At 67.0% G+C, this 115343-nt stretch carries 93 protein-coding genes and 1 pseudogene (1 of these 94 only partly in view); 43 read left to right on the forward strand and 51 right to left on the reverse strand.

The genetic code is table 11. The annotated features are described in order from the left end of the window. The 4 genes from J8I35_RS34565 to J8I35_RS07475 all read left to right on the forward strand — a co-directional run. On the forward strand, window positions 1-2493 hold a 2493-nt coding region (locus J8I35_RS34565; RefSeq protein WP_245170143.1), incomplete at its 5' end, for an autotransporter outer membrane beta-barrel domain-containing protein. A 650-nt stretch (window positions 2494-3143) separates the two neighbouring features. Beyond that, window positions 3144-5276 (forward strand): polysaccharide deacetylase family protein, encoded by a 2133-nt coding sequence (locus J8I35_RS07465; protein ID WP_209924889.1) that lies wholly within the window; start codon window positions 3144-3146, stop codon window positions 5274-5276. 33 nt (window positions 5277-5309) lie between these two features. Continuing rightward, a complete protein-coding gene (locus tag J8I35_RS07470; RefSeq protein ID WP_209924890.1) occupies window positions 5310-6545 on the forward strand; it encodes a S53 family peptidase in 1236 nt (411 codons plus the stop codon). 385 nt (window positions 6546-6930) lie between these two features. Beyond that, complete coding sequence (locus J8I35_RS07475) at window positions 6931-8079, forward strand: porin (protein ID WP_050011869.1); 1149 nt, start codon at window positions 6931-6933, stop codon at window positions 8077-8079. Window positions 8080-8132: 53 nt separating this feature from the next. On the opposite strand, the gene J8I35_RS07480 is transcribed toward J8I35_RS07475, so the two are convergent. Further along, window positions 8133-8591, reverse strand: coding sequence for an Lrp/AsnC family transcriptional regulator (locus tag J8I35_RS07480; RefSeq protein WP_209924946.1), 459 nt, complete (start codon window positions 8589-8591; stop codon window positions 8133-8135). A gap of 183 nt (window positions 8592-8774) precedes the next feature. On the opposite strand from J8I35_RS07480, the gene J8I35_RS07485 reads away from it, so the two are divergent. Together J8I35_RS07485 and J8I35_RS07490 are read left to right on the forward strand one after the other, a co-directional pair. Next, entirely contained in the window at window positions 8775-9872 is a 1098-nt protein-coding gene (locus J8I35_RS07485; RefSeq protein WP_124592884.1) for a branched-chain amino acid aminotransferase, read from the forward strand. 137 nt (window positions 9873-10009) lie between these two features. Beyond that, window positions 10010-11869 (forward strand): FUSC family protein, encoded by a 1860-nt coding sequence (locus J8I35_RS07490; RefSeq protein WP_245170145.1) that lies wholly within the window; start codon window positions 10010-10012, stop codon window positions 11867-11869. Between the two features lie 247 nt (window positions 11870-12116). Here the strand turns inward: J8I35_RS07490 and J8I35_RS07495 are convergent, their stop codons facing one another. Together J8I35_RS07495 and J8I35_RS07500 are read right to left on the reverse strand one after the other, a co-directional pair. Continuing rightward, the gene (locus tag J8I35_RS07495; protein ID WP_209924948.1) at window positions 12117-13055 is read right to left on the reverse strand and encodes a response regulator; all 939 of its coding nucleotides are present in this window, start codon (window positions 13053-13055) and stop codon (window positions 12117-12119) included. A gap of 67 nt (window positions 13056-13122) precedes the next feature. Next, window positions 13123-16542, reverse strand: a complete 3420-nt coding sequence (locus tag J8I35_RS07500) for an ATP-binding protein (RefSeq protein WP_209924891.1) — start codon at window positions 16540-16542, stop codon at window positions 13123-13125. 224 nt (window positions 16543-16766) lie between these two features. Here J8I35_RS07500 and urtA point away from each other — a divergent pair, with 224 nt between their 5' ends. The 8 genes from urtA (at window position 16767) to J8I35_RS07540 (ending at window position 24492) form a co-directional block, all read left to right on the forward strand. Continuing rightward, window positions 16767-18041, forward strand: a complete 1275-nt coding sequence (gene urtA / locus J8I35_RS07505) for an urea ABC transporter substrate-binding protein (RefSeq protein ID WP_209924892.1) — start codon at window positions 16767-16769, stop codon at window positions 18039-18041. A 55-nt stretch (window positions 18042-18096) separates the two neighbouring features. Beyond that, complete coding sequence (gene urtB, locus J8I35_RS07510) at window positions 18097-19014, forward strand: urea ABC transporter permease subunit UrtB (protein ID WP_011875582.1); 918 nt, start codon at window positions 18097-18099, stop codon at window positions 19012-19014. Window positions 19015-19069: 55 nt separating this feature from the next. Further along, window positions 19070-20239: an urea ABC transporter permease subunit UrtC gene (gene urtC / locus J8I35_RS07515; protein WP_124554992.1), complete on the forward strand. Its 1170-nt coding sequence runs from the start codon at window positions 19070-19072 to the stop codon at window positions 20237-20239. Between the two features lie 3 nt (window positions 20240-20242). Continuing rightward, on the forward strand, window positions 20243-20986 hold the full coding sequence (gene urtD, locus J8I35_RS07520) for an urea ABC transporter ATP-binding protein UrtD (protein WP_050012862.1): 744 nt from the start codon (window positions 20243-20245) through the stop codon (window positions 20984-20986). A gap of 34 nt (window positions 20987-21020) precedes the next feature. Further along, entirely contained in the window at window positions 21021-21710 is a 690-nt protein-coding gene (gene urtE, locus J8I35_RS07525) for an urea ABC transporter ATP-binding subunit UrtE (protein ID WP_050012861.1), read from the forward strand. Between the two features lie 61 nt (window positions 21711-21771). Then, a complete protein-coding gene (gene fmdA / locus J8I35_RS07530; protein WP_050012860.1) occupies window positions 21772-23010 on the forward strand; it encodes a formamidase in 1239 nt (412 codons plus the stop codon). 37 nt (window positions 23011-23047) lie between these two features. Next, window positions 23048-23383 carry a zinc ribbon domain-containing protein gene (locus tag J8I35_RS07535; protein WP_050012859.1) on the forward strand — a complete coding sequence of 112 codons (336 nt, stop codon included), beginning with the start codon at window positions 23048-23050 and terminating at the stop codon, window positions 23381-23383. 83 nt (window positions 23384-23466) lie between these two features. Further along, the gene (locus J8I35_RS07540) at window positions 23467-24492 is read left to right on the forward strand and encodes an aliphatic amidase (RefSeq protein WP_050012858.1); all 1026 of its coding nucleotides are present in this window, start codon (window positions 23467-23469) and stop codon (window positions 24490-24492) included. Between the two features lie 26 nt (window positions 24493-24518). Here the strand turns inward: J8I35_RS07540 and J8I35_RS07545 are convergent, their stop codons facing one another. Beyond that, on the reverse strand, window positions 24519-25328 hold the full coding sequence (locus J8I35_RS07545) for an alpha/beta hydrolase (protein WP_089489468.1): 810 nt from the start codon (window positions 25326-25328) through the stop codon (window positions 24519-24521). Window positions 25329-25445: 117 nt separating this feature from the next. Between J8I35_RS07545 and J8I35_RS07550 the strand changes: the two genes are divergently transcribed. Further along, a complete protein-coding gene (locus J8I35_RS07550) occupies window positions 25446-26363 on the forward strand; it encodes a LysR family transcriptional regulator (protein ID WP_209924893.1) in 918 nt (305 codons plus the stop codon). A gap of 39 nt (window positions 26364-26402) precedes the next feature. On the opposite strand, the gene J8I35_RS07555 is transcribed toward J8I35_RS07550, so the two are convergent. Next, window positions 26403-27296 carry a LysR family transcriptional regulator gene (locus tag J8I35_RS07555; RefSeq protein ID WP_209924894.1) on the reverse strand — a complete coding sequence of 298 codons (894 nt, stop codon included), beginning with the start codon at window positions 27294-27296 and terminating at the stop codon, window positions 26403-26405. Window positions 27297-27431: 135 nt separating this feature from the next. On the opposite strand from J8I35_RS07555, the gene J8I35_RS07560 reads away from it, so the two are divergent. After that, complete coding sequence (locus J8I35_RS07560) at window positions 27432-28433, forward strand: zinc-binding dehydrogenase (RefSeq protein WP_209924895.1); 1002 nt, start codon at window positions 27432-27434, stop codon at window positions 28431-28433. 98 nt (window positions 28434-28531) lie between these two features. On the opposite strand, the gene J8I35_RS07565 is transcribed toward J8I35_RS07560, so the two are convergent. Next, a complete protein-coding gene (locus J8I35_RS07565) occupies window positions 28532-28837 on the reverse strand; it encodes a DUF4148 domain-containing protein (RefSeq protein WP_089489465.1) in 306 nt (101 codons plus the stop codon). A 293-nt stretch (window positions 28838-29130) separates the two neighbouring features. On the opposite strand from J8I35_RS07565, the gene J8I35_RS07570 reads away from it, so the two are divergent. Both J8I35_RS07570 and J8I35_RS07575 read left to right on the forward strand, forming a co-directional pair. Next, window positions 29131-29325: a hypothetical protein gene (locus J8I35_RS07570; RefSeq protein ID WP_245170146.1), complete on the forward strand. Its 195-nt coding sequence runs from the start codon at window positions 29131-29133 to the stop codon at window positions 29323-29325. Between the two features lie 63 nt (window positions 29326-29388). Continuing rightward, entirely contained in the window at window positions 29389-29712 is a 324-nt protein-coding gene (locus J8I35_RS07575; protein WP_209924896.1) for a hypothetical protein, read from the forward strand. Here the strand turns inward: J8I35_RS07575 and J8I35_RS07580 are convergent. From J8I35_RS07580 to J8I35_RS07600, 5 genes are all read right to left on the reverse strand, one after another. Next, the gene (locus tag J8I35_RS07580) at window positions 29700-29972 is read right to left on the reverse strand and encodes a DUF4148 domain-containing protein (RefSeq protein ID WP_204384308.1); all 273 of its coding nucleotides are present in this window, start codon (window positions 29970-29972) and stop codon (window positions 29700-29702) included. The two genes, J8I35_RS07575 and J8I35_RS07580, sit on opposite strands and share 13 nt — an antisense overlap. A gap of 270 nt (window positions 29973-30242) precedes the next feature. Then, on the reverse strand, window positions 30243-31709 hold the full coding sequence (locus J8I35_RS07585; protein ID WP_209924897.1) for an efflux transporter outer membrane subunit: 1467 nt from the start codon (window positions 31707-31709) through the stop codon (window positions 30243-30245). Then, entirely contained in the window at window positions 31702-32907 is a 1206-nt protein-coding gene (locus J8I35_RS07590) for an efflux RND transporter periplasmic adaptor subunit (RefSeq protein WP_209924898.1), read from the reverse strand. Before J8I35_RS07590 ends, J8I35_RS07585 begins: the two co-directional genes overlap by 8 nt. Next, window positions 32897-36151, reverse strand: coding sequence for an efflux RND transporter permease subunit (locus J8I35_RS07595; protein ID WP_209924899.1), 3255 nt, complete (start codon window positions 36149-36151; stop codon window positions 32897-32899). The genes J8I35_RS07590 and J8I35_RS07595 overlap by 11 nt, the downstream gene beginning before the upstream one ends. A 234-nt stretch (window positions 36152-36385) precedes the next feature. After that, on the reverse strand, window positions 36386-36523 hold the full coding sequence (locus J8I35_RS07600) for a hypothetical protein (RefSeq protein WP_185625016.1): 138 nt from the start codon (window positions 36521-36523) through the stop codon (window positions 36386-36388). 51 nt (window positions 36524-36574) lie between these two features. On the opposite strand from J8I35_RS07600, the gene J8I35_RS07605 reads away from it, so the two are divergent. Beyond that, window positions 36575-36949: a hypothetical protein gene (locus tag J8I35_RS07605; RefSeq protein ID WP_050012847.1), complete on the forward strand. Its 375-nt coding sequence runs from the start codon at window positions 36575-36577 to the stop codon at window positions 36947-36949. A gap of 102 nt (window positions 36950-37051) precedes the next feature. Here J8I35_RS07605 and J8I35_RS07610 read toward each other — a convergent pair whose 3' ends face one another. The 3 genes from J8I35_RS07610 to J8I35_RS07620 form a co-directional block, all read right to left on the reverse strand. Continuing rightward, window positions 37052-37810: an SDR family oxidoreductase gene (locus J8I35_RS07610; RefSeq protein ID WP_209924900.1), complete on the reverse strand. Its 759-nt coding sequence runs from the start codon at window positions 37808-37810 to the stop codon at window positions 37052-37054. Between the two features lie 184 nt (window positions 37811-37994). Beyond that, complete coding sequence (locus tag J8I35_RS07615; protein WP_209924901.1) at window positions 37995-38942, reverse strand: alpha/beta hydrolase-fold protein; 948 nt, start codon at window positions 38940-38942, stop codon at window positions 37995-37997. Window positions 38943-39003: 61 nt separating this feature from the next. Beyond that, window positions 39004-40101: an OpgC domain-containing protein gene (locus tag J8I35_RS07620; RefSeq protein ID WP_124639135.1), complete on the reverse strand. Its 1098-nt coding sequence runs from the start codon at window positions 40099-40101 to the stop codon at window positions 39004-39006. Between the two features lie 381 nt (window positions 40102-40482). Here J8I35_RS07620 and J8I35_RS07625 point away from each other — a divergent pair, with 381 nt between their 5' ends. Then, entirely contained in the window at window positions 40483-41637 is a 1155-nt protein-coding gene (locus J8I35_RS07625; RefSeq protein WP_050012844.1) for a porin, read from the forward strand. A gap of 53 nt (window positions 41638-41690) precedes the next feature. Here J8I35_RS07625 and J8I35_RS07630 read toward each other — a convergent pair whose 3' ends face one another. Beyond that, complete coding sequence (locus J8I35_RS07630) at window positions 41691-42602, reverse strand: LysR family transcriptional regulator (protein ID WP_209924902.1); 912 nt, start codon at window positions 42600-42602, stop codon at window positions 41691-41693. Between the two features lie 143 nt (window positions 42603-42745). Between J8I35_RS07630 and J8I35_RS07635 the strand changes: the two genes are divergently transcribed. Both J8I35_RS07635 and J8I35_RS07640 read left to right on the forward strand, forming a co-directional pair. Next, complete coding sequence (locus J8I35_RS07635; RefSeq protein WP_209924903.1) at window positions 42746-43747, forward strand: aldo/keto reductase; 1002 nt, start codon at window positions 42746-42748, stop codon at window positions 43745-43747. A gap of 128 nt (window positions 43748-43875) precedes the next feature. Next, the gene (locus tag J8I35_RS07640) at window positions 43876-44616 is read left to right on the forward strand and encodes a sulfite exporter TauE/SafE family protein (RefSeq protein WP_209924904.1); all 741 of its coding nucleotides are present in this window, start codon (window positions 43876-43878) and stop codon (window positions 44614-44616) included. Window positions 44617-44699: 83 nt separating this feature from the next. Here J8I35_RS07640 and J8I35_RS07645 read toward each other — a convergent pair whose 3' ends face one another. The 3 genes from J8I35_RS07645 to J8I35_RS07655 all read right to left on the reverse strand — a co-directional run bounded on the left by J8I35_RS07645 (window position 44700) and on the right by J8I35_RS07655 (window position 48696). Next, complete coding sequence (locus J8I35_RS07645; protein WP_209924905.1) at window positions 44700-46862, reverse strand: hypothetical protein; 2163 nt, start codon at window positions 46860-46862, stop codon at window positions 44700-44702. Between the two features lie 504 nt (window positions 46863-47366). Then, complete coding sequence (locus J8I35_RS07650; RefSeq protein ID WP_050012839.1) at window positions 47367-47753, reverse strand: ester cyclase; 387 nt, start codon at window positions 47751-47753, stop codon at window positions 47367-47369. Between the two features lie 46 nt (window positions 47754-47799). Next, window positions 47800-48696 carry a LysR substrate-binding domain-containing protein gene (locus J8I35_RS07655; RefSeq protein WP_050012838.1) on the reverse strand — a complete coding sequence of 299 codons (897 nt, stop codon included), beginning with the start codon at window positions 48694-48696 and terminating at the stop codon, window positions 47800-47802. A 499-nt stretch (window positions 48697-49195) separates the two neighbouring features. Here J8I35_RS07655 and J8I35_RS07660 point away from each other — a divergent pair, with 499 nt between their 5' ends. From J8I35_RS07660 to J8I35_RS07670, 3 genes are all read left to right on the forward strand, one after another. Continuing rightward, window positions 49196-50071 carry a peptidoglycan DD-metalloendopeptidase family protein gene (locus tag J8I35_RS07660; RefSeq protein WP_209924906.1) on the forward strand — a complete coding sequence of 292 codons (876 nt, stop codon included), beginning with the start codon at window positions 49196-49198 and terminating at the stop codon, window positions 50069-50071. A 209-nt stretch (window positions 50072-50280) separates the two neighbouring features. Next, complete coding sequence (gene bla / locus J8I35_RS07665) at window positions 50281-51180, forward strand: class A beta-lactamase (protein WP_209924907.1); 900 nt, start codon at window positions 50281-50283, stop codon at window positions 51178-51180. Window positions 51181-51292: 112 nt separating this feature from the next. After that, on the forward strand, window positions 51293-52165 hold the full coding sequence (locus J8I35_RS07670) for a LysR substrate-binding domain-containing protein (RefSeq protein ID WP_209924908.1): 873 nt from the start codon (window positions 51293-51295) through the stop codon (window positions 52163-52165). Window positions 52166-52190: 25 nt separating this feature from the next. Here the strand turns inward: J8I35_RS07670 and J8I35_RS07675 are convergent, their stop codons facing one another. The 13 genes from J8I35_RS07675 to J8I35_RS07735 all read right to left on the reverse strand — a co-directional run bounded on the left by J8I35_RS07675 (window position 52191) and on the right by J8I35_RS07735 (window position 65846). After that, window positions 52191-52526 carry a type 1 fimbrial protein gene (locus J8I35_RS07675; protein WP_209924909.1) on the reverse strand — a complete coding sequence of 112 codons (336 nt, stop codon included), beginning with the start codon at window positions 52524-52526 and terminating at the stop codon, window positions 52191-52193. A 364-nt stretch (window positions 52527-52890) separates the two neighbouring features. Then, window positions 52891-53145, reverse strand: a complete 255-nt coding sequence (locus tag J8I35_RS07680; protein ID WP_050012833.1) for a GlsB/YeaQ/YmgE family stress response membrane protein — start codon at window positions 53143-53145, stop codon at window positions 52891-52893. A 162-nt stretch (window positions 53146-53307) separates the two neighbouring features. Continuing rightward, entirely contained in the window at window positions 53308-54309 is a 1002-nt protein-coding gene (locus tag J8I35_RS07685) for a fimbrial protein (protein WP_209924910.1), read from the reverse strand. Window positions 54310-54318: 9 nt separating this feature from the next. After that, entirely contained in the window at window positions 54319-56916 is a 2598-nt protein-coding gene (locus tag J8I35_RS07690) for a fimbria/pilus outer membrane usher protein (protein ID WP_209924911.1), read from the reverse strand. 180 nt (window positions 56917-57096) lie between these two features. Further along, window positions 57097-57837, reverse strand: coding sequence for a fimbria/pilus periplasmic chaperone (locus tag J8I35_RS07695; RefSeq protein ID WP_209924949.1), 741 nt, complete (start codon window positions 57835-57837; stop codon window positions 57097-57099). Window positions 57838-57948: 111 nt separating this feature from the next. Beyond that, window positions 57949-58500: a fimbrial protein gene (locus tag J8I35_RS07700; protein ID WP_209924912.1), complete on the reverse strand. Its 552-nt coding sequence runs from the start codon at window positions 58498-58500 to the stop codon at window positions 57949-57951. A 451-nt stretch (window positions 58501-58951) separates the two neighbouring features. Beyond that, the gene (locus J8I35_RS07705; RefSeq protein WP_209924913.1) at window positions 58952-59728 is read right to left on the reverse strand and encodes an ABC transporter ATP-binding protein; all 777 of its coding nucleotides are present in this window, start codon (window positions 59726-59728) and stop codon (window positions 58952-58954) included. Continuing rightward, entirely contained in the window at window positions 59725-60642 is a 918-nt protein-coding gene (locus J8I35_RS07710; protein ID WP_209924914.1) for an ABC transporter ATP-binding protein, read from the reverse strand. Before J8I35_RS07710 ends, J8I35_RS07705 begins: the two co-directional genes overlap by 4 nt. 1 nt (window position 60643) lies before the next feature. Further along, window positions 60644-61558, reverse strand: a complete 915-nt coding sequence (nikC, locus tag J8I35_RS07715; RefSeq protein ID WP_209924915.1) for a nickel transporter permease — start codon at window positions 61556-61558, stop codon at window positions 60644-60646. Between the two features lie 67 nt (window positions 61559-61625). Further along, the gene (locus tag J8I35_RS07720; RefSeq protein WP_050012825.1) at window positions 61626-62696 is read right to left on the reverse strand and encodes an ABC transporter permease; all 1071 of its coding nucleotides are present in this window, start codon (window positions 62694-62696) and stop codon (window positions 61626-61628) included. Between the two features lie 10 nt (window positions 62697-62706). After that, window positions 62707-64308 (reverse strand): ABC transporter substrate-binding protein, encoded by a 1602-nt coding sequence (locus J8I35_RS07725; protein ID WP_050012824.1) that lies wholly within the window; start codon window positions 64306-64308, stop codon window positions 62707-62709. Between the two features lie 70 nt (window positions 64309-64378). Further along, complete coding sequence (gene ddpX, locus J8I35_RS07730; RefSeq protein WP_124554973.1) at window positions 64379-64942, reverse strand: D-alanyl-D-alanine dipeptidase; 564 nt, start codon at window positions 64940-64942, stop codon at window positions 64379-64381. 16 nt (window positions 64943-64958) lie between these two features. Further along, window positions 64959-65846 (reverse strand): MurR/RpiR family transcriptional regulator, encoded by an 888-nt coding sequence (locus J8I35_RS07735; protein WP_050012822.1) that lies wholly within the window; start codon window positions 65844-65846, stop codon window positions 64959-64961. Between the two features lie 256 nt (window positions 65847-66102). Here J8I35_RS07735 and J8I35_RS07740 point away from each other — a divergent pair, with 256 nt between their 5' ends. From J8I35_RS07740 to J8I35_RS07755, 4 genes are all read left to right on the forward strand, one after another. After that, complete coding sequence (locus J8I35_RS07740) at window positions 66103-66351, forward strand: helix-turn-helix transcriptional regulator (RefSeq protein WP_050012821.1); 249 nt, start codon at window positions 66103-66105, stop codon at window positions 66349-66351. A 3-nt stretch (window positions 66352-66354) separates the two neighbouring features. Then, window positions 66355-67689 (forward strand): type II toxin-antitoxin system HipA family toxin, encoded by a 1335-nt coding sequence (locus J8I35_RS07745; protein WP_209924916.1) that lies wholly within the window; start codon window positions 66355-66357, stop codon window positions 67687-67689. A 316-nt stretch (window positions 67690-68005) separates the two neighbouring features. After that, window positions 68006-69262 carry an oxalate decarboxylase family bicupin gene (locus tag J8I35_RS07750; RefSeq protein ID WP_209924950.1) on the forward strand — a complete coding sequence of 419 codons (1257 nt, stop codon included), beginning with the start codon at window positions 68006-68008 and terminating at the stop codon, window positions 69260-69262. A 95-nt stretch (window positions 69263-69357) separates the two neighbouring features. Beyond that, on the forward strand, window positions 69358-70665 hold the full coding sequence (locus tag J8I35_RS07755; RefSeq protein ID WP_209924917.1) for an Nramp family divalent metal transporter: 1308 nt from the start codon (window positions 69358-69360) through the stop codon (window positions 70663-70665). A gap of 151 nt (window positions 70666-70816) precedes the next feature. Here J8I35_RS07755 and J8I35_RS07760 read toward each other — a convergent pair whose 3' ends face one another. The 4 genes from J8I35_RS07760 to J8I35_RS07775 all read right to left on the reverse strand — a co-directional run bounded on the left by J8I35_RS07760 (window position 70817) and on the right by J8I35_RS07775 (window position 76020). Next, window positions 70817-72406, reverse strand: coding sequence for an ABC transporter substrate-binding protein (locus J8I35_RS07760; RefSeq protein ID WP_209924918.1), 1590 nt, complete (start codon window positions 72404-72406; stop codon window positions 70817-70819). A gap of 139 nt (window positions 72407-72545) precedes the next feature. Further along, window positions 72546-72878 (reverse strand): sugar ABC transporter ATPase, encoded by a 333-nt coding sequence (locus J8I35_RS07765; RefSeq protein WP_050012816.1) that lies wholly within the window; start codon window positions 72876-72878, stop codon window positions 72546-72548. 285 nt (window positions 72879-73163) lie between these two features. Further along, window positions 73164-74723, reverse strand: coding sequence for a DHA2 family efflux MFS transporter permease subunit (locus J8I35_RS07770; RefSeq protein ID WP_124554967.1), 1560 nt, complete (start codon window positions 74721-74723; stop codon window positions 73164-73166). Between the two features lie 394 nt (window positions 74724-75117). Next, window positions 75118-76020, reverse strand: coding sequence for a LysR family transcriptional regulator (locus J8I35_RS07775; protein ID WP_124639145.1), 903 nt, complete (start codon window positions 76018-76020; stop codon window positions 75118-75120). A gap of 146 nt (window positions 76021-76166) precedes the next feature. Here J8I35_RS07775 and J8I35_RS07780 point away from each other — a divergent pair, with 146 nt between their 5' ends. After that, window positions 76167-78197: an FUSC family protein gene (locus J8I35_RS07780; protein ID WP_209924919.1), complete on the forward strand. Its 2031-nt coding sequence runs from the start codon at window positions 76167-76169 to the stop codon at window positions 78195-78197. 114 nt (window positions 78198-78311) lie between these two features. Here J8I35_RS07780 and J8I35_RS07785 read toward each other — a convergent pair whose 3' ends face one another. Then, entirely contained in the window at window positions 78312-80636 is a 2325-nt protein-coding gene (locus J8I35_RS07785; RefSeq protein ID WP_209924920.1) for an FdhF/YdeP family oxidoreductase, read from the reverse strand. A 153-nt stretch (window positions 80637-80789) separates the two neighbouring features. Between J8I35_RS07785 and J8I35_RS07790 the strand changes: the two genes are divergently transcribed. After that, complete coding sequence (locus J8I35_RS07790) at window positions 80790-82211, forward strand: PLP-dependent aminotransferase family protein (RefSeq protein ID WP_209924921.1); 1422 nt, start codon at window positions 80790-80792, stop codon at window positions 82209-82211. Between the two features lie 14 nt (window positions 82212-82225). Here J8I35_RS07790 and J8I35_RS34570 read toward each other — a convergent pair. Beyond that, window positions 82226-82354: pseudogene (locus tag J8I35_RS34570) on the reverse strand (mechanosensitive ion channel family protein); the annotation flags it as partial. Between the two features lie 346 nt (window positions 82355-82700). On the opposite strand from J8I35_RS34570, the gene J8I35_RS07795 reads away from it, so the two are divergent. Next, entirely contained in the window at window positions 82701-84419 is a 1719-nt protein-coding gene (locus J8I35_RS07795) for a SulP family inorganic anion transporter (RefSeq protein ID WP_209924922.1), read from the forward strand. A 97-nt stretch (window positions 84420-84516) separates the two neighbouring features. Here the strand turns inward: J8I35_RS07795 and J8I35_RS07800 are convergent, their stop codons facing one another. Beyond that, window positions 84517-85392: a LysR substrate-binding domain-containing protein gene (locus J8I35_RS07800; RefSeq protein ID WP_089489441.1), complete on the reverse strand. Its 876-nt coding sequence runs from the start codon at window positions 85390-85392 to the stop codon at window positions 84517-84519. A 96-nt stretch (window positions 85393-85488) separates the two neighbouring features. On the opposite strand from J8I35_RS07800, the gene J8I35_RS07805 reads away from it, so the two are divergent. After that, window positions 85489-86088 carry a LysE family transporter gene (locus J8I35_RS07805; protein ID WP_050012808.1) on the forward strand — a complete coding sequence of 200 codons (600 nt, stop codon included), beginning with the start codon at window positions 85489-85491 and terminating at the stop codon, window positions 86086-86088. Between the two features lie 36 nt (window positions 86089-86124). On the opposite strand, the gene J8I35_RS07810 is transcribed toward J8I35_RS07805, so the two are convergent. The 6 genes from J8I35_RS07810 to J8I35_RS07835 all read right to left on the reverse strand — a co-directional run bounded on the left by J8I35_RS07810 (window position 86125) and on the right by J8I35_RS07835 (window position 90573). Then, window positions 86125-87582, reverse strand: coding sequence for a DHA2 family efflux MFS transporter permease subunit (locus tag J8I35_RS07810; RefSeq protein WP_209924923.1), 1458 nt, complete (start codon window positions 87580-87582; stop codon window positions 86125-86127). Continuing rightward, a complete protein-coding gene (locus tag J8I35_RS07815) occupies window positions 87579-88142 on the reverse strand; it encodes an isochorismatase family protein (RefSeq protein WP_124592858.1) in 564 nt (187 codons plus the stop codon). The genes J8I35_RS07810 and J8I35_RS07815 overlap by 4 nt, the downstream gene beginning before the upstream one ends. Window positions 88143-88206: 64 nt before the next feature. Further along, window positions 88207-88662: a MarR family transcriptional regulator gene (locus J8I35_RS07820; protein WP_089489440.1), complete on the reverse strand. Its 456-nt coding sequence runs from the start codon at window positions 88660-88662 to the stop codon at window positions 88207-88209. Window positions 88663-88735: 73 nt separating this feature from the next. Beyond that, on the reverse strand, window positions 88736-88969 hold the full coding sequence (locus tag J8I35_RS07825; protein ID WP_050012804.1) for a hypothetical protein: 234 nt from the start codon (window positions 88967-88969) through the stop codon (window positions 88736-88738). A gap of 44 nt (window positions 88970-89013) precedes the next feature. Next, on the reverse strand, window positions 89014-90096 hold the full coding sequence (locus J8I35_RS07830; RefSeq protein WP_124592857.1) for a serine hydrolase: 1083 nt from the start codon (window positions 90094-90096) through the stop codon (window positions 89014-89016). Window positions 90097-90294: 198 nt separating this feature from the next. Then, on the reverse strand, window positions 90295-90573 hold the full coding sequence (locus J8I35_RS07835) for a hypothetical protein (RefSeq protein ID WP_209924924.1): 279 nt from the start codon (window positions 90571-90573) through the stop codon (window positions 90295-90297). Window positions 90574-90624: 51 nt separating this feature from the next. Between J8I35_RS07835 and J8I35_RS07840 the strand changes: the two genes are divergently transcribed. Further along, a complete protein-coding gene (locus tag J8I35_RS07840) occupies window positions 90625-91500 on the forward strand; it encodes a LysR family transcriptional regulator (RefSeq protein ID WP_069617970.1) in 876 nt (291 codons plus the stop codon). 71 nt (window positions 91501-91571) lie between these two features. Next, window positions 91572-91856 carry a transcriptional regulator gene (locus tag J8I35_RS07845; RefSeq protein WP_089489757.1) on the forward strand — a complete coding sequence of 95 codons (285 nt, stop codon included), beginning with the start codon at window positions 91572-91574 and terminating at the stop codon, window positions 91854-91856. 114 nt (window positions 91857-91970) lie between these two features. Here the strand turns inward: J8I35_RS07845 and mgtA are convergent, their stop codons facing one another. From mgtA to J8I35_RS07860, 3 genes are all read right to left on the reverse strand, one after another. Continuing rightward, on the reverse strand, window positions 91971-94736 hold the full coding sequence (gene mgtA / locus J8I35_RS07850) for a magnesium-translocating P-type ATPase (RefSeq protein WP_209924925.1): 2766 nt from the start codon (window positions 94734-94736) through the stop codon (window positions 91971-91973). Between the two features lie 716 nt (window positions 94737-95452). Further along, a complete protein-coding gene (locus tag J8I35_RS07855; protein ID WP_089489436.1) occupies window positions 95453-97120 on the reverse strand; it encodes a S8 family peptidase in 1668 nt (555 codons plus the stop codon). Further along, window positions 97117-97323: a hypothetical protein gene (locus J8I35_RS07860; RefSeq protein WP_209924926.1), complete on the reverse strand. Its 207-nt coding sequence runs from the start codon at window positions 97321-97323 to the stop codon at window positions 97117-97119. Before J8I35_RS07860 ends, J8I35_RS07855 begins: the two co-directional genes overlap by 4 nt. 213 nt (window positions 97324-97536) lie before the next feature. On the opposite strand from J8I35_RS07860, the gene J8I35_RS07865 reads away from it, so the two are divergent. Next, entirely contained in the window at window positions 97537-98433 is an 897-nt protein-coding gene (locus tag J8I35_RS07865) for a glutamate/aspartate ABC transporter substrate-binding protein (protein ID WP_089489435.1), read from the forward strand. Between the two features lie 75 nt (window positions 98434-98508). Here J8I35_RS07865 and J8I35_RS07870 read toward each other — a convergent pair whose 3' ends face one another. Then, window positions 98509-99033 (reverse strand): hypothetical protein, encoded by a 525-nt coding sequence (locus J8I35_RS07870; protein WP_209924927.1) that lies wholly within the window; start codon window positions 99031-99033, stop codon window positions 98509-98511. 292 nt (window positions 99034-99325) lie between these two features. Here J8I35_RS07870 and J8I35_RS07875 point away from each other — a divergent pair, with 292 nt between their 5' ends. Both J8I35_RS07875 and J8I35_RS07880 read left to right on the forward strand, forming a co-directional pair. Then, complete coding sequence (locus tag J8I35_RS07875) at window positions 99326-100573, forward strand: multidrug effflux MFS transporter (RefSeq protein ID WP_050012797.1); 1248 nt, start codon at window positions 99326-99328, stop codon at window positions 100571-100573. Window positions 100574-100593: 20 nt separating this feature from the next. Then, window positions 100594-101115: a GNAT family protein gene (locus J8I35_RS07880; RefSeq protein WP_089489434.1), complete on the forward strand. Its 522-nt coding sequence runs from the start codon at window positions 100594-100596 to the stop codon at window positions 101113-101115. Between the two features lie 28 nt (window positions 101116-101143). On the opposite strand, the gene J8I35_RS07885 is transcribed toward J8I35_RS07880, so the two are convergent. From J8I35_RS07885 to J8I35_RS07895, 3 genes are all read right to left on the reverse strand, one after another. Next, entirely contained in the window at window positions 101144-101833 is a 690-nt protein-coding gene (locus tag J8I35_RS07885) for a hypothetical protein (protein ID WP_209924928.1), read from the reverse strand. Window positions 101834-101956: 123 nt separating this feature from the next. Next, window positions 101957-104209, reverse strand: coding sequence for a penicillin-binding protein 1C (pbpC, locus tag J8I35_RS07890; protein WP_209924929.1), 2253 nt, complete (start codon window positions 104207-104209; stop codon window positions 101957-101959). An 11-nt stretch (window positions 104210-104220) separates the two neighbouring features. After that, window positions 104221-110271, reverse strand: coding sequence for an MG2 domain-containing protein (locus tag J8I35_RS07895; RefSeq protein ID WP_209924930.1), 6051 nt, complete (start codon window positions 110269-110271; stop codon window positions 104221-104223). A 310-nt stretch (window positions 110272-110581) separates the two neighbouring features. Between J8I35_RS07895 and J8I35_RS07900 the strand changes: the two genes are divergently transcribed. From J8I35_RS07900 to J8I35_RS07920, 5 genes are all read left to right on the forward strand, one after another. After that, entirely contained in the window at window positions 110582-111088 is a 507-nt protein-coding gene (locus tag J8I35_RS07900; protein ID WP_209924931.1) for a sugar dehydrogenase complex small subunit, read from the forward strand. Further along, window positions 111088-112707 (forward strand): GMC family oxidoreductase, encoded by a 1620-nt coding sequence (locus J8I35_RS07905; RefSeq protein ID WP_089489433.1) that lies wholly within the window; start codon window positions 111088-111090, stop codon window positions 112705-112707. The genes J8I35_RS07900 and J8I35_RS07905 overlap by 1 nt, the downstream gene beginning before the upstream one ends. A 2-nt stretch (window positions 112708-112709) precedes the next feature. Beyond that, window positions 112710-113987 (forward strand): cytochrome c, encoded by a 1278-nt coding sequence (locus tag J8I35_RS07910; protein ID WP_209924932.1) that lies wholly within the window; start codon window positions 112710-112712, stop codon window positions 113985-113987. 67 nt (window positions 113988-114054) lie between these two features. Continuing rightward, window positions 114055-114582, forward strand: coding sequence for a DoxX family protein (locus J8I35_RS07915; protein ID WP_348522254.1), 528 nt, complete (start codon window positions 114055-114057; stop codon window positions 114580-114582). Window positions 114583-114644: 62 nt separating this feature from the next. Further along, window positions 114645-115343 carry the 5' portion of a porin gene (locus J8I35_RS07920; protein WP_209924933.1) on the forward strand. It continues 408 nt past the right edge of the window, so 699 of the gene's 1107 nt are visible here — the first part of the coding sequence; the start codon lies at window positions 114645-114647; the stop codon falls past the right edge of the window.

Consider the following 115343-nt stretch of genomic DNA (forward strand, 5'->3'; position numbering starts at 1 on the left):
GTCAACAACGGCACGTTCGATATCTCGGGGACCACCACCGGCGCGACGATCAATGCGCTCACCGGCAGCGGCACGGTTGCGCTGGGCGACCGCACGCTGACGCTGGCCAATGCAGCCGGCACGTTCGGCGGCGCCATTGGCGGCACGGGTGGGCTCACCGTGGCGGGCGGCACGCAAACGCTATCCGGCGCCAACGGCTTTACCGGTGCAACGTCGATCAACGCCGGCACGCTGGCGTTGACCGGTTCGGGCAGCGTCGCCGCGTCCAGCGGCGTCGTCAACAACGGCACGTTCGATATCTCGGGGACCACCACCGGCGCGACGATCAATGCGCTCACCGGCAGCGGCACGGTTGCGCTGGGCAGCCGCACGCTGACGCTGGCCAATGCGGCCGGCACGTTCGGCGGGACCATCAACGGGACCGGTGGAGTGACCGTCGGCGGCGGTACGCAAACACTGTTGGCGGCGAATGCCTACACGGGCACCACCACGATCAATGCCGGCACGCTGGCGCTGACCGGCGCCGGCAGCATTGCCGCCTCGAGCGGCGTCGTCGACAACGGCACGCTGGACATTTCGGCGACCACCTCCGGCGCCACGATCAACACGCTCACCGGCAGCGGCACGGTCGCGCTCGGCAGCCGCACGCTGACACTCGCCAATGCGGCCGGCACGTTTGGCGGAACCGTCAGCGGCAGCGGCGGGCTGACGGTTGCGGGCGGTACGCAGACGCTGTCCGGCGTGAACACCTATACAGGCGCGACGACGGTTAACGCGGGCACGCTCGCGTTGTCGGGCGCCGGTCGGCTGGCATCGTCCACGGCGGTCACGCTCGCCGGCCCCGTGGCCGCGCTCGACCTGTCCGCGGCCGGCAGCCAGACGGTCGCGCATCTGTCCGGCGTGGCAGGCAGCCGCGTGGTGCTGGGCGGCAGTGCGCTCACGCTGTCCGACGACTCGTCGCAAACCTTCGGCGGCAGTCTCGTCGGCACCGGCGGCCTGGTCAAACAGGGCGCGGGCATGCTGACGCTGAACGGTGTCAGCAACGCGTTCTCCGGCACGACGACGGTGGCGGGCGGCACGTTGGCCGTCGGCGACGCGGCGAATCCCGCTGCGGTGCTGGGTGGCAACGTCGTGGTGAATTCGCTCGGCGCGTTGCGCGGCCACGGCACGATATCGGGCGACGTCAGCAGCAGCGGCGTGGTCGCACCGGGCGGCTCGATCGGAACGCTGTCGGTGGGCGGCAACTATACGCAGGCGGCCGGCGGCACGCTGTCGATCGAGGTCAGCCCGACGGAAGCATCGCAACTGCGCGTAGGCGGCGCCGCGACGCTCGGCGGCACGTTGGCCGTTCTGTTCGATCCCGGCACCTATACGGCCCGCCGCTACACCGTGCTGAGCGCGGCCAACGGCGTGACGGGCCATTTCGCGACCGTCGGCACCACCACGGCCGGCGCGAATCTCGGCGCGTTGCAATCGTCGGTGGACTACGGCGCCAACGCGGTCGACCTGCTGCTCGCCGAGCCGACGGGGCCCGGTACGCCGGCCGGCCCGACGATCATCGCGCCGACCAGGACGTCGATCTACTCGGCGCTCGGCACGATGGCCTTGCTGCAGGCGCAGAGCGCCAGTTCGACGCTGCTCGGGCATCTGGCGGCCCCGGAGGACGACGCGTCCGGCTCCCGCAACGTGTGGGCCGTTGCCAGCGGTTCCAGCACCAAGGTGGGCGGCACGAGCGGCGCGCCGGGCTTCCTCACGCACGCGTACGGGTTCCTGGCGGGCGGGCAGGGACGGCTCGGCGACGCCACCGTCGGTGCGGCCGGCGGCTACACGCACACCGCGCTGTCCGAAGACACGACAGGCGCATCGGGCGCCATCGACACGCTGCGCGTCGCGCTGTACGGCGCGCAGCCGATCGGCGCGGTCAACCTGTCGGCCACGCTCGGTTACGGTCTCGATTTCCTGTCGCAGAAGCGGCCATTCGGCAGCGCGGGTACCGCCGAAGGCGACCGTCTCGGCCACGAATTCACCGCCGCTACGCAGGCCAGCCTGCCGATGGCGGCCGGCGGCTTCCGGTTCGCGCCGCACGTCGGGCTGCGGTATGCATACGTGCGCGGCAGCGGCTTCAGCGAGGACGGCGCCAACGGCCAGAACCTGCACGTTGGCCCCGACAGCGCGAGGAGCCTCCAGCCATACGTGGGTGTGTCGCTCGCCAAGGCGTTCGGCGATGCCGTGCGCCCGGTCGACGTCCAGCTGCGCGTCGGCTATGCGCACGAGGTGCTGCGCGGCAGTCGCGTCGTCCAGGTGCAGAGCCAGGACGGGACCGTGTTCGCGGCGCCGGGTACCGATCTGCCACGCTCGTTCCTCACCACGGGCGCCAGCGTCACGCTGCAGGCAGCCAAGACGACCACGGTATCGCTCGGGCTGGATGCGACGATCAATACGGGCCATGTGTCGGCGCAGTCGGCATATGTGCGCGTCAATTCCAGGTTCTGACCGCGTGGGAACAGGGATGGTGAAACGGGTCTTTCGATGTGGCGGGTTGTCCCTCGTCTTCAATCGATCGATGAACCGTCGTCAATTTCCTATGCTTCGCAGGTAGAACCGCACGCCGTGCAGGCGAGCCCGGCACGGCCACATACGTGCCGAGCCGGTGTTGCACGGCGGAATCATTTTCCGTTGAATCCCCGCGCGCTTGCCGATGCCCGACAACGCAGGCAGCGATCGGAAGCCCCATCCGACGCGGCGCCGAATAGCCTCACGTCGTCCATCGCGACGGTTCCCCGGCCTCGCTTCATTACCCGCCACGTGCGCCGTTTCGGCGCTGTAACGTTTTTGGCGCGATTTTCCCGTGCCGGATGCCCGGCATCGCCGCGGGCCGTCCCGACAACGCAGTCGCGAGACTGGCACGTTGTTCGCTTCACCGGGGGGCGGTAGGAACGATAGTCGCCATGCACTCCTGATCGTCCGACAAATCGACGCGCATGCGTCGCGGGGCGTCCGAAACACGGCACGTTCGCTCTGCGCCGCCAGCCGATGGCGCACCCCGATCCGGACGCGGACCGCTCGATCATGACGAGCGCAACGCGCGCGCAGTGACGAGTCGAGCATCGGCTGTCATCCCACCTCCTACGGGGAGAGAAAAAATGTCGGCCAAGCCAATCCGGACCCTACGAGCGTTTCTGATCGTCTTTTCCGTTTGCCTGATGACGTTGGCACCCGGGCGGGCGAGCGCGTTGTCGAACCAGTTGCTGTTGCTGCTGCCGGACAACTTCACGTTGCCGGACCCGCGTGTGTCCGCATGGCTCGATTCCGCGGCGGAGGAGGGACTGCAGATCTCGCTGATCAGCGACACGCAATTCAAGCAGGGCGGCACGTCGCTGCAGCAGTACCAGGGACTCATCCTCCCTGACCAGGTGCATACGGTCGCCGACGATACGCTCGTGACCGCCATCCAGAGCTATGCGTTGAACGGCGGGCGCGTGATGCTCGTCTATGATTTCGGCGTACTGAACGCGACGGGATTCTATCCGGCCGGGCAATCGCGTTTCAGCTCGATGGCCGGCGTCAACTACGTGCTCTACGACACGCTCGGCGGGAACATGATCGGCCTCGGCAACGTGACCGGCATGGGCAGCACGTTGCGCGCGCTACAGATTCCTCCGGGGAAGTCGATGGCATGGCCGGGCTCGACGACGGCGGCGACCACGTTGGCCTCAACCGCGTCGACTACATCGACCGGCTCGACGACGAACCCCTTGCTCTACCTGCAGCCGAGCCCGTCGAACCCGGGCGGGCTTGCCGGTTACAACCATCAGGCGTATTTCACGTACAAGACGGTCAACGGGCGCATGACCGGCGTGCCGCTGAATCTCGGGCGCGTGTCGGCCGGCGCAAAGGTCGGATCCGGATCGTACTCGCCGACCTCGACGATGCTGTCGCCGGTATCGACGGCGGTGAAGGGCGCGACGTCGTTCGCGACCGCGTCGCCCGCCGCGACGACCGACGTGCTCGAAGGCATCTCCGGCTACGTATACGGCTTCCTCACCTATCCGAGCTACGTCACGCAAGGCACGTATACCGGCACGACGCTGCTGACGTCGCCGAACTTCGGGCTCGTCGCCGGCTATCAGGCGTATGGAAACGGCGGCGTGATGTTCGTCAACCTGCCGCTCGCGTATCTCGGCGGGCAAACCGACAGCATGCCGATCCACGGCTTCCTGCATTACTTCACGACGAACATCCTGTCGATGCCGCACCTGTCGCTGCAGCCGCGGGCGCAAGCCGGGATGGTCCTGAACTGGCACTTCTGTGCGCGAGATCAGATTCAGCCGGCGCAGTACCTGAAGAATTACGGCGTCTGGAACAGCGGCCCGTATTCGATCGTGATGACGGCCGGCCCTGACGACGTGACGATCGGCGACGGTCTCGGCATCAACCTGACGAACAATACGCAGGCGAAGCAACTGGTCGTGTTCCTGCTCAAGCGCGGGCACAAGGTCGGCAGCCACGGCGGCTGGGCGCACGACTACTGGGGGGCGAACGCGAGCGAAACCAATGCGAGCACGTTCACGCAGTATCTGGTGCTGAACCACAATGCGGTTCAGTCGGTGACGGGCAAGCCGGACGTCGAGTGGGCGGCCCCGGAAGGCAATACGCCGACGTGGGCGGTGAACTGGCTCGAATCGAACGGCTACTCCGGCTACTACTTCACCGGCCATACCGGCAATGCGCAAACGCGTGCGTATCGCAACGGTTCGCTGCTGAATCCGGGCATCTGGGCGTTTCCGGTGATGCCGTTCGGCAAGTATGCGACGTTCGAAGAGTTCCAGGAGTTCGCGGTGCCGACGACGGACGTCCAGAACTGGTATCTGTCGCTGATGGATTTCGTCGTCGCGAACCGCACGAGCCGGTTGATCTACATGCACCCGCTGGGCGCGTCGTGGTATCCGAACGTCGTCACGACGATTCTCGGCTACGCGTCGTCGCTGGCGACGACCGGCCAGTTCAAGTGGTTCACGATGGATCAGCTTACGCAGTTCGACCGGCGCCGTCTGCTCGTGAACTGGACGGCGACCGATACCGGCACCAGCTGGACGTTCAGCGCGACGCAGCCGACCAGTCTGCAGGACATGACGTGGCTGTTGCCGAAGAGCACGTACCAGTTGCCGAGCGTGAAAAGCGGCAGCGCGACGGTCGTGAGCACCGATCCGGTCAACTGGCTGGTCATCGCGGGCTCGGGCAAGTCGCTGACGTTCACGAGCGCGAAGGTGCACTGACGCGCGCCGGCTCCTTTGCCAACGGGGAACACCATGAAGCGAGCTTCGTTTGCGCGTGCGCTGCGCATGCTGGCCGTATCGGCGAGCATCGCGCTGATGTTCGGCGTGTCGTTCGCACAGTCCGCGCATCGAGCGCCGCGCGGGTTTGCACGGCCGCCGCTCCATCTGCATGGCGCCGCGAAACGGAATCCTGTGGGCCTGTCGCCGCAGCAGATTCGCCGTTTCTACGGGTTCGACGCGTTGCCGGCGCGCGGCTACGGTGGCGACGATCAGATCATCGCCATCGTCGATGCGTACGACAATCCGAACGTCGAGGCGGATCTGCGCTTGTTCAGCCGCACGTTCGGCCTGCCGCCGTGCGCGTCGCCGCGCTGCTTCACGAAGGTGTACGCGACGGCGGACAAGCGTCCGCCGCCGCCGGACGCACTGTGGGCACTCGAGAGTTCGCTGGACGTGCAGTGGGCGCACGCGATCGCACCGAATGCGCGGATCGTGCTGGTCGAAGCCGCATCGAGTTCGCTCGATGACCTGATGAGCGCGGTCGCACTCGCGACGCGTCCGGCACCGGGCGGGGTCGGCGCGAAGGTCGTGTCGATCAGCTGGGGGAGCGGCGAGTTCCTGGCCGAAACGCAATTCGACGGGCAGCTCGCCAGCGCGAACGGCGTGTCGTTCGTCGCGGCATCCGGCGACGGCGGCAACGGGGTCGACTACCCGGCCGCGTCGCCGTATGTGCTGAGCGTCGGCGGCACGTCGATCGCAACCGATGCGAGCGGCGCCTATGTCGACGAAACGGCGTGGGTCGGCAGCGGCGGCGGGCAGAGCGCCGTCGAGACGGCGCCGACGTATCAGTCGAACTTCGGACTGCCGTCGAATAGCCTCGGGCTGCGCGGCCTGCCCGACGTCGCCTATGACGCCGACCCGGCGTCCGGCTTCGCGGTCTACGATTCGTACGGCTATGCGGGGCAGGGCGGGTGGTTCGTCGTCGGCGGCACGAGCGCCGGCGCACCGCAATGGTCCGCGTTGATCGCGATCGCGAACAGCGTGCGCATCGCGCGCGGCAAGACGACGCTGAACGCGGTGAGCGCGATCCAGAGTGTGCTGTACGGGCTCGCGTCGAACGCCTACGCGACGAACTTCCGCGACATCGTCAGCGGCTCGAACGGCGCATGCGGCACGCTTTGCACGGCGGCAACCGGATACGACTACGTAACCGGTCTCGGGCGCCCGATGGCCGCCAATCTGGTCCAGGCGTTGATCGCCGCGCCGTGACACGGGTAAGGCCGCGGAAGAGGCAGGCGGGCTCGATCACGCTGACGGCTGGTCGACATCGCCGTTAGCGCGAATGGACGATTCCCCTCGCACCCTGTAATAGCCTTCGATCGACACGTCCGGATCCCGGCTCCGGGCTACGCGCCAAACGGCGCGCGACTGTCCATGGAGCGCCGGCCGGTCCGGTTTTCAACCGCCCGCTAGCCGTTTTCCTCGCTGACAAACATCCCCCATTTTGAAGAGCACCTTCCTGCCGCGAGGGGCTAACAGTAAAAAATCGGCTCATTACACTGCGCCCGTCGCATCGCCGAGCAGTCTCGACGCGGCACAGACGCAGCGCGCAAGCGTTACGACCGGCAAACGAAAGATTTGGGGGTAAATCGTCATGAACAAGCGTTGGGGGATCGTCGCACCCGCCGCGTTGCTTGCTGCAGCCGCTCATGCGCAGAGCAGCGTGACCCTGTACGGCAAGATCGAGGACGGTATCAACTACACGAGCAACGCACGCGGCCACGGAACCGTGCAACTGCAAAGCGGCTATGACTACGGGAGCCGCTGGGGCATCAAGGGCACGGAAGACCTTGGCGCGGGCTACCAGGCGATTTTCACGCTCGAGAGCGGTTTCGACGTCAACACCGGCAAGATGAACCAGGGTGGTCGGGAGTTCGGCCGCCAGGCCTTCGTCGGCATCGCGTCGGATCGATACGGCACGCTGACGTTCGGTCGCCAGTACGACCCGAGCGTCGATCTCTTCTCGCCGCTCACCGCGAACGGCAACTGGACGGGCTACCTGTTCTCGCATCCGTACGACAACGACAACACCGACTACTCGTTCCGCGTGAACAACGCGGTCAAGTACGTGTCGCCGGTGTGGCACGGCGTGACCGCGGAGGCGATGTACGGGTTCAGCAATCAGGCAGGCGGTTTCGCGAACAACCGCCTGTATGGCGCCGCGCTGCAATACCAGCAGGGCGGGCTGACGGTCGGCGCGTCGTATCTGAAGATCAACAACGCACGCAATGCCGATTCGACCGGGGCGATCACCGGCGACAACACGTTCGATGCGTCGTCGCAGCAGAACATCGGCATCGGCGTGAATTATGCGTTCTCGAATGCGCTCGTGGGATTCACGTATTCGCACGTCGACGTCTACGACCCGACTTCGAACGCGTATTTCACCGGCACGACGCAGCCGGCGGGCGGTGCATGGAAATCGTGGAAATTCGACAACTTCGAGGTGAACGGACTCTATCACTTCACGACTGCGTTTTACGTCGGCGCGGCATACACGTACACGCAGGCCCGCGTCGCGTCGACGGTCGGCGCGTTCAATCCGAAGTGGCATCAGCTGAGCACGAAGGTGAATTACGACTTGTCGAAACGCACGTCGGTATTCGTAGAGGGCGTCTATCAGCATGCGATGAACGCGCACACGGGAACCGACTTCGATTACGCGTACATTCCGGGCGCCGCCGATATCTCGTCAGGCCCGAATCAATATGTCGCACGTATCGCGCTGCTGCATCACTTCTGATGCCCATGCCCCGTTCGACACGACGCGCCGGCGTTTCCTGGCGCCGTACGCGATCACAGCGGAAGCACGGAAGTCTGCTTGATCTTCTGCATCGGAATCTCGGTCTTCACGCTCTGCACGCCTTCGATCCGGGTCAGGTGGTCGATCTGGAGTTGCCGATAGGCGTCGATATCGGCGGTCACGACACGCAGCAGGCAATCGCAATCGCCCGCCATCAAGTGGCACTCGAGCACCTGTGGAAGACGCCGAACCGCTTCGGTGAAACGGTCGACGGTTTTCGCGTCCTGGCTCGTCAGCCAGATGCGGACGAAGACGGTCAACCCCGCGCCGATCTTCGATGCGTCGAGCAGCGCCGCGTAGCGCTCGATGACGCCAGCCTGTTCCAACTGCTTGACCCGACGCAGGCACGGTGACGGCGACAGCCCCACCTTCTGCGCCAGTTCCACGTTCTGGATTCGTCCGTCTTCCTGAAGCACGCTCAGAATGCGACGGTCCATTTCGTCCAGTTCGATGACGGCCATTGATCGGACCTATTCGGTTGAGGCACGCGGTGCCCGGGTTTTCGGGTTTTGAAGCATGGAATTGCTAAATCGCGCCCATCTTAAGGCGAACACGCAACCTGAAATTATTTTTTCTACGATAAATTTTTGCCCGTAGCAGCCGGGACGGTCCCGCTGCCGATCAAGGGGCAAACGATGAGCACCGATTCCGTCCAGCACTTCGAATTCGAACAAAATCCTCACCCCGTCGCGGCGGCCGAGCGCGCCGCGCTGCTCGCCAATCCCGGTTTCGGCCGGGTCTTCACGGATCACATGGTGACGATCCGGTACTCGGCGGACGAAGGGTGGCATCACGCGAAAATCGGGCCGCGCGAACCGTTCCGGTTCGATCCGGCGACGCTCGTGCTGCACTACGCGCAGGAAATCTTCGAGGGCTTGAAAGCCTTCCGGCTGCCGGACGGCGGCGCGGCGTTGTTCCGTCCCGATGCGAATGCGCGGCGCTTTCGTCATTCGGCCGAGCGGCTCTCGATGGCGCCGTTGCCGGAGGCGATGTTCGTCGAATCGGTACGTGCGCTCGTCCGCGCCGATCGCGACTGGATTCCGGCGTTCGACGGCGCGGCGCTGTATTTGCGGCCGTTCATGATCGCGACGGAGGCGGTGCTCGGCGTGAAGCCGTCGCCGGAGTATCTGTATTGCGTGATCGCGACGCCGGTCGGCGCGTACTTCAAGAGCGGCGCGTCGGGCGTGACGCTCTGGGTGTCGGAGCAGTACACGCGGGCGGCGCCGGGCGGCACGGGCGACGCGAAATGCGGCGGCAACTACGCGGCGAGCCTGGCCGCACAGGCGGAGGCGACTCGCGAAGGCTGCGAGCAGGTGGTGTTTCTCGATGCGGTCGAACGCCGCTGGATCGAGGAGCTGGGCGGGATGAACGTGTTCTTCGTGTTCGACGACGGATCGATCCAGACGCCGCCGCTGAACGGGACGATTCTGCCCGGCATCACGCGCGCGTCGTTGATCACGCTGGCTCGGGAACTGAATTACACGGTGCGGGAGGAGGGCTACACGATCGAGCAGTGGCAGGCGGACGCGCGCAGCGGTCGGCTGGTCGAGGCGTTCGCCTGCGGCACGGCGGCGGTCGTGACGGCGATCGGCCGGGTGAAGGGTCGCGCGTACGACTTCACGATCGGCGAAGGCGGCGCGGGGCCGGTCACGTCGCGGCTGAAGGGGGCGCTGCTCGATATCCAGAACGGGCGCGAAGCCGATCGCCACGGCTGGGTGGACCGCGTGTTTTGAGTTCGGCACGGCGGCCGTCGCGTGTCGTGGCGGCCGTCCTGAAAGCCGCGGCCGGCATGCCGGCCGGAAGCAGCCGTGCCGCCTCCTGGAATGCTTTGATCATGTCAGCTGTTTCGTTGTCACGCGCCATTGACCGCTTGTTCATTGTCGACCCCGGTCTTCATCGGCTGCTGGGCGGTGTGCGCGCCGCACTCGCGAGCGTGCTCGCCGGCGCGCTCGGCATTGCATCGGCGCTGCATCTCGGTCTCGCGATCACCACCGGCGCCGTGGGCATACTGTTCGCGATGATCGCGCCGCTCTTCCTGCGCGATGCTCGCCGGCTGGACTGGTATGAATCGCTGGCCTGGCAATACGGCGTCGCATGCGCGAGTTTCGCCGCGGCCGCCGTCGCGAGTGCGTGGCCAGCGGTCGGCAAGGCGGGTTTCGTGATCGTCCTGTTCTGTTCGATGCTGTGCCAGACTCAAGGGCCGCGCACGATCGGATGTGCGTTCCTGGCGATCGCGATGTACTACCTTGGCCTCTATCTGCATCCGGCCGCGCTACAGGTCGGCCACATGCTCGCGATGTCGATCGCGGGCCCGGCGGGCGTCGTGCTCGTCTGCCGGATGCTGTTGCCGACGCATGCGGCGCACACGCCCCGGCTCATCGCGCGCTCGGTATCGCTGCACGCGGCATGCATTGCGCGAAGCGCCGTGTCGGACGCGGGCGAGTTCGATGCGATGGCGCATTTGCTCGCGTTGAACGAAGCCGCCATCGCGCTCGAGAATCATGCGTCGACATTCGATGAACGCGACGCGCGTGCATTGCACGCCGCGCTCGTCGCATTGGAGCTCGCAGCCGCCCGGCGCGTGCTGAACCACGACCGGACGGATGCCGCCGCCGCGGCGCTACGCGCGGCGATTGCGCGCTTCGATGCCGTCGCCGGCGACGTGGCGGCGCGCAGGACCGCCGCACGTCCGCCCGCGTCCCCGCCGCATGCGCGTGCGGTTCGGTGGGGCGCCGGCTGGCGCACGCTTGCATGGTTGCCGGCGATCCGCGCCGTGGCGGCTGCGTGCGCCGCGATGTTGATCGGCGAGACGCTGTCGTCGGAGCGATGGATGTGGGCGGTGCTTAGCACGTTCGTCGTGTTCTTCGGCACGTATTCGTGTGCGGACACGATCTATCGCGGCACGCAACGCGTCGTCGGCACGCTCGCCGGCGCGCTTGCGAGCGTACTCGTCGTCAGTGCCGTTCATCATGCGAATGCAGTCGTGGTCATCGTCATGGGCGTGTGCGTGTTTGCCTGGGCGTACCACATCCTGCATGCCTACGGGCGCGGCGTATTCTTTTTGACGGTGCTGATCGGCGTCGTCTATGCGCAACTGGGGTTCGAGATCGGAACGCTTGCGGAACTGCGTATCGGCGAGGTGTTGATCGGCTGCGCGGTTTCGCTCGCGGCGGCGATGCTGGTGATGCCGCTGGCGGCGTCGCGCCACATCGCGATGCGTTCGCACAACCTGTTGGCGGCGCTGCGCGAACTCATGCACGAGCGCGACGATGGCACGCGGCCGGAGGCGGCGCAGATGCGCGCGGCCGATCGCCGTTTTCACGACGTGCGTATGGCGATCAGGCCGCTGGCTGCGTGGAGCATGTTCCGCGTATCCGGCGATGCGCGACGGTTGTCGGACACGCTGCTGTCTTGCTGGCTGCATGGCCGGATCGTCGCGACGCTCCTGCCTGCTGAAGCCGACGGCCCGGTTGTCGGATTCGAACGGCATTCACGCGCAGCCATCGTCACGCGAATCGATGCGTTGATGGACGATCTGGATCACAGTCGCTCGATGCGACTCGACGCGGCTGCGAACGTGGGGCACGGAACGCTCGCGATATCCGGTGATCGTCCGTTACCGGCCCATCCGGAACTGGCTCGGCTCGACGCGAAGCTGACCGAACTCAACCGGGCATTCGAGCACGCGCTGTTCGGAAAGGTGACGGGCGAGAAACGGTGGCGGAGATAACGGCGGCGCTCCTCACTCCTTGCCATACGCCCCGGAGGAAGTCCCCTTGGGGGACGAGCGATTTCGGGCATTCGCATGCGCGTTCCATATGTAAACAGACCCTGGGAATCGACGGATCTCGCGCATCGGGCTGCCGACTGGCTATCGTTGGCGGCACCCGCGATCCGCCGATCGTTCGGACGGTCGTTCAACGCATCGCCTCGCCAGCAACGTTCGCGCCACCGATATGCGGGAAAGCGATAGCTTTTCACGTGCGCTCGAGCATCTTGATCGCTGCGGCGGCGGCTCCCGCACGGGTCTCGACATGCAACTTCCGGAACAGGTGTTCGAGATGCTTGTTCACCGTGCGCGGGGCGATGCCCAGAATGTCGCCGATATCGCGGTTCGTCTTGCCGTGCGACACCCACAGCAACACTTCGGCTTCCCGCATGGTCAGGCCGAAGCGTTCGGCGAGCGCATTGCAATGCACCGTGTCGTCTCTTTCCTTGAGGATCACGATCCATTCACCCGGCTCCGGACCGAGCGTCGCACTGGCCGAGCGGCGTATCTGGCCCGAGCCGAATTCATGCACGGCGTCGTCCTGGGCGCCGCGCGCGAGCCAGTCGATGAACCAGGCGCGCAGCGGCGCAGGCAGTTTCGGCGGCGCATCGGTATCGCGCGCGTTCGTGGTTTGCGCGGCATCGAAGCGGTCGTCATGCGCGGCCGTGTATGCAGCGATATGATGCGCAGCCTGAGGGCTCTGCCACCGAATCGTGCCGTCCACGCCGACGATCAGCGCCGCGCGCGTGTCGAGCGACAGTGCGGCCTCCGCATACAACTGTGCGCGTGAACGCCGCACGTGGGCGCCGATGCGCGCGCACAACTCCTCGGGCTGCACCGGCTTGGTCACGTAATCGATGCCGCCCACGCGAAAGCCGCGTACGACGTGCTCGCTTTCCGTCAATGCAGTCATGAAGATGACGGGCAGATGCTCGTGCCGTCCGTCCTGCTTGATGCGCACACAGGTTTCGAAGCCGTCCATGCCGGGCATCATTGCGTCGAGCAACACCACGTCGGGCGTCACGCGCGCGAGGCGCTTGAGCGCGTCGTCGCCGGACAGCGCGACGATCACCGCGTAGCCGTGCGCCTGCAGCGTATCGGAGAGAAAGGCGAGGTTCTCCGGCGTATCGTCGACGATCAATATCATGGGCCGTTCGCGCAGCCACACGGCCGGAGCCTCGACGATCGGGGAGGCCGCGATCGGGGTGTGCGCGTCATGCGTCCGCGCCGCGCGCGAGTCGGTCAAGTTCATGCTCGAGTTCCCTTAGCTGAAAACGTTCCGCCAACGAGCGCAACGCGTCGATTTGATCCCGCAACGCGGGCCAGGCCTCACGGGCGGCGTCGAGCTGTTCGATCACGCCCTGTACGTAGCCGACTTCGAGATGCGCATGCAGATGCTCGACGAGCCCGCGCGGCCACACGGCGGGCGTGGGCGGCGCTGTCGCGACCGGCGCGCTCGCGCCGGTATCGGACGCGATCCAGTCGAGTGCAAGCAGTTGCGCAAGCTTGTCGAGCAGCAGATTCACCTGCAGCGGTTTCACCAGATAACCCTTGCATCCGGTCGCGCTCGCGCGATCGCGGTCGTCGGCGAACGCGTTGGCGGAGAGCAGCACGATGGGTGCGCTCGACAACTGATTCTCGGAGATCAGGCGGCTGGTTTCGTAGCCGTCCATCAACGGCATCGAAATGTCCATGACGATCGCGTCCGCCGTGTGCATCGCCAGCCAGCGCAGCGCATCGGTGCCGCTGGCCGCTTCGGCGACGTCGAAGCCGAGCGGCGTCAGCAATTGCACGACGATATCGCGCTGGTCGTCGAGGTCGTCGACCACGAGAATGGTGCGGCGCGCACCCGTATAGCCGCGAATCGACGCGAGTTCGGTCGGGGTTTCGGCCGCCGCGTCGACGGCCGGGGCGAACAGGCGTACCACGAAGCGCGTGCCGTGGCCGACTTCGCTGTCCACTTCGAGGCTGCCGCCGAGCGCGTGCGTGAGCAGGCGGCAGATCGTGAGTCCGAGGCCGGCGCCGTGATCGTACGCATGGGCCGCTTCGCCGCGTTCGAACGGCAGGAACAGGCGCTCCATTTCGGCGGGCGGGATGCCGGGGCCGGTATCGATCACCTCGAACTTGAGCGTATCGAGCCCGTGACTCACGCGCAGCGTGATCGTGCCGCTCGACGTGAAGCGGATCGCATTGCCGATCAGGTTCGTGAGGATCTGGCTCATGCACTTCTGGTCGGTGCGCACGGTGGCGGGCAGCCGGCCGGCCGTCTGCACATCGAAGGCGAGCGCCTTTTCGAGCGCCTGCGGACGGAGCATCGACGTCAGATGCGCGACGAAATCGGCGAGCGATACCTTGGCGATGTTCAACTGAAGCTTGCCCGCCTCGATGCGCGCGATGTCGAGCAGACCGTCGACGAGCGCGAGCAAATGCTCGCCGCTGCGATGGATCGTGCGCACGGCGTTGTAGCGCGTGGGCGTGAGTTCTTCCTTCGCCTGCAGCAGCAACTGCGTGTAGCCGAGAATGCTGTTCAGCGGCGTGCGCAACTCGTGGCTCAAGCCGGACACGTAACGGCTCTTGGCCTGATTGGCCGATTCCGCGGCGGCGGTCGCGCGCTTGAGCGCCGCGTCGGTTTTCTGATGCGCGTCGATTTCCAGCATCAGCAATTCGTTTTGCCGCTGCGATTCTTCCTGCGTGACACGACGGTTTTCGCGCTCGAGCACGAACCACCAGGCCGCGATGCAGCCCACCAGCGAGAGCGCGAGAAAGATATTCAGAAAACTGCCCGAGAGCGCATGGCCGATCGACGGTCCGGCGGCGCTCATCGACGTCGCGCTCTGCGACCAGATCAGATAGAGCACGCTCCCCAGCACCGCGAGCATCGCGCACACGAGGCTCGCATAGTGGATCAGGCGTAGCGCGGCGGGGCCGAGTCGCGCACCGGGCAGCACGCGATGCAGCGCGCGGCCGGCCTGCGACGCGAAGCGCGCGTGCGGCTTGCAGCGGTCGTGGCAGCGCGAGTCGAGCGAGCAGCACAGCGAGCAAATCGTGCCGCCATAGGCCGGGCAGTACGCCGTATCGTCGGGTTCGAAGGTGTTTTCGCAGATCGCGCAGCGCAGCGAGGTGGCGTCGCCGGTCGGTTGCGCGGCGCGGGCAATGTAATAGCGACCGCGTGTCAGTACCGCGAGCACGGGCGCGCACGCGAACGCCGCGCCGAACGCGATGAACGACGACATCGCCTGGGCGAGCGCGCCGAACAGGCCGCTATGCGCCAGCATCGCGACGGCGGCCGCGATCAGCATCGCGCCGACGCCCACGGGGTTCACATCGTAGAGGTGCGCGCGCTTGAACTCGATATGTCGCGGGCTGTAGCCGAGCGGCTTGTTGATGACGAGATCGGCGAACAACGCGCCGATCCACGCGATCGCGATGTTCGCGTAGAGCGACAGCACCTTGGCGATCGCATCGAACACGCCCATTTCCACGAGCAGCAACGCGATCATGACGTTGAACACGAGCCACACCACGCGGCCCGGATGGCTGTGCGTGAGCCGCGCGAAAAAATTGGACCACGCGAGCGAGCCCGCATAGGCGTTGGTCACGTTGATCTTCAACTGCGAGACGATCACGAACAGCGTCATCGCGGGCAGCGCCCAGCTCGCGAGCCCCAGCGGATCGAGCAGCAGATGATAGGCGACGAGGTACATCTGCGTCGGCTCGGTGGCGTGGCTGGCATCGACTTCATACTGGAGCGCGATGAAGGCGAGCAGGGCGCCGCCCAGCATCTTGAGCGCGCCGGGCACGATCCAGCCAGGCCCCGTCGAGAGCAGCGCGAACCACCAGCGCGTGCGGTTCTTCGCGGTGAGCGGCGGCAGGAACCGCAGATAGTCGACCTGTTCACCCACTTGCACGATCAGCGCGAACACGACCGTCGACGCCTGACCGAAGGCGATCAGGCTGAACGCGCGGCCTTGCGGCGCGAAGCCCGCGAAGGTGGTCCATTGCGCGATGAGGTCGGGATGGCGCCACAGCACGGCGGCGTAGGGCAGTACGAACAACACGAGCCACAGCGGCTGCGTCCAGCTTTGCAGGCGGTTGATCAGCGTGATGCCGAACATGACGATCGGAATCACCACGAGCGAACTCACGACGTAGGCGATCGCCAGCGAAATATGAAAATACAGCTGGAGCGCCAGCGACATGATGGCCGCTTCGAGCGCGAAAAAAATGAACGTGAACACCGCGTACAGCAGCGACGTGACCGTCGAGCCGATATAGCCGAAGCCCGCGCCGCGCGTGAGCAGGTCCATGTCGACGCCGTAGCGCGCCGCGTAATAGCTGATGGGTAAACTGGTCAGCCAGATCAGCACGGAGACGGCCGCGATGGCCCAGAACGCGTTCGTGAAGCCGTAGTTCACGACGAGACTGCCGCCGATCGCCTCCAGCACCAGAAACGACACCGCGCCGATCGCCGTATTGGCCACGCGCAGCTCCGACCAGCGCCGGAATGAGCGCGGCGTGAAGCGCAGCGCGTAGTCCTCGAGGGTTTCGTCGCCGACCCACGCGTTGTAGTCGCGGCGCACCTTGACGATGCGTTGGGTACCGGGCGCGCCCATTGATGGGTGACTCTGGGACATGAAGATGATCCGAATTGGTGCGAAAGCGGCACGAGCGGGGCGTGAACGGCACAACGGCGGACCACGGCGCCCAGGATCGCCCTGCAATGCAAATTACATTCCAGTACGCGCGCCGGAAATACGTCGATTGACGTATTTCGATCGTCAAATTGGCTTTCTACATTGCGTCCAACCTCGACCCAGCCCGCAGCGATCCGCGCCGGGCGCCCGATAAGGAGAACGTGATGTCCGCAGACGATCGACTCGATGACGAAGCCCGGATGCCTTCGCCGCTGCGCCGGAAAATGCTCGGCGGTCTCGCCGCCGCGCCGCTGATGGCGTTGGGCCTGCCGCGCGGCGCGTTGGCGCAAACGCCGCCCACGGCGAAGGTCAACACCACGGGCCTCGCGGTCACGGATACGACCGTGACGGTCGGCCAGCTCCACTCGGCCACGGGCACGATGGCGATTTCCGAAACCGGCTCGATCCAGGCCGAGCGCCTCGCGATCGAGCAGATCAACGCGATGGGCGGCGTGCTCGGCCGCAAGGTGCGGATCATTCAGGAAGACGGCGCGTCCGACTGGCCGACCTTCGCCGAAAAGTCGAAGAAGCTGCTGGAGAACGACCACGTCGCGGCCGTGTTCGGCTGCTGGACTTCGGCCTCGCGCAAGGCTGTGCTGCCGGTGTTCGAGAAGGACAACGGCCTGCTGTATTACCCGACCTTCTACGAAGGCCTCGAACAGTCGAAGAACGTGTTCTACACGGGCCAGGAAGCGACCCAGCAGATTGTCTGGGCGCTCGACTGGGCGTCGAACACGAAGAAGGCCAAGACCTTCTTCCTGATCGGTTCCGACTACATCTGGCCGCGCACGTCGAACAAGATCGCGCGGCGCCATATCGAACAGCATCTGCATGCGAAGGTGGTGGGGGAGGAGTACTACCCGCTCGGCACGACCGAGTTCGCGTCGCTGATGAACAAGATCAAGCTCGCGCGCCCGGACTGCATCTTCGCGACTGTGGTGGGCGGATCGAACGTGGCGTTCTACAAGCAGCTCAAGGCCGCGGGCATCACGCCGCAGAAGCAGTTTCTGCTGACGCTGTCGGTGACCGAGGACGAAGTGCTCGGCATCGGCGGCGACAACTTCGCGGGCTTCTATTCGTCGATGAAGTACTTCCAGTCGCTCGATAACGACAACAACAAGAAGTTCGTCGCGGCATTCAAGGCGCGCTACGGCCAGAAGTCGGTGATCGGCGACGTGACGCAGGCCGCCTATCTCGGCCCGTGGATCTGGAAGGCCGCGTGCGAGCGCGCGGGCAGTTTCGACGTGGACAAGGCGGTCGCGCATTCGGCCGGCATCGAAGTGGCGAACGCGCCGCAAGGCTATGCGAAGGTCGATGCGAACCATCACCTGTGGAGCCGCTCGCTGATCGGGCAGGGCCAGGCGGACGGCCAGTTCAAGGTCGTCGCGCAGTCGGAGCAACCGATCCAGCCGAATCCGTTCCCGAAGGGCTACATGTAATCCGTCAACCGCAGCGGCGCGGCGGCCGATGACGCCGCCGCGCGAGGAGCGTTCGATGTCCGCTACCGATATTTTCAACATCACGCTGATGCAGGGCTTCGCCGGTCTGAGCCTCTTCAGCGTCCTGCTCCTGATGGGGCTCGGGCTCGCCGTGATCTTCGGCCAGATGGGCGTGATCAACATGGCGCACGGCGAATTCATGACGATCGGCGCGTATACGGTCTACCTGTTTTCGTGGTTTTCGCAGAACGTCTGGCACGCGCTCACGCCCGTGTATTTCTTCTTCGCGATTCTCGCGGCGTTCGCGCTGGCCTTCGCGGCCGGCTGGCTCGCCGAATGGGCGCTGATCCGCCATCTGTACAAGCGGCCGCTCGACACGCTGCTCGCCACCTGGGGCCTGAGCCTCGGCATGCAGCAGGTGTTCCGCTCGACCTTCGGGCCGAAGGAGGTGAGTCCGGCGCTGCCCGACTGGCTGATGGGTTCGTGGGAGCCCACGCCCGGCCTCGACATTCCGGTGAGCGGCATGTTCGTGATGGGCCTCGCGCTGCTGATGACGGGCGGCCTGCTGCTCGCGCTCTATCGGTCGCGCTGGGGCTTGCGCGTGCGCGCCACGGTCGCGAACCGGCCGATGGCGAACGCGGCGGGCATCAACACGCGGCGCACCGACCGCATGACGTTCGCGATCGGCTGCGGGATCGCGGGCGTGGCCGGCGCGGCCTTCACGGCGATCGGCTCGACGGGACCGACGAGCGGCTCGCTGTATATCGTCGATTCGTTTCTCGTCGTGACGTTCGGCGGCGCGGCGAGCCTGCTCGGTACCGTGGCGTCGGCGTTCGGCATCGCGCAGATGCAGTCGATCAGCGAGTTCTTTCTGTCGGGCTCGATTGCGCGCGTGCTCACGCTGCTGACCGTCGTCGTGATTCTGATGCTGCGTCCGCAAGGCCTGTTTGCGTCGAAGGTGCGGCGAGTTTGAGCGTGCGTTCATGCACAAGCGTCATTGACAGCTTCATTCGACTGGAGAGAGGGACATGGAACCCATCCAATCCGCGGCGAGCGGCGTATCCCCGCGATCCGGCCCGGGCGCGCCGCCGGCCGGCTGGCGCGTGCGCGTGGCGCGACTCGATGCGTCGGGCTACGCGGGCATCGTGTTGCTCGCGCTGCTGATTGTGGTCGTGTTTCCGCTCGCGCTCGACACGTTCCGCCTGAACCTGATGGGCAAGTACCTGACCTACGCGTTCGTGGCGATCGGCCTCGTGATCGCGTGGGGCTACGGCGGCGTGCTCAGTCTCGGCCAGGGCGTGTTCTTCGGCCTCGGCGGCTACGCGATGGCGATGTTTCTCAAGCTCGAGGCATCCGATCCGGCCGCCACGCACACGCAGACGACGCCCGGCATTCCCGACTTCATGGACTGGAACCAGCTCACCGCACTGCCCACGTGGTGGAAGCCGTTTCACTCGTTGCCGTTCTCGATCCTCGCGGTGCTCGTCGTGCCGACGGCGCTCGCGTTCGTGATCGGCTACGCGATGTTCAAGCGGCGCGTGGGCGGCGTGTACTTCGCGATCATCACGCAGGCGGTCGCGCTGATTCTGTCGGTGCTGATCATCGGCCAGCAGGGCTATACGGGCGGCGTGAACGGCATCACCGACCTGCGCACGCTGCTCGGCTGGGACATCCGCACGGATCACGCGAAGCTTGTGCTGTATTTCGCGAACGCCGCGTTGCTGATCGGCGCGCTGCTCGCGTGCCGCTGGGTTCAGCGCAGCAAGCTCGGCACGTTGCTGCTCGCGATGCGCGACAAGGAAGACCGCGTGCGCTTCTCGGGCTACGACGTCGCCATGTTCAAGGTGTTCGCGTTCTGTTTCGCGGCGATGCTCGCGGCCATCGGCGGTGCGATGTTCACGCTGCAGGTGGGCTTCATGTCGCCGTCGTTCGTCGGCATCGTGCCGTCGATCGAAATGGTGATCTACGCGGCCGTCGGCGGGCGCATGTCGCTGGTCGGCGCGGTATACGGCGCGATTCTCGTCAATCTCGGCAAGAGCTGGTTTTCGGAGAGTTTTCCGAACCTCTGGCTCTATCTGATGGCGGCGATGTTCATCGGCGTGGTGATGGTGTTTCCGAACGGGCTGGCGGGTCTGTACGACGAGCATGTGCGCCCGCGCGTGCGGCGGCTGCTCGGCGCGGCGAACGAGGAGGCATGACGCATGAGCAATACCGACTTTCTGCTCGCGATCGAAGACCTGACCGTGTCGTTCGACGGCTTCAAGGCGATCGATTCGCTCAATCTCTATCTCGAACGCGGCGAGCTGCGCGTCGTGATCGGCCCGAACGGCGCAGGCAAGACCACGCTGCTCGATCTCATCTGCGGCAAGACGAAGGAAACGGCGGGCAGCATCAAGTTCCGCAACGAGGAAATCACGCATCTCGCGGAATTCCGCCGCGTGCGTAAAGGGATCGGCCGCAAGTTCCAGACGCCGTCGATTTACGAAAACCTGAGCGTGGCGCAGAACCTCGAAGTGTCGTTTCCGCGCGGACGCAGCGTGTTCGGCGCGCTCGCGTATCGCGAGGACGCCGACGTGGCCGATCGCGTGCGCGACGTGGCCGATGAAATCGGCCTCGCCGGCACGCTCGATCTGGAAGCGGGGCTGCTGTCGCACGGCCAGAAGCAGTGGCTCGAAATCGGCATGCTGCTGATGCAGGACCCCGAACTACTGATGCTCGACGAGCCGATTGCGGGCATGAGCGTGCGCGAGCGCGAACTGACCGCCGATCTGCTCGACCGCATTTGCCGCAACCGCTCGATGATCGTGATCGAGCACGACATGGCCTTCGTGGAGCGCATCGCGCACAAGGTCACGGTCATGCATCAGGGGAAGATTCTCGCGGAAGGACCAATGGCGCAGGTGCAGGCCGATCCGCGCGTGATCGACGTGTACCTGGGCCACTGAGCCGGCAACCGAACGACAACACGGAGAACACATCATGCTGGAAGTCGACGATCTCGTCGTCAGCTACGGTCAGAGCGAGGTGCTGCATGGCATCGGCTTTGCCGTTGCGCAAGGCGAAAGCGTGGCCGTGATGGGCCGCAACGGCATGGGCAAGACGACGCTGTTCAAGGCGCTGATCGGCATGCTGCCCGCCAATCGCGGCACCGTGCGCGTGGCCGGCGCCGACGTCTCGAAGGACGAGAGCTACCGCCGCGTGTCGAAAGGCATCGGCTACGTGCCGCAAGGGCGGCAGATCTTCGCGTCGCTGACCGTCGAGGAAAACATCCAGACGGGCCTCGAAAACGCGCAGAGCCAGCGCGTGCCCGACGAACTTTACGCGTTGTTTCCCGTGCTGTTCGACATGAGAAAGCGCAAGGGCGGCAATCTGTCGGGCGGCCAGCAACAGCAACTCGCGATTGCGCGCGCGCTCGCGACCGACCCGAAAGTGCTGTTGCTGGACGAGCCGACCGAAGGCATCCAGCCGTCCGTCATCAAGGACATCGCCAAGGCGCTCAACCAGATTCGCACGAGCCGCCATATCGCCATCGTCGTGTCGGAGCAGGTGTTGAGCTTCGCGCTCGACGTGGCCGACCGCCTGTTCGTGATCGAGGGCGGGCGCTTCGTGCACCAAAGCACGCGCGATGCGGGCGACACCGACCGCATCCGCGAATATCTGTCCGTCTGAGCGCGGCGCGGCGTTCGCGCGCCGCGCCGTATGTCAATCCGCGAACCCAGGAGCGAACGCCATGCCCGAGACTCTCATCAAGGTCGATCTGAACCAGTCGGCTTACGAAAACGAACAGGTGCACAACCGCTGGCACCCCGATATTCCGATGGCCTGCTGGGTCAAGCCCGGCGACGATTTCATCCTCGAAACCTACGACTGGACCGGCGGCTTCATCAAGAACGACGACAGCGCCGACGACGTGCGCGACATCGACCTGTCGATCGTGCACTTTCTGTCCGGCCCGGTCGGCGTGCATGGCGCGGAGCCCGGCGACCTGCTGGTGGTCGACCTGCTCGACATCGGCGCGAAGGCCGATAGTCAGTGGGGCTTCAATGGCTTCTTTTCGAAGACCAACGGCGGCGGCTTTCTCACCGATCATTTCCCCAGCGCGCAGAAATCGATCTGGGATTTTCACGGGGTGTACACGAGTTCGCGCCATATTCCGGGCGTGAATTTCGCGGGCCTGATTCACCCGGGCCTGATCGGCTGCCTGCCCGACCCGGCACTGCTCGAGACCTGGAACGCGCGCGAAACCGGCCTGATCGCCACCGCGCCCGATCGTGTGCCGCCGCTCGCGAATCCGCCGTTCGCGGCCACCGCGCACATGGGCAAGCTCGCGGGCGACGCGCGCGACCGGGCCGCCGCGCAGGGCGCGCGCACGGTGCCCCCGCGCGAGCACGGCGGCAATTGCGACATCAAGGATCTGTCGCGCGGCTCGAAGGTGTTTTTCCCTGTCTACGTGGATGGCGCGGGCCTGTCGGTCGGCGACCTGCACTTCAGCCAGGGCGACGGCGAGATCACGTTCTGCGGCGCGATCGAAATGGCCGGCTGGGTGCATATGCGCGTGAATCTCATCAAGGGCGGCATGGCGAAATACGGGATTCGCAACCCCGTCTTTCAGCCCAGCCCGATCACGCCGACCTATAACGATTACCTCATTTTCGAGGGCATTTCCGTCGACGAGCAGGGTGGCCAGCATTATCTCGATGTCACCACCGCGTATCGCCAGGCGTGCCTGAACGCGATCGAGTACCTGAAGAAATTCGGCTATTCGGGCGCGCAAGCCTATTCGCTGCTCGGCTGTGCGCCGGTGCAGGGGCACATCAGCGGCGTGGTGGATATTCCGAACGCGTGTGCGACCTTGTGGCTGCCCACGCAGATCTTCGACTTCGACATTCGCCCGAATGCCGACGGCCCGATCCGGCACATCCAGGGCGGCGTCGATCTGCCGTGTTCGCCGGATCTCGCGAACGCGTGACCGACACACTGAAATGACGCAGGAATAGGAGGCCGTCATGCCAATCTACGACTTCGAATGCGCGAGCTGCGGGCCCTTCTCCGTCATGCGTCGCATCGCGGATCGCGAGAAACCGTGCCGCTGTCCCGATTGCGGCGCCGAAGGCGGGCGCGTCATCAGCGCGCCATCACTGGCGTTGATGGGAGGTACGCGCCGCGCCGCACACACGACCAACGAACGTGCCGCGCACGCGCCGCGTCAGTCCGGCGACGGGCCGCCACTACGCCATCGCGCCGGTTGCAGTTGCTGCTCGGGCGGCGCGTCGAAACTCGCAGGCACGGCGTCGGACGGCCTCAAGCGGCCGGCGGGACGGCCGTGGATGATCAGCCACTAAGGTGTGCCGCGCGCGAGCCGATGCGCGGAAGCAGCGGCCGTCGCGCGCGGCGTCAACGTGTACGTGTTAGAGGAGGAAGCGTCATGCGACAGGGTGATATTTCGAGTAGCCGCGACTGTGTGGGCGTCGCGGTGGTCAACTACAAGATGCCGCGTCTGCACACGAAGGCGGAGGTGCTCGACAACGCGCGGCGTATCGCCGACATGGTGGTCGGCATGAAGCAGGGTTTGCCGGGCATGGATCTCGTGGTGTTTCCCGAGTATTCCACGCACGGCATCATGTACGACCGCCAGGAGATGTTCGATACGGCGTCCGCGATTCCCGGCGAAGAGACGGATATTTTCGCGGCGGCGTGCCGCAAGGCCAACGTGTGGGGCGTGTTCTCGATCACGGGCGAGCGCCACGAGGAACATCCGCGCAAGGTGCCGTACAACACGCTCGTGCTGATCGACAATCGCGGCGAGATCGTGCAGAAGTATCGGAAGATCATGCCGTGGACGCCGATCGAAGGCTGGTATCCGGGCGACCGCACCTATGTGACGGATGGGCCGAAGGGCCTCAAGATCAGCCTGATCATCTGCGATGACGGCAATTATCCGGAGATCTGGCGCGACTGCGCGATGAATGGCGCGGAGCTGATCGTGCGCTGCCAGGGCTATATGTATCCGGCGAAAGAGCAGCAGGTGATGGTCGCGAAGGCGATGGCGTGGATGAACAACACCTACGTGGCCGTGGCCAACGCCACGGGGTGGGACGGCGTGTATTCGTACTTCGGCCATTCGGCGATCGTCGGGTTTGACGGGCGCACGCTCGGCGAATGCGGCGAGGAGGAAATGGGCGTGCAGTATGCGGAGCTGTCGCTGGGCATGATTCGCGACGCGCGGCGCAACATGCAGTCGCAGAACCATCTGTACAAGCTGCTGCATCGCGGTTATACCGGCACGATCCATTCCGGCGATGGCGCGAATGGCGTCGCCGAATGTCCGTTCGGCTTCTATCGCGACTGGATTGCGGATCCCGACGCCACGCGTCGCCGTGTCGAAGCGCTCACGCGCGCAACACCCGGCACGCCGGAATGTCCGATCGACGGAATTCCGCACGAAGAGTGAGTATGCGCGCCGTGGGCGTCGGGTGCTCATTGTGCGGTGGGTGCGGCACGCCATTCAGGTTTTGCCGCAGCAACGAAGTCTTCGATGAGTCGCGCAACTTCGGTCGGCGCCTCTAGCGGCGCCAAGTGGCCGACGCCAGGAAGAATATGCATGGTCGCTTGCCGAATACGCGGCAGCAGTTCCGTTCGCAATGTGACCACGCGATCCACCTGGTCCAGTTCCCCGGAGAGGACGATCGTCGGTACGTCGATCGAAGTTACCGCCGCACTGATATCTTCGCGCATCGCCACCTCCGGCCAGGCAGCTTTAGCCTGCGGCGCAGCCTTCAGGCTATCCTCGATGACCATTTCGCGGCAGGCGGTGTCGAGCGGTTTGGCGGTAAGTACGTGGTCGATAACGAATTCGACCGACTCGCGCGATTGATAGGCGCCCGTCAGCGTCGCACGTTCTTCCGCGGAAAGCAGCATCGGCGATGGTGGCGATGGCGCGACCAGCACAAGGCCTTGAAGCCCGTTCGGCCGTCGCGACGCGATGAACTGCGCGACCTTGCCACCCATCGAATGACCGACGAGTACGTAGCGTTGCAAACCCAGTGTCTCGATGACGCCCTCGGCGTCGGCAGCGAGATCGGCAATACCGTAGCCATCCGCCGGCGCATCGGACTTGCCCCAGCCCCGATGGTCAGTGGCGACGGTGCGATATCGGCTCGATAACAGGTCCGTCACGCGTTGCCATGTCCGCGACGAGCCGCCGTAGTAATGCAGGAACACCAGGGCCGGGTCGCCTTGGCCGGCTTGGGTCACGTGGATTCGCGTGCCATTCGCTTCGATTTCCATTTGCGCTGCCTCTTCCCGGTTGGATGGATGAATCGTAGCGTCGCGCCTGCAATTTGATAATTGCACGCGGGATAGCGGCAGTCGATAATGGTGTTATCGAATCAGGCGGGGGCGAAAATGGACCGATTGACCAGCCTTGGCGTGTTCGTCGCTGCTGTCGAAGAGGGCAGTCTGGCTGCAGCCGCGCGGCGCTTCGGGTTGTCGCCGGCGATGGCCGGGAAACACGTGAGTGCGATCGAGGCCCAACTGAACGCGCGACTTCTGCAACGCACCACGCGGCGCTTGAGCCTGACCGATATCGGCCAGACGTACTACGCTCGCAGCAAGCAAATTCTGGAAGCATTTGAAGACGCCAACCGGGAGGCGCACGATTCGCAACGCACGGCGCGCGGCGTTCTCCGCATTGCGGCGCCTGTCACGTTCGGTGCGATGCACTTGGGCGAGGTCACGGCCCGCTATCTCGAGGACCACCCGCAGGTCAACGTGGAAGTGCTGCTCGGCGACCGCTATGTCGATCTCCTGGAGGACGGCATCGACGTCGCCATCCGGATTGGGAAGCTGCAGGACAGCGCGCTCGTTACAAGTCGCATCGCGCCATGTCGAATGGTCATATGCGCGTCGCCCGCGTACATCGAGCGGCATGGAATGCCGCGTAAGCCGAGTGATCTGGTTCATGCACAGCGGCTCGTCTTCAGCGAGGCCGTCTCGGCCGGGGATTGGACATTATTCGATGCGAAAAACCGCGCGCATGTCATCGAAGGGCCCTGTCGAATCGCTGCCAACAACACCCAGATGCTTCTGTCTGCCGCGTTGGCGGGCGCCGGCGTCGCGTACGGCCCGACTTTCGTCTTCGGGGAGCATGTGCGACGTGGCGAGCTCGTCGCGCTACTGCCAAGCTACCGAGCAACCGAGTTGACGATACAGGCGGTCTACCCGAGTGCTCGGCGCATCCCGCTCAAGGTTCGACGGTTCGTCGACTACCTGACTGCAGCGTTCGGCAACGAGCCGCCTTGGGATCGAAGTTCGAAAAGGTAGGATGGCGACAAGCCGCTACGCGCGATCGGCTGGCCCGGTTCAGGTAGAAGCGGTTCCGAGTGCCGACATCAAGTAATCGATCACTACCCGGACTCGCGTCGGTACGCGTCGACCGGCGGGATAGACGAGATGGGTTGCCATGCGTTCCGGCTGAAACTCGGGCAGGAGGACTTCGACTTGCCCGGTATCGATTTCCGCTCCGAAGAGCCATCGTGGCGCCTGGGCAATGCCGAGCCCGTGCAGTACCGCGGTGCGCACCTGCTCTGCGTCACCGGTCAAAAAAGCCCCGCGCGGAACGCGATGGACGGTTTCTCGCCCGACCTTGAAGCGCCAAGGGCGGCGCTCATGGTTTCGAGCGAAGACGACGCCTGTATGTCCGTCCAGATCGGCCAGCCGGGCAGGCCTGCCTTTCGCTGCGATATAGCCCGGACTGGCCACGAGCAGCGATTCCGTTTCCGATAGTTTTCTCGCTGTCAGCGAGGAATCCACCAGCGGCCCGTGGCGGATTGCCAGATCCATGCCTTCCCCGACCAGGTCGACCTGTCGTTCGGATACGGATAATTCGAGCGCAACGTGCGGATATTGCCGAAAGAACCCGGGAAGGAGCGGCGTCACGCACAGGCGGCCGTAGGCAGGCGCGGTCGTCAATCTCACCAAGCCTTGCGGCGATTGCTGTCGCGTCCCGACCGACGACTCCAGCGAATCGAAGCCCTCCATCAAGGGCTTGGCCGATTCATAGAACGCCTGGCCCGCCGCGGTGATCACCACCTGACGCGACGTTCGCAACACCAGCTGAGCACCGAGATACTGCTCCAGCGCGGCAATCTGCTTGCTTACGGTTGGTTGTCCAATGCCTTCCTCTCGCCCTACTGCGGAAAAACTGCCGCATTCGACTAGTCGGACAAACAGGCGAATTGCATCCAGACGATCCATGGGTATTCGTATCGATCCATTCTGTATTGGAATCGATGGTATGCCGGGAGGCTGCGTTTCGGCAACGGGCTTACTTGTTTAAGTTACCGCCTGTGCAGTTACCGCCATCGCTGTTTATCGCTGGAGAAACGCGTCATGAAAGCTATCTGCGTTACCGCTGAACGCTCGTTGGAAGTTCGTGATATCCGGCCGCCGAGCCGGCCGGAAGCAGGCCATGTGCTGATCGACATGGAGGCATCTGCAATCAACCATGGCGACAAGATATTTTTGCGTGCGCGTGCTGACGATGGCAAAGCGCTGCCGGCGAGCCAGCACGGTGTGTGGGGCGCATCCGGTGCCGGGACGGTAGTGGCGACGGGTGCCGGTGTACCAGAGCGTTATATGGGAAGACGTGTCGCTGTCTACCGCTCGCTGAACCGTAGCGCGTACAACCTCGGGTTTTGGTGCGAAAAAGCGCAGGTGCCTTACACGAGTTGCCTGATCTTGCCCGAACACGTCAGCGCACGGGACTATTGCGGGTCGCTGGTCAACGTGATCGCAGCCTATGCGTTTCTCGAAACGATTACCGAGGCCGGGCATCGCGGCGTGATCGCCACGGCGGGGAACTCGGCAACCGGGCTGGCGCTCGCGGCCCTCGCTCGTCAGAGAAATATGCCGGTCATCTCCATGGTGAGGAGCCAGGCTGCGCAGGAGGCTCTGCACCGCGATGGTGTCGAGCATATCGTGCGCGCCGATGAAGACTTTACCGACACACTTGGAAAGCTGTCATCGGAGCTTGGAACGACGGCCGTATTCGATGGCGTGGGCGGTGCGCTGACCGGCCAGCTGGCAACCTGTCTGCCGATGCGCTCGTCCGTATATTTCTACGGCACGATGGCTGGCCCCGTTCCGTTTCCCGTGTCGGCGCCGCTCTTCATGATGAAAGATCTGTCGATGCAGCGTTTCAGCAATTTCGAGAGCCGCACGGTGCGAGAGCATGAAAGGTTGGTGACTGCGCTGAGTGCGCTCGAGAGCGTGATCGGCGATCCCGTGTTCAGGACGCGCGTCGGTCAGGAATTCAGCTTCGATCTGATCGACGACGCCATGACGTACGAGTCCGTCGACGGACGAAAGGCGATACTGGCGAGCCGGTCGTGAAGCATCGATGGGGCGTATCGGTTATCAACTTCACAGGAAAACGCGCGCGGTCACAAGGCTCGCGCGCAAACTCGGAGAATGGTTGCCATGCGGACAATTCAGTTACCGCTCGACGCGACGGTATTGGCTACCCCGGCGCAATCGCGCCGGTACTTCTGCATCAGGCGCGCCTGCGCCGAATCGATATCGTCGGGATAGCTGCTCTCGTCTCCGGACGACGGGTCGTAGCCGACGGATTCCAATTCGTTCAGTTCGTTGACGAGCTGTCGGTGGGAGATCGGGCCGTTCGCGTGCACGAACGGATAGTCATGGCATTGCGCCGACGTGAGCTTCGTCTCGGCATGCGCGGAGACGCTCGATGCGAGCATGGCGGCGCAGACGAGGTAACGGATGGGATGATTCATCTTCGGCTCCTGGATAGCGTTGAATAGAGGCCGTACGGCAGGATGCCTGCGTCGGCCGCGGGACGAAGATTAGGGACAGCGGACTATCCAAACAGCAGCGCGAGGATGAAACATGTTTTAGGAAAATCCGCATCCGGTCATGCATGGGCTGCCGCATGCACTGAAAGTTAAAGAATCCTTCATGCCTGTGTTCCCGGATGGTCAGGCGCAGCGGCGTATCGTCGAGCGATGGATCATTCGATGCCGCGCACCGCGCGGTGCGCACTGGGGGTAATGCAATGAAATCGACCGTCATGACGGCTGGACTGATCGCGCTGGCGTGTTCGTCGCTGCCGGCGTTCGCGAAGGTGCAGGGAACCGGGCTCGCGATTGCCGATGTGACGCTCGCGCACGCAAAAGCCGAACATGGAGATCGTGCGATCGATGCCGAGCGCAATCTCGCGTCGCATCGCGCGGACAGATCGAGCACGCAATCGCACCAGGGCTGAGATGCCCGACGTTCGAATCGATAGCGCAAGCCGCTACGGCTATCCGGTGACGCCGCCGGACGCATGAACGCGCGAATCCGGCGGAGCAACGAACATGACGGGCGCCTTGCCGATGGCAGCGCGCCCGTCATGTTCGTTTACGAGCCGAAGAACGGCACGCAGAAGTCGGGCGGCCCGACACAATCGTCTGGGCCGTCGGGCGGCGCGGAGGCGCACCCGGACAACATGACGCTGACAGCCATCGCGACGAGTGCGATACGGGCGGAACGAGCGAGCAACGGACGAAGTTTCATGAAGTTTGAGCCATTCGGTGGGCGGCTGGCGGCGCTGCCGGCGTGGGCCGGGCACCCCGCCCGGCCGCACGGTCGCGCGCATCAATGCGAATAGAGCGTGGAGTTCAGGTACTTGAGTTGTCCGTCCTGTTCGGCATGCACGAGCTCGGCATGGACCTCGGCGCGCGTCTTTTCATGAATCGGCTGGCCGTAAGGCGGCACCCATTGGCCGGCAGCCTGAGTGCCTGGCACGCCGTCCTTGGTGGCGGCCGGGGAGATCTGCACCGGCCGGCTGCCGGTCAGTGCAAACGCGGGAACGGACAGCGTGCCGATTGCGGCGAGCAGGGTCGCGGCAATGACGTTGGCGGTTTTCATGTTGGGAGTCCTCATGATGATTGAACGGGTTCATCCACCGGCGCGGCGTGTCGGTGTCGCGCACGGGTTGAGGACAAGCATAGGCGGCGGACATTAGCGGATCGGCATACGCAACGTGAAAAGAAATTCATGCATCGGCGCGCAGTCGCGGCGACATCAAACCGGCATGCCGTGAAGCGTTTCGCGCGGTCGGGCCGACGTAAAAAACGGCACCCGTCATCGCGACGGGTGCCTTGAAATACGACACGCCTCGTCCGTGTCGCAAGGGAATCAGTTCGTTGCACGGGCCGGTGTCGCGGCCGGTGCTTGCGTACCGGATCCGGCTTCATCGGTCGACCACCCGCCGCCCAGCGCGGCGATCAACCCCACCGCCGCCAGTTGCCGGCGCGTGTCCAGCGCCAGCATCGCAACCTTCGTATTGAGTTCGGTGGTCTGCGCGGTTACCACATCGAGATAGCTGACGACGCCGTCCCGATAGCGCGACATCGACAACTGCAACGTGCGTTCGGCCGCCTCGAGTGCTTCCTGCTCGCGATCGGCTTCGTCGCCGAGGTGATGCGTGAGTGCGAGGTTGTCTTCCACCTGCTGGCACGCGTCGAGCACCACCGCGCGGTATTTCGCGCCGTTCTCGGCCAACTGCGCGCGCGCCTGGTCGGTGAGCGCCTGGCGCCGGCCGCCGTCGAACAGCGTCAGCGCGAGGCTGGGCCCGATCGACCAGATCTCGTTCGGCGCGCGGAGCCAGTGGCCGAGGCCCGAGCTTTGGTAGCCGCCGACCAGCCCGAGCGTGACGTCGGGGAAGAACGCCGCGCGCACCACGCCGATCTTCGCGTTGGCGGCGGCCATGCGCCGCTCGGCGGCCGCGACGTCGGGTCGCCGCTGCAGCAGCGTCGCGGGAATGCCGGCCGGGATCGTCGGCAGGTACGCCGCGTTCAGGTTCGGCGTCAGCGAGAACGACGACGCCGGTACGCCCGTGAGCGTCGCGATCGCGTGCTCGTCGAGCGCGCGCCGCGCCCGTATGTCCTCGGCCGACGCGCGGGCCGAATCGAGCTGCGTCTGCGCGCGCGACACGTCGAGATCGGACGCGATGCCGCCCGCGTGCCGGCTCATCGTCAGGCGCAGCGCGCGCCGGTAGGTGTCGATCGTGTCGGCCAGCAACCGTTGCTGCTGATCGAGCCCGCGCAGGCTGAAGTACGCGCTGGCGAGGCTGGCCTGCAGGCTCAGTTGGACCGACGCGAGATCGTCGGCGCTGGCCTGTGCGTCGGCGCGCCCGGCCGCGACTTCGTTGCGGACTTTCCCCCACAAGTCGAGGTCGTAGTCGAAGCCGGCGTCGAGGGTGTTGTCGCCATAGACGTTCGGCTGGTTCGAGCCGCGCAGCGGCCGCGTGGCCGATTGGCGGTTGCTCGAGACCTGCGCGCCGAGGCCGATGGTCGGGAACAGCCCCGAGCGCGCCTGATCGAACAGCGCGGCCGCTTCGTCGTGGCGCGCCACGGCCGCGGCCACGTCGGGGTTGGCCGCGGCCACCCGTGCCTCGAGCCGGTCGAGCACGGGGTCGCGAAACGCCGTCCACCAGCCGTCGCGCGCGATGCGGTCGGCCGGCTTCGCGGCCTGCCAGCCGCCCGCTTCCTTGAAGCTGGCCGGCAGCGCCGTTTGCGGCGCGTGATAGGCGGGCGCGAACGAGCACGCGCAGAGGAACGCGACGCCGGCGAGCATCGCGCAGAGCCGAAGCCGGTTAGCCATGCGCACGCTCCGTGTTGCGCTTGGCAGACGCAACGGTGGGGGCCGGCGCCGCGAGCCTGACCGGGTCGCCGTCGGCCAGCGAATCGGGCGGATTGTCGATCACGCGATCGTCCGGCGCGAGGCCGGTCGCGATCTGCACGTGCGTGCCGAGATCGGTCGCGATCGTCACGGGCTTGAGTACCGCGCGATCGTCCTTGCCGACCACGGCGACCTGCAGGCCGGCCTGCCGGAAGATCAATGAGCTGGCCGGAATCGTCAGCACGTGGGTGCTGCCGGCCGATAGCGCGAAATGCACTTCGGTGTATTCGCCGGGGATCAGCTTGCCGTCGCGGTTGTCGACCATCAACTGGACGAGCAGCGTGCCGGTCGAATCGGCGATCGCGTCGTCGGTATCGACGAGCGTCGCCCGGAAGGTCTCGCCCGGATGCTCGGGCACGGTCAGCGTGGCCGTCATGCCGGGCCGGATCGCGGCGGCCTCGTTCTGCGGCACGCTCACGTAGACGCGCATCCGGTGGACGTCGGACACCGCAAACAGCTCCGGGCCGGCGCCGCCGCCGGCCGAGATCAACTGGCCGATGTCGGTCTTGCGCGCGGTGACGACGCCGTCGAACGGCGCGACGATGCGCTTGAACGCCTCCAGCGCGTCGAGGCGCCGCACGTTTGCTTCGTTGGCGGCGACGATCGCCTGCTTGGCCGCGAGGTCGCTGGTCTTCTCGTCGGTTTCCTGCTGCGACACCGAATCCTGCGCGAGCATTCTGGTCCAGCGCGCGGCCGTGGACGCGGCCAGCTTCTCGTTGGCGAGCGAGCTCTGCAGGTCGGCACGCGCCTGCTGCAATTGCTGGTCGAGTTCGGGCGTATCGATCAGCCCGAGCAATTGCCCCGACTTCACGTGCGCGCCGATATCGGTGTACCACGCATGCAGGTAGCCCGACACCTGCGCGTGGATCGGCGCGCTCTCGAATGCGGACAGATGGCCGGGCAGCACGAGCGTCGCGCCGTCGCCGCCGACCGACGGCGTGTACGCGACCACGGTCGGCACCGCCTGTTCGGCGGACCAGGTCGTCATTTCCTGTTTCGCGTGCGCGCGGCCGACGATGCCGGTCGCCACGATGCCGACCGCGATCAGCGCGGTGAGCGTGGCGACGAGCTTGAGGTTGGGCAGCCGTTTCGGCGACTTGATATCGATCTCAGTGGACATGGGAGGCTCCGGACGCGGAAAGGGAGGAAGCGCGGGGCGCGTCGTGCTTCAGCGCGTCGCGCCGATGCACGAGGCTGAACACGACGGGAACGAAGAACAGCGTCGCGATCGTCGCGCACGCAAGGCCGCCGATCACCGCGCGGCCGAGCGGTGCGTTCTGCTCGCCGCCGTCGCCGAGGCCGAGCGCCATCGGCGCCATGCCGATGATCATCGCGAGCGCGGTCATCAGCACCGGGCGGAACCGCGTGAAACCGGCTTCGAGCGCGGCGGCCAGCGCGTTGCCGGTGTCGGCCAGGCGTTCGCGCGCGAAACTGACGACGAGGATCGCGTTGGCGGTGGCCACGCCCATGCACAGGATCGCGCCGGTCAGCGCCGGCACCGACAGCGGCGTATGCGTGGTGAACAGCATCCAGACGATGCCGGCCAGCGCCGCCGGCAGCGCCGAGACGATCACGAAAGCGTCGGCCCACGAATGGAAGTTCACGACGATCAGCAGGTAGATCAGCACGATCGCGCCCACGAGGCCGAGCAGCAGGCCGGCGAACGCGCCGTTCATGGTCTGCACCTGGCCGCGCAGCGTGACGGTCGAGCCCTTCGGCAGATCCTTCGCGGTGGCTTTGACGATGCCGTCGATGTCGGCCGCGACCGCACCGAGGTCGCGCCCCTGGGTGGTCGCGTAGATGTCGAACAGCGGTTCGATGTTGTAGTGCGACACCACTGCGTTGCCGACGCCGCGCGTGATCGTGGCCAGGCCGCCCAGCAACTGGGACTGGCCGTTCGCGCCGGTGACCGGCAGGTTCCGCAGCGCCGACAGCGTGGTCATCCTGTACTGCGGCGTTTGCGCGACGATCGGATAGGACACGCCGTTGTGCGGGTTGAGCCAGTAGGTCGGGTCGACCTGGCTGGTGCCGGCCAGCGTCGCGACCACCGAGTTCGTCACGTCCTGCTCGGTGATGCCGAGCTGGTCGGCGCGCGTGCGATCGACCGTCACCGTGAACTGCGGATAGGTGCTGGCCTGCTGGATGCGCGGATCGGCGACGCCGGCGACCAGCCGCAGCTTGCGGTACAGCTCGCGCGCATAAGCGAGATTGGCCTGCTGGTTCGGGCCGGCCACCTGCAGGTCGACCGGCGCCGGCGCGCCGAAGTTGAGGATCTGGCTGACGATGTCGGCGGGCAGGAACGAGAACGTGGTGCCCGGATAGGCGCGCGGCAGGCGTTCGCGCAGCGTGTGCACGTAGTCGGCGGTCGGCGCGTGATCGTGCGACAGCGAGATCAGGATGTCGCCGTCCTGCGGCCCGAGCGTGCCGCTGTTGTTGTAGGTCAGGTTGATCCCGCTGTTCGGCAAGCCGATGTTGTCGATCACTGTGCGCAACTGCGCGGGCGGGATCACGCCGCGAATCGTGCTCTCGATGCGGTCGAGCTCGGCGGCGGTTTCCTCGACACGTGTGCCGACCGGCGCACGCACATGTAGCGCGATCTCGCCGGAATCGATGGTCGGGAAGAAATTGCGGCCGAGCGACGGGGCGAGCAGGAAGGACGCGGCCACGATGCCGAGGAAGGCGACGACGAACGGCTTGCGGCGCGTGAGCGCGAGGCCGAGCAGGATTCGGTACGACGCGCGCACGGCTTCGAAGCGGCGCTCGAACGCACGCTGGAAGCGCACCAGCGGATTGCGCGACGGCGGGACGTCGTGCGCGCCGGCATGGCCCGCGTGCGGATCCATGACCGCGGCCAGTTCGCCCGACGCGTGACCGGCCGATGCGTGCGGCTTGAGCAGGTATTGCGCGAGCATCGGCACGAAGGTGCGCGACAGCACGAACGACGATGCCATCGAGAAGATCACCGCCTTGGCCATCGGCACGAACAGGAAGCGCGAGATGCCGTCGAGCATCAGCATCGGCACGAACACGATGCAGATGCACAGCAGCGAGACGAGCGCCGGCATCACGATCTGTTTCGCGCCGTCGACGATCGCGGTGCGCGTGTCCTTGCCCTGTTCGAGGTGCCAGTTCACGTTCTCGATCGTCACGGTCGCATCGTCGACCAGGATCCCGACCGCGAGCGCGAGGCCGCCGAGCGTCATCACGTTGAGCGTTTCGCCGGTGGCCGCGAGCAGCGCGATCGCCGACAGCACGGCCAGCGGGATCGACGCGGCGATGATCAGCGTCGAGCGCCACGAGCCGAGGAACAGCAGGATCATCAGCGAGGTCAGCGCGGCGGCGATGATGCCTTCGCGCGCGACGCCGCTGACGGCGCCGTTCACGAAGGTCGACTGGTCGCCCATCGTGACGAGCTTCAGGCCCGGCGGCAGCGTCTGTTCGACCAGCGGCAGCTTCGCCTTCACGCCGGCGATGATGTCGAGCGTCGAGGCCGAGCCGTTCTTCAGGATGCTCATCAGCACCGCGCGGTGGCCGTCCACGCGCACGATGTTGCCCTGCGGCGGATAGCCGTCGCGCACGTGCGCGACGTCACGGACATAAATCGTCGTGCCGTCGACCGACTTGATCGGCAGGTCGTTCAGCGCGTCGAGCGAGAGCGGGCTGTTGTTGAGCTTGATGTTGTATTCGAAGCGGCCGATCTTCTGCGTGCCGGCCGGGATGATCTGGTTCTGCTGCGCGAGCGCGTGCGCGACGTCCTGCGCCGACAGCCCTTTCGACTGCAGCGCCTGCGGGTCGAGATCGATCTGCACTTCACGTGTCTTGCCGCCGTACGGCGTCGGAATCGCAACGCCCGGCACCGACAGCAACTGCGGTCGAATGAAGTTGACCGCGTAATCGCCGAGCTTCTGTTCGTCGAGCGTGTTGCTGGTCAGCGCGATCTGCAGCACGGGCACGGTCGACGCGTTGTAGTTGAGGATCTGCGGCGGCGTGGTGCCGGGCGGCATCTGCTTGAGCACGGTCTGCGAGATCGACGTGACCTGCGCGGTCGCCGTGCGGATATCGACCGTCGGCTGGAAGAAGATCTTCACGATGCCGTAGCCGCGGAACGATTGCGACTCGATATGCTGGACATCGTTGACCGTCGTGCCGAGCGTGCGCTCGTAGTACGTGATCACGCGTCCGGACATGTCGTCCGGCTGCAGGCCCGCGTAGTTCCAGACGACGCTGATCACCGGGATGCGGATGTCCGGGAAGATGTCGATCGGCGTTCGGACCGCCGCGAGCGGGCCCGCGATCAGGATCAGCAGCGCCAGTACGACGAACGTATAGGGCCGGGCGAGCGCGAGCCGGACAATTTTCAGCATGAGGTGCTGCTCCGTTCAATATCGTCGTGAAGAAGAGCCGGATGTGCGCGTCGTCGGGAAAAACCCGAGGCGCAACCGATGAGCGCATTCTGCGGAGCGGCCACTAACAGCCGGTCGCAAAAAAGATGAAACAAGTTTTAAGGAACGGGTGGGCTTAACCGGGCTGGTGGCCGCGAGCCGCGGATCGTCTTCGACGTCGGGATGTGTGCCACGGCGTGCGCGATGCCGGGGGAATCAGGCGGCGGCGAGATGCGTGGCGGTGCGGTCGGGCGTGCGATAGTGGGCAACCACATAGCCGATGAAGCTGCGCACTTTTCCAGCGCTTTCTAAAAAAAGATTCATGCGCAGTTCACGAATCTTCAGCCGGTTCACGTGTACCGAGGTCGATAATTGGATCGCGTAATTCCGGCAAGGACGACAAAAATGACACAACCGTTGAGCATCAAGATGATCGAGGAGCGCGGCAAGCTCGTGGTGCTGATGTCGATCGAACGGGGCGCAGCCGTGCTCGATCCGGAAGACGTGGACGCAGTCATCCAGTACTTGAGTCTGCTGCGCGCGTCGATGCAGCCGGCGGTGCCGGAGCGTCCGCCACACGGGCAGCAATTCGTGACGGAAATGGATCCCTGCTGGTATGCCGAGCGCCATCCGGTGCAGGGCGGCGTGGTGCTGTTACTGCGTCATGGCGGGCTCGGTTGGGCAAGCTTCGCACTACCGCCGTGCAGCCTCGAACGGTTGCACGCTTCGCTGACGCAACTGCTCGAGGACGAGCGGCGAGCGATCAGCCTGCCGCACTGAATCTGCGTCGCGAACGTGCTTGCATGCGGCGTCGTTGCGACGGAGTGATTCGGTAGCAGCCAGTGCGTGAACGCCGTCTCCCGGCACGGGCCGCGGCGCGCGCTATCCGCGCCCGACGAACGGCATCGCAGTCGCCATGATCGTCATGTTGAGGATGTTGGTGTCGAGCGGCAGATTCGCCATCTGGACGACCGCGTTCGCGACATGCGCGACGTCCATCCGCGGCTCGGGCGCCAGGCTGCCGTCCGCTTGCGGGACGCCTTGCGTCATCCGTTCCGTGAGCGACGTCGCGGCGTTGCCGATATCGATCTGGCCGCACGCGATGTTGTACCGGCGGCCGTCCAGCGCCAGCGACTTCGTGATACCGGTCACCGCGTGCTTGGTGGCCGTGTACGCGATCGTATCGGGGCGCGGTGCGTGCGCCGAGATCGAGCCGTTGTTGATGATCCGGCCGCCCTGCGGCATTTGCGTTTTCATCAGCCGCCACGCGGCGCGCGCGCACAGGAAGACGCCGGTCAGGTTCGTCGCGACGACGCTGTTCCACACGTCGAGTTCGTATTCGTCGAGGGACACGACCGGGGCGTTGCGCCCGGCATTGTTGAACAGGACATCGAGCCGGCCGAACCGTTGCGCGATCTGTGCGAACGCGTGGTCGACCGAGGCCTCGTCGGTGACGTTGACGGGAAACACGTCGGCGTCGCTGCCGGCGGCGCGGATCGCGTGCTGCGTGTCGCGCAGCGACGCCTCCGTGCGCCCGAGCAGCGCGACGGTGAAGCCGGCCTGGGCGAGTGCGAGGGCCGCGGCGCGACCGATGCCGGAGCCGGCGCCCGTGACGGCGGCGAATTTCTTCGAGACGGACATGGCGTGATTTCCTGCGGGTCGAGTAGGGGAGGCAGGCGACGAACGATGTCATCGCCACTTCGGCAATGTAGACGAAATGCGGCGGGTACGGATTCAGGCGACGCCGTCAAGTGCATCGGATGCCGTGGTTTTCGCTGAACGCGGAGCCGAGCGAGCGGCACGGCGGGACAACGCCCGCCGGCCGTCACTTCACGCACTCCAGCGCATACTTCAACCCCTGCCCGAGCAACCCGCGCCAGACGTCCCACGTATGCCCGCCGTCGACGATGCGCAGCTCGGCCGGGTTCTGCGCGCGGCGCAGGTGCGTGTACAGCACGCTCGATTCCGCCTGGATCGTCAGGTCGTCGTCGCCGGCCGCGATGAACATCGGCACGCGCCAGTTGCGCGCGAAATAGCCGCGCAGCAGTGCCGGGTAGTTCAGCTCGTGCCACACGCGCGAATCGAACTGCCGGTCGCCGAACACGCCGACGTAGCGCGCGGCGGAATTGAGCGGCGGCTCGTTCGCATAGATCGCGGGGCTCAGCAGCATCGCGCCGCAGAACAGCCCCGGTTCGAGCAGCGAGAAGCGCAGCGCGCCGAAGCCGCCCATCGACACGCCGCCGATCGCGCGGCCCGCGCGCTGGTTCGACACCGCGAAGTGCGCTTCGACTTCGGGCAGCAGGTCGTTGAGGAACGCGCTCTGCATCTTCTCCTTGCGGTCGACGTACCAGTCGGTGCCGCCCTGCGGCATCACGATCACGACCGGCGGAATGTCGTGGCGCTCGATCAGCGTGTCGGCGGTGGCCTGCAGCCGGCCTTGCGTGACCCAGTCGTTCGCGTTGCCCGCGTTGCCGTGCAGCAGGTACATCACCGGGTAGCGCGCGCCTTCCGGGTTGTAGCCGGGCGGCAGGTAGACCGTGTACGACCAGTCGCGCTTAAGCGACGCCGACCGGAACGTGCGCAGCACGACGCTGCTGCCCGGATTGGCGGGCGGCTCCTGCGCGGCCGATGGCGTCGTCGCGGTCTGGACGGCCGGCGGCGCGGGCGATATGGCCGGCGCAGCGGCAGGCGCGGGCGACGGTGGCGTGGCGTGGGCGGTGGCGATCGCGCCGGCGATCAGGGCGAGGGCGAATGGAAGGGCGAGTCGGCGCATGGCGAATCGTTTCAGGAGTGGCGCCGGCTATCGTAGCAGCGGCGCATGACGGCGCGGCGCGTCATGGCCGCGAACCGAACGGCAGCCGCGCGACGAGCGGCCCGTAGAGTTTGGCGACCAGATACAGCAGTCCGATCGCGACCACGTCGGCGGTCAGGCCGAGCGGCACGTCGAGATAGCCTTCGGTCGCCTGGTAGAGCAGCGAATCGACCGCGAGCGAGATGCCGGTGCCCGCGACGAAGCACAGCAATCCCTGCCGGCCGATCGTGCCGATCCACGGCATCGCGTGCGCGACCTTCTTCATCCAGCCGAGGTGCACGAGCTTGGCGGCGAGCCACGCGATCGCGAGGAAGTTCACGAGCCGTAGCGCGCCGAGGTTCTGCTTGATCGACGGATCGGTCGGGAACGGCTCGATGCGCAGCCGGTAGTACGCGCCGGCCGCGACGATCGCGAGCGCCGCGGCCGTCAGCAGCCAGCCCTGCGGCTTCGGCGCGAGGGTCTGGTAGACGGGCTGGCAGCGCGCGATCACGCCGAGCACGAACAGGAATTGCCACGCGAACGGGTTGAAATCCCACGGCGCGCCTTCGACGGTCGGCAAGAAGCGTGCGACGTGCGGCGCCGCGTACCACAGCGATCCGCTGAACGCGAGCATCAGCCAGGGCTGCGTGCGCGCGAGCGGCAGCGCGAGCGGGACGAGCAGCGCGAAGAACGCGTACATCGGCAGCACCGACGCGAGGTACGGCTGGCGGCGGAACAGCAGGATGTCGCGCAGCGCGGCGAGCGGCTTGTGCAGCAGCCCGTCGAGATCGTTGGTCGGCATGTTCGGGCCGTCGATCGCGAGCGCGTTCAGCGCGGCGGTGATCAGCAGCATCAGGCCGGCCGTCACGAGGAACGCGCGGTAGATCTCGAACGCGCGCCGGATGAAACGCTGGCGTGCGGCGGCCTCGTCATGCCGCTCGGCGAGCGAGTTGTACGCAATGGCGGTCGCGAAGCCGCCGAGGAACACGAACACCTCGGCCGCGTCGCACAGCGCGTACGCGTGCAGCGTCACGCGCGACAGGATGCTGCCGCCGATGTGGTCGACGACGATGACGAGCAGCACGAGGCCGCGGAAGAAATCGAGCTCGGCGTAGCGGCCGGCTCGGGCCGGCGCGGTCATCGGGGCGCCTTTCGGCACGGGCCGCGGGCACGGCCGGCACGCGCCGCGCATGAATCGGGGTCAAGCATGACTTCGTGAAGAAATGGCGAACGGATGCGCATTGTGCCATCGATGCGAAGCCTTCCGGGTTTACGCGAATGGCGGGCCGGCCGGCCGCTACCGACAAGCCCGGTCAGGCCGTCCGCGCAAGGGGCAGTTGGACGAGCGCAACGCTTTGCGCGCGACGACCCGCACCCCATGGACGGGCGGTTTGCGTCGTGACACCATTTTGTCCTCACGCGGCCGCACACCGCGTCGTCCGCCCTGCGGGCCACACATACAACAGATCGAACAATTCGCCGGGCGCATGGCCTGCCCGGCCCCCGGCTCCGGAGATTCGTCATGAGGAAGCACGTCATTTTTGTCGCCGCGCTCGCCGCCTTCGCCGCGCCGGCCTTTGCCGAGACCAGCGTGACGCTGTACGGCGTGATCGACGAAGGCTTCAATTACACGAACAACGTCAACGTCAATGGGGTCGGAAAGACCAATTACCAGCTCGCAAGCGGCTATGCTCAGGGCAGCCGGTGGGGCCTGAAGGGCAGCGAGGATCTCGGCGGCGGGCTGAAGGCGGTCTTCACGCTGGAAAACGGTTTCGACGTGAACAACGGCCGGCTCGGCCAAGGCGGCCGCATGTTCGGCCGTCAGGCGTTCGTCGGGTTGTCCGAGTCTCGCTTCGGCACGCTGACCTTCGGCCGTCAGTACGATGCCGTCGTCGACTATCTCGCGCCGCTGACCGCGAACGGCAACTGGGGCGGCACGCTGTTCTCGCACCCGTTCGACAACGACAACACGGACAACTCGTTCCGCGTCAACAACACGGTCAAGTACGCAAGCGCCGACTGGAACGGCCTGACCTTCGGCGGCACGTACAGCTTCAGCAACAGCACGGGCTTCTCGAACAACCGCCAGTACAGCATCGGCGCGCAGTATTCGCTGGCCGGGCTGCAGGTCGCGGCCGCGTACCTGCAGGCGAACAACCCGGGCATCGGCAACGCGGGCGCGATCGCGGCCGACGACGCGAACTTCGTCGCCGATCGGTTGCGCATCTTCGGCGGCGGCGTCAACTACACGTTCGGCCCGGCGACGGTCGGCGTCGTCTATACGAAGACCGACGTGAAGAACCCGGTATCGACGGTCTACCTGCCGGCGTCGACGTTCGCCGGCCTCGGGCTGACCGCGACGAAGTTCCAGAACTTCGAGATCAACGGCAAGTACCAGCTCACGCCCGAGTTCTACCTCGGCGCGCAGTACGTGTATACGGACGGCAAGTACGACGCCGCGGCCGGTTCGTTCAAGCCGAAGTACCACACGGTCGGCCTGATGGCCGACTACAGCCTGTCGAAGCGCACCGACGTGTACCTGCAGGGCGCGTGGCAGAAGGTGGGCGGCGACAAGACGGGCACGGCAGCCGACGGCGGCTATGTCGTCGGGACCGACGGCCCGTCGGCGTCGTCGAACCAGTTCGCGGTGCGCGCCGCGATCCGCCACAAGTTCTGAGGTCCTGACCGGCCGGCGCCGCGCAGTGGGTGGCCCGGCGCCGGTTGCTGCCGTCATCCTGCGCGGTGCGCGCCGCCGAGCGTTTCCGCGAGCCAGTCGACGAAGATCCGCACGCGCGGCGCGAGATGCCGGCCGGTCGGAAACACCACCGACACGGGCAGCGGCCCCGCATTCCATTCCGGCAGCACCTCGACCAGCGAGCCGTCGGCGAGCAGCGGCGCGAGCCCGTCGCGCGGCGCCTGGATCAGCCCGAGGCCCGCGAGGCAGCACGCGAGATACGCCTGCGAGCTGTTGACCGACACGACGCTGTGCATCTTCACCGTGTGCATCTCGCCCGAATCCATGTCCGTATATTCCCAGTCCAGCTCGCGGCCCGTGCGGCTCGAGAAATAGCCGACCGCGACGTGGTCCGGCAGATCGTCCGGCGAGCGGGGCAGGCCGTGTCGCGCGAGATACGCGGGCGACGCGCAGTTGATCTGCGCCATTTCGCCGACGCGCCGCGCGACGAGCGACGTGTCGGACAGCACGCCGACCCGCACCGCGCAGTCGATGCCGTCCGCGACGAGATCGACGAAGCGGTCGGTCGTGCTGATCGCGATGCGCAGGTCGGGATAGCGCGCGTGGAAATCGGGCAGTGCCGGAATCACCTGGTTCAGCGCGAACCGCTCGGGCAGATCGACGCGGATCACGCCGCGCGGCGACGCGCCGGCATCCTCGAACAGGGTCTCCGCATCGTCGAGGTCGGCGAGCAACTGCACGCAGCGCTCGTAGTAGGTCGCGCCCTCGGCCGTCAGCGCGACGCGCCGCGTCGTGCGTTGCAGCAGGCGGATCTTCAGGTGCTTTTCCAGATACTGGACGGCATTGCTGACCGTCGGGCGCGGCAGCTGGAGCTGCTCGGCCGCTTTCGTGAAGCTGCCGAGATGGGCGACGCGCGCGAAGACGCGCATTGCTTGCAGATGGTCCATGCGGGCGAGAACCTTGGCGGGAACGGGAACAAGGCTCCATTGTTAATCACCGTCGAATGGTTTGGTGGGGCGTTTCGCGTTTATCGCGCGGCGTCGTGCGGCCAGAATCCGTTTCATCCACTCACCATTCGAAGGAAACGGACATGGACAGGCGTCAACTGGGCCGCACGGGCCCACAGGTTTCGGCGATCGGGCTCGGCTGCATGGGGATGTCGGATCTCTACGGGCCGGCCGATCGCGACGAAAGCATCGCGACGCTGCACGCGGCGCTCGACCACGGCATCACGCTGCTCGATACCGGCGACTTCTACGGGATGGGCGACAACGAGATGCTGATCCGCGACGCGCTGCGCGGCCGGGCGCGCGACCAGGTGGTGATCAGCGTGAAGTTCGGCGCGCTGCGCGATCCGGCCGGCGGGTTTGCCGGCTACGACGCGCGGCCCGCGGCGATCCGGAACTTCGTCGCCTATTCGTTGAAGCGGCTCGGCACCGACTACCTCGACATCTACCGGCCGGCGCGGGTCGATCCGGCGGTGCCGATCGAGGAGACGGTCGGCGCGATCGCCGATCTCGTGAAGGCCGGCTACGTGCGCCATATCGGGCTGTCGGAAGTCGGCGCGGACACGATCCGCCGCGCGGCCGCCGTCGCGCCGATCGCCGATCTGCAGATCGAATATTCGCTGCTGTCGCGCGGGATCGAGGCCGAGATCCTGCCCGTCTGCCGCGAGTTCGGCATTGGCGTGACGGCCTACGGCGTGCTGTCGCGCGGGCTGCTGGGCGGGCGCTGGACGGCGGCGCGGCAGGGCGAGCGCGATTTCCGCGCGGCGAGCCCGCGCTTCCAGGGCGAGAACCTCGCGCACAACCTCGCGCTGGTCGACGCGCTGCGCGCGATCGCCGACGAGAAGGGCAGCAATCCGGCGCAGGTCGCGATTGCGTGGGCGCTGTCGCGTGGCGCCGACATCGTGCCGCTGGTCGGCGCGCGCAAGCGCACGCAACTGCAGGACGGTTTGCTGGCGACAGAATTGCAACTAACGGTCGAAGAGCGTACACGCATCGAAGCGGCGGTTCCCGCCGGGGCGGCTGCCGGTGAGCGCTATCCGGCCGCGCAGATGGCGCACCTCGACAGCGAGCAGGGCCGGGGGTGATGCATGGGGCCGGGTCGGGGCCCCGAAGCCCCGTCCGGCGGGCCCGAGCCAGCCTCAGGCAAAGCCAGATGGCGGGCGGCATGGCGGGCAGGCACCATCGGCGCCGTACTCAACGGACGAATGCCGCCATGTCAATTCAGACGCTGACGATCATCGTGCTGGTTTTCCTGCTGGCCGGCGCGGTGAAGGGGATGATCGGGCTCGGGCTGCCGACGATCGCGATGGGGCTGCTGACGCTCGCGATGCCGCCGTCGGCCGCGGCGAGCCTGCTGCTCGTGCCGTCGTTCATCACCAACGTGTGGCAGTTGTGGCTCGGCCCGTCGTTCGGCGCGCTGCTGCGCCGGCTGTGGCCGCTGCTCGCCGGCCTGACGGTCGGCACGCTGACGGGCGGGCTGCCGGCGCTCGCGGCCGGCAGCACATGGACGCACGCGGCGCTCGGCGTCGTGCTCGTGCTTTACGGGGTATGGGGGCTGGCGGCGGCGCGATTGCCCGCGCCGGGCCGCCATGAAACATGGCTGTCGGCCGTGGTCGGCTACCTGACGGGCGTCGTGACGGCCGCGACCGGCGTGTTCGTCGTACCGGCCGTGCCGTACCTGCAGGCGCTGCGGTTGTCCAAGGACGATCTGATCCAGGCGCTCGGGCTGTCGTTTACCGCATCGACGATCGTGCTCGGCTTGCAATTGCGCGTGACGGGCGCGCTGCAGACGGTCGATCTCGGCGTGTCGGCGCTCGCGCTCGTGCCCGCGCTGGCGGGGATGGCCGGTGGCCAATACGCGCGGCGCGTGATGAGCGAGAAGATGTTCAAGCGTTGCTTCTTCGTCGGGCTGATCGCGCTGGGCGCGTATATGGCGGGATCGCGGTGGTGGTGAACGCGGGCCCGGGCACTGCATGATCCCGAAGCCGGCTTCGGCAACCGGCTTCGGGAAGGGGCGCGGGAGCGCGGTCTTGTCGCTTACGCCGGATCGGCGTACTTCAGCGTCCACCCGACCGTGCGGGTCGCGCCCGCGCCGAGCGCGAACGGCTTCGTCGTGCACGCGAAGTTCGAATGCAACTGCCCGATCGGCGTCGTCGACAGCGGATTCGTCGTGCCGTTCGCGGTGTCGAAGGCGGACAGCGCGCAGTTGTCGAACCCGGATGCCGCATAGCGCGTCGCCGCGCTGTTTGCGTACGTTACCGACACGCCGTCGCCGTTGGCCTGCGTCGACGCGAAATCCGCGAACGACGTGAAGTCCGTCTCGACCGCGAGGTTGCCCGCGAGCGTGCCCGAACTCAGCGTATCGCTGCGCGAGATCATGCCGTGCGCGAACGTCAGCACCGTGTGCACCTGCAGGTCGAGATCCGTCGTGTACGCGGTGTTCTTCGACGCGACGCGGAACTTCGTCGTATCGAACGACACGATCACCTGGCCGTTGCTTTGCTGCACGTTCAGGTTCTTGTAGTACGTGACGGGAATGTAGGTCTTCGCGTTGTACGTCACCTGCGGCACCAGCAGCGCATAGCCGAGGTCGGTCGTGCCGTAGATCAGCTTGTCCGAGAACGGCACCGGGTAATACGGCGTGTATGCGTCGTAGTCGGGCGCCTGGCTGAGGTTCAGGTTGATCACGCGCCGGCCGTCGCGCACGGTGAGCAGCGCGGCGCTGTACGGATGCGCGGCATCGCCCGGCTGGTTGTACCAGGTGAGCGTGTAGCGCGGCAGCGCGTCGAGCCACGCGCGGTAGTCCGCATCGGCCATCGGCGCCTGGCCGCCGAAGCCGAGCTTGTTCCACCATGCGTTCACGTACAGGTACTGGTGCAGCAGGCTGAAGTTCTCGCCCATCACGCGCGGCTTGCCGCGATACGTGTCGGTGCCGCGGCCCTTGACCCACATGTTCACCGACGGCGTCGGCAGCGACGGGTCGTACCAGTACGTGTCGAAACGACGCGCGGCCTGATAGATGAATGCATACGCAACCTGTTTCTCGCGATCGGTCAGCACGCCGGCATTGGCCGCGGCCGTCAGCACCTCCATGAACGCGGAATCGCCGTACGGGCCGATCGAGCGGCCGTAGTTGAAGCCCTGGCCGTCGGCGTTCAACTGCGGCAGGATCAGGTCGACCGACTTGCGCAGATAGCCCTTCAGCTCCGGCGTCAGATTCGCTTCGTTGCCCATCTCGAACGTGCGCTCGACCACTTCGCCGATCAGCAGCGTGCTGTAGCGGTCGAAGCGCGCCTGGTCGTAGTAGGTCGTGTGCGTGTTCGATGCTTCGTCGGAGAACCCGCCCGACGAGTCGTTGCGGATGTGGTTCGTCAGCGTGTACAGCAGCGCGTCGCGTGCGCTCATCGTCGCGACCGCCGGATCGGTCTTCGATGCGAACGACGGGCTGCTCCAGCCGAGCTTCTGGCGCAGCCCGGCAATGCCGTAGGACACCGCATAGTAGTTCTGCGCGGTGTTGAGCGACGCGATGTCGATCGGCGTGCCGGCGGCCGGGCAGGTCGTGGTCTTGCCGCTCGCATCGGGGCCGAACATGTCGCAGAACGTGAGCCGCTGCTGCAGCGTCGCCAGCATCGCATCGCTGAAGACTTCGTTGAGCATGCCGTGCGCCTTCAGGTTGTTCAGCGCGACGAGGTAGTAGTACTCGCCCCACGAGGTATTCGCATACGCGTAGTTGCCGCCCGACTGCGCCATCATCGCGGTCGTGATCGTCTGGTACGTCGCGAGGTAGCTCGCGTATTGCGGGTCGTTCTTCGCCTTCATGTCGATCAGGATGTAGGACAGGCCGAGCGCGAGCTTGCCGGGCAGGAATTTGTCGCCGGTATTCGTGTCGAGCACGTGGACGGGCGTGCCGTCGCCGAGATCCATCACCACCTGCGTGAAATCGGGCGATTTCCGGATCAGGTCGAACAGCGCGCGCATCTGGCCCATCATCGTGAGCGGGATGTTCGTGCCGGCCGGCACGCGGGTGTCGGGCGCGCCGTAGACGAGCGCCTGCAGCGAGTTCGCTGCGAGCGCGGGCGGGGTGGACGTAGGGGGCGCCGACGGCGTGTCGGTCACGTCGTTGCCGCCGCACGCGCTGACGAGCACGACGGAAAGGGCGCTGAGCGCGGCGCCGAGCGCGAATCTGCTGCGCGGATGCATGGTGTCTCCAATTTTGAATAGTGATGAAGCACGGGCACGTGTCGCCGATGCCGCGCTCGGTGCCCGTACCGGGCGTCCGCCTTGCAAACCCTGATCCCTGAAGACGGACGGCCTGAATCGCAAATCGAGCAGGCAAGCGTTCCCCCTGCACGGGCCGTGATCGGCGTCGCGCTTGTGCATTGGAAAACGTTTTCCAAATTTAGGCATCGATCGGCGCGATGTCAATGAACTTTCACATCGGATGCGCCGGTAGAAACCCGAATGGAGGAAGCCGGGGCGTGCGAGAGGGGAATCGGAATTACGCGTAAATCGTCGGGATGTTTATCTTGACGATCGCGTGGTCATCGTGCGAAAGAAAAGCTTTGAAGCGGGGAGGGCAAGCATGGGCGGGAAACGGGTTCTCGGTGCATGAAGAGAGAAAACGTTATCCATAAGAATCAGAATGCAGCGAACCGCTCACGGCCACCCGCCGCCGCATGCGCCGACCCGCCGTTTCGACGACGTTCAAAGCTGCTTCTCGATCGCCGCCTTGTCGATCACCGACCACACCTGGCGGATCTTGCCGTCGTGAAACTCGTAGAACACGTTTTCGGCGAACGTGACCTTGCGGCCGTCGACGGCGAGCCCCATGAACGTTCCTTTCGGCGAACACGCGAAGCGAAGGCGGCACGCGACGCGCGGCGGCTCGCACACGAGCAGCCGGATGTCGAAGCGCAGATCGGGAATGTCGCGGAAGTCCTGCTCCAGCATCGCGCGGTAACCGGCGAGGCCGAGCGGCCGGTCGTTGTGGATCACGTCGTCGGACACGTATTCGCCGAGCGCCGTCCAGTCCTGCCGGTTCAGGCAGTCGATATACGCGCGATAGCGGGTGGCGAGATCGGTATCGGTCATGGCGATGTCTCCGTAGGTCGATGGGACGAATCGAATGCGGCGCGCGTTACGGCGGCGGCGCGTCGCCCGACAGGAACGCGACGAACTCGCGCGTGTACTTCGGCAGCGCGTCGAACGACCGCGCGCAGAGCGTCAGTTTCCGATGGCTCCACGGATCGGACAACTCGACGAGCCGCACGTCCATCGTCTGCATCGCGCGCTCGGCCGCATGCCGCGACACGATGCCGATGCCCACGCCGCTCGCGATCATGCGGCAGATCGCGTCGAAGCTCTTCAACTGCACGCGATAGCGGATCCGCTTGCCGAGCGCGCGCGCCTGGTCGGCGAGATGCACCTGCAGCGCGCTGCCGTCGGTGAGGCCGATGAAGTCTTCGCCGGCGATGTCGTCGAACGCGACCGCGCCGTACGACGCGAGCGGATGCGTGGCCGGCACGACGACGATCAGCCAGTCTTCGCGGAACGGCTTCTGTTCGAGGCCGCCGAGCCCGACCGAATCGGCGACGATGCCGACCTCGGCCGTCTTGTTGCGGATCGCATGCACGATCTCCTGGCTCGAGCGTTCCTCGACGCTGATCGACAGCTTCGGATGGTGCGGCAGGTAATCGGCCAGCGCATCAGGCAGGTATTCGCTCAGCGACGCGGTGTTGCACAGCAACCGGATATGGCCGCGCAGCCCCTGGCCGTATTGCTGCAGTTCGCCGCGCATGTGATCGATCTGCTGCAGCACGGTGCGCGCGTGGTGTTCGAGCGCGCGGCCCGCGTCGGTGGCCTGCGCGCCGGACTTGGTCCGGTGCAGCAGCGGCACGCCCAGCTCGTCCTCCATCCCGCGAATGCGCTCGCTCGCGGCCTGCAGCGTGATGTGCGTTCGCTCGGCGCCGCCCGTGATCGTGCCGGCTTCGCAGATGTTCAGGAAGAGCCGCAGGTCGGTCAGGTCGAAGCGCATGATGGGCGGAGGGATGGCTGGGGGAATGGCCGATAAGTTAGCAGGAACCGCGGCGGCGGTCTCAGGGCCAGCCTGAGACCCGGTTCGTCGCTTCCGCATTTTCGGGGCGCGATCGACGCCCGATCATGGACACACATCAACCGGGGAGCCCGTCATGCGGATCGATTCGTCATGGGGTGTGTCCTTCAAGATCGCGCTGCATCTGCTGTTCCTGTGCATCGGTGTCGCGTGGGCCGGTGCCGAATTCGTCGCATGGTTGCGATGAATGTCGTCGCGCGACTATCGAAACAAATGAACCATAGTTTTTTGTGACGAAAATTCTTCCGTTTTTCTGCGCCCAGACCATCAAGTTTTTCCGGATCGGACCGTATTACCGGTAGCGAATGCCGGCCGGCATCCGGTCCGTGATCGTTTGTCATCATTGTTTGCATCCGGTTACACGTCGGCCGTTCCGTTTTTGAGATGCTTGAAAGATTGTCAAACCGGAGTCGGATCGTCCATGAAAACGCGCGAGATTCACCGCAAGGCGGCGTGGCTGTCGGGCCTGGCCGCCGTGCTTGCCATGGCCGGTTGTGCAAATACGCAGTCCGTTCCGCCGAGCGACACGCTGGCGGCGCAGCCCTCTGATTCGAGCTCGTCCGCCGCGGCGCCGCCGGCCGCCACGATGCCGGCCGCGCCGATGCCGGCCGCGCCGATTCTCGTCGCGCGGAAGTACGTCGTGAAACGCGGCGACACGCTGACGGGCATCGCCACCGCGAACGATTGCAGCGTGGCCGACTTGCGCACCTGGAACAAGCTGGCCGCGAACGGCAGGCTGCGCATGGGGCAGGTGCTGCGGATCGTCAAGCAGCAGCCGTTGCCGCCTGCGGGCGCGGCCGGCACGCAGGTCGTCGCGAGCAATGGCGCGGCGGGGAATCAGGGAACTGCGCAGGCCACGTCGCCGGCCAGCGCGTCGACCGCGAACGACCGTCAGGTCGTCAAGGAAACGAAGCGTCATGCGGGCGGCGTCGCGCTCAAGTGGCCGGCGACCGGCAAGATCGTCGAAGGGTTCCGGCCCGGGCAGAACCGCGGCATCCAGATTGCCGGCCGGCCGGGCGACCCGGTCCGCGCCGCGGCAGATGGGCGCGTGATGTACGCGGGCACCGGCCTGAACGATTACGGCAGCCTGATTATCGTCCAGCACAACGCGGATTTCCTGACCGCCTATGCGCACAACCGCAAGCTGCTCGTGAAGACGGGCGACATCGTGCATCAGGGCGATGCGATCGCCGAGATGGGCGACCTCGACAACTCGCGCGTCGCGCTGCTGTTCGAGGTGCGACGCGACGGCAAGCCGGTGAATCCGATGCCGTACCTGCCTTCGTCGCAAGGGTGAAGCGGGGCCGTTTCGCTGGAACGCGACGGCGGTCGCTGCTACGCTAAGGTTTGTTCATGCGAATCCCGCTATCGCGGGGCCGACGGGCGTCTTTCGGGGATGCGCGGCGAATGCCGTCGCGGGCCGACCGTCGGCGTGAACGGTCGCGCGTCGCCGATGCGCGGCCGCGTTGCTTCGCGCCACCGTTTCCGACAGAACAGACCTCATTCATGGAACACTCTCCGACACGCCGCTCGCTGTTGCTCGCCGCCGTTGCCGCGCCGTTCGTTGCCGCGTGCACGTCCGCGCCGGTCGCCGACCAGGGGCGCGCCCACGCCGCACAAGCCGAACTCGCCGCGCTCGAAAAAGCCTCGAACGGGCGGCTCGGCGTCGCCGCGCTCGATACGTCGAACGGCGTGCGCATCGCGCACCATGCGCGCGAGCGCTTCCCGCTGTGCGGCACGTACGCAGTCATGGCGGCCGCCGCGATGCTCGCGCGCGGCTCGCTCGACGCATCGCTGCTGCCGCGCCGCATCCTGTATCGCCGCTACGAAATCGTGTCCGGCTCGCCGATTACGGAGAGCCACGTCGACACCGGCATGACGATCGCGCAGCTGTGCGCGGCGATGCTGCAGTCGGGCGACAAGGGCGCGGGCAACCTGCTGATGGGCGTGCTCGGCGGCCCGCAGGCCGTCACGGCGTTCGCGCGCGAAAGCGGCGACACCACCTTCCGCCTCGATCATTGGGAACCCGAACTCAACAAGGCGGCGCCCGGCGACGAGCGCGACACGTCGACGCCGGTCGCGATGGTCGACACGCTGCAGCGGCTGCTGCTCGGCGACACGCTGCGCGAACCGCAGCGCGCGCAACTGACCGAATGGATGGTCGGCGGCGCACGCGGCGCGACCGGCATCGCGGCGGGCGTGCCGCCCGGCTGGCGCGTCGCCGACAAGGCCGGTACCGGCGGCTTCGGCACGACGACCGACGTCGCGGTGCTGTGGCCGCCGTCGCGCGCGCCGATCGTGATGGCCGTGTCGTTCACGCAGCCGCAGGCCGATGCCGCGGCGCGCGCGGACGTCGTTGCATCGGCGGCGCGCATCGCGGCGGGCGCGCTCGCCGCGACGGCCTGAGTCCCCGGCGTCTCGCGCGAAGCCGGCGTTTGGCTTATCGTGTCGGTCAGCGCGCGCCGGCGTCGGCGCGCGGTCCTTCCGCGTCGTTTTCCGTTCCCGTTTCCCGTTCGCCATGCGCCGACTTCCGCCCCTGCACGCGCTGCAGATCTTCTCGACGGTGGCTCGCCACCGCAGCTTCACGCGCGCGGCCGAGCAGCTGTGCATCACGCAGGGCGCGGTGAGCCGGCAGATCCAGACGCTCGAGGCGCACTACGGTTTTCCGCTGTTCAGGCGGCATGCTAAGGGCCTCACGCTGACGGCCGAGGGCGAGCAGTTGTTGCCGGTGGTCGACGAGAGCTTCGCGCGGATCGAGGACATCTCGATGAAGCTCACGCGGCAGCGCACCGATCTCGCGCTGAAGGTGCCGACCTGCGTGATGCGCTGGATGCTGCCGCGGATCATGCGCTTCCAGGGCGAGCATCCCGATCTCCATGTGCAGATCACGACCGCGTGGCAGCACGTCGTCGATTTCTCGACCGAACCGTTCGATGCGGCGGTCGTCTACGGCACGTCGCCGGGCGCTGGCGTGTGCGCGCTGCCGCTGTTCGACGAGCGGCTGACGCCGGTGTGCGCACCCGAGTTGCGGCAGGCCGCACCGCTCGATGCGGTCGGCGATCTCGCGCGCCATACGCTGCTGCATCCGACGCGCGACCATCGCGACTGGCGCGCGTGGCTCGATTACGCCGGCGAGCACGCGGTCGATGCGGAGCGCGGGCCGACCTTCGACACGCTCGACCTCGCGACCAACGCGGCGACGCAGGGCTTCGGCGTCGCGATCGGCGACGTGACGCTCGTCGACGACGACGTCAGCGCGCGCCGGCTCGAACGGCCGTTCGACATCGTGCTCGAGACGGGCGCCCGCTATTTCTTCGTCTATCCAGAGAACATCGGCAGCCAGCAGAAGATCCGCGCGTTCAGCGACTGGATCGCACGCCACCGCGACTGACGCGCGGCGGTTCCAGCGGGGGCTTCTACTGGTAAGTCACGACGGCGATCATCGGCGCGCGCGCGTTGCCCGGACGGTCAGGTAAAACGATTGCGCGGGAGGCCTGCGTAAAGATCGTGGTCTTGATCGTGCGCAGGCTGGCCGCGTCGACGAACGCGACTTGTCCGCTCGCCGGGCGCGGGCAGTCGGGCCGCACCTGCGCATGCGCGGCGTTGGCCGTGTCGACCGCGAACGAGCAGGGCGGCTCGACGATCATGCCGGTGAAGTGGATGATGCCGCCCGTGCCGGCGGCAAATGACGAGGACGAGGCCAGAAGCGAGGCAGCCAGGGCAAACGAGGCGGCAAACGAACGATGCTTCATGACAGGCTCCAGAGAGGAAGCGCGTCGCAGCGAGGCCGCTCGAATGGCAGTCCGTCAACGCTGCGGTGCTGTATGCGTAAACGGCAATTTCATCGAACCTCTTGAGTGAGAAACCGGAAATAACGACGACGAGCAAACGACGCCGTGTTCCTTCAATCAATTTATCTCAAAATTGTGCGGCCGCAAGTCGGGGTATTGCCGATGACGTAGACTCGGGGGAAGCGTGCCAATGGATGCGGGATTTGCAGATAAATCGTTGAGGGCTCAACGATTCGTCCAATCCCCAGGATGACGATTCGCCAAAAGAAAACGGCCGCTCGTGTGTGACGAGCGGCCGTTTGCGTCGGAGTGAACGACGCTGAGGTCAGCTTGCGCGTTTGCGCACCGCACCCACGACGACGAGCAGCACGATCGCGCCGATGATCGATGCGATCCAGCCTGCGCCCTGGCCCGGCGCATACCAGCCCGCGGCGCGGCCGATGTAGCCGGCGACGAGCGAGCCGACGACGCCGAGCACGACGGTCATCAGGATGCCCATCTTGTCGTCGCCGGGCTTGAGCGCACGGGCGAGGAGGCCGACGATGAGCCCGACGACCAGGGTTTCGATGAATTGCAGCATGAACGCCTCCCTATTGCTGTTGCGCTGTTGACGAAAGGAGATGGACTCGTGCGGCGCGCCGGGGTTCCCTGCGGCGGTGATATCGGCGCGCGGCGTGCCGAGTATCGCACGCCGCCGCGTCACGCGGATGTCAGGTCGCGGCGAGGCGTGCGCCGACGTCGTTCATTGATAGTCGAGCAGAACCTGCGCCGCGGCATGAACCGAACCGCCGCCGACCTTCGCGCCCGTTTGCAAGTACGACGCGCGGAGCTGAATCGACGGCGATCCGCCGGTGGCCCGGTTGTAGCCTGTCACCGTGTGCGACTGCCTCAGCGGCAGCGGCTGGCCGGTCGTGGGGTCGGCGATCTGGATGCCGACGCCGGTGGCCGTGGCATCCGGGCGCAACTGCATCCCGCCGGGCGTGCCGGCGACCACGTCGTCCAGCGGGGCCAACTGGTAGCCGATCCGGTTGTAGCCGGCCGGGCAGTTGTTCAACTGCACCCGGAAATCCGTCGCGCCGGCAGTCGAACCGACGCCGTTGAACACATGGTGCTGCACGGGCGGCAGCGTGACGGTCTGGTCGGGAATCGAGCAGGTTCCGTTGATGAAGCTGACCTTCGCGGCGAGGTAGATCATGGACGAGTCGCCGAAAATGCCGGACTTGTAACGGATCGTGTAATAGGCGCTGAGCGTGCCGGAATTGAGCGACCCGTCCTGCGGCTGCCGGCTGTCGCGAAACAGCATGATTTCGAGCGTGTTGCGCAGTGTCGTTTTCGTCGACGAGACGGCGACGTTGCCGTCGATGATCATGCGCGTCGACAGGCCGGACACGTTGGTTTCAAGGTCGGGGCCGTCGGAGGGCGAAAAACTGCCCTTCGGGTACATCGAGATGCTCGTGATCTGGCAGGTGCTCGCGCCGCAAACGTCCTGCGGCGTGAAGTAATAGCGCCCGACGACCACGCCCGGCGTGGCGTTTCCGGGGCTGGTGACGGTTGCCTGCCCGAAAGCATAGAGGGCGGAGCCGGCGGTCGCATCGGTCGCGAACGCGACGCAGGCAAGCAGCCCCCCCGAGGCAGCCGCGATCATGCGGGCGCAGTGTCGGGCAATGCCGCCGCGTGCGTGGTACGTCAGGCCTGCCAGGCTCGTCATTCGGGTCGATGCGGACGATGAATTGAAATTGAACATGGGGATTCCTTATTGAATGCCGGCGGTCGTCGAGTCGGGCTGGCAGAGGCTCTTGATGGTCTGAAGGCCCGACGATTGTTTGCGACGTTCCGCAACGGGCAGCTCGTAGGCGATTCGACAGACCGAGCGGCGGTCGGCGCCCCATTGAACCGTCAGCGAGCCGCTGTCGACGAGCCCGCGCGCGAAGATCTTGCTCGCCTGGCCGACGACGCCGACTTCCTTGCCGGTCTCGTCATGCACGGTGGCACCGAACGGCAGCGGCTTGCCGTCGGCCTGGCGCGCCTGGACGAGCGCCGCGCGGCCGGTGTCGGTCGCGAAGCGGATGAGCGGCACCGCACCGGCGCGCGGGGCGATCTGCCGGCTGGTTTCCTTCAGCTCGACATCCATCGGGATGCCCTTCGGATCGAGCGCGACCGTATTGAGGCTGTATGGCGTCAGGTACGGCACGATCGCGTAGCCGTTGCCGTCGACCTTGACGCCCGCCGCGTTCGTGACGCGCGCGCCGGCCGCGCCGGGCGCCTCGACGATCGCGAACGTCTCGGATACCGGTTGCGAGAACGTGATGCCGCCGCGGTGCGCGACCAGCGCGCCGCGCACGCCGAGCGAACCCTGCTGGAAGTCCGCGCTCGCGCCCGCGCTGGCATTGATTTCCGCCGCGCGCGTGCGATACGTGACGTTGGCGCTGCCGTCCGTGACTGAATCCGGCCCGGACGAATGGTTCGCGCTGACGCTGTACGACAGCGCGTGGTCTTCGCCGAGCGATCCGGACAGCGTCGATTGCAGCCGGGTGCGGCCGAGCGTGTCGCGCGACACGTTGCCGGAGACGGTCATCGGGCGCTCGCGGCCGAACGGGATCGTGACGCTGGCGTAATAGAGCGTGCCCATGTCGCCGCCGGCATTGCGCTGCCGCGTGGCCGTCAGGCTGTAGGACACGTTGCGGAACTGGTTCGTATAGCCGACCGAGTAGTTGACGTCGGAGCCGGAGCGGTTCCAGTAGTTGACGGCCGACGCCGTGACGTTGATGCGCCCGCCGGTCGCGCCGAGGCGCTGCGTGAGCGCCAGCGACGCGCGATGGCGCTGGCGCCAGAGCGACTGGGCCGAGCGGCCGTCGCGCGCGGCATCGCGTGCCTGCATCGCGTCGTTGAGGCCGAAATAGCCGTCCGTCGAATAACGATACGCGGCGAGTGCGATGTCGGTGCCGGTCGCCTCGACCGACTTCGCATAGCTGACGCGCACGCTCGAGCCGCTGTAGCGCTTCGCGCCGGGGATCGAGGTCAGCGCATGCGTGACGTCCGCGCCGAACGCGCCGAACGACGTGTTGAACGCGCCACCCAGCATCGCCGATGCGTAACCGCCCGCGAGCGTGACGCCGCCGTATGCCGTCAGCAGGTTGGTCAGCCCGCGCTGGTACGTTGCCTGCGTGAACAGCGGCTGGCTCGACCCGTGCGGATTGCGCAGCGAGCCCGCGACGAAGCTGTAGCGGCCGACGCCCGGCCGCAGCGACATCGGCACGGCGGCGTAGGGCACCGAGAACGAGTGAACGGAGCCGTCGGCCTCCTCGACCGATACCTGCAGGTCGCCGCCATATCCGGTCGGGTAGAGGTCGTCGATTTCGAAATTGCCGGGCGCGACCGTCGTCTCGTAGATCGTCACGTCGTTCTGGCGGATCGTCACCTTCGCGTTGCTGTTCGCGATGCCGCGCACCACCGGCGCATAGCCGCGCAGCGAGTCGGGCAGCATCCGGTCGTCGGTCGACAGGCGCACGCCGCGGAACTGCGTCGAGTCGAACAATTCGCCCGACGTGTAGCTTTCGCCGATGACGAGTTGCGACGACAGCGACGGCAGGTCGCGCTGCAGATAGGTCGCGATGTCCTGGTACTGGCTCTCGCCGCGCGACGACCAGGAATAGGAGCCTTCGTGGCGAAAGCGCCAGTTGCCGAGGTTCACGCCGCCGTTCAGGCCGAGATAGCCTTGCGTCTGCGCGGTGTGGCCGCTGGCCTTCGACGAATAGAGGTTGAAGTTGTAACCGAGCAGGCCGACGGTCTCGCCGGAAGTCCATTGATCAGGGCTCACGTAGCCGCGTGCCTTGCGCGCGAGCGACGCCTGCGGGATCGACAGCCTCAGCGTCTGTCGCGTGAAGTCGAATGTCGCACTGGCGCCCGGCACGACTTCGTCGAGTCGCAGGCATGCGCCGTCGCCGTCCAGTCGCGCGACGACGTCCGGCGCGAGCTTGCCGAAATCGACGCCGACGCGCTCGAGCAGCGTGCGGTCGAAGCACGGCCGTGCGTCGCCCGAATCCGGCGCGGCCACGAAGCGCACGTCATAGCGGCCGATCCAGTCGGGACCGACATGAATGTCGGCGGTGTACACGCCGGGGGCCGTCACGTTGCGCCGGGCGAAGCGCGACACGTCGAAATCCCTGCCCAGGCGATTCTGCATGAACGCACCGTCGAACTCGACTTGCGCGAGCGTGCCTTCGGCGACCGCGGGTGTCGTCGCGCGGCCCTCGGCGGACCACGCGGCGACGCAGGCCGCCACCACCAGGTGGATCGGCTTGACGCGCGGCAGGTCGGCCGCGCCGCGGTGCGGCAGTCGAGTCGGGGTCATGCGCAGTACTCCACAAAGTTTCGGATCGAGCGGGCGCGGGCGCGTGGCGTGGCGCGGCGGCGGCGAAGGGCAGGTCCGGGGTGTCCGTGCCGGTCGTCGGGACAGCCGAGACGACGGCGGACGAAAAGAGGTGATGCAGTCGACACGCGCGGTGGGCGCGCACCGACGGTTTCGGTCGCGTTACGGTGCGACGCTGACCGGACGCTTGATGTCGGTTGCCCGGCCCCAGTCGTTGATATTGGCGAATTCGACCGTTGCGTCCGCGGCGGGCGCGCCGGCGAGATCCTTGATCGGGAACCGTTGGGTGCTGCGCGGCAGCACGTAGCCCATGCCGGCGTCATGCTTGCGGCCGGCCGAATTCAGCAGCACGTTGCCGAAATTGATGACGAACGGCGTCGGGTTGCTGGCCTCGAGCGCGTAGCCGCCGTCGATGCGAACCACGCGCCAGTCGAGCTGCGAGGGGGCGTCGTCCACGTTGCCGGCCAGACCGGCGGGGCGATACATGATCTTGATGCGCGAGCGGAACGCGAGCTGGATGCGGTTGCGCGCTTCCGTCGCGTCCGCCTTCGGCGGCACTTCGAGCACGTTCAGCCAGAACAGCGATTCGCGGTCGGCAGGCAGCGGTTCGCCGGTATGCACGAGCCGCAGCGTCTGACCGTTGCCGGCTTCCATCCGGAAGATCGACGGCGTCAGCGTGAACGGCACGTCGATGTTCTCGGGCAGCGCGCGGCTGTCGCCATCGTCGAGCCATGCCTGCACCAGTGCCGGACGCTTGCTGTCGTTCGTGAGCTGGATCGTGACTTCGCGCTCGCTGGACGGGAAGATGACGCGCGTGCCGGCGATCACGACGCTCGCATCGGCCTGCGATGCGAATGCGGTGACGGCGAGCGTCAGCGTACGGAAGAGCTTCAACAGTTTCATGGGCATGGGCACTCGGATCGTTGGGACGGGAAGCGGGCGGAATCGGCGGTTCGCGCGCCGCGCGGCGTGACGGGCGGAGATCGCCGGGACGGCGATCTCCACACGCGGTCCTTACTGATAGATCAGCGAGTACTCGACACGCGAATTGACGTCACCGGCCTTCACGGCGTCCGCGGCGTAGTACTCGGCGAAGTAGTTCAGCTTCGCCTTGCCGTCGGCATCGATGGTGGCCATCTCGGTGCTCGCGCCGGTTTGCGCGCCGACCGGAATCAGCTTCTGCTGCGAATCCAGCACGTTGATCTGGACGCCCGAGGCGGCCTTCGTGCCCGCGTCGATCGTCAGTCGGCCGGTCGATTGATCGACGTTCGTGCCGTTCTCGAACACGACACCGACCTTCACCGGGTTGCCATCGCCGACCGAGCAGCCCGTGAGCGCCAGCGAGAACGCGCTGCGGCCGGCGACGGAGCCGACATCGGCGAGCGCGGTGGTGCTGACCGGCGGCAGCGGGACGGTGAAGTCCGATCCGCCCGCGACGCTGCAGGTCGACGCGATGACTTTACCGACGAAGCTGACGGTGCCGTCTGCCGCGTGGGCCGTGGACGAGAAGGCCGCGCCGGCGGCGACGAGGAGGAACGGAATTGCGCTGCGCTTGAAGTTCTTCATATTTAAAATTCCAAATAAAGTTCGACGTTCGAAAGCGCGCATTGAATTTAAATCGATGAATGACGCGTTTCGGATTGAATTATGTGGAATTCGTAATGATTTTGTAATTTGACGGGTACGAATCGATTTGTTTTTTATCTAGTACAAGTACTAATTTGGAGGTTGCCGGCGAGCGGCATTCAGGCGCAACGGGTGGGGGAGCAGGCAGGAGGGCGCGCGCGCGTGTCGCTATCGAGATCGGTCGAGGTGTCGATTTTGTCGGTCGCGCCATTCGATAGGCGCAATAGCCGCTGTTTGTCCGCTATTCGTTGGCGGTTATTCGTTGCTCGGAACGGATCGAAACGGGAATGGTTGGCCGACAAAGGGGGCGGCGGCCGGTATGTCGCGTTGGGCGCGCGGCACGTCATGAGACGTTCGCGCGTGCGAACGTCTCATTGTCATGAAGCGCGCGTCAGGCCGCAGGCGCATCGACCGCCGGATCGAGCCGGCGGTAGCCTTCGGTCGCGCGCAGCAGCGTGCGCGTGTAGTCGCGTGCGACCTGTCCCGCGCGCACGTCCTCGATTCGCAGTTGTTCGACGATCTCGCCGTGCTGCATCACCGCGATGCGCTGGCACAGGAAGCCGATCACCGCGAGGTTGTGGCTCACGACGATCATCGTCAGGTTGCGTTCGCGATGCAGGCGGCGCAGCAGGTTCAGGATCTCTGCCTGCACCGACACGTCGAGCGCGGAGGTTGGCTCGTCGAGCAGCAGCACGCGCGGCTCGACGATCAGCGCGCGCGCGATCGCGACACGCTGGCGCTGGCCGCCCGACAGCTGGTGCGGGTAGCGGAAGCGGAACGTCGGGCCGAGGCCGACCTCGGACAATGCGCGGGCGATGCGTGCGTCGGGTTCGTCGATGCCGTGGATCGACAGCGGCTCGCGCAGCGTCTGGTCGACCGTGAAGCGCGGATGCAGCGACGCGTACGGATCCTGGAACACCATCTGCACGTAACGGCGAAACGCACGATCGGGCGTGCCTCCCACCGGCCGTCCGTCGATCGACAGGCTGCCGGACGCGAGCGGCACGAGACCCGTCAGCGCGCGCAGCAGCGTCGACTTGCCGGAACCCGATTCGCCGACGAGCCCGAACACTTCGCCGTCGCGCACCGCGAAGCTCGCGTCGCGCACGGCGTCGACATGGCCCGTGCGGGTCGGAAAACGGATCGATGCGTGATCGACGTCGATCATCGTGCGGCCTCTTGCGGTACATGAGCGGTCGGCGCGGGCGCAGCGGCGTCGAGCCACGCCGGATCGCGCTGCAACACCGGCAATTCATCGGGCGGGTTCGCGAGCGGCGGATTCGCCGCGAGCAGCCCGCGCGTGTACGGATGCGTCGCATCGCGCAGGCCGCGCGCGGCGCAGGTTTCGACGACGCGGCCGGCATACATCACCGCGACGCGATCGCAGAACGACATCACGAGCGGCAGGTCGTGGCTGATGAACATCAGGCCGGTGCCGTGCCGCGCGATCATCGCGTCGAGCACCGCGAGCACCTGCATTGACACCGCGACGTCGAGCGCGGAGGTCGGTTCGTCGGCAATCAGCAGGCGCGGGCCGGTCGACACCATCATCGCGATCATCACGCGCTGGCCCATGCCGCCCGACAGCTCGTGCGGATACGCATCGGCCACGCGCGCCGGATCGCGAATCTGCACGGCCGCGAGCGCATCGACGATCCGCTCGCGCAGCGCGCGGCCGCGCAACTTCGGCTCGTGCCGCCGGAACGCCTCGCCCATCTGCGTCGCGACGGTCATCACCGGGTTCAGCGAATACTTCGGATCCTGCAGGATCATCCCCATCTGGCTGCCGCACAGGCGCCGCCGCTCACCGGCCGACATCGCGAGCAGGTCGTGGCCCGCGAAGCGCATCGTGCGGGCCGACCAGCGTGCGGCGTCGGGCAGCAGGCCGAGCAGCGCGCGGCCCGTCAGCGATTTGCCGGAGCCCGACTCGCCGACGATGCCGAGCCGTTCGCCGGGGGCGAGCGTCAGCGACAGGTCGCGCACGGCGTCGGTGACGGTGCCGTCATGGCCGCGAAAGCCGATCTTCAGGCCGTCGATCTCGCAGAGCGGTGCTGCCGGCGCGGCGGTGGAATTCAGTGGCATGTCACGCTCCATGACGCGGATCGAAGACGTCGCGCAGCCCGTCGCCGAGCAGGTTGAACGCGAGACTCACGAGCAGGATCGCGATGCCGGGCAGCGTCGCGACCCACCATGCGTCGAGCAGCACGTTGCGGCCCGACGCGACCATGAACCCCCATTCGGGGCTCGGCGGCTGCGCACCGAGGCCGAGGAAGCCCAAGCCCGCGACGGTCAGGATGATGCCGGCCATGTCGAGCGTCGCGCGCACGATCACCGACGACATGCACAGCGGCACGATGTAGCGCAGCAGGATCCGCGGGCCCGACGCGCCTTGCAGCCGCGCCGCATGGATGTAGTCGGCCTGCGCGATGCGGATCGTCTCCGCGCGCGCGAGCCGCGCATAGGCGGGCCACGCGGTGATCGAGATCGCGACGACCGCGTTGATCACGCCCGGCCCGAGCGCGGCCGCGAACGCGAGCGCGAGCACGATCTTCGGGAATGCGAGCGCGATGTCGGTGATGCGCATCAGCACGCTGTCGACGAAGCCGCCGCAATAGCCGGCCGTCGTGCCGATCAACAGGCCGATCGGCACGACGATCACGACGACGAGCAGCGCGATGCCGAGCGTCAGGCGCGACCCGGCGATCAGCCGCGACAGGATGTCCCGGCCGAGCTGGTCGGTGCCGAGCCAGTGCGATGCGGAGCCGGGCGGCAGCAGCCGGTCGGACAGCACCTGGCGCAGCGGATCGTGAGGCATGATCAGCGGGCCGACGATAGCGACGACGATCAGCGCGACCAGGATCGCGAGCCCGAACAGGTTGAGCGGATTCGTGGCGAACCGGCGCCAGCGGCGGTACGCGAGGCCGAACGCGGCTTGCGAGCGCGACGCGGGCGCATCGGACAGCAGCCACGCGCGCAATGTGAGACGCTCGGCATTCATGATTGGACGACCTTCGGCATCGGCGATGAAAAAAGCGGGGTGAAAGCGGTCATGTCGGGGCGGTCCTTTAGCGTGCACGCGGATCGAACACGCGGTACAGCGCATCGGTCAGCAGGTTGACGGTGATGAACATCGCGCCGATCACGAGCGTCGCGCCGAGCACCGCGTTCATGTCGGCGTTCAGCAGCGCGCCGGTCAGGTATGAGCCGAGCCCCGGCCACGCGAACACGATCTCGGTCAGCACCGAGCCTTCGAGCAGGTTGCTGTACGTGAGGGCGATCACGGTCAGCAGCGGCACCGCGATGTTGCCGAACGCATGCCGCCAGATCACGCGCCGCTCCGAGAGGCCCTTCGCGCGCGCGGTGACGATGTATTCCTGGCTCAACTGGTCGAGCATGAACGAGCGCGTCATCCGGCTCAGGTATGCGACCGAGTAGTAGCCGAGGATCGCGGCCGGCAGCGCGATGTGCGACACCGCGTTGCGGAACACGTCCCACTCGCCGGCGAGCGCCGCGTCGAGCAACAGACTACCCGTGCGCGGGTCGACCATGCCGTCGTACACGGGATCGAGCCGGCCGGGGCCGCCGACCCAGTGCAGCCGCGCATAGAACAGCAGCAGCCCCATCAGCCCGAGCCAGAACACCGGCACCGAATTGCCGATCAGCCCGACGAAGCGCGCGATGTGGTCGATCGGCCGATTGTGCTTCACCGCGGCCGCGACGCCGAGCGGCACGCCGATCGCGATGCCGATCAACGTCGCGATCGTCGCGAGTTCGAGCGTGGCCGGAAACACGCGCCTGATGTCGTCGAGCACCGGGTTCGCGGTCAGCAGCGACATGCCGAGATTGCCGTGCAGCACGTCGCGCGCGTAGATCAGGAACTGCGTGACGAGCGGCTTGTCGAGGCCGAGTGCGATGCGCTCGGCCGCGTACGCTTCGGCGGACGCGCGATCGCCGAGAATCGCGAGCACGGGATCGATCGGCACCTTGCGGCCGATCACGAACGTCAGCGCGAGCAACCCCGCGAACGTGACGGCGAGCGTGAGCGCCCAGCGCACCACGCGCAGCGCCCAGCGTACGGCCGGGCGCCGCGCGGGCAGCGTGCGCAGTGCTTCGAGGGAGGAGGCGGGAGTCGACATGCGGCGATTCTTATTGCTTCTTCAGGTTGCGGTACGACACGAGATCGTTGATCGGCCCGACTTCGAGCCCGCTCACGCCGGGCCGCGTGGCGACCTGCGCGACTTTCTCGAACATGATCACGAACGGCGAGCGCGCGAGCATCGCCTTCTGCATCGCCTGGTACCGCTGCGCGCGTTGCGCGGCGGTCGGCTCGGCGAGCGCGGCGTCGGTCTCCTTCGTCAGTTGCGGAATGTCCCAGCTGTTGCGCCAGGCCAGCATCTTATAGCTCGATTTGTCGCCGTTGTCCGGATTCCATGCAAAACCCTGTGCGTTGCTGTGCGGATCGATGTAGTCGGCCGACCATTCGCCGATGTAGATGTCGTGCTGGCGTGCGCGGTATTTCGCGAGCGTCTGCTTGTTGTCGCCGGGGATCAACTGCACCTTGACGCCCGCCTGCGCGAAGTTCGCCTGCACGGCCTGCGCGATCTCGGTGTACGGATAGTCGTTGCGCACGTCCATCGTCACCGAGAAGCCGTTCGGCACGCCGGCCTTCGCGAGCAGCGCCTTCGCCTTCGCGACGTCGAGCTTGTACGGGTTCGAATTCAGCGTGCCGAGGAAGCCTTCGGGCAGGAAGGTCTGGTGCACCTTGTAGGTCGTCTTCACGACGTTGGACTGGATGCCCGCATAGTCGACCAGCCACTTCAGCGCTTCCTGCACGTCGGGCTTCGCGAGCGTCGGGTTCTTCGTGTTCAGGCCGAGATACAGCAGCGTCGCCTGCGGCGAGGCCGATACTTTCGCCTTGCCGGATTTCACGACCGACGCGAGATCGTCGGGGCTCAGGTCGCGCGCCGCGTCGACGTCGCCGTTTTCCAGCAGCAGGCGCTGGCTCGCGGCTTCGGGCACGTGACGCAGCACGATGCGCTTCATCGCGAGCGGCAGCCGGTAGCCGTCGAAGCGCTGCAGCACGATGCTGTCGCCGGCCGCCCACTTGACGAGCTTGTAGCCGCCGGAGCCGGCCTCATTTGTCTTCAGCCACGCGTTGCCGAAATCGTTGCCCTGCTGGTGCGACAGCAGCAGCTTCTTGTCGAGCACCGACGCGGGCCACGAGCCGAGCACGTTGAGCACGAAGGTCGGCGCGTATTTGTGGTCGGTCGTGATCGACACCGTCTGGTCGTCCAGCTTCTTCACGTTCGCCGCGACGTTGGCCTTCGTGAGCCCGATGCCGGTCAGCACCGCGGCCGGGCCCTTGTCGAGCAGCACCGTGCGCTGGATCGACCACGCGACGTCGTCGGCCGTCAGCGGGTTGCCCGAGTGGAACTTGAGGCCCGCGCGCAGCTTGAACGTATAGGTCAGGCCGTCGGGGCTCACCGTCCACGACTGCGCGACGTCGCCGTTGAATTTCGACGGATCGCGCAGGTCGACGCGCACCAGCCGGTCGTACGTGTTCGCGACGTATTCCTCCGGCACCAGCTCGTAGATCTCGCCGGGGTCGAGCGTCGTGAATTCGTCGAGCAGCGTGGCCATCACGAACATGTCTTTCGGCGTTTCCGCGCGGGCGGCGGAAAACGGAACGGCGGCGAGCAGGGACGCGGCGGCCAGCGCCGCGACGAGCGGGGAGGTCGGGAATTTCATGGGCGCTTCTCCATCTGTCGTTTGAGTCGTTGAACGTGAACGTGCATGAAAAAGGGGGCGTGCGGCGTCGTCACATCAGGCGCCACGGGCCGCTCGCCGCATTGTCGATCGGCGGCAGCGCGTGCGAACCCGGCAGCTCGTAGTGCCACCATTCGCTGTCGATGTGCGCGAAGCCGGCCGCGTGCATCACGCCGAGCAGCAGCAGACGGTTGCGTTGCACGGGCTCGGGCAACCCCGCGTGAAAGTGGCCCGATGCGGCCACCATCTCGTCGAAGCCGGTGCCCATGTCGAGCGGCGCGCCGTTCGCGTCGACGAGCGTCAGGTCGATGGCGGTGCCGCGGCTGTGGTTCGACCCGCGGCCGAGATCGGCGACGAAGTTCGGGTCGGGCAGGAAATCCCACAGCACCTGCTGCGCTTGCGGCGGCCGGTATGCGTCGTAGAGGCGCAGCGTGAAGCCGGCTTGCGCGGCGACGTCGACCGCGCGGCGCAGCGCGGCTTCGGCCGGCTCGAGCAGCAGACAGTGCGCGTGGCGGTAGATCGGCTTGCCGGTCAGGTTGCGCTCGGTCGCGTAGACGAGATCGATCTCGACGCGATGCGTGGCGGGCGTGATTTCGACGAGGCGGTGAGGGTTCATCGGCGGTCCGGTTCGCTCAGGATTCGAATTGGTCGAACGTGCGCTGCAGTTCGCGGTTGCGCGCGACGCGCCGGTCGATCGCGGGACCGAGGCGGTCGACCACGGCGGTGATCAGCAGGTTGAACAGGCAGGTGAGCGGCGCGAGCGAATCCCAGAACTGGCCGACGTCGGTCTTCACCTGCAGCAGATCCGCTGGCCATTCGCGCGCCCATGGGCAATACAGATCGGTGACCAGCGCGAACGGCTGGCCGCGCTCGGCGGCGGCCTGGCAATAGCGGCGCGCGCTGCGCGAATAGGCGCGCGTATCGGTGACGATGCAGTACGGCCGTTCGAACTCGGAATTCAGCGAATCGACGTACGAGCCCGACTGGCCGTCGGAATAGAACACGCGCGGGCGCAGGTATTCGAGGTAGCTGCTGAACGCATTGCTGATGCCGCGCGTCGACTGGATGCCGAGGATGAAGACGGCATCGGCATGCGCGATCCGGTCCGCGACCTGCGCGAACACCGGTTCCTCGGCGAGCCGGTACACGTGGCGGATCGCGTCGAGTTCGCGGTCGAGCGATGCGGCGAGCGTGCCGGCGCTGCGCTCGCTGTCGCGCGCGTCGGCGGTCGTTGGCATGGCGGCGGCGCGGCGGTACTCGTCGAGGCGGTCGGTGATCATCCACGGGCGGTCGCCGCCGCCGCGCAGTTCGCGTTTCAGGTCGTCGAGATTCCGGTAACCGACGCTGCGCAGGAAACGCCCGACCGAAATGCCGCTGGTGCCGGTCTGCTGCGCGATCTGGTCGGCGGTTTCGAGGCCGAGCCGATCGAGGTTCGCGAGCATGTAGCTGGCGATGCGTTTCGCGGTCGGCGTCAGCTCGGCAAAGCGGGATTCGACGGTGTGGGCGAATGCGCAGGTCATCGGCTGTTAGATCGTTGTCATTTGATGATTCGATGTCATCTATCTGACAAAGCCAAAATCATCGGCGCCAGCGAATAAAAACTATGGGGTGGTAGGAGGCGATAGGGCGGTGCGTGCGCGCAACGACTGGGGCCGCAACGCGCTGTAGTGTGAAAATATTCCTGACAGGGATATTCCGCGTTTATTCGTATCAGAGATAATTTGCGTTTATGTCTGTCAGAGATATACTGCATGGATTGCATAGAGGACCCGCGCCGTGAATCTCATCGTCAATACCCCTGCTCAACTGGGCGAAATCCTGTCGTCCGCGCGTCAGGCCAAGGGGCTGACGCAAGCCGAGGCGGCGGCACGCATCGGCGTCGGCCAATCGCGGCTGTCGTCGCTGGAAACGATCCGCACCGAAAGCCTGTCGCTCAAGCAGTTGCTCGAACTGACCGCGCTGTACGGTCTCGAGCTCAGCATTCGCACGAAGGACGGGCGCGACGCTGCCAACGTCGAGTGGTAATCGATGGGACGCAAATCGCACAGCCGCGCGCTATCGATCTGGGCCAACGGCGTGCGGGTCGGCATCTGGCGGATTCCCGCGCGCGGCGACATGGAGTTGCTGTACGACATCGGCTGGAAACAGTCGGATGCCGGCCGCCCGCTGTCGCTGTCGCTGCCGTTCGGCATCGGCCCTGCGCCGTTGCGCGGCGAGCGCGTGAACCACTACTTCGACAATCTGCTGCCCGACAGCGACGCGATTCGGCGCCGGCTTGCGTCGCGATTCGGCACGGCGACGACCGAGCCGTTCGATCTGCTCGCCGCGCTCGGCCGGGACTGCGTCGGTGCGGTGCAGTTGCTCGGCGAGGATGAAGCCCCGACCGGCCATGACCGGATCGACGGTACGCCGTTGTCCGACGACGACGTGGCGCGCGTACTCGATCAGGCGAGCGGGGCGGCGGGCGGTGCGCAGGACGACGACGACTTCCGCCTGTCGCTGGCCGGCGCGCAGGAAAAGACTGCGTTGCTGTTTCACGACGGGCGATGGATGCGTCCGCATGGCGCGACGCCGACCACGCATATCCTCAAGTTGCCGCTCGGGCTGGTCGGCAACAAGCGTGCGGATCTGACGACCTCCGTCGAAAACGAGTGGCTGTGCCTCGCGGTCCTGCGCGCGTTCGGCTTGCCGACGGCGGATGCCGACATCCTGCGTTTCGGCGAACACAAGGTGCTGTCGGTCGCGCGCTTCGATCGCGCGCTGCATCGTGATGGCGGATGGCTGTTGCGCTTGCCGCAAGAGGATTTTTGCCAGGCGCTCGGCGTGCCGCCGCATCTGAAATACGAATCGCAGGGCGGCCCCGGCGTGCCCGATCTGGCCGGCATCCTGCGCCGGTCGGAAACGGCGCAGGCCGACCTCGACACGCTGTTCGCCGCATTGGTGGTGTTCTGGATGCTCGCCGCACCGGACGGGCATGCGAAGAACTTCAGCCTGCGCCTGCTGCCCGGCGGCCGCTTCCGCCTGACGCCGCTCTACGACGTGATGTCGATCTGGCCGGTCGAGGGAGATGGCGCGAACCAGTGGTCGTGGCACAAGGCGAAGCTCGCGATGGCCGTGCACGGCAAGCGCAAGCACTACGCGATGCGCGACATCACGCGCCGGCACTTCACTGCGATGGCGGAGTATTGCCTGCTTGGCGATATCGCTACGCCGATCGTCGAACGACTGATTGCGATGACGCCGCACGTGATCGAATCGGTCGGCGCGGCGCTGCCGGCCGGGTTTCCGGCAAGGATCGCCGAACGCATTCTCGGCGGATTGCGCTTCGCTGCGCAACGGCTTGCCGACATGCCGCGGGAGTGACCCGGTCCAGGTCCGGGCCGGGCAGGTGAAAGCACGCGCATCCGCATTTTCCTGTTCCCGTCGATCGCATTGAGTCGCCATCGTGCGGCGCGCCTATCGATCTCTTCTCGTCGCCATTCATCCATTGCTGCATCGCAATAATTGCAAAAATTAAAATCGATCAGTTTTAGTCATTAATTCAGGTTAATAATTCATTTAATTTTTAGATGAATATGGATTTAACTTGCGTCACGGGATGTTCGATTTTCGGTAATTCGAAAAACGGCAAGTGTTCCGTAGTGGAAATTCTCTCGATTGCAGAAATGAAGAGGAAATCATGACGAATCTTTCTCGACGCAGGATGTTGACGAGTACGGCCGGCGCCATTGCCGCGGCGGGTATTGCGGTAACGGCGAAGGCCGCTTCGTTCGGTAACCCGGACAGCCCGCCGGAAGGCGCGGTGAATGCGCGCAACCGTCAGAGCCTGACCGACCCGGGGCCTAAAAATCCGGCCATCGCCAATCAGTTCCCGTCTTTTCAGGATCCGCCGGCCACCGATATCAACGGGATGCCGTTATTCTGGGCGTCTTTCAATAATGCGCATAAGCGCATTCAGAATGGCGGATGGGCGCGCGAAGTCACGCAGGATGATTTCGCGATTTCCGAAACCATCTCCGGCGTCAATATGCGGCTGACGCGCGGCGGCATTCGCGAGATGCACTGGCACCAGCAGGCCGAGTGGGCGATCATGCTCGACGGCCGCTGCCGGATCACGGTGCTCGACGAACTCGGGCGGCCGTCGGTGCAGGACGTCAAGACCGGCGATCTCTGGTATTTCCCGCCTGGCCTGCCGCATTCGCTGCAGGGCCTCGGCAGCGACGGCGCCGAATTCCTGCTCGCATTCGATAACGGCCGCGCATCGGAATTCAACACGCTGTTGCTGACCGACTGGATCGCGCATACGCCGCCCGACGTGCTCGCGCTCAACTTCGGCGTGCCGGCCGACGCGTTCAGGAACGTGCCGCTCGACAACCTGTGGATCTTCCAGGGCGACGAACCGGGCCCGCTCGCGGACGCGCAGCGCGCGTCGGCCGCGTCGGCCGGTGCGCCGCCGCATCCGTTCGTGTTTTCGCTCGGCGACATGAAGCCGGTCAGGAAGACGCGCGGCGGCGAGGTGCGGATCGCCGACAGCACCAACTTCAACGTGTCGACGACCGTCGCGGCGGCGCTCGTCACCGTGCACCCGGGCGGCATGCGCGAGCTGCACTGGCATCCGAACGCCGACGAATGGCAGTACTACCTGCAGGGCGAGGCGCGGATGACCGTGTTCGACACGGGGCCGAAGGCGCAGACGGCCGACTTCCGCGCGGGCGACGTCGGCTATGTGAAGAAGAGCCTCGGCCACTACGTGCAGAACACCGGGCAGACCGATCTCGTGTTCCTCGAGATCTTCAAGACCGACCGCTATGCGGAGGTGTCGTTGTCCGACTGGCTCGCGCACACGCCGCCGAAGCTCGTCGAAGCGCACCTGAACGTCGCGCCGGACGTGATCGCGCAGTTTCCGCGCAATCGTCCCGACGTCGTGCCGCTGTAATGCCGCCGGCGTCTTGCCGTGGCCGGCACGCGGCATGCCGGCCGTGGCGGGCGCGATCCGCAATCAGCCGTCCTTATTCGAACGGAATACTCACCATGATCCCCGTCCCGAGCAAACCTGCCGGTGGCTTCGCGCTGCCGGGCCGGTCCATCGAGCCTATCGACGGCGCGGCGCGCGCCGCGCTGGAAGGGCGCCGCACCGGCGTCGCCGCGCTGCTGCCGTTCGTCGGCCCGGCCGTGATCGCGTCGATCGGCTACATGGATCCCGGCAACTTCGCGACCAACATCCAGGCCGGCGCCGCGTACGGGTACCGGCTGCTATGGGTCGTGCTGGCCGCGAACGCGATCGCGATGCTGTTCCAGGCGATGTCGGCGAAGCTCGGCATCGTGACCGGCCGCAATCTCGCCGAGCTGTGCCGCGACCGTTTCCCCGCGCCGGTCGTGTGGGGCATGTGGATCGCGTCGGAGATCGCCGCGATGGCCACCGATCTCGCCGAATTCCTCGGCGGCGCGCTTGCGTTCGGGTTGTTGTGCCACCTGTCGCTGTTCGCGGGGATGATCGCGACCGCGTTCGCGACCTGCGCGATCCTCGCGCTCGAAAAACGCGGCTTCCGGCCGCTGGAAGCGGCGATCGCGGCGCTGGTCGGCGTGATCGGCGCGTGCTATCTCGGCGAACTGCTGATCGCGCCGCAGGACTGGCATGCGGTCGCGTTCCATCTGGTGGTCCCGCAGATTCCGGATCATGCGGCGCTGACGATCGCAGTCGGCATCATCGGCGCGACGATCATGCCGCATACGCTGTATCTGCATTCGGGCCTCACGCAGGATCGCACCGCGCCGCGCGACGACGGGGAGCGGCGGCGGCTCGTGCGTTTCTCGAACCGCGAGGTCGTGATCGCGCTGGGGCTCGCCGGATTCGTGAATCTCGCGATGGTGATGATGGCGTCGTCGGCGTTTCACGCGGCCGCGCCCGGCATGACCGACATCGGCGACGCCTATCACACGCTGATCCCGGTGCTCGGGCCGGCGGCCGGCGCGCTGTTTCTCGTCGCGCTGCTGACCTCCGGCGTGTCGAGCTCGGTGGTCGGCACGATGGCGGGGCAGGTCGTGATGCAGGGCTTCATCCGCCGCCGCATGTCGATCTGGGTGCGGCGCGCGGTGACGATCGCGCCCGCGTTCGTGGTGGTCGCGCTTGGCTGCGACGTCACGCGGGCGATGGTGGCCAGCCAGGTCGTGCTGAGCTTCGTGCTGCCGATGCCGATGATCGCGCTGCTGATGCTGTCGGCGCGCAAGGACGTGATGGGCGCTTACGCGATGCGGATGCCGCTGCGGATCGTCGCCGGCGCGGCGACGGTCGTGATCGTCGGGCTGAATGCGTACCTGGTATGGGCGGCATTCAATTGAACGGGTATGCGCGTTCTCGTCCCGTGACGTGTGCGCGGCACGGTATCCGACCGATGGCGGTCATTGTCGATCGCGCACGGCCCGGCGCCAGCGCCGCGGCGCGCGGCGATTACCCGCACGGCGGCGTGGCCGCACGCGCGGGCAGCCGCGATTACTTCGCGAGCGTGCGGTATGACACGAGGTCGTTGATCGGCCCGATTTCCGGTCCGGTCGCGCCGGGGCGCGTGGCGACCTGCACGACCTTCTCGAACATGATGATGAACGGCGAGTTCGCGAGCACGCCCTTCTGCAGCGCTTCGTAACGCTGCGCGCGCTTCGCGGGCGACGGCTCGACGAGCGCGGCCTCGGTGTCCTTCGTCAGTTGCGGAATGTCCCAGCTGTTGCGCCACGCGAGCATCTTGGTCGGCGACTGGTCCGAGTTGTCCGGATTCCACGCGAAACCGCGCGCGTTGCTGTTCGGGTCCATGTAGTCGGGCGACCATTCGCCGACGAAGATGTCGTGCTGGCGCGCACGGTACTTGCCGATCGCCTGCTTCGCGTCGCCCGGGATCAGCTTCACGCGGATGCCGCCCTGCGCGAAGTTCGCCTGCAGCGCCTGCGCGATCTCGAGGTACGGATAGTCGTTCGGCATGTCCATCGTCACGTCGAAACCGTTCGGCAAGCCGGCCTTCGCGAGCAGCGCCTTCGCCTTCGCGACGTCCTGCTTGTACGGCCGCGCGTTCGACGCGCCGAGGAAGCCTTCGGGCAGGAAGGTCTGATGCACCTTGTAGGTCGTGCTGACGATGTTGCGCTGGATGCCGTCGTAATCGACGAGCCACTTCATCGCCTGCTGCACCTCGGGCTTCGCGAGGTTCGGGTTCTTCGTGTTCAGGCTCAGGTACAGCAGCGCCGACACCGGCCACGACGCGATCTTGATCTTGCCGGCCTTCGACAGCGCGGCGAGGCTGTCGGGGCTCAGGTTGCGCGCGGCGTCGGCGTCGCCGTTCTCCAGCAGCAGCCGTTGCGCGGACGCTTCGGGCACGTGGCGCAGCACCACGCGCTTCATCGGGTACGGCGTGCGGTATTTGTCGAAGCGCTGCAGCACGATGCTCTCGTTCGGCGTCCACTTGACGAGCTGGTACGGGCCCGAGCCCGCGTCGTTGGTGCGCAGCCAGCCGCTGCCGAAATCGTTGCCTTGCTGGTGCGACAGCAGCAGCTTCTTGTCGAAGACCGAGGCCGGGCACGCGCTCAGCACGTTGAGCACGAAGCTCGGCGCGTACTTGCGGTCGGTTTCGAGCACGACGGTTTGCGGATCGACCACGCGCACCTTCTGCGTCACGTTCGCCTTCGTGAGGCCGAGATCGGCGAGCACGCCGGCCGGCCCCTTGTCGAGCAGGATGGTCCGCTGCAACGACCACGCGACGTCGTCGGCGGTGACCGGGTTGCCGGAATGGAACGTGAGGCCCGGGCGCAGCTTGAACGTGTAGGTCACGCCGTCGGCGCCGACCGTCCACGATTGCGCGATCTGTCCGTCGAAGCGCGTCGGGTCCTTCAGGTCGACGCGCACCAGCCGTTCGTAGGTGTTCGCGACGTATTCGGACGGCACCAGCTCGTAGATCCCGCTCGGGTCGAGGGTCGTGAATTCGCCGAGTTGCGTGGCGACGACGAAGATGCCGGGCGGCGTGGCAGCCTGCGCCGGCAGCGCCGGAACAAGCGCGACGAGCGCGGCGCTGACGAACAGCCGGGACAGCAGGTGCTTCATGCGGGCTCCTTCGAAAGGGAATCGTGGTGCGATTCTCTCATCGACGGGCACCCGGATGAAAATATTCGGCAGGCGCGCCGGGTGGCGCGCAGCGGCAGGCAGGCGGGAGGGCCGGGCGGACGCCCAGCGCCGGAGGGCGTCAGATCGCGCAGCGCGCGACCGCGAAGCGCATCGCTTCCTCGGCCGGTTCGTTGCCCGAGCCGCGCACGACCTTGATCACCGAGCCGTTGCCCGACGGCGTCAGCGTGACGAAGTACGAATTCGAGCCGACCGCGATGTCGGTGACGCCGTTGTGCTGCGATTGTTCGGTGCCCGACAGGCGGCTGTCGAGGCAGTTCGCGACCGCGTAGGCCGGACGTTGCGACGACACGTAGATCATCGGCGCGGCGCCCGAGCCGGCCGAATCGGACGAGGGTGCGGAGCCGCAGGCGGCGAGCAGGGCGGCGGGAAGAAGCAGCAGGAATCGTTTCATGATCGGTCGTCGGGTGTCTCGTATCGAGGCTGGGGCGCGGGGGAGCGAAACGCGAAGCTTCGCGACGAAACCGCCTGGAATCGGGCCTTTTTGACGGACGACGACACGGCAGGCGGCTGACGACGGAGTATACCCGCAGCATTTGACGCCGTTGGCGCGTTGAAACGATTCGATACAACCGGCGCCCGCTGTCGGACGGGCGCTCGCTTCGGTTGTCGTCGCGACCGGCGGATCGCCCGGTCGTCGCGCTGTCGGCGCGAGGCGCGCCGCTGCCGCGCATGCGGATCAATGCGCTCCGGCCGCCGCCGCATCGGCATCGCCGCCGCCCGAGCGCACCGGTTTCGTGATCCAGATGAGCGGGATGATCGCGACGAAGATGATCGCCGACACGTAGAAGATGTCGTTCAATCCCATCACGGCCGCCTGCGAATCGACCGATGCGTTGAAGAACGCGAGCGCCGAATCGGGGCTCAGGTGCAGCAGCGAACGGGACGTGTCGAGCTGTTGCGTGAAGACCGGATTGGTGACGCTCGCCTGTTCGGTGAGCCGCACGTGATGCAGGATCGTGCGGTCGTTCCACGCATTGCTGATCAGCGACGTCCCCACCGCGCCGCAGAACGTGCGGCCGAAATTCGACAGGCCGGCCGCGGCCGGGATCTTGTCCGGCGGCAGCCCGGACAGGATGATCGACGTCAGCGGCACGAAGAACATCGCCATCGGAATACCTTGCAGCAGCGTCGGCAGCACGAGATCCCAGCGCGACACGTCGGTGTAGAACGTCGTGCGCATCATGAACACGACCGCGAAGCCGACGAACGCGAGCGTCGCGATATAACGCGGATCGGTGCGCGGCAGCAGGCGCCCCATGACCGGCGTGAGCAGGATCGCGAACACGCCGAGCGGCGCGGTGGCGAGCCCCGAATCGACCGCGCGATAGCCGAGATAGCCCTGCATCCATTGCGGCAGCAGCACGAGCGTGCCGAAGAACATCCCGTACGCGACGGAGATCGCGATCGTGCCGCCCGCGAAGTTGCGTTGCGTGAAGAGCCGCAGGTCGACGATCGGGTTGGCCTCGTTCAGCTCCCAGATGAGGAAGAATGCGAAGCCGATCAGCGCGACGATGCCCAGCGCGACGATCACGGGCGAATTGAACCAGTCGAGATCCTTGCCCTTGTCGAGCATGATCTGTAGCGAGGCGACCCACAGCACGAGCAGCAGCAGTCCGACCGTATCGATCGGCAGGCGGCGCGTGGCCGATTCGCGATCGCGGAACACGAACCACGTGACGGCCGCCGCGAAGAAGCCGACCGGAATGTTGATGTAGAAGATCCACGACCAGTTGTAGTCGTACGTGATCCAGCCGCCGAGCGACGGCCCCGCGATCGGACCGACGAGCGCGGTCATCGACCACAGCGCGAGCGCCGTCGACGACTTCTGCCGCGGCCACGCGCCGAGCAGCAGCGCCTGCGACAGCGGCGCGAGCGGTCCCGCCACGGCCCCTTGCAGAATTCGCGCGGCGAGCAGCGTCGGCAGGTTCGGCGCGATTCCGCACAGCCACGACGCGAACACGAACAGCAGGATCGACGTGACGAACAGGCGCACCTGGCCGAAGCGCTGCGTGAGCCAGCCGGTCAGCGGAATCGACACCGCGTTCGCGGCCGCGAAGATCGTGATCACCCACGTGCCTTCGTCGACCGACACGCCGAGGTCGCCCGAGATCGTCGGGATCGCGACGTTCGCGATCGACGAATCGAGCACGTTCATGAACATCGCGAGCGATACCGCGACCGTGCCGATCGCGAGCTTGCCGCCCGACAGCGGCGCCTGGGGTGACGGAGATGACATGGTGTTCCTGCGTGATGGAAAGTGGCCCGCGGGGCGCATGCGCCGATGGCGACCGCGCACGGGCGTGCGGCGGCCGCGCGTGCGGACACGCGCGACGTGCGCGCGGCCGGCCAAGCGGAGGGCCGCTCGCGCGCGGCGTGCGGTTCAGGCGTTCGATCGGATCGGCGAAGCCGTGACGGCTTCGGCAAGCAGGCAGGCCGGTCAGGACGGCGCGACGCGCGTGACGCGTCGGCGGGCAGCGCTCAGGTGGCTGCCGTCGCGTGTGTGGTCATTTTTCATCGGCACAGGCTAACGATGCGGCGAACGGCGATCAACGCTTGCGCGCTCATTAATTCCTTTCCTGCGCCGCAATAATGCGGCGGGCGTGCATCGCTTGCCGGTCGTGCCGAGTCGACTACGACGCGGCCCGCCACGCAGTAAAGACTTCCGTCAGGAATTCGACGAACGCACGCACCTTGCTGTCGAGCGTCGCGCGCTTCGGGTACAGCGCGTGCAGCTCGACGTCGTCGGTGCGGTGCCAGTCGGGCAGCACGATTTCGAGTTCGTTGCTCGCGAGCCGCCGTGTGGTGAAGTGGGTCGAAATCAGCGCGATGCCGCCGCCGCTCGCGGCTTGGCGCAGCACCGTGACCGATTCGTTCGAGATCAGCACGGGCCGCACCGGCACGTCGGCGACGTCGCCGGCCGCGTTGGTCAGGCGCAGCGTCAGGCCGGGCGCGTCGCGGCCGACGAACAGGATGTCGTGATCGGCGAGATCCTGCGGCGTGTGCGGCCGGCCGGCGCGGTCGAGATAGTGCGGGCTGGCCGCGAGCTTCGCGTGCGACCAGCCGAGCGAGCGCGCGACATAGCCGGAATCCGTCAGCACGCCGGTGCGCAGCGCGACGTCGAAGCCGTGTTCGACGAGGTCGAGCGCGCTGTTGTCGTAGATCAGCACGAGCTGGACCAGCGGGTAGCGCCGGCGAAATTCGGCGAGCGCCGGCTCCAGTTCGAACAGGCCGATCGCGTAGGGCACCAGCACGCGCAGCGTGCCTTCGGGCTCCGTGCGCAGCGCGCGCACCTGCCGGTCCGCATCGAGCAGGATCTCCTCGGCGCGCAGGCAGCGTTCGTAGTAGTCGCGTCCGGCTTCGGTGACGGACACGCGACGCGTCGTGCGGTACAGCAGCTGGACGCCGAGGTCGTCCTCGAGCTGCCGGATCTTGCGGCTCACGCGGCTGAGCGGCATGTCGAGTTGCGTGGCGGCGGCCGTGAAGCTGCCGCGCTCCACCACGCGCAGGAATATCCGGATGCTCTCGAGGTCCATGCGATTCGTTTCAGTGTTCGACATGCGCGCATCTTACCGTCGCGGGCCGGATCGCCGCGGGTCGAGCCGATTATCCCGCCCGGCGCAATAACGCATCCCGCCGCCGCCCCGTAGTAGCGGCCGGCGCGCGACCGTATGCTCGCCGCATGAAATTCGCCTTCCCCAGCATGCCGCCGCTCGCGGCCGTCCGGGCCGCGCTACGCGACGCGCGGCCGACGCTGCCGCCCGGCGCGCTTGCCTTCGCACTCCGCAATACGGCCGCGTCGCTGCTCGCGCTCTATATCGCGTTCCGGATGAATTTCGACGATCCGAAATGGGCCGCGTCGACCGTCTGGATCGTCGCGCAGGGCAGCCGCGGGATGGGGCTGTCGAAGAGCCAGTACCGGATTCTCGGCACCGCGATCGGTGCGGCCGTCGCGCTCGCGCTGACCGGCGCGTTCGCGCAGACACCCGAATTGTTCCTGCCCGCGCTCGCCGCGTGGATCGGCTTGTGCGCGGGTATCGCGACGTTCCAGCGGAATTTCCGCGCGTATGCGGCGGTGCTCGCAGGCTATACGGCCGCGATCGTCGCGATGGACGCGGTGTCGGCGCCGCTGCACGCGTTCGATATCGCGGTCGCGCGGTTCCTGTACGTGGTGGTCGGCATCCTGTGCGGTGCGCTGTTCGAAACGGTGTTCGCGCCGGGCACGCCGCTGGAGGATGTCCGGACGCGGCTCGCGCGCTATCTCGAGCGCGCGGTGGCGCTCGGCGCCGGCGCGCTGCGCCGCGAGCCGAACGGCGCGGCCGTGCACCGGCTGTTTGCGGAGGCGCTCGAACTCGACACGGCGGCCGAATATGCGGCCGCCGGCGCACCGCCGGTGCGCAACATGATCGGCCATGTGCGCGCGGCGGCGCTCGGCGTGCTCACCGCGCAGGCCGCGGGGCAAGCGATTCGCGAACACGCGGCGCGCGGCGGCGATGCGCCGGAACCGCTCGTCGACGAGGCGGCAAGCGTGCTCGACCGGGTCGCCGTGTCGTGCGATGCGGCGCACGAGATGGCGGCGCTGCGCGCACGCGTGGACGATGCACTGCGTGTCGAAGCCGCCGTGCCGGCCGGCCCGGACACGTCGCGCCTGCTCATGCTCGACCGGCTGTCGGCACTGCTCGGCGGGTTCGACCGCGCATTCGCGAGCCTGGCATTGTTCGACCGGCCGGTGCCTTCCTCTGCACGCGTGCGTTACGCGTTCCACCGCGATCCGGTGCTCGCATGCCACAACGGCATTCGCGCGTTCATCGCGGTGCTGGCCGCGTCGGCGATCTGGATCTTCGCCGCGTGGCCGTCAGGCGGCGGCTTCGTTGCGATCACGGCCGTGGTGAGCGCACTGTTCTCGACACGCCCCAATTCGGTGCGTGCGATCGTCGGTTTCATGAAAGGCACGACATGCGCGGCGGTCGCGGGCGCCGTCTGCAACTTCATCCTGCTGCCGGCGGTGTCGGGCTTCGAGATGCTCGCCTACATTCTCGGCATGTTCCTGATCGGCACCGGGATCGCGATGCGTCATCCGCGCACGGCCGCGATGGGCAGCGCGTTCTCGATCTTCTTCTGGAATTTCACGTCGCCGGACAACACGACGCGCATCGGCGACGCCGCGTTTCTGAACAGCGCGCTCGCGACGCTGCTCGGCATCGCGTTCGGCGCGCTGATCTTCGCGCTGGTGTTTCCCGGCGATCCGGGCACGAGCCGACGGCGTCTGCACCGCGCGGTGCGTCGCGATCTGGCCGGCATCGCACGCGATCCGCGTGCATGGTCCGCGAGCGCATGGCTGAGCCGCACGGCCGACCGTCTCGGGCGCGAGCTCGGTTTCGCGGGCAGCCTGCCGCAGACGCTGATCGAGCGCGACATGCGTGACCTGCTCGCGATCTGGGGGCTCGGCGACAGCCTGCTGTCGCTTGCCGAACTGGCTACGCGCGAGCCGGCCGCGCGCCGCGCGGCGGCGGTGGTGCGCGCGCGCGTCGCGCGGGCGGATTTCGCGCGGCTCGAGCAGACGTGTGCCGCGGCGGCCCGCCTGTTGCGGCGTCGCGTGGCCGCGCGCGACGGCGACGCCGCGCATGCATTGCTGAGCGGCATCGTCCTGCTGCGACGGATCGCGGACGCGGCCGCCGAACATGGCGGCTTCCTGCGCGGCCGCCGCGATTGAGCGGCGCGAGTCAGGCGAAGCGGGTCAGGTGAGTCGGTACGACGGGCCGGGCGTCACTTCGGCCGGCATCCGCAGCCAGTGCTCGCGCGGACGAACGATCATCGTCGTGCTCCGTCAGGCAGCGATCGACGCCGGCGCGGCCGCGCGATGCAGCAGCACGGGTACCGACTTCGACGTCGGCGTGTTGCACACGTCGCCGACGCTGTCGAGCGGCACGAGCGGGTTGGTTTCCGGGTAGTACGCGCCGATGCAGCCGCGCGGGATGTCGTATTCGACGAGCAGGAAGCCGTTCGCGCGCCGCTCGATGCCGTCGTGCCACACCGTTTCCATGTCGACCCATTCGCCGGCCGCGAGGCCGAGCATCGCGAGATCGTCGCGGTTGACGAACACCACGCGGCGCTGGCCGAACACGCCGCGATAGCGGTCGTCGAGGCCGTAGACGGTCGTGTTGTACTGGTCGTGCGAGCGCGTCGTCATCAGCGTCATCAGCCGTTCGCCGTGCAGCGCGCGGGCGCGCTGGATCGGCGTGTCGGTCGGCAGCGCGTGCGCGATGAAGTTCGCCTTGCCCGTCGGCGTCAGCCATTCGCGGTCGCGCGACGCGACGCGCAGGTGGAAGCCGCCGGGCCGCGCGATGCGCGTGTTGTAGTCGTAGAAGCCGTCGAGCGTCGCCTCGATCGCATCGCGGATCTTCGCGTAGTCGTCCTTGTACGCGAGCCAGTCGATCTTGCCGCTGCCGAACAGCGCGTGCGCCATGTGCGCGACGATCGCGGGCTCCGACATCAGGTTCGGCGACGCCGGCTTGTTCATCCCGTACGACACGTGGACCATGCTCATTGAATCCTCGACCGTCACGCCTTGCGCGACGTTGTCCTGCAGGTCGATCTCGGTGCGGCCGAGCGTCGGCAGGATCAGCGCGTCGCGGCCGTGGATCAGGTGGCTGCGGTTCAGCTTCGTCGTGATGTGCACGGAAAGCGCGCAGCGGCGCATCCCTTCCCACGTGCGCGGCGTGTCCGGCGTCGCCATCGCGAAGTTGCCGCCGAGACCGATCAGCACCTTCACGCGGCCGTCGAGCATCCCTTCGATCGTCTCGACGACGTCGTAGCCGTGATCGCGCGGCGGTTCGAAATCGAACACGTGGCCGAGCCGGTCGAGGAACGCCTGCGACGGCTTTTCCTCGATGCCGACCGTGCGGTTGCCCTGGACGTTCGAATGGCCGCGCACCGGGCACAGGCCGGCGCCAGGGCGGCCGATGTTGCCGCGCATCAGCATCAGGTTGGTCAGCATCTGCACCGTGGCGACCGAATGCTTGTGCTGCGTGATGCCCATGCCCCACGTCGCGATCACGCGTTCGCTGCGCGCATAGCGCTGCGCAAGCGCGTCGATCTGCTCGTACGGCACGCCGCTTTCGGCCGTCAGCGCGGACCAGCTTTCGGCGCGCAGATCGTCGGCGAACGCATCGAAGCCGGCCGTGTGCTCGTCGATGAACGCGGTGTCGAGCACACGCGGCGCACCGGCGGCGCGCGCGGCGTCGTCGAGTTCGAGCACGCGCTTGGCCATCCCCTTGATCAGCGCGAAATCGCCGCCGATGGTCGGCTGGATGAACGTCGATGCGATCTTCGTGCCCGACATCGTCAGCATCTCGAGCGGGCTTTGCGGATCGGCGAAGCGCTCGAGGCCGCGCTCCTTCAGCGGGTTGATCGACACGATCGTCGCGCCGCGCTTCGCGCACTCGCGCAGCTCGCCCATCATCCGCGGGTGATTGGTCGCGGGGTTCTGGCCGAAGATCAGCAGCATGTCCGCATGCTCGAAATCGTCGAGCGTGACCGTGCCCTTGCCGACGCCGACCGACGCCGGCAGCCCGCGGCTCGTCGCCTCGTGGCACATGTTCGAGCAATCGGGGAAGTTGTTGGTGCCGTACAGGCGCACGAACAGTTGATAGAGGAACGCCGCTTCGTTGCTCGCGCGGCCGGACGTGTAGAACGCGGCCTGGTTCGGATCGGGCAGCGCGCGCAGATGGCACGCGATCAGCGCGAAAGCATCGTCCCACGCGATCGGCACGTAGCGGTCGGTCTGTGCGTCGTACGCCATCGGGTCGGTGAGCCGGCCGTGCTGTTCGAGCTCGAAATCCGATTGGTCGAGCAGCTCGGTGACCGTGTGCGCGGCGAAGAAGTCGGGCGTCACGCGCTTGCTCGTCGCTTCGGCGGCCACCGCCTTCACGCCGTTCTCGCAGAATTCGAACGTCGACGCGTGCTCTCGGTCCGGCCATGCACAGCCGGGGCAGTCGAAGCCGTCCGGCTGGTTCTGGCGCAGCAGCGTCCGGTAGTTGCCGCCGGCGACCTTTTCCTTGATCAGGTTGATCGTGACGGCTTTCAGCGCACCCCAGCCGGCGGCCGGGTGGGTGTACGGTTCGATGCGCGCGGTCGCGGATTTCTTTTTCATGATGCAGGTGTCGGGGTCGATGCGTGCAGAGTACGCGCGGCACCCGTGCGGCTGTGTGTACACCTGTTCACTTCAAAAAAGAGTACAGTTCCGGCCATTCATCCCGTGCGGATCGCAACTGTGTTGCTGAAGGGAAGTTGAAAGGGGAAGCGCGTGAAGCGTTACGAACAACTGGCCGACGATCTCCAGGCGCAGATCGAGCGCGGCGTGTACCGGCCCGGCGAGCGGATTCCGTCGGTGCGGCACGCGAGCCGGCAACAGCAGCTCAGCGTCACGACCGTGCTGCGCGCATACCTCGTGCTGGAAAGCCGCGGCCTGATCGAAAGCCGGCCGCAGTCAGGCTACTTCGTGCGGGCGCGTGCGGCAGTGCCGGCCGAGGCCGAGCTGCATATTTCCGCGCCGGCCGCCGAGCCGTCGGCCGTGGACGTGAGCCGGCTCGTGCTGTCGACGCTGCGTTCGATCGCGCGCGACGACGCGGTGCCGCTCGGCTCGCCGTATCCCGACGCGTCGCAGTTTCCGGTGCAGCGTCTTGCGCGCTATGCGCAGGCGATCGGGCGGCGGCGCACGCGCTGGGGCGTGATCGACGACCTGCCGCCCGGCAACCAGGAGCTGATCCGCCAGATCGCGCGGCGCTATGCGGAGCGCGGGGTCGCGGTCGAGCCGGGCGAGATCGTGATGACGATCGGCGCGACCGAGGCGATCAACCTGTGCCTGCAGGCCGTCGCGAAACCGGGCGACACGATCGCGGTGGAGTCGCCGACGTTTTACGCGATGCTGCACGCGATCGAGCGGATGGGCATGCGTGCACTGGAAGTCGCGACGCACCCGGGCGACGGCATCGATCTCGACGCGCTCGAGCGGATCCTCGCGCGCGAGCGCATCGCCGCATGCATGGTGATGCCGAATTTCCAGAATCCGCTCGGCTTCCAGATGCCCGATGCGCGCAAGCGCGCGCTGGTCGAACTGCTCTCGAAGCACGGCGTGCCGGCGATCGAGAGCGACGTTTATCACGAGCTGCACTTCGGCGACACGGCGCCGAGCGCGCTGAAGTCGTTCGATCGCGACGGGCTGGTGCTGCATTGCGCGTCGTTCACGAAGAGCCTGTCGCCGCGCTACCGGATTGGCTGGGCGATGCCGGGCCGTTACCGCGACCAGGTCGAGAAGCTGAAATTCCTGAACACGCTCGCGACGCCCGCAATCGAGCAACTCGCGATCGCCGAATACCTGAAACACGACGGCTACGATTTTCATCTGCGGCGCATGCGCAAGCTGTATGCGCAGCAGGCGAGCCTGATGAGTGCGATGGTGCGGCGTTTCTTCCCGGAAGGCACGCGGCTGTCGCAGCCGCAGGGCGGGTATGTGCTGTGGGTCGAACTGCCGCCGCGGGTCGATGCGATGAAGCTGTATACGCTCGCGCTCGCGCAGCGGATCACGCTCGGGCCCGGGCATATGTTCTCGGCCGGCGCCGATTACCGGCATTTCATCCGGCTCAACTACAGCTACCCGTGGTCGCGGCAGATCGAGGATGCGCTGAAGGTGCTGGGGCGGCTCGCGTCGGAGTGCGCGGCGCGGTGAGCGCTGCCGGCCGGCGGATGCGGGTACATGCGCAGCGGGAACGCCGGCAGCACTGCGATCAGGTGGTCGAACAGGTCGGCCTGGATGGCCTCGTAGTCGACTCACGTCGTCGTATCGGTGAAGCAGGGCAGTTCGAGCGGAATGCGTGCCGTGAACGCAGGTCGATCGGCTCCCGAATCGGCTCACCTTTGTGAAGGTATCCTCTGCATCGAGGTGAAGGCCGCCGGTGAACCCGCATCACCGCAAGCCGGCGTGCGAGCCGGTTGCCGGATGCGGCGTCTACAGGAACGCGATCGGCCCGAAGCCATGACGGCAGGCCGTCGCGTTTCGATGCGCGCGGTCGGCGATCCATGCAATCATGCGGACGTCGCAGGCGTCGTCGGTGTGCCGCGCGCGTTGGCGTGCGGCTCCTCCGGCAACGGTGAGCGACACGCGACACCGTTGCGCACCCGTTCGTGGCCCGTCATTTCGACTTCACGCATTTCACGCATGCAAGATTCCAATGAAAGCCGTCCGTCGCGCGTGCGGCTGCTGAAAGGCCTCCTTCCGATCCGTCGCGCGGGTGCCATCCGCGACATCTTCGCGGGCATGTCGCTCGCGTCGATGGACATCCCGCAGGTGCTCGGCTACGCACGCATCGCCGGCATGCCGGCCGTCACGGGGCTCTACACGGTGTTCCTGCCGCTCGTTGCGTTCGCATGCTTCGGCGCGTCGCGCCATCTCGTGGTCGCCGCCGATTCCGCGACCGCGACGATTTTCGCGAGCCGGCTGTCGTCGATGGCGCCGGCCGGCAGCGCCGACTATGCGGCGCTCGCCGGCATGGTCGCGTTGCTGACCGCCGCGATGCTGCTGCTCGCGCGCATCTTCAAGCTGGGTTTCCTCGCCGATTTCCTGTCGCGCACGGTGCTGGTCGGTTTCCTCGCTGGCGTCGGCGTGCAGGTGTCGATCGCGATGCTCGGCGACATGCTCGGCGTGGCCGTGCCGTACCCGGCGTCGCGCAGCCTCGCGCAACTCGACTACGTCGTCTTGCACCTGGTTGACGCGCACCGGCCGACGCTCGCGCTCGCGGCGCTCGTCGTCGTCGCAATTCTCGCGTGCAAGCGGTTCCTGCCGCGCGTGCCGATGCCGATGATCGCGGTCGCGGGCAGCATCGCCGCGAGCGCAACGTTCGGTTTCGCCGCGCACGGCGTCGCGGTGCTCGGGCCCGTGGCGGGCGGGCTGCCGCCGCTGCGCTGGCCGTCCGTCACGTGGCAGCAGTTCCTCGATCTCGTGCCGGTCGCCGCTTCGTGCTTCGTGATGATCATCGCGCAGAGCGCGGCCGCCGCGCGGGTGTTCGCGCAGCAGTACGGCGAGGACGTCGACACCAATGCCGACATCCTCGGCCTCGCGGCCGCGAACGCGGCGGCGGCGCTCGGCGGCGCGTTCGTCGTCAACGGCAGCCCGACGCAGACGGCGATGGCCGACGGCGCGGGCGTGCGCAGCCAGATCGGGCATCTCGCGTTCGCTGCGGTCGTCGCTATCGTGCTGCTGTTCTTCAGCCCGTATCTGCAGTATCTGCCGCATGCGGTGCTGGCCGGCATCGTGTTCACGATCGCGCTCGGGCTGATCAACGTGCGCAGTCTCGCCGCGATCCGTCGGGAGAGCCCCGGGGAATTCATGCTCGCGCTGGTCACGGCCGCCGCCGTCGTGACGGTCGGCGTCGAGCAGGGCATCCTGCTGGCCGTCGCGCTGTCGCTGATGCGGCACGTGCGCCACAGCTACCAGCCGCACACGATGGTGCTCGAACCCGTCGCCGGCAACGGACGGTGGCAGCCGGTGCCCGCCCGGCGCGGCGCGATGACGGCGCCCGGGCTGATCGTCTACCGGTTCGGCGCCGACCTGTTCTTCGCGAACGATCATCTGTTCGCTGCCGAAGTAATCGAACTCGTCGATGCGGCGCCGGTGCCGCCGCGCTGGTTCGTCGTCGATGCGGGCGCGATCACCGACGTCGACTATTCGGCCGCACGGACCTTGGTCGATCTCGTCAGGGCGCTGCATGTGCGTGGGATCGGCGTGCTGTTCGGGCGCGTGAACCGCTATCTGCGCGCGGACATGGATCGTCACGGGATCACCGAGGCGGTCGGCGCGTCGTGCATCTTCGCCACGCTGCATCAGGCGCTGGAGGCGGCGGGCGCGACGCCCGCACCGCAGGAGCCGGGCACGGTGTAGGGCCTGTACACGCCGATAACGGGCCAGCCCCACGAACGATTTTTTCCAAACACGGGAACGTGCGTTATTAGCGTGAACACGCTCTTGCTCAGCAGCGCTACGCGACCGCGCGCAGGCGTGCGAAACCGTTGCGCAGGCAACGGGCCAGTTCCGCCGCGGCCGCCGTGTGCTGGCCGCGCGGCACATGCAGGTTGATCGAGAAATTCGGCAGCGCGGGCAGGCCGCTGCCGGCCGGCAGGATCTCGAGGTCGGCCGGCACGGTGGACGCGAGCCACACGGTTACGGCCAGATCGGCGCGCACGGTCGCGGCCGTGGCATCGAAGCTGCCGTTCTCGAACACGGTGCGCCACGCGCGATCGCTGCCGCGTAGTGCGTCGAGCACCGTCGGGCGGAACGCGCAGGTCTGCGCGACCATCGATACCGGCAGCGGCGAGTGCCGGTGCGCGGTGCCGCCTTTCGCGCCGACCCACACCAGCCGGTCGACGGCGATGCATTCGCCGCGCGACGATCCGACCGGTGCCTCGATCAGCGCGACGTCGAGATCACCCTGCTTGAGCCCGCGCCGCAACTCCGGCGATGCCGCGCACACGAGCGTGAGCGCGACGTGCGGATGTGCGTGCGCATAGCTTTTCAGGATCGGCGCGAGACAGGTGCCGACCAGATCCTGCGGTGCGCCGAGACGCACCGGGCCTTCCACCGCACCGGCGCTCAGGTCGGCGAGCAGCGCATCGTGAACGGCGAGCAGCCGGCGCGCCTGTTCGAGCAGCCGCTCGCCGGCCGCCGTCAGCAGCAGGTTGCGATGCTCGCGGACGAACAGCGGGCCCGACAGCATTTCGAGCCGCGCGACCTGCTGGCTGATCGCGCCTTGAGTGAGGTGCAGCGCGTGGCCGGCCGCCGTCATGCTGCGATGATCGGCGACGGAGACGAATGCGCGCAGCAGCGCGAGATCGAGATTGCGAGCCATGCTTCGCATTATGAATGCTAATGGAAGGCATAAAAATCTTTCGCTGTCGTAATGGCGCAATCGCAGGTAAAAACGGGGCCTCAGTGACGACAACCGGGAGCCCTCGTGCCGCTTCACGACTATCTGCCGCTGGTGCTGTTCGTGATCGTCTCCACTGCGACGCCGGGTGGCGCGACGACGCTCGCGACCGCCTCGGGCGCCCATTTCGGCTATCGGCGTTCGCTGCCGCTGATGTCGGGCATCGCGGCGGGCCTCGCGTCGATGGCGGCGGCGGCCGCCGCCGGGCTCGGCAGTGTGCTGCTCGCGCTGCCCGCGTTGCAGCTCGCGATGAAGGCGGTCGGTTCGGCGTACCTGATGTGGCTGGCGTTGCGCATCGGACGTGGCGGCAAGCCGCGGCTCGATGTCGACGTGCACCGGCCGCAAGGGTTCGTCAGCGGCGTGTGGATGCTGTGGCACAACCCGAAAGGCTGGGCGATGACGCTCGGCGCGGCCGCGTCGTTCGCGGCGCTCGCGTCGGGGCCGGCGCGGCTCGGTGTGCTGCTTGGGGTGGCGTTCGGCGTGGCCGCGATGGCGTCGTTGTCGCTGTGGTGTTTCGCCGGGCTGCTGTTCGCCCGCGTGTTGCGCACGGAGCGGCAGTGGCGTTGCCTGAATGCGGGGCTCGGCCTGTTGCTCGTGGCGTCGATCGTGCCGATGTGGTTGCCGTAACAGGAAACCGCGCACGCGGTGCGGCGCGGCGCCCGTTCAGCGCGAACCGGCCGGCGCGTTGCCGGCCCGTTGGTCGCCGCCTGCACCGGCCGATCGCAACGGCAGCCGCAGCGTCGTCACGAAGCTCGCCGCATGCAGCGCACACAGCAGGCCGAACGCCCACGCATACGCGACGGCCTGCGTGCCGCCGGCCGACGTCGCTTCGGCGTGCAGCCGCCACGCGAGAAACAGCGTGCAGAGCGTCGTGAACGTCGGGCCGCCGAGCCGCTGCACGATATTGAGCGACGTGGTCGCCATCGGCAGGTCGCGGCGCTCGACCGACGCATACGCGGCGGCGATCGACGGCGCGCCGATCGCGCTCTGGCCCATGCCGCGCAGAAACAGCGCCGGGACGAGCACGAGCGGATCGTAGCCGGTCAGCGCGACGAACGCGAACGGCAGTGTCGCGGCGAGTGCGAGCAGCGCGCCGGCGGCGGCCAGCCGGCGTACGCCGAACCGGCTCGTCAGCGCGCCCATCGACGGATAGGTGACGAGCATGCCGAGCCCGAGCGGCGCGAGCAGCCAGCCCATTTCGCCCGGCGAGCGCCCGCACGCCTGGATCAGGAACACGGGAATCAGCATCTGGCCGGCATACAGCGCGCCATTCGACAGGAACTGCGTGCCGGCTGCGGCGCCGAACACGCGCGAGCGAAACAGCGCGAGATCGATCAGCGCACGCTCGCCCTGGCGGCGCTCGAAGCGCAGGAACGCGACGAGCAATAGCGCCGAACCTGCGACCGCCGCGATGCCGGGCATCGAGCCGATCCGCTCGACGCCGTACAGGAACAGCACGAGGCCCGGCGACAGTAACGCGAGGCCGATCCAGTCGAGTTCGCGCCGCGGCGCGTCGTCGCGGTCGCCCGGCAGGAACCGCGCGGCCAGTGCGAGCGCGAGCGCGCCGACGGGCAGGTTCACCAGAAACAGCCAGCGCCATGACGTGTGCTGCAGGATCGCGCCGGCGACGACCGGCCCGAGGATCGGCGCGAGCAGCACCGGCACCGCCGCGTAGCCGATCACGCGCGCCATCTGCTGGCCGGCGACGCGCGCGATCATCATCTGCGCCATCGGCGCGAGCAAGCCGCCGCTGACGCCTTGCAATACGCGGAACGCGATCAGCGACGGCGCGGACCATGCGAGCCCGCACAGCGCCGACGTCAGCGTGAACGCCGAGAAGCACCACAGGTACAGCGCCTTCGCGCCGATGCGATCGACGAGCCAGCCGCTCAGCGGCAGCACCAGCGTCAGCGCGAGCAGGTAGCCGCTCGTCACCCACTGGATCGTCGACAGGCTCGCATGCAGGTCGGTCGCGAGACTCGACAGCGACACGTTGACGATCGTCGCATCGAGCTGTGACAGCAGCGAGCCGAGCGTCGCGACCGCGCTGACTTTCCAGATCGACGGATCGAGCCGGCCGGCCGCGTGGCCCGGCGTTGGCTGTCTGCGTGGCTCGCTCACGCGCCGCGCCGGTCGAGCAGCGCGACGATGTCCTGCGTCGTGCCCGTCTCGCCGAGGCGCGGGAACAGCCGCTCGACGCTGTTCGCGTGTGCGTCCGCGTTGAGGTCGGTCATCGCGTCGACGGCGAGCGTCACGTTGTAGCCGAGTTCGTGCGCCTGCCGCGCGGTCGATTCGACGCCGATGCTCGTCGCGACGCCGGTCAGCACGATCTGCGTGACGCCGGCTGCCTTCAGATGCGCGTCGAGACCGGTGCCGGTGAACGCGCCCCAGGTCCGCTTCGTCACGACGTGGTCGCTTGGCTGGCGGTTCAGTTCGGGCACGAGTTCGGTCCAGTCGGCGGGAAGCTGCGCCGTGCGCGGCGGTTGCTCGGTGCGGCCCGGTGCGCCGCCCGCGACGTTGACCAGCACGACCGGCAGCCCTCGACCGCGGAAGGCGTCGAGCAGTTCGCGGGCGTGGGCGATCACCGGTGCGACCGGGTGCGCGGTGGGGAGGGCGACGATGCCTTTCTGCAGGTCGATGACGACCAGCGCCGTGTTCGTGTCGAGACGGGTTGCGCTCATGATGGGCTCCGGGGAAAGGGCGAGGAAAGCCGTGCGCGAATGCTGCGTGGCGCACGGGCCGCGTTTATTGGTCGCCGATGCGGCGGATCAGCGGGATGGCCGCGGCAAGCGTGTCGATGTCGTGCGGGTCGAGCTTCTCGATCGCGGCGCCGAGCCACTTGTGTTTCGCGGCGTTGCGCTTGCGTCGTGCGTGGAGGCCGGCGGCGGTGAGTTTGAACAGGATCTGGCGGCCGTCGGTCGGATGCGGTTCGCGCTCGACGAGCGCGTCTTCCTCGAGGCTCGCGAGAATCGCCTTCATCGACTGCGGCTTCATCGCCTCGGCGCGCGCGAGATCGGCGGTCGTCATCGGCCCGTGCCGTTCGAGTCGCGCGAGCGCGCTCGTCTGCGACATGCCGAGCCCTTCGGAGTCAATCTCGGAGCGCAGCCGGCGGATGAGCTGGCCGACCGCGAGGGTCAGGTCGGCGGCGACGGTTTCGGCTGAAACGCCGGATTTGCGTGGCGGGTTCATGCGACGAATCATAGAGCACGACAGTTAGACTTGCAAGTTTAACTGTCGAATTGATCGCTGGCCGGCGTTACTGTCCGATGCGCGATTACGTGCGTCGATGCGCGACCGGTACGACTTCGCTGTATCGCGGGGTTGCGTTTTCGTGCAGCAGATCGCCGAGGTACTGGCCGAGTTCGTCGGCGGTGAGCGCCGATGGAATCTGCAGATTGGCCGGGCGCCGCTTGCCTTCGGCGCCGAGATCGAACACGGCCCAGCGGCCGTCCGTGCGCACGACGGCGAGCAGCCGGCCGAAGGCGTTGAAGCGGTATTCGTGCTGCATCGCGTCGCTCCGTTAGCGTGAACGCGCCGGCTGCCCGTGTGTGTTTACTGGATCGAGCAGGACAGCCAGCGATGGATTTTGATTGCGTCGCTCGACACGCCGGCACGCGTCGGCGCGCCGAGCAGCACGACCGTTTCGCGGCGGCCTTTCACGCGCATGCGCATCACGACGCCGTGCCCCGATTCGTTGATGAAGCCGGTTTTCTGCAGCCGGATCGGCAGGCGGCGGTAGCGCACGAGCGGGTCGGAATTCACGTACACGAGTTCGCCGTCGCCGGGGCGCACGGTGGTCGACAGGTCGGTCGAGAAATAGCGGATCAGCGGATCCTGCGCGGCCGCGCCGACGAGCCGTGCGAGATCTTCCGCCGTCGACACGTTGTGCGGCGACAGGCCGGTCGGCTCGCGGAAGTGCGTACGCCGCATGCCGAGCCGGCGCGCTTCGCGGTTCATCGCCTTCACGAACGCCGCGCGCCCGCCTGGATAGTCGCGGCTCAGCGCGGCGGCTGCGCGGTTCTCCGACGACATCAACGCGATATGGAACATGTCGCGGCGCGACAGTTCCGAGCCGACCTGCAGGCGCGAGCCGGTGAACTTGATCGTGTCGCGGTCGCGCGCGGTCACGCGCAGCACGCCGTTCAGCGGACGATCGGCGTCGCGCGCGACGACGGCCGTCATCAGTTTCGAAATCGATGCGATCGGCCGTACGGTGCGCGCGTTGCGCGCGAGCAGCGGGGTGCCGGAATCGACGTCGAGCACGTAAGCCGCGCGCGAATGCAGCGACGCGACCGCGCGCGGCGTATAGCCGCAACTGGCGAGCAATTTCGGTTTCGCGGGCGCGGGCGGTCGCACGGCGGTCGTGCGTTTCGCGCGCCGCTGCTGCGATGCGGGTGCCGCGTGGCGTTGGGCTGCTTGATGCGTCACGCGCGAGCGACGACGCTTGACCGCCTTTTTCTTGCGATGGGGTGTCTTCTTGACGGCCTTCGTATGGGCATGCGGCTGCGCATGGGCGGCGCGATGCGGCTGCACGCGTTGCGCGGACGCATGCGCGGCGAATGCGAGCAGCAGGAACGACAGGGCGAGGATCAGGGTGGTCCGGGCGCGAGGCAGGCGCGCGATGAGGCCGGTCAAGCGAAAGTCTCCTTTTCACGCGCGATGCGGCTGCGCGGAATGCATGGGCGGTCAGCGGGTGCGGGAAATTATACGGTCGATCGCGGGACGATGACGATTGGATGACGCGCAATGACGCGTGATACGGGATGATTTCGGTCTTTTTTGCGCTGCCGGGCAAGCGGTGCGCGTCGCGTGAAAGGCGGGCAGATGCGCGGTTCAGCGCGGCCGGTTCCGCCGCGACACGACCGCGAAACTGATCGCGATCGAACCGGTCACCGCGCGCGGCGGCGCGTCTTCCAGCGCATCGCCGAAGCGAAAGCGGCGGCTGCGCCCGTCCGTGCGTTCAGCACGACGCTTCGGTGCGCGCGCAGCGGCGGCAGCAGCGCATTCGCTTGCATCCGCGACATCGGATGACGGCTCGGCCACGCAGTCGGCCGCTGGATCGACGGACATGAAAGTAAGTTCCGGGAAGGGCATGTCCGTATTGAACGCCATTGCATTCGATCGGTAAAATGAATCTTTCGATCGTTATGATTCCATTAAAGAATGGAACTGAAACTGCTACGCACGTTCCTGACGGTGACCGAGCTGTGCCATTTCAGCCGTGCGGCCGACGCGCTGCACATGAGCCAGCCCGCGCTCAGCAAGCAGATCGGCGCGCTGGAGGCGAGCCTCGGCGGCAAGCTGTTCGAGCGCGGCCGGCATGGCGCGGAACTGACGCCGTTCGGCGAACGCTTCCTGCCCGACGCGCAGGCGCTTGTGCGAGATGCCGACGAAATCCTGGCGCGTGCGCGGGAAGCGACGAGCGGTCAGCGCGGGCACTTGCGGCTCGGCATCTGCCTGTCCGTGCTCACGCTCGTGCCGAAACTGATCGCCGAATTCCGCCGTCGCAATCCGGGTATCGCGGTGACGCTGAGCGACCTGTCGTCGTCCGAACAGACGCGCCGGCTGCACGCCGGCAAGCTCGACGCCGGGTTCCTGCGCCTGCCCGCCGACGAAGGCTTGTCGTCGTTCAAGGTGACCGACGAAGCGCTCGCGCTCGCGGTGCCGCCGCATCTCGGTTTCAAGCGCGTGCCGGCCAACCTCGACGTGCTCAACGAGATCGGCTTCATCGCGCTGCAGCGTGCGCGCGGCCCGGGACTGGCCGCGCAGATCGACCGGTGGTGCGTCGAGCGCCGCTTCGTGCCGCACGTGATGCAGCAGGCGGAGGACGTGCAGTCGGTGCTGACGTCGGTCGCGGCCGGCGTCGGCGTCGCATTCATTCCGTCGAGCGCGCAGTACCTGCTGCGCGACGCGACGGTGCTGCCGCTCGACGGCCGGGACGCGAAGTGGCGCGTGGGACTCGCGTGGCGGGCCGAGCGCGACGATCCCGTCACCACGCGTTTCGTGTCGTTCATGCGCGCCGCGCTCAAGGGCGCGTGACGCGGCGTATAGTGCTCGCGATGGTTGTCTCCATGCATGCCGGCCCGACGCCGGCCGACGAACCCGAACCGATGACTTCTGAATCCGACGAATCCCCGCTCGATCCCGCACTCGTCGCCACGCTCGCGACGCTGAACGAAGCCGCGAGCGATCCGGCCGGCAAGGCGTGGTCGCTGCCGAAGATCGCAAAGCGTGCGCAACTGCCGATGAGCACGCTGCGGCGCGTGCTGACGCAGCTCGACGCCGCCGGCCTGAGCGCGACGACGCTGAACGAGGACGGTACCGGCAGCGCTGCGCTGACCGACGAAGGGCGCGCGGTGTGCGCGCAATTGTTCGGCGCGAACGATGCGCAATGATTGAAAAACGGGCCGCTGATACGGCCCGAGGCATACGGATGGCTCGACGCGGACGTCGCGCCGGCCCGTTCGTCGCTCGCGAACGCGGGCCGGCACGTCGTCATCGGCGCGACATCAGAACCACTGCTTGTAGCGACGCACGTAGATCGTCTTGACGATTTGCGCGAGCACGATGTAGCCGACCATCGTCGCGGCGAGCCAGAGCCAGTAGGTGCCCGGCAGGTGCATGAAGCCGATCGCGTCCGCGAACGGCGAGAACGGCAGCCAGCAGCCGATCGCGATCGCGGTGACGGTCGACAGCAGCACCGGCAGCGACGCGGTGCTCTGCAGGAACGGGATCTTCTGCGTGCGCAGCAGGTGCACGACGAGCGTCTGCGATACGAGGCTCTCGATGAACCAGCCCGAATTCATCACGATCTGGCCGCTCGCGCCGCCGTTCAGGTGATACAGCGCGCCCGCCCCGAACACGGTCCACATCAGGATGTACGTCGTGATGTCGAATACCGACGACGTCGGCCCGACCCACAGCATGAAGCGGCCGATGTTGCCGGCTTCCCACTTGCGCGGCTTCTTCAGGAACTCGGGATCCATCTTGTCCCACGGCAGCAGCATCTGCGACGTGTCGTAGATCAGGTTCAGCACGAGCAGCTGCGTCGCGAGCATCGGCTCCCACGGCAGGAACGCGCTGGCGACGAGCACCGAGAACACGTTGCCGAAGTTCGAGCTGGCGGTCATGTTCAGGTACTTCAGGATGTTGCCGAACGTCTCGCGGCCCTTGATCACGCCTTCCTCCAGCACCATCAGGCTCTTTTCGAGCAGGATGATGTCGGCGGTTTCCTTTGCGATATCGGCGCCGCTGTCGACCGAGATGCCGACGTCCGCGTCGCGCAGCGCGGGCGCGTCGTTGATGCCGTCGCCGAGGAAGCCGACCGTGTGGCCGTTCGCCTGCAGTGCCTTGACGATGCGCGCCTTCTGCAGCGGCGTGAGCTTCGCGAACACGGTCGTGCGTTCGACCGCCTGCGCGAGTGTTGCATCGTCGAGCGCTTCGATCTCGGTGCCGAGCATCGGCTTGGCCGGCTCGAGGCCGACCTGGCGGCACACCTTCATCGTGACGGTCGGGTTGTCGCCCGTCAGCACCTTCACCGCGACGCCGTTCTCGCGCAGCGCGGCGAGCGCCGGCGCGGCCGATTCCTTCGGCGGATCGAGGAAGGTCAGGAAGCCGCGCACGACGAGGTCGCGCTCGTCGGCGGTGCGGTATTGCGCGCGTTCGTCGCCGCGCGGGATCGTGCGCGTCGCGAGCACGAGCACGCGGAAGCCGTCCTCGTTGTACGCGGTGGCCTGTTCGAGCAGCCGCTTGCGGGCGACGAAGTCGAGCGGGCGCACGCCGTCTTCATCCTGCACGTGCGTGGACACCGCCAGCATTTCCTCGACCGCGCCCTTGCAGATCAGCAGGTGCGTGCCGTGCGTATCCTCGACGACGACCGACAGGCGGCGCCGCACGAAGTCGAACGGCAGTTCGTCGATCTTCTTGTAGTCCTGCGGCTTCACGCGTTCGCCGATCTCGTCGGCGCGCGCGACGACCGCGATGTCGATCAGGTTCTTCTGGCCGCTCTGGTGGAAGCTGTTCAGCCAGCCGAGCCGCAGGATGTCCTCGTTCTTGTGGCCGGACAGGTCGAGGTGGTGTTCGAGGATGATCTTGTCCTGCGTGAGCGTGCCGGTCTTGTCGGTGCACAGCACGTCCATCGCGCCGAAGTTCTGCACCGAGTTTAGCCGCTTGACGACGACCTTGCGGCGCGCCATCGCGACCGCGCCGCGCGCGAGGTTCGCGCTGACGATCATCGGCAGCATCTCGGGCGTGAGGCCGACGGCCACCGCGAGCGCGAACGTGAGGGCGCTCAGCCAGTCGCCCTTGGTCAGGCCGTTGATCATGAACACGATCGGCACCATCACGAACATGAACTTGATCAGCAGCCAGCTCACGCTCGCGACGCCGCGGTCGAAGCTCGTCTCGATGCGCTTGTGGCTCACGACGTTGCGCGCGAGCGAGCCGAAGTACGTATCTTCGCCGGTCGCGACGACGACGGCCGTCGCCGTGCCGCTGACGACGTTGGTGCCCATGAAGCAGACGTTCTCGAGATCGAGCAGCGATGCCGGTGCGTCGTTCGCCGCGCCGGCCGCTTGCGTGCTCGCGGATTTGCCGGCCACCGCGCCGAGCGTGTCGTACTTCTCGACGGGCAGCGCCTCGCCGGTCAGCACGGCCTGGCTGATGAACAGGTCGCGCGACGCGAGCAGCCGCACGTCGGCGGGGATCATGTCGCCGGCGGAAAGATGCACGATGTCGCCGACCATCACTTCGCGCATCGGCACCTCGCGGCGCGCCGGCTCCGACGTGTCGGTCACCGCGCGCTGCACGGTCGCCGTCGTGCGGACCATCGCCTTGAGCTTCTCGGCCGCGCGCAGCGAACGGAATTCCTGCACGAAGCGCAGCAGCGCGCTGATCGTGACCATCGTCAGCAGGATGGTCATGCCGACGTAATCGCGATCGTCGGGCGCCGCAAAGTAGACGTCGGTGCAGAAGCTGATGGCGGCCAGCACCAGCAGCACGTAGACGAACGGGTTGTGGAACGAGAGCAGCAACTGGCGGGTCCAGTGCGGCGGTTTGTCGTGCGCGATTTCGTTCGGGCCGTAGCGTTGCAGGCGGTCGGCGGCCTGGTCGTAGGTCAGGCCGCGTGTGCTGGTGCGCAGCGACTTCAGCGTGTCTTCGAGCGGGCGGGCCGCTTCCTGCGCGGCGCGCATGATGCGCGGGTCGTTCTGCTGGCCTGCGCCGGCCTTGATGAAGCCGCGCTGTTTCTTGTGCGAGGTGTTGTGTCGTGTCGTCATGAGTCGCTCCTTGCGCACGAGGCGGCGGGCGGGGAGCGGCCGTGACGTTATCGACGCACGAGCGCTCCCCGCCGCGTCGCGTCAGGCGCGATCGGCTGTGGGTCGGTAAAGGCGGGAACGCTCGCCGGCGCGCAGCATGCGGACGGCGTGTCGATGTGCAGCGTTGCACCGGCGAGCGGTAATCGACTACTGTCGTCTGAGTTCATCTGCACTCCTGTCGGTTGCGGATAGTCGGCACGGGCGATCGGCAGCGGCGCGCGCAACGAGGCGCGCGGCCGGACGGCACGCGAACGGCGGGCGCACGCGGCCGGCGCCGCGCGCAACGCGAACGCACGCGCACGACGGCGCGTCGCGTGCATTCGACAACATCGAAAATTCGGGCGGGAGATCTGGCCGATAGTCAGGCCGGAAGGGCGCCGCATCCTGCTTCCCGGGATGCGGCAGAAGACGAGGCTCTGCGCGTTTTCCTCAGGCAGCAGTCAAGTTGGTGATGCACCAACTACAACTCGCATCGGTGTTCACAGAACACTCCATGTAACTAGACGGGGGCGATGGTAATGGCTCGCTGTGCGAAGCGTCAACCCTTTTGTCAGGCGTTATTTCGAGATAATCGATCGCGCCAGTGCGCGTTCGCAGGCGTGTGCGACAGCCCGTCACGAAACAGCCGCGCGCATCCCATGTCGGCATGCGCGCGGCCGTGTCGAACGAGGCGCCGGTTACTGGTTCGCGGTCGCGACGGCGGCCCCTGCATCGAGGATGCCCGAGCCTGCGGGCAGCGCGGTGCACGACGTGCCGGCCGCGAGCTTCGCCGCGCGCGTGCCGCCTTGCAGCTTCTGCAGGATCTGCGCGGGCGTGAGGTTGCCGTTCACCGACAGCATCAGCGCGGCGACCCCCGTCACCTGCGGCGCCGCGAGGCTGGTGCCGTTCGCGGGGCCATAGGTGTCCGAGCCCGGCGTCGTCGTGCCGGTGTTCGACGTCGACAGGATGTTGACGCCCGGCGCGCTCAGCGCGACGTCGGCGCCGAAGTTGCTGAACGATGCGCGGCGGCCCGTCGCGTCGGTCGCGGCGACGGTGATCACGCCGCGGCAGTTGGCGGGCTGGTCGAGCCCGGTCGACAGGCCGTCGTTGCCGGCCGCGACGACCACGGTCACGCCCTTCGCGGTCACGTCGTCGATCGCCTGCTGGAACGTCGTGCTGCAGGCGCCGACCCCGCCGAGGCTCAGGTTGATGATCTTCGCCGGCCGCGGGTTCGTCGGTACGCCGACGACGTTGATGCCGGCTGCCCAGCGCATGCCGTCCGCGATGTCGCTCGTCACGCCGCCGCACTTGCCGAGTACGCGCACGGGCAGGATCTGGCCGAGCCACGATACGCCGGCGACGCCGGTGCCGTTGTTGGCGGTCGCGCCGATCACGCCCATCACGCGCGTGCCGTGCCAGCTGCTGTTGCTCGGCTGGCTTGCGCAGTGATAGTACGGGCCGTTGACGTTGTCGATTTCCTGCTGCGTGACCCAGTCGCCCGGATCGGTTGCGTCCGGGCCGCGCGTCAAGCCGTTGTTGCTGGTGTTGACGTTGCTGATGAAGCTGTAGCCGGACAGCAGGTTGCCGACGAGGTCGCCGTGCGGCCGATAGCCGGTATCGAGCACGGCCGTGACGACGGTCGGCGAACCCTTGGTCACGTTCCACGCCGGTGGCAGGTCGATGCCGGCGGCCGGGTCGGACAGGTACCACTGCTGGTTGTAGAGCGGATCGCTCGGCGTGTCGCGGATCTGCATCGGGTGATCCGGCTCCGCGTAGTCGACATCGCTGTCGGCCGCGAACGCCTGGGCGAGCGCGGCGGCATCGGCGGCGGCCATGCGCTGACCGAGCGACAGCACGGCCGCGCCGCTCGAGATCGTTCGTTCGACCTGCACGTTCACCGGCGTTTGCCCGACCGTGCTCGCGTACGCGCGTGCGTTACCGGTCACGGGCGCCGTCCAGCGCGTCATCGCACGCTGGATCACCGCATCGAGTCGCGAGCCGTTGTCGATGGTCGCCATCGCGCGCGTGGCCGTCAGCGTTTTCAGCTTGACGATGAGGTGATCGACCGGCGGCTCGACCGGTGCGGTCTGCGCGGCCATCTGTACGGCGGCCTGCTGCGACGTGCACGCATTGCCGCCGGACGATGTGGGCGGGGCGGTCGGGGTGGGTGCGGGAGCGGGCGTCGGAGCGGGGGCCGGTGTCGGTGTCGGTGCGGGGGACGCGTTGGACGAAGAAGGGTTGCTGCCGTCGCCGCCGCCTCCGCCGCAACCGGCGAGGGGCAGGAGAGCGGCGGCGGACAGCATACCGGCGAGCATGCGCGCATGGGCGGGGCGCGCCAGCGCGAAATTGAAGCGTTTGGCTTTCATGTTGAAAGTCGATCCTCGAAGATAACCGTCGTGCCGGCGGTGGTGCCTGGTCCGGCGTACACCGGACCTTGTTTTTGTTCGGCGCACGCAGCGCTGCTGCGACGCGCCATGCATTGGGTAACGGCTGATGAGGCGGCTTCTTGAATATGTTTTGTGTGAAAAAGGGGCGAGACGCAAACGATTGCGATGCTGTCTTGCAGCATGAACGCGCGTTTGGAACGAGTGATCTGTTCATCGGGTGCAAGATTGCAGGCGGTCGACCCGGCGAAACGTTCGGCACAGGCGCTTTTGCGCGCCGCGGAAACGATTTTCTCGGTGAGGCCGCGACAGCGGCCGCTTGACGCTTTCCCCGATGCGGCGCGAATTTTGTTGGGCGTACGATCGCGATTCGATCAACGTTTCGTCAGGAGAAAAGCATGGATCGCCGCTTTCGTTGGCTGGCCGTTGCGCTCGCCTGCGCGCTGGCGGGCACCGCGCACGCGCAGGCCCTCACCGGTACGCTGAAGAAGATCAAGGACACGGGCGTCGTGTCGCTGGGTATCCGCGAATCGTCGGTGCCGTTCTCGTATTCGGACAACCAGCAGAAGAACATCGGCTATTCGCGCGACATCGCGTCGCGCATCATCGACCGGTTGAAGACCGATCTGAACCTGCCGAACCTCGCGGTGAAGGAAATCCCGATCACGTCGCAGAACCGGATTCCGCTGCTGCAGAACGGGACGATCGACTTCGAATGCGGGTCGACGACGAATACGCTCGAACGGCAAAGGCAGGCCGCGTTCTCGAACAGCATCTTTCTGTACGGCATCCGTTTCAGCACGCGCAAGGATTCGGGCGTGAAGGACTTCGCGGACCTGGCCGGCAAGACGGTCGCGACGACGGCCGGCACGTCGGACGAGCGTCTGCTGCGCAAGCTCAACGAAGAGAAGGCGATGAACATGACGATCATCAGCGCGAAGGATCATGCCGAAGCGTTCATGAACGTCACGACCGGGCGCGCGGTCGCGTTCGTGATGGACGAACCGCTGCTGTACGGCGAGATCGCGAAGGACCGCAATCCGGGTGCGTATACGGTCGCGGGCACGCCGCTCGTCCACGAAAATTACGCGTGCATGATGCGCAGGGACGATCCGGCGTTCAAGCAAGTGGTCGACGGCGTGATCGCGAAGATGCAAACCTCGGGCGCGGCCGAGAAGCTGTACGACCAGTGGTTCATGCAGCCGATTCCGCCGAAGGGCGTGAGCCTCAACTATCCGCTGTCGGCGGAGATGAAGCAGCTGTTCAGGAATCCGACGGATCAGGCGCAGTACTGATTCGGCCGTCGCAACGAAAAACCGCCGGCAGGTGCCGGCGGTTCGAGCGCAGAGCGCCGAGCGGCGCGAAGCGCGTCAGGCCTTGATCTCCGGGCCGCGCGCGGCGGGTGCGGCCGGTGCCGCCGACGGCATCGGCGGCCGTGCCGGGGCGATGACGAGCACCGGTTGGGGAGCGGCCCACGCCGGTATCGCGAACTCGACCGGCTGCGGCATCGGCATCGCGAACGCGTTGGCGAGCGCAATGTGCTGCAGCGCCATCATCTGCTGCTGCATCGCGACCATCTGCGCCTGCGCCGCCTGCATCCGGTACTGCGCGGCCTGTATTTGCCGCAACGCCGCCGCGGGCGGCATGCCGCCCGACGACGACGTCTGCATCTCGAAGCTCGCGCCGCCTTGCGGGCTACGCCAGCGCCACGTGCTGACCTTCATCGGGCCGACGGCTGTCTGGACGACGCGCGTTTCGGCTTTCACGGGCACGGCCTGCCCGTCGACATTGACGAGCATCGGTTGGGCGGTCGCCGCCGCGCCGGCCTGCCCGGCCAGCGCGAACACGGGCACCAGCGCCAGCGCGCCCGCCGCCATATACGAACGGAATCGCATCTTCGTATCTCCATCAAACGAGACTGAATCAACAATGACGTACGGCTCACGGAATGAGCCATCCGAGACAATGCGACCGTCGGCTTAAACCAACATTAAAACTGCCGTCGGTCGGCCCGATCCGCGCATTCCATGATGCGCCGCCATCGGCATTCAACCTCGCCCGCGCCAGGGTAATCCTGTCGCCCGGTGCAACAACGGGCACAATACGGAATTCGCCACCACCGCACGCATGTTCGACATCCGAACACTGACGGTGCGGCACTGCTGCCCGACCTCCTTCCCGGTCCTCATGAACGCCACGCCCACTCCCGCGCGCGAGTCGAATTCGCCGCGCTTCCTGCTGTTCCTGATCTGCCTGTTCGCGTCCGCCGGCCAGCTCGCGATCGATATCTACGTGCCCGCGCTGCCCGACATGGCCCGTTCGTTCGCGACCACGCCGCAGGCGATCCAGTCGAGCGTGTCCGGCTATATGGCGGCCTACGCGCTCGGCCAGTTGATCTTCGGGCCGATCGCGGACGCCTACGGACGCAAGCGCGTGCTTGCGTTCGGGCTCGTGATCTACACGATCGGCTGTCTGCTGTCGCTGGGCGCGTCGAACCTCGAGACGTTCATACTCGCGCGCTGCCTGCAGGGCTTCGGAATCGCGACCACCAACCTGCTGGCGAAGGCGATCATCACCGATTCGTTCTCCGGCCAGGCGTTGATGCACGCGTTCACCTACATGTCGATCGCGTGGGGGCTCGCGCCGATCATCGCGCCGGTGATCGGCGCGCACCTGCAGGAATGGTTCGGCTGGCGCGCATGCCTCGTGTTCCTGCTGGTCTACTCGCTGGCGATGTGGGCGCTGCTGTGGCGCTACCGCGAAACCTTGCCGAGGCCCGTGCATCTCGAGCCGCGCACGTTGATGGCGAACACGGGCAAGGTGCTGGCGAGCCCGGTGTTCCAGAGCTGTTTCCTCGCCCAGGGGCTGTGCTACAGCATCCTGCTGGTGTTCAACATCGTCGGGCCGTTCATGGTGCAGACCACGCTGCACAAGCCGCCGACCTTCTTCGGGTATCTCGCGCTCGGCATCGGCCTCATGTATTTCCTCGGCGGCCTGTCGAACCGGATTCACGGCCGCGGGCTGCCGAGCGCCGAGCAACGGCTGCGTATCGGCGCGCGCGTGATGGCGGGCGCGTCGATCGCGATGCTGGTGCTGGCGCTGACCGTCGGCCTGCGCGTGTGGACGCTCGCGACGCCGGTGCTCGTGATGGGCTTCTGCGCGGGCGCGATGTATCCGACGCTGATGGCCAAGGGCAATTCGCTGTTTCCGCATATCGCCGGCCTGACGAGCGCGATTCTCGGCTGTGCGCTGCTGCTCGTGTCGTCCGCGATGATGGGTCTGGCCGGTTTCGTGTCGATTCACGTGCTGACGCCGCTCGCGGTGTTCTTCGTCGCGTTGTCGTTCATCGTCGTGTGGATGGTGACGAAGCTGCTGCGGTATCTGTCGCAGCAGCAGGCGGCGCCGGTGGTGTGCGGGCGGGGGGAGGCGGCGTAAGCGCGGATGGTGATCGACTCATGAACCGGATCCTGCTGAATCGCGTCGCCCGGTCCGACGCCGCCGATCTGATCGCCGGCAACCGCGCGAACCGGAGCCATCATCTGCCGTGGGTCGATTCGTTCATCGACCAGGCCGGGTTCGATCAATGGTTCGCCCGCTGCCTGACGGGGCCGAACGTCGGATTGGTCGCGCGCGAGCGGGCGTCGGGCGCGGTGGTCGGCGTGGTGAATCTCAACGAGATCGTCGGCGGGGTGTTTCAGAGCGCTTATCTTGCGTACTACGGAATGGCGGATTTCAGCCGCAAGGGGCTGATGACGGACGCGTTGCGCGCGGCGATCGACGTCGCGTTCGGCGAACTCGGGCTGCACCGGCTCGAAGCGAACATCCAGCCCGGCAACCATGCGTCGATCGCGCTGGTTCGACGGCTCGGTTTCCGGCAAGAGGGATTTTCGCCGCGCTATCTGCGCATCGGCGGCGAATGGCGCGACCACGAGCGTTGGGCGTTGCTGGCCGACGACGCGCACGAAGCCGGCGCCTGACGGTCGATTCTCCTCCCCCTCGCATCGCTTACAGCGGATGGGCGGCCCCGGCCTGCTGCAACAGCGACACGGCCACCGGATCCGGCAGTCCGTTCGAATCGATCGCCCCGGCTTTGCCCAGCGCGACGAGATCGCTGTCGACGCCCGGTTGCCCGACCACGAACGACGTGGTCAGGAACGCCGGCGCGGCGAGCGTGACCGCATAGCGCTGCTGCAGGTTCGTCACCACGGCCGATTGCGCGGCCTGCACGGTGTCCGGGCTGTTCATCGCCCGCTGGTAGCGCAGGGTGCTCTGGAAATTGCCGATCAGCCCGGCCGTGTTCGTCCCGAGTTGCGCCGCGAGATAGACGAGCATCAGCTCGGTCTCGGGCGTCGTGTTGAAGGTGCCGCCCGCATAGGCGAGCGAATGCAGGCTCGCGCCGCCCGACGCCACGGTGATCACGCATGGCAGCGCCGCGTTGAGCGTCACATGGTAGTTGCCGCCGCCGTCCGTCAGCGTCGTTGCCGAGCCCGCCGCGCAGTTGACCGTGACTTGCGCGCTCGCGAGCGCGTCGCCCGTCGCGGCCGTGCCCGACAGCGAGACGGTTTGCGTGTTGTCGTTGAAGCACGCGTCGACGCCGAAGTAGGCCTCGCCGTTGCAGGCGGGGAGGGCGGCGAGCGTTGCGACGCACAAAACGCGCAGCGCGGGGCGGGTGAAGCGCGTAAGGCGAATGTTCATGGTCGCGGGCAATCCGAGAGAATGAGGCAACCGGTGCGCGTGGGGGAATGCGGCGCTGTTGTCATTCTATGTCGTGATCCGGGGAAAGCGAATACGGCCGGCCGATAAGACCGCCTCACCGCCTCAGCGCTTGCGCGCACCCGGCTTCGCGAACGCGCCGCGCACCTCGAAGCCGATCGCGTCGGCGACGTTGCCGCGCGCATCGACGAGTTCGAGCCGGTGTCGGCCCGGCCACGGCAGCCACGCGACGCGATCGGCATGGCCGATCACCTTGTCGTCGAGCCGCCACGCGAACTTCGTCGCGTGCCCGGCCGATCGCTCGAACCAGATCCGCTGGTTCTTCGGCGGAATGTCGGGGTCGATCGCGAAGATCGTGCCGTCGGTCGGCGCGCCGATCGTCAGCGGCGCACGCGCACCGTCCTTGCCTGGCGCGACGGGCGCCGCGAGCCGGATCGTGTCGACCGCCGTGCCCGCGATGAACCATTCGTTGCGGGCCGGCTCGATGTCGCGCTCGAACGCGATGCGGCGCGTCTCGACGCCGGCCGGCGCGCGCGGCGCACGGCTCGGCAGGTCGCGATGCAGGTAGCCGACGACGGCCGACCACACGGGCGACGCGCCCGTGACGCCCGACACGTCCCACATCGGCGAGCCGTCCGCATTGCCGACCCACACGCCGACCGTATAGCGCGACGTGAAACCGATCGTCCAGTTGTCGCGCATGTCCTTGCTCGTGCCGGTCTTGACCGCCGAGAAGAAGCGCGTCGCGAGCGGGTTGTCGAAGCCGAACGTGCGCACGCGTGCGTTGTTGTCGGACAGGATGTCGGTGACGACGAAGCTGGCCGCGTCGCTGAACACGCGCGTGCCGGCGTCCATCCGCGCGGGCGCCGAGGCGCCGGATGCGCCGGATGCCGGCGTCGGCGCCGTGGCGGGCAGGTCGACGACCTTGCGCGCGACGCCACCGTTCGCGAGCGCGCGGTATGCATTGGTCAGCGACAGCAGCGTGACGTCCGCACTCCCGAGCGCCAGGCTGAAGCCGTAGTAATCGCCTTCCTGCGCGAGCGGCAGGCCGAGCGCGGTCAGCGTGCGCGCGAAGCGGTGCGGCGTGACGAGCACCAGCGTGCGCACGGCCGGCACGTTCAGCGAGCCGCCGAGCGCGCTGCGCACGCTCACCCAGCCCTTGAAATCCTTGTCGTAGTTCTGCGGAATGTAGAGGCCGCCGCCGGCGGCGAGGTTGATCGGCGCGTCGTCGAGCAGCGACGCGGCGGTCAGCCGTTTCTCGTCGATCGCCTGCGCATAGAGGAACGGCTTGAGCGTCGAGCCGGCCTGGCGCGGCGCGAGCACGGCATCGACGTCGCGCGCGCTCGACAGCGCCCCCGACGAGCCTACCCACGCGCGGATCTCGCCGGTCGCGTTGTCGATCACGACGACCGCGCCGTCCTGCACGTTGCGCCGATGCGCGGGTGCGTTCAGTTCGGTCAGCGCGCGCATCAGCGTGTCGCGCGCGAAGCGCTGCAGCGGCGCATCGAGCGTCGTGCGGATCTGCGCGCCGGCCGCCGGCTTGACCTCGGCCGCGATGCGTCGCGCGAAATGCGGGGCGAGGGCGGCGCCGTCGTCGCGTACGGCGTTGGCCGGGCGCGCGGTGACGAGCTGCACGTAGCCGTCGAGCGACGCGCACGCCTGCGCGGCCTGCATGTCGCGCAGGATCCGGCACGCGCGTTCGGCGATCTTCGCGGGCGCCGCGTTGGGCGCACGCACGAGTGCGGCGGCGATCGCGGCCTCGCGCGCGTCGAGGCCCGACGGCGCCTTGCCGAACAGCACCTGCGACAGCGCGCCGAGCCCGATCGTCTCGCCGCGAAACGGCACCAGGTTCAGGTACGCCTCGAGGATCTGGTCCTTGCGCCAGCTGCGTTCGAGCCACAGCGCGTTCACGGCCTGCGTGGCCTTTTGCGGCAGCGAGCGCTGGCCCGAGCGGCGCGGCGAATCGCTGAGCAGGCCCGCGAGCTGCATCGTCACGGTCGACGCGCCGCGCGTGCGCTCGTTCCACAGGTTGCCCCATGCCGCGCCGGCAATCCCGCGCCAGTCGACGCCGCTGTGTTCGTAGAAGCGCTTGTCCTCGGACACGACGATCGCCTCGCGGAACGCGGGCGATACGTCGGCGAGCGACACCCAGTCGCCGCGCCGTTCGGTGCGGTCGATGCGCGTACGCTGCAGCGGCGTGCCGTCGCGCGCGAGCAGCACCCAGTCGGAGCTGCGCCAGTTGCGGCGCACGTCGTCGTAGCCGGGCAGCGCATGCGCGACGAGCGGCGTGGCCAGCACGACGGCGACGAATACGCGGCCGGCGAAACGCGCCGGCCGCGGCAAAGCCAGATCGATCATCGCTTGCCCGGTTACTTGCCCGCGTCGGCCGGCTTCACGGTCATCGGCGGGTTCGGCCACAAACCGTACACGGACGGCGCATACAGCGCCTCGACGCGCGTCGGCGGTAATTCGAACGTGCCGACGTTGTTCAGCCGCACCGTGTACTCGACCGAGAATTTGCCCTTCGGCAAATAGTCGTAGTACGCGCGATAGCCGTCGAAGTCGCGCTCGATGAACGCCGGCCACGCGCCGTCGGGGGTTTTCTCGCCCTGCATCGCGGCTTCGGAATCGCGGCCGAGGCCCGACCCGAGGATCGTCGCGCCGGCCGGAATCGGATCGTTGACGGCGACCCACGTCATGTCGCTCTGCGCGTCGATGTCGAGATGCACGCGCACGACGTCGCCGCGCGTGAGCACACCCTTGACGGCCGGCGACACGGGCGTGACGGTCTTCGTGATCCGGTAGCCGGCCGCGAACGGCGCGCGCAGCGGCACGGCCGCGAGGCTTTCGACCGTGGCCCACGGGCGGCCCGTGCCGTCCTGCGTGACCGACAGCGTGGCCGGCCCCTGCGACGCACGCGGCCACGGCATCAGCACGCTGCGCGCGGCGGCCGCGCGGGTCGCCGGCGTGGCCGACGCAGGCGCATCGGCGGGCGCGGCCGATGCCGCTTGCGACCACGAGATCGAACGCTCTTCGCCGCCCAGCGCCACCTTCGTCGCGCCGGCGACCGGCGTGCTCTCGTAGGTCCGCGAGAAGCGCTCGACTGCGAGCAGGCCGAGTGCGTTCGACGTCGTCGTCTGCCATGCGCCTTGACGTTGCAGCGCGAGCAGGCCGGCGGTCACGCGCGGCATTTCGTCCTTCCATGCCGGGTCGCCCGCGAATTCCAGCGCGAGGCGCGCGGCGTTGGTCTCGTTGCTGGTCATCAGCCACCACAGGTCGTCGTCGCGCGCGGTCGAGAACACGAGTTGCGTGCCCTGGTAAGTCAGGCGCGCCCGCAGGATCTGGTCGACCTGCGCGCGTTTCTCGTCGCGTTGCGGGATGTCCTTCACGCGCGTGAGGATCGCGTGATAGTCGATCACCGCCGAGGTCGGCCACTGGTTCGGCGCGATCTCGATCGAACCGAGCATGCGGCCCTGCGCGGCGCCGTAGCGCGACAGCGCCTCGATCGCGGCGAGCTTGCGCAGGTCGCGATCCTGGCGCGGCGCCCACGCGTTGCGCTCGAGGCGGCCGTCGACGAAGCGCGCGAGCCCGGCCTCGAGCTGCGTGCGCAGGTCTTCCGGCAGCGCGAAGCGCGGGTCGAGGCGGCTGGCTTCGTCGGACACCACGAGAAGATACGACGACAGCGTCGGGCTGCCATGATGCGAATCGTCGGACGACGGCGGGAAGTAGCTCGCCAGCCCGTCGCTGTCGAGATAGACGGGCATGCGCGCGATCAGCGCCTGCCATTGCGCGGGGTCGCGCAGCCCGATCGCACGCGACGTCTGCTGTTCGAGGCAGCGATACGGATAGCGTTCGAACCAGCGCCGCACGCCGGGCAGGCCGTCGGCGAGCTTCGACTGCAGCGACACGGCGATGCCGCCGCGCGGCGCGCCTTGTGCGTTGCTCACAGCGCCGGCCGGGGCCGCGACGGGCACCGTCAGCGTGCCGTCGACCTGCGCGAGCGTCGCCTGCTGCACGGTCACCGGCAGCGCGGGCACGACCTTCTGCGCGACGGCCAGCGCGTCCGACGCGCGCTTGCCGCCTTGCTCGGCCGCTTCGATGCGCCAGTTCAGCGCACCGGCCGCATCGAGCGCCTGCTCGGGCACGGTGATCGTCCACGCGACCTCGGTCGCCGCATTCGCCGCCAGCGACACGGTTTGCGGCGCGACGTCCAGGCTCGTCACGCGCGGCGTCACGACGACCTGCATCGCGCGATCGGTCGTGTTGCGCAGCGTGACCTGCGCACGGAACGCGTCGCCTTCGCGCACGAGCGGCGGCAGGCCGGAGATCAGTTGCAGATCCTGCGTGCTGCGGATCGACGTGCTGCCCGTGCCGAAACGGTCCGGGCCGACCGCCGCGATCGCGACGATCCGGAAGCGCGTGAGCGCGTCGTTCAGCGGCACCTCGACGGTTGCGCTGCCGTTCGCGTCGAGCGTCACGCGCGGGTTCCACAGCAGCAGCGTGTCGAACAGCTCGCGGGTCGGCGCGCTGCCGCCCCCGCCGCCGGCCGGCACGGCCTTGCGGCCGAAGTGGCGGCGGCCGACGATTTCCATCTGCGCGGTGGCCGTTTCGACGCCGTACGCGCGCCGGCGCAGCATCGCGTCGAGCAGATCCCAGCTGTTGTTCGGCATCAGTTCGAGCAGCGCCTCGTCGACGGCCGCGACCGCGATCTGCGTGCCGGCCGGCGCGGGCTGGCCGTTCGGCAGCGTGACCTTCACGTGCGCCTGCGCCTTGCTGCGTACGGTGTAGCGGGTCGCGTCGGTCGTCACGGTCACGCCGAGGCGATGCACGCCCGTGCCGACCTTGATCTCGCCGAGCCCATAGCGGAACGCGGGCTTCGACAAATCGACGAACGCGGTCGGCGCCTCATAGTGGCGGCCTTCGCGCCAGAACGCGCGCGCCCATTCGACCGGCGCCTTCCAGCCCCACGTGAAGAACGAGTACCACGGCACTTCGCGAATTCGGCCGCGCAGCGCGAGCACCGACACGTAGACGTTCGGCCCCCACGATTCGCCGACCTTCAGGTCGACGGTCGGGTTCTTGCCGTTCAGCTCGACGATGTGCGCTTCCATCACGCCGCCGCGCTCGACCGCAACCAGTGCGGTCGCGTAGCGGAACGGCATGCGCACCTGGAAGCGGGCCGTTTCGCCCGGTTCGTACGACGTTTTCTCGGGGATCACGTCGATCCGGTCGGTGTTGTCGCCGCCGAACCAGAGTTCGTCCTCGCGCGTGACCCATACCGACGTCGACGCATTCGACGTGCGGCCGTCGCCGTCCTTCGCGACCGCGATCAGCTGCACGTTGCCGGCCTGCTCGAGCGTCGCGTCGCAGGCCATGCGGCCCTTGTCGTCGGTCTTGCCCGAGCACAGCACGCCGAGGTCGCGCGTATCGCTCTTGTTGTCGTACGCATAGAAGCCGCCGACCATCCGCTTGCGCGACGACGTCGTGATGCGTGCGATGCCCTTGATCTCGATCGGCACCGACGCACGCGGCTTGCCCTGCAGGTCGACCGCCAGCGCCTGTACCGGCACGCGCTGGCCGACCGACACCCAGCGGCCGGCCTTGATGCCGGCCACCACCGCGGCCGGCCACAGGATCGTGTCGCCGCGGATCGTCTGCACTTCGCCGTTCGGGTCCGCGAACGTTGCCTCCAGCGCGATGCGCTTCGGTGCGTCGACGTCCGGCAGGCCCTTGAGCGTGACCGAACCCGCGCCGTTGCGGTCGAGCGTCAGCGGCAGCTTGTCGGCGATCAGCTTCGTCGCGTCGGGATCGTTGCTCGACGCCGACGACGACGCGTTGTCGCCGTCCTGCGCATCGTCGTCGGCGTTGCCGTCGCTCGTGTCGGGGCGATACGGCGTGAAGCTGAAGTCCTCGAAACGATCCGCGAACGGCGGCGACGCCCACTTCATCAGCGCCGACACCTGCACGGGCAGGTTCGATGCGCCGCCGCCCGACACGTAGTCGATCTGCACCGCGAGCGGCGCTTCCTTGACGGCGACGAGCGGGCTCTTCTGCGCGTCGCGCGCGCCGATCGAGCCTTTCAGCACCGGCAGGCGGAACGCCTCGACGCGGAAGCTGCCGCTGTAGTAGGTGGCGGTCGGTGCATCGTCCGGGCCGCCTTCGAGCTCGACGCTGTATTCGCCGAGCTTCGCGGCGGCCGGCAGCGTGAACTGCGAATCCGCGCTGTGGTCGGCCGCCCACGTGAGCGGCAGTTTGTACGTCTGGCCGGTGCCGAGATGGCGGATCGTCACGCGCGTCGGGTATTGCGACGGGAACGCGAGGCTCTGCAGCGTCTCGGTGCGGATGAAATGCTTCATCGACACGGTTTCGCCGGCGCGCAGCAGCGTGCGGTCGAACACGGTATGCGCGCGCACGGTCGGTGCGCTGTCGGTGTCGGTCGGCACGTTGAAGCGCCACGATTCGATCCCGCGGTTCCAGCCCGAGCTGACGAACGCCATGTCGGGGCCCGTCTTCGGATCGTCGACGCGGGCCGACACGAAATAGTCGTCGAAACGCTGCTCCGACGAACTGCATGCGCGCTTCGGCTCGAACGGCCCGTCGATCTTCAGCAGGCCCTGCGCGTCGGTCTTGCCGGCCGCGATTTCGTCGCCGTTGCAGTCCGACACGCGGATCTGCGCATTCGGCACCGGCTTGCCCTTGTCGAGCGTCGTGACCCACACCAGGTTGTTCTCGCGGCCCTGTTTCAGGTGCACGCCGAGGTTCGTGATGAGCACGGTGGTGCGCACGTACATGCTCGACGGCTTCGCGAGCAGCGAGCGGCCGAGCGCGGGCGACGCGAGTTCGAGCACGTAGAAGCCGGGCTTGTCGATCGGCACGCCGACCACTTCGAACGGGCGCAGCGCTTTCGGATCGGCCTTCGGCAGCGTCAGCACCTGCGCGCCGGGCTCGCCCGCGAGCAGCGACAGCGAGCGCACGTCGATGCGGCGGTTCTTCGGCGCGGGCTGCTTTTCGCCGGCCTCGAGCGGCACGTAGACCGGGCGTTGCCCCTTGCGCTCCAGCAGGCCGGGAATCTGGTCGTCGATCGAGCCGGCCGTCATCGACCAGTTGTCGAAGCGATCGACGGTGCGCATCCATTGGCGGATCGCGGTGTCGTTCTCGACCTTCAGGTTCGCGAATTGCGCGCCGCCCGCGTTGAGGCCCGCGATATGCAGGTCGGCCTCGACGTTGCGCAGCGTGACGGGCACCAGCGCGGGCGTGCCGGGCTCGGCGAAGCGCTCGACGATCCCGAAGGTGCCCGACGAGAATTTCGCGAGCGGCGGCATCGGCGCGGTGCGCGTCGCGAGCGGGAACAGGTCCGCGTTGGACAGCGGCCGGTCGGTCACGTCGTGCAGGCCCGACGGCAGCTCGACGGTGAGAGCCGCCTGTTCGGGCAGCGGCGGGTTGAACGTGACGGTCGTCACTTCCTCGCTGTGATCGTCGGCCGCGAAGGTCGGCGACAGCGAACCGTCGGGGCCGCGCAGCTTGATCGCTTCGGCCTGCTTGCGCGCGATCGGCGCGTTGAACGACAGCGTGAGCGGGCGCAGCGGCGTGCAGGGCGCCTTCGCGTTCTCGCGTTCGCACGAGAAGCTCGCGGCGAACGGTGCGCGCACGGTGAAATCGAAGCGCCGTTCCGTTTCGTTCGCGATGCCGCTCGGGCTCGCGACGCCCTTGCCGTATACGAGCTGCATCTTTGCGCTCGCCGGCAGCGCCTGCGCGCACGACAGCGTCAGCACGCGCGCGGCATCCTTCTTCAGCCCGAAGTGATCGAGCAGCGCGTTGCGCGCATCGTCGTCGGCGGCCGTGACGGGAATGCGGTTGCCGATGCCGGCCGCTTCGCACCAGATGTTCGCGAGCGCCGAACGCGGCTCGGCCGGGCCGTTCAGCTTCATCACGAAGACCTGCCGCTCCTCGATCTCGCGGGAGCCGGGGCGCACCGACACCGGGAACGGGCCGCCCGTCTGGAACGTGAAGCGACGCGGGCCGCTGACCGCATTGCCGGCGACCGAGCGCAGCGTGTCGTTGAGCGCGACCGAGCAGCGTACGCCGGGCGGCAGGTCGCTTTCGAAATCGTAAACCCAGGTCTTGTCGTCGAGCCAGTGGCCCGAGCCGCGCGCGGCCGTCGAATCGTTGCAGGTCACGCGCGCCGGATTCGGCGCAGAGGCCGAGCCGAACGCGACCATCGGTTCGTCGAACTTCACGACGCTCTGCCGGACTTCGGTGACGGTGCCTTGCGGCGACACGCTCACCGTGCGCGCCGCGCCCGCATGCAGCGACAGCGCGGCGGCGCCGCCGAGCGCCGCGACGGCGCCGATGCGCCAGAGCAGCCGGGTCGTGTGGTGGGTGTGGTTCGTTTCTTTGTTGTGCTTGTCGCGCTGCTTCATCGCTCGATTGCCCTCGGAGGGAAGCTTTCTGTTTGATTGCACGGGATTCTAACCGACCGCCGCGCGCGCGCAGCACGGCGTGCAGGTGCAGTGTGTGGTCGGCGCGCGACACGGGCGTGCCCGCGGCAGATTTGTCGCGCCGACGACACAAAATTGCAGCGAAATGTCGATTGTCACGGATTGCGGAACATTTAATGGACTATAAAAAGATTGTTCGATCCGATTTGTGCGCGTACATTTCAGGGCCGCGCCAATGTTTGAGAAATATCAAGCGTGGTTTTCCCGAATCCGGTGTTCGAGAGAAGGAAACATGCACAACGACAACACCCCCCAATCGCGTCGTGACAACGACGCAGCCGTAACCGGCATCACGCGGCGTCAATGGCTGCAGGGCGCACTGGCGCTGACGGCGGCGGGCCTCACCGGCTCGCTGGCGTTGCGGGCCCTGGCCGACGATCCGGCCACCGCGCCGCTCGATACGTTCATGACGCTTTCCGAAGCATTGACCGGCAAGAAAGGGCTGAGCCGCGTCACCGGCGAGCGCTATCTGCAGGCACTGCAGAAGGGCTCGTTCAAGACGGCCGACAGGCTGTCGCAACTCGCCGGTGCGCTCGCATCCGGCTCGCTGAATCCTGACCAGGAATCGCTCGCATTGACGATTCTCGGCGCGTGGTATCTCGGCATCGTCGACAACGTCGTGATTACTTACGAAGAAGCATTAATGTTCAGCGTGGTGTCCGATACCCTCGTGATCCCTTCGTATTGCCCCAACAAACCCGGCTTCTGGGCCGAAAAACCGATCGAGAGGCAAGCCTGATGGCCGATACCGATACGCAAAAAGCCGACATCGTCGTCGTCGGATCGGGTGTCGCCGGCGCGATCGTTGCACACCAGCTCGCGATGGCGGGCAAGTCCGTGATCCTGCTGGAAGCCGGCCCGCGCATGCCGCGCTGGGAAATCGTCGAGCGTTTTCGCAACCAGCCCGACAAGACCGATTTCATGGCGCCGTACCCGTCGAGCCCGTGGGCGCCGCATCCGGAATACGGCCCGCCGAACGACTACCTGATCCTGAAGGGCGAGCACAAGTTCAACTCGCAGTACATCCGCGCGGTGGGCGGCACGACGTGGCACTGGGCCGCGTCGGCGTGGCGCTTCATCCCGAACGACTTCAAGATGAAGACCGTGTACGGCGTCGGCCGTGACTGGCCGATCCAGTACGACGACCTCGAGCATTACTATCAGCGCGCCGAGGAAGAGCTCGGCGTGTGGGGCCCGGGCCCCGAGGAAGATCTGTACTCGCCGCGCAAGCAGGCATACCCGATGCCGCCGCTGCCGTTGTCGTTCAACGAGCAGACCATCAAGAGCGCGCTGAACGGCTATGACCCGAAGTTCCACGTGGTGACCGAGCCCGTCGCGCGCAACAGCCGCCCGTACGACGGCCGGCCGACTTGTTGCGGGAACAACAATTGCATGCCGATCTGCCCGATCGGTGCGATGTACAACGGCATCGTCCACGTCGAGAAGGCCGAGCAGGCCGGCGCGAAGCTGATCGACAGCGCGGTCGTCTACAAGCTCGAGACCGGGCCGGACAAGCGCATCGTCGCCGCGATCTACAAGGACAAGACGGGCGCCGACCATCGCGTCGAGGGCAAGTATTTCGTGCTCGCCGCCAACGGCATCGAGACGCCGAAGATCCTACTGATGTCCGCGAACCGCGATTTCCCGAACGGCGTCGCGAACAGCTCCGACATGGTCGGCCGCAACCTGATGGACCATCCGGGCACCGGCGTGTCGTTCTACGCGAACGAGAAGCTGTGGCCGGGCCGCGGCCCGCAGGAGATGACGTCGCTGATCGGTTTCCGCGACGGCCCGTTCCGTGCGACCGAAGCCGCGAAGAAGATCCACCTGTCGAACATGTCGCGCATCAACCAGGAGACGCAGAAGATCTTCAAGGCCGGCAAGCTGATGAAGCACGAGGAGCTCGACGCGCAGATCCGCGACCGTTCCGCGCGCTACGTGCAGTTCGACTGCTTCCACGAAATCCTGCCGCAGCCCGAGAACCGCATCGTGCCGAGCAAGACGGCCACCGACGCGGTCGGCATCCCGCGCCCCGAGATCACGTATGCGATCGACGATTACGTGAAGCGCGGCGCGGTGCACACGCGCGAGGTCTACGCGACGGCCGCGAAGGTGCTCGGCGGCACCGACGTCGTCTTCAACGACGAGTTCGCGCCGAACAACCACATCACCGGCGCGACGATCATGGGCGCGGATGCACGCGACTCGGTCGTCGACAAGGACTGCCGCACGTTCGATCATCCGAACCTGTTCATCTCGAGCAGCTCGACGATGCCGACCGTCGGTACGGTGAACGTGACGCTGACGATTGCGGCGCTCGCGCTGCGGATGTCGGACACGCTGAAGAAGGAAGTCTGACCGTGCGGAAATCTACTCTCACCTTCCTCCTCGCCGGCTGCCTCGCGCTGCCGGGCCTCGCACGCGCGGCCGATTCGGCCGATCCGGCGCAAGTCAAGCGCGGCGAATACCTCGCGGTCGCGGGCGACTGCATGGCGTGCCACACCGCGAAGGGCGGCAAGCCGTTCGCGGGCGGCCTCGGCATGCCGGTGCCGATGCTCGGCAAGATCTATACGAGCAACATCACGCCCGACCCGGACACCGGCATCGGCAACTGGACGTTCGACGACTTCGAGCGCGCGGTGCGGCACGGCGTGTCGAGGAACGGCGCCAACCTGTACCCGGCGATGCCGTACGTGTCGTACGCGAAGATCAACGACGACGACGTGCAGGCGCTGTACGCGTACTTCATGCACGGCGTCGAGCCGGTCAAGCAGGCGCCGCCGAAGAACGAGATCCCCGCGCTGCTGAGCATGCGCTGGCCGCTGAAGATCTGGAACTGGCTGTTCCTGAAGGACGGCGTCTACCAGCCGAAGCCGGCGCAGAGCGCCGAGTGGAACCGCGGCGCGTATCTCGTGCAGGGCCTCGCGCATTGCAGCACGTGCCACACGCCGCGCGGCATCGCGATGCAGGAGAAGTCGCTCGACGAAACGGGCGGCAGCTTCCTGTCGGGCTCGGTGCTCGCGGGCTGGGACGGCTACAACATCACGTCCGACCCGAACGCGGGGATCGGCGGCTGGACACAGCAGCAGCTCGTCCAGTACCTGCGCACCGGCAGCGTGCCGGGCCTTGCGCAGGCGGCCGGCCCGATGGCCGAGGCTGTCGAGCACAGCTTCTCGAAGATGACCGAAGCCGACATCGGCGCGATCTCGACGTACATCCGGACGGTGCCGGCGGTGGCCAGCGGAGACGCGAAGCAATCGCGCTCGTCGTGGGGCAAGCCGGCCGAGGACGGCCTGAAGCTGCGCGGCGTCGCGCTCGCGTCGTCTGGCATCGATCCGGCGCGGCTGTATCTCGGCAACTGCGCGACCTGCCACCAGATGCAAGGCAAGGGCACGCCGGACGGTTACTATCCGCCGCTGTTCCACAACTCGACGGTCGGCGCGCCGAATCCGACCAACCTCGTACAGGTGATCCTGAACGGCGTGCAGCGCAAGGCCGGCAGCGAGGACGTCGGGATGCCGGCATTCCGCCACGAGCTGTCGGATGCGCAGATCGCCGCGCTGACGAACTACGTGACCGGGCAGTTCGGCAATCCGGCCGCGAAGGTGACCGAGCAGGACGTCGCGAAGCTGCGCTGACGCGGCATGCGACGAAGCAGGGCGACAACGTAAAAGAGGAGGAGCACAGCACATCGGGCGGGCCCCGATGCCGGTTGTTGCAGAGCGGGGCGGGCGGCGCGATGGGCCGCTCGCTCCGGTTCACAGGCAATCCGGTGCGTGCGGTTGCGCGCGCATCGTTTTCGTTGATCACACCATGACACCGAATCAACCGTTTCTCGCGTCCCAGCGCGATGTGCTGCTGCTGCTGTCCCGAATCCTGCTCGTGATCCTGTTCGTGATGTTCGGCTGGAAGAAGATTATCGACTTCTCCGGTACGATCGCGTTCATGGGCAGCGAGGGCGCGCCGGCTCCGATCATCTCCGCGGCGATCTCCGTCGTGATGGAGCTGTTCGTCGGGATCGCGATCCTCGTCGGCTTCCAGACGCGGCCGCTCGCGCTGCTGCTTGCGCTGTATACGATCGGCACCGGCATCATCGGCCACCACTACTGGACGATGACGGGCGGCGAGCAGATCAACAACATGATTCATTTCTACAAGAACATCGCGATCTCGGGCGGCTTGCTTGCGCTCTGCGCGGCCGGCCCCGGACGTTTTTCGATCGATCGCGGATAAGCGACCCGAGGCGCGTGCATGGGGCGCGCGACGGACGGTCGAGACTTCGAGGGGGCATCATTTTGCGACTCAAATACTTCGCATGGCTGATTGCGGCCGCCACGCCGGCGGCTGCGTTTGCGCAGACGAGCGTCACGCTGTACGGCCGGATCGACGGCGGCATCGAATACCTGAACCACATCGTGAAGCCGAACGGCGGCAGCGGGACGCGCTGGAGCGCGGAAAGCGGCGACTGGGGCACCAGCATGTTCGGGCTGAAAGGTGTCGAGGATCTCGGCGGCGGGATGTCGACCGTCTTCAACCTGGAAACCGCGTTCCAGGTGATGAACGGCCAGACGGGCGGCGGGCGCATGTGGTCGCGGCGCGCGTACGTCGGGTTGAAGAGCAACACGTGGGGTCAACTGCAGGCCGGCCGCAACCTGTTCATCGACAGCGACGGCGTGTGGGAATTCGATCCGTTCGTGCAGCAGGCATTTTCGTCGGCGTCGCTTGTGCGCGGCCGCAACTGGCAGCAGAGCAGCAACAACATCGAATATCACAGCCCGGTGATCGGCGGCTTCGACGTGCAGGCGCAATACGCGTTCGGCAACCAGTCGCGCGGCTTCAACTACGGCGCGGCCGACGATTTCGGCCGCTCGGACGGGATCATGATCTCGTACCACTCGCCGGTGCTCGACGTGCGCGGCATCTACGACGAGCTGCGCGACAACAACGGCAAGTTCAGCAACATCTTCACGGCGTCGCGCGAGTACTTCGTCGGC

The sequence above is a fragment of the Burkholderia sp. CpTa8-5 genome (genome assembly GCF_017815045.1).
Classification (GTDB): Bacteria; Pseudomonadota; Gammaproteobacteria; order Burkholderiales; family Burkholderiaceae; genus Burkholderia; species Burkholderia sola.

Excerpts from the sequence above, each read along its gene's own strand:
- J8I35_RS07465 (WP_209924889.1), top strand. The coding sequence starts at position 3,144 with ATGTCGGCCAAGCCAATCCGGACCCTACGAGCGTTTCTGATCGTCTTT.
- J8I35_RS07470 (WP_209924890.1), top strand. The coding sequence starts at position 5,310 with ATGAAGCGAGCTTCGTTTGCGCGTGCGCTGCGCATGCTGGCCGTATCG.
- J8I35_RS07475 (WP_050011869.1), top strand. The coding sequence starts at position 6,931 with ATGAACAAGCGTTGGGGGATCGTCGCACCCGCCGCGTTGCTTGCTGCA.
- J8I35_RS07485 (WP_124592884.1), top strand. The coding sequence starts at position 8,775 with ATGAGCACCGATTCCGTCCAGCACTTCGAATTCGAACAAAATCCTCAC.
- J8I35_RS07495 (WP_209924948.1), bottom strand. The coding sequence starts at position 13,055 with ATGATATTGATCGTCGACGATACGCCGGAGAACCTCGCCTTTCTCTCC.
- J8I35_RS07500 (WP_209924891.1), bottom strand. The coding sequence starts at position 16,542 with ATGTCCCAGAGTCACCCATCAATGGGCGCGCCCGGTACCCAACGCATC.
- urtA (WP_209924892.1), top strand. The coding sequence starts at position 16,767 with ATGTCCGCAGACGATCGACTCGATGACGAAGCCCGGATGCCTTCGCCG.
- urtB (WP_011875582.1), top strand. The coding sequence starts at position 18,097 with ATGTCCGCTACCGATATTTTCAACATCACGCTGATGCAGGGCTTCGCC.
- urtC (WP_124554992.1), top strand. The coding sequence starts at position 19,070 with ATGGAACCCATCCAATCCGCGGCGAGCGGCGTATCCCCGCGATCCGGC.
- urtD (WP_050012862.1), top strand. The coding sequence starts at position 20,243 with ATGAGCAATACCGACTTTCTGCTCGCGATCGAAGACCTGACCGTGTCG.
- urtE (WP_050012861.1), top strand. The coding sequence starts at position 21,021 with ATGCTGGAAGTCGACGATCTCGTCGTCAGCTACGGTCAGAGCGAGGTG.
- fmdA (WP_050012860.1), top strand. The coding sequence starts at position 21,772 with ATGCCCGAGACTCTCATCAAGGTCGATCTGAACCAGTCGGCTTACGAA.
- J8I35_RS07535 (WP_050012859.1), top strand. The coding sequence starts at position 23,048 with ATGCCAATCTACGACTTCGAATGCGCGAGCTGCGGGCCCTTCTCCGTC.
- J8I35_RS07540 (WP_050012858.1), top strand. The coding sequence starts at position 23,467 with ATGCGACAGGGTGATATTTCGAGTAGCCGCGACTGTGTGGGCGTCGCG.
- J8I35_RS07545 (WP_089489468.1), bottom strand. The coding sequence starts at position 25,328 with ATGGAAATCGAAGCGAATGGCACGCGAATCCACGTGACCCAAGCCGGC.
- J8I35_RS07550 (WP_209924893.1), top strand. The coding sequence starts at position 25,446 with ATGGACCGATTGACCAGCCTTGGCGTGTTCGTCGCTGCTGTCGAAGAG.
- J8I35_RS07555 (WP_209924894.1), bottom strand. The coding sequence starts at position 27,296 with ATGGATCGTCTGGATGCAATTCGCCTGTTTGTCCGACTAGTCGAATGC.
- J8I35_RS07560 (WP_209924895.1), top strand. The coding sequence starts at position 27,432 with ATGAAAGCTATCTGCGTTACCGCTGAACGCTCGTTGGAAGTTCGTGAT.
- J8I35_RS07565 (WP_089489465.1), bottom strand. The coding sequence starts at position 28,837 with ATGAATCATCCCATCCGTTACCTCGTCTGCGCCGCCATGCTCGCATCG.
- J8I35_RS07570 (WP_245170146.1), top strand. The coding sequence starts at position 29,131 with ATGACGGCTGGACTGATCGCGCTGGCGTGTTCGTCGCTGCCGGCGTTC.
- J8I35_RS07575 (WP_209924896.1), top strand. The coding sequence starts at position 29,389 with ATGAACGCGCGAATCCGGCGGAGCAACGAACATGACGGGCGCCTTGCC.
- J8I35_RS07580 (WP_204384308.1), bottom strand. The coding sequence starts at position 29,972 with ATGAAAACCGCCAACGTCATTGCCGCGACCCTGCTCGCCGCAATCGGC.
- J8I35_RS07585 (WP_209924897.1), bottom strand. The coding sequence starts at position 31,709 with ATGGCTAACCGGCTTCGGCTCTGCGCGATGCTCGCCGGCGTCGCGTTC.
- J8I35_RS07590 (WP_209924898.1), bottom strand. The coding sequence starts at position 32,907 with ATGTCCACTGAGATCGATATCAAGTCGCCGAAACGGCTGCCCAACCTC.
- J8I35_RS07595 (WP_209924899.1), bottom strand. The coding sequence starts at position 36,151 with ATGCTGAAAATTGTCCGGCTCGCGCTCGCCCGGCCCTATACGTTCGTC.
- J8I35_RS07605 (WP_050012847.1), top strand. The coding sequence starts at position 36,575 with ATGACACAACCGTTGAGCATCAAGATGATCGAGGAGCGCGGCAAGCTC.
- J8I35_RS07610 (WP_209924900.1), bottom strand. The coding sequence starts at position 37,810 with ATGTCCGTCTCGAAGAAATTCGCCGCCGTCACGGGCGCCGGCTCCGGC.
- J8I35_RS07615 (WP_209924901.1), bottom strand. The coding sequence starts at position 38,942 with ATGCGCCGACTCGCCCTTCCATTCGCCCTCGCCCTGATCGCCGGCGCG.
- J8I35_RS07620 (WP_124639135.1), bottom strand. The coding sequence starts at position 40,101 with ATGACCGCGCCGGCCCGAGCCGGCCGCTACGCCGAGCTCGATTTCTTC.
- J8I35_RS07625 (WP_050012844.1), top strand. The coding sequence starts at position 40,483 with ATGAGGAAGCACGTCATTTTTGTCGCCGCGCTCGCCGCCTTCGCCGCG.
- J8I35_RS07630 (WP_209924902.1), bottom strand. The coding sequence starts at position 42,602 with ATGGACCATCTGCAAGCAATGCGCGTCTTCGCGCGCGTCGCCCATCTC.
- J8I35_RS07635 (WP_209924903.1), top strand. The coding sequence starts at position 42,746 with ATGGACAGGCGTCAACTGGGCCGCACGGGCCCACAGGTTTCGGCGATC.
- J8I35_RS07640 (WP_209924904.1), top strand. The coding sequence starts at position 43,876 with ATGTCAATTCAGACGCTGACGATCATCGTGCTGGTTTTCCTGCTGGCC.
- J8I35_RS07645 (WP_209924905.1), bottom strand. The coding sequence starts at position 46,862 with ATGCATCCGCGCAGCAGATTCGCGCTCGGCGCCGCGCTCAGCGCCCTT.
- J8I35_RS07650 (WP_050012839.1), bottom strand. The coding sequence starts at position 47,753 with ATGACCGATACCGATCTCGCCACCCGCTATCGCGCGTATATCGACTGC.
- J8I35_RS07655 (WP_050012838.1), bottom strand. The coding sequence starts at position 48,696 with ATGCGCTTCGACCTGACCGACCTGCGGCTCTTCCTGAACATCTGCGAA.
- J8I35_RS07660 (WP_209924906.1), top strand. The coding sequence starts at position 49,196 with ATGAAAACGCGCGAGATTCACCGCAAGGCGGCGTGGCTGTCGGGCCTG.
- bla (WP_209924907.1), top strand. The coding sequence starts at position 50,281 with ATGGAACACTCTCCGACACGCCGCTCGCTGTTGCTCGCCGCCGTTGCC.
- J8I35_RS07670 (WP_209924908.1), top strand. The coding sequence starts at position 51,293 with ATGCGCCGACTTCCGCCCCTGCACGCGCTGCAGATCTTCTCGACGGTG.
- J8I35_RS07675 (WP_209924909.1), bottom strand. The coding sequence starts at position 52,526 with ATGAAGCATCGTTCGTTTGCCGCCTCGTTTGCCCTGGCTGCCTCGCTT.
- J8I35_RS07680 (WP_050012833.1), bottom strand. The coding sequence starts at position 53,145 with ATGCTGCAATTCATCGAAACCCTGGTCGTCGGGCTCATCGTCGGCCTC.
- J8I35_RS07685 (WP_209924910.1), bottom strand. The coding sequence starts at position 54,309 with ATGTTCAATTTCAATTCATCGTCCGCATCGACCCGAATGACGAGCCTG.
- J8I35_RS07690 (WP_209924911.1), bottom strand. The coding sequence starts at position 56,916 with ATGACCCCGACTCGACTGCCGCACCGCGGCGCGGCCGACCTGCCGCGC.
- J8I35_RS07695 (WP_209924949.1), bottom strand. The coding sequence starts at position 57,837 with ATGAAACTGTTGAAGCTCTTCCGTACGCTGACGCTCGCCGTCACCGCA.
- J8I35_RS07700 (WP_209924912.1), bottom strand. The coding sequence starts at position 58,500 with ATGAAGAACTTCAAGCGCAGCGCAATTCCGTTCCTCCTCGTCGCCGCC.
- J8I35_RS07705 (WP_209924913.1), bottom strand. The coding sequence starts at position 59,728 with ATGATCGACGTCGATCACGCATCGATCCGTTTTCCGACCCGCACGGGC.
- J8I35_RS07710 (WP_209924914.1), bottom strand. The coding sequence starts at position 60,642 with ATGCCACTGAATTCCACCGCCGCGCCGGCAGCACCGCTCTGCGAGATC.
- nikC (WP_209924915.1), bottom strand. The coding sequence starts at position 61,558 with ATGAATGCCGAGCGTCTCACATTGCGCGCGTGGCTGCTGTCCGATGCG.
- J8I35_RS07720 (WP_050012825.1), bottom strand. The coding sequence starts at position 62,696 with ATGTCGACTCCCGCCTCCTCCCTCGAAGCACTGCGCACGCTGCCCGCG.
- J8I35_RS07725 (WP_050012824.1), bottom strand. The coding sequence starts at position 64,308 with ATGAAATTCCCGACCTCCCCGCTCGTCGCGGCGCTGGCCGCCGCGTCC.
- ddpX (WP_124554973.1), bottom strand. The coding sequence starts at position 64,942 with ATGAACCCTCACCGCCTCGTCGAAATCACGCCCGCCACGCATCGCGTC.
- J8I35_RS07735 (WP_050012822.1), bottom strand. The coding sequence starts at position 65,846 with ATGACCTGCGCATTCGCCCACACCGTCGAATCCCGCTTTGCCGAGCTG.
- J8I35_RS07745 (WP_209924916.1), top strand. The coding sequence starts at position 66,355 with ATGGGACGCAAATCGCACAGCCGCGCGCTATCGATCTGGGCCAACGGC.
- J8I35_RS07750 (WP_209924950.1), top strand. The coding sequence starts at position 68,006 with ATGACGAATCTTTCTCGACGCAGGATGTTGACGAGTACGGCCGGCGCC.
- J8I35_RS07755 (WP_209924917.1), top strand. The coding sequence starts at position 69,358 with ATGATCCCCGTCCCGAGCAAACCTGCCGGTGGCTTCGCGCTGCCGGGC.
- J8I35_RS07760 (WP_209924918.1), bottom strand. The coding sequence starts at position 72,406 with ATGAAGCACCTGCTGTCCCGGCTGTTCGTCAGCGCCGCGCTCGTCGCG.
- J8I35_RS07765 (WP_050012816.1), bottom strand. The coding sequence starts at position 72,878 with ATGAAACGATTCCTGCTGCTTCTTCCCGCCGCCCTGCTCGCCGCCTGC.
- J8I35_RS07770 (WP_124554967.1), bottom strand. The coding sequence starts at position 74,723 with ATGTCATCTCCGTCACCCCAGGCGCCGCTGTCGGGCGGCAAGCTCGCG.
- J8I35_RS07775 (WP_124639145.1), bottom strand. The coding sequence starts at position 76,020 with ATGGACCTCGAGAGCATCCGGATATTCCTGCGCGTGGTGGAGCGCGGC.
- J8I35_RS07780 (WP_209924919.1), top strand. The coding sequence starts at position 76,167 with ATGAAATTCGCCTTCCCCAGCATGCCGCCGCTCGCGGCCGTCCGGGCC.
- J8I35_RS07785 (WP_209924920.1), bottom strand. The coding sequence starts at position 80,636 with ATGAAAAAGAAATCCGCGACCGCGCGCATCGAACCGTACACCCACCCG.
- J8I35_RS07795 (WP_209924922.1), top strand. The coding sequence starts at position 82,701 with ATGCAAGATTCCAATGAAAGCCGTCCGTCGCGCGTGCGGCTGCTGAAA.
- J8I35_RS07800 (WP_089489441.1), bottom strand. The coding sequence starts at position 85,392 with ATGCGAAGCATGGCTCGCAATCTCGATCTCGCGCTGCTGCGCGCATTC.
- J8I35_RS07815 (WP_124592858.1), bottom strand. The coding sequence starts at position 88,142 with ATGAGCGCAACCCGTCTCGACACGAACACGGCGCTGGTCGTCATCGAC.
- J8I35_RS07820 (WP_089489440.1), bottom strand. The coding sequence starts at position 88,662 with ATGATTCGTCGCATGAACCCGCCACGCAAATCCGGCGTTTCAGCCGAA.
- J8I35_RS07825 (WP_050012804.1), bottom strand. The coding sequence starts at position 88,969 with ATGCAGCACGAATACCGCTTCAACGCCTTCGGCCGGCTGCTCGCCGTC.
- J8I35_RS07835 (WP_209924924.1), bottom strand. The coding sequence starts at position 90,573 with ATGGCGTTCAATACGGACATGCCCTTCCCGGAACTTACTTTCATGTCC.
- J8I35_RS07840 (WP_069617970.1), top strand. The coding sequence starts at position 90,625 with ATGGAACTGAAACTGCTACGCACGTTCCTGACGGTGACCGAGCTGTGC.
- J8I35_RS07845 (WP_089489757.1), top strand. The coding sequence starts at position 91,572 with ATGACTTCTGAATCCGACGAATCCCCGCTCGATCCCGCACTCGTCGCC.
- mgtA (WP_209924925.1), bottom strand. The coding sequence starts at position 94,736 with ATGACGACACGACACAACACCTCGCACAAGAAACAGCGCGGCTTCATC.
- J8I35_RS07855 (WP_089489436.1), bottom strand. The coding sequence starts at position 97,120 with ATGAAAGCCAAACGCTTCAATTTCGCGCTGGCGCGCCCCGCCCATGCG.
- J8I35_RS07860 (WP_209924926.1), bottom strand. The coding sequence starts at position 97,323 with ATGCTGCAAGACAGCATCGCAATCGTTTGCGTCTCGCCCCTTTTTCAC.
- J8I35_RS07865 (WP_089489435.1), top strand. The coding sequence starts at position 97,537 with ATGGATCGCCGCTTTCGTTGGCTGGCCGTTGCGCTCGCCTGCGCGCTG.
- J8I35_RS07870 (WP_209924927.1), bottom strand. The coding sequence starts at position 99,033 with ATGCGATTCCGTTCGTATATGGCGGCGGGCGCGCTGGCGCTGGTGCCC.
- J8I35_RS07875 (WP_050012797.1), top strand. The coding sequence starts at position 99,326 with ATGAACGCCACGCCCACTCCCGCGCGCGAGTCGAATTCGCCGCGCTTC.
- J8I35_RS07880 (WP_089489434.1), top strand. The coding sequence starts at position 100,594 with ATGAACCGGATCCTGCTGAATCGCGTCGCCCGGTCCGACGCCGCCGAT.
- J8I35_RS07885 (WP_209924928.1), bottom strand. The coding sequence starts at position 101,833 with ATGAACATTCGCCTTACGCGCTTCACCCGCCCCGCGCTGCGCGTTTTG.
- pbpC (WP_209924929.1), bottom strand. The coding sequence starts at position 104,209 with ATGATCGATCTGGCTTTGCCGCGGCCGGCGCGTTTCGCCGGCCGCGTA.
- J8I35_RS07895 (WP_209924930.1), bottom strand. The coding sequence starts at position 110,271 with ATGAAGCAGCGCGACAAGCACAACAAAGAAACGAACCACACCCACCAC.
- J8I35_RS07900 (WP_209924931.1), top strand. The coding sequence starts at position 110,582 with ATGCACAACGACAACACCCCCCAATCGCGTCGTGACAACGACGCAGCC.
- J8I35_RS07905 (WP_089489433.1), top strand. The coding sequence starts at position 111,088 with ATGGCCGATACCGATACGCAAAAAGCCGACATCGTCGTCGTCGGATCG.
- J8I35_RS07915 (WP_348522254.1), top strand. The coding sequence starts at position 114,055 with ATGCCGGTTGTTGCAGAGCGGGGCGGGCGGCGCGATGGGCCGCTCGCT.